The following is a 114694-nucleotide window of genomic DNA, read 5'->3' as shown; positions in this document are numbered from 1 at the left end:
CGCACCGACGCCCATGTATTTCGACAGCTGGTGGTGCAGGTTGACGATGGCCCGCTCCCGGTAGGGGTTGGGTTTGGCGCCGGGATAGCCGAGTGATTTCATCCCCTGCTGCACCGCTGCCATGTTGGAGAAGTCCTGCGGGAGAACCGAGCGCCAGCCCGGGTCGCCGACCGGTGTGTGCACCCATTCCGTCTGCGGTTCTTCGCCTTTGGGAAAGAGCTCGAACACCGAGACTTCGAAGATGCACTTGTCGGGGTTGTAGCTCGGGTGTGGCCGCGCGCTGTAGCACAGGGCGCTGGTGAGCCCCTGGCCGATCTGGAAGTTCGGGAAGATCTGCCAGGCGGTGCCGGCCTGACCGAGCACATCGGTGGGAATCGTCGGCCAGATGACCCCGCGGGCCGCGTCGTCGCGGCGCGCCGACGCCAGCCAGTGTTCGAGGACCTTGTCTGCCGGCGTGCCCTCGGGCAGCTCATCGACCAGTCGCTTGGCTGCGTTCACCAGGGTTGCGGTGGTGGTGGCGTTGGTCTCCTCCATGGTGTAGACCTGCATCTCCGCGGTCGACACTCGCGGGTCGGCGCCGGTCCCCAGCCGGATCTTGGACTTGGTCGCCTCCAGATCGTCGGGCGCGTCGTAACCGAGGTTGCTGTGCTTGCCCTGCACACGCGCCCAACCCTTGAACTCGCCGAACTTGTTGAACTCCGGATGGGTCGTATAGACGTGGTAGGTCTCGTTGAAGGCCTCCATGGCGACCTTCCAATTGCAGTCGAACTCCAGCCACCTGCGCCACTTGTAGCGCATGTTCTCCAGGCCGAACGGTTCGAGGATCTTCGCGGCCGGAAACAGGTAGTCGGCCAGCGATTCGCCGTCGGGGTCCATGTTGATCCAGAGCCAGCCGCCCCAGGTGTCGACCCGCACCGAACCCAGATGGGTGTTCTCCGGTGTCAGCGTGCCCTGCCAGTCGTCCTGTTCACGAATGTGGGTGCAGGCCCCGTCGAGTCCGTAGGTCCAGCCGTGGAAACCGCAGACGAACGACTTGCGGGCGCGCGCGCAGGCGTTCTTCGCCCCGGCGGGGGTGTCGACCAAGCGGCGGCCACGGTGCATGCAGACGTTGTAGTGAGCCCGAAACTCGTTGGGTCCGGTACGGACGACGAGGATCGAATCGTCGAGGATGTCGTAGGTGAGGTAACTGCCCACCTCCGGCAGATCCTCGACCCGGCCCACCTGCTGCCACACCTTGCGCCACAACTTGTCTCGCTCGGCACGGGCGTAGTCCGGGCAGGTGTAGGCCTGCGCACCGATCATGACGGGGCTGGCGAGTTCTTCGTCTGAACCCTGGGTCATCACATCCTCCTTATCGCAGCGCGGAAGGTGTCGTCCTTGAGGAACAGCGAAGTGTTGTCAGCGCCGAGGTGACTCCACTTGAGGTTGAGCCCTCCGTCGACCAGCAGGGTCTGCCCGGTGATGTAGCTGGCCAGGTCGGAGAGCAGAAACAGGATCGGACCGGCCTGTTCCTCCGGCTGGCCACGGCGCCCCATGGCGATAGCCCGCAGGTCGCGATCGGGGTCGTCGTCGGTGTAGGTGGCCGAGGCTGCGGTGGCGGTGACTCCCGGCGCCACCGCGTTGACCCGAATTCCGGCCGCTGCCAGTTCGACTGCCATGGTGCGGGTCATCGCGACGATCGCGGCCTTGGCGGTGCCGTAGGCGATGTGGAACGGCGCGGTGTTCATCCCACTGATTGAGGAGATCGACACGATCGAGCCCGGCCGCTGCTCGGCCACCAGTGCGGCGGCGACTGCGCGGCTCATGAAAAACGCCGTCTCCAGGTTTTGCGTGAAGAGCTTTCGCCAGTCGGCGCGCGTCACCCGGGTCGACGGCATCCACGTCGCCGGCTCCGCACCACCGGCGACATTGACCAGTCCATAGAGCTGGCCGTCGGCCCGCTGCGCCGCCTCGAGCACCGTGGCGACGCCCTCATCGGTGGACGCGTCGGCCGCCACGGGTATCACCGACAGACCCTGTTGCGCCAACGGCGCGACGTGCTCGCGGAGGTTTTCCTGCGAGCGGCTCACCGCGATCACGGTGGCACCTGCCCGTGCCGCCAGCGCGGTGACCGTCGTGCCGATCCCGCCACCGCCGGCGCCCGAGACCACCACCACCCGGCCGTGAAGGTCCAGGGGAGTGAAATCGCTCGACAGGCTGGGAGGAGTGCAGTGATCCGCCATGACCCGCTTTCACCTGGCATAGACCGCAATTCGCCCCGGCGGCGCCGAGGTCACGAATTTGTCCGGACAACATATGTCATTCTTCGTTCTGAAGAATACTATTCCGCAGCGGCGAGCGCAGAGTCAAGAGCACAGCCGGCGAGGCCCACCGGCCCTATTGTCTGGACCAATTCGGGGGGTGTAGTCGCCCCTGGCCAGCGCGTCGCCGTACGTCGCGCCGCAACGGCAGACCGAGCCTGCTGCGCCCCGGGATCATGAACGGCAGCCGTGTCGCAATGGCCTAAGCGGGGTCCGAGCCGGAATCTCGCGACGAGCTCAGCGCGTGTCGTGTCGCACGATTCCGGCTCGGCGATAGCGGGCGGGCGGGCTCGGCGATAGCGGGCGGGCCGGCTTGGCGATGGCGGGCCGGCTTGGCGATAGCCGGCGGGCCGGCTTGGCGATAGCGGGCGGGCCGGCCCCGGCACCTTGCTACGTTGACTTCCCAGCGACCTGACCCCGAGGAGGCTTACCGATGTCCGACGCTCTGCGTGGTGTTCGGCAGAAACTGCGGCACGTTTCGGAGTCCGGCCGGGCGGTGAAGCGCCTGATCGACACCGGCACGATCGACCTCAGTGATCTCAGGTCGTCGATCCAGACGGCGAAGTTCGCCCGGGTCTACGGCCCGCAGGCCACGATGGCGATCGTCGGTGGCCGCAAGTACGCCGACCTGCCCGCGATCACCGACGAGCGTGGGACGTTGACGTACCGGGAGGTTGACGACCAGTCCTGGGCGCTGGCGCGCGGCCTGCGCGAGCTGGGAGTCTCGGCGGGGTCGGTCGTCGGCGTGCTGTGCCGCGACCACCGAGGCCTGGCCCTCACCATGGCCGCGTGCGGCAAGGTCGGCGCACGGATGGTGCTGATGAACACCGGCTTCGCCAAGCCGCAGTTCGCCGAGGTGTGCCAGCGCGAGCACGTCGCCGTGGTTCTCCACGACAGCGAGTTCCTCGGCCTCCTCGACGCACTTCCCGCCGCGATGCCTCGCGTACTGACCTGGGTGGACGAGGGAACTCAACGTCCGGCGGGCGTTCCGGCGCTCGACGAGATCGTTGCGGCGAACTCCACGGAGCCGCTGGCGCCGCCGGAGAAGGCCGGCGGATCGGTCATCCTGACCAGCGGCACCACCGGCCTGCCCAAGGGTGCGCCGCGCGACACCGTCTCGCCACTGGCTACCGCCCAGATCGTCGACCGGATCCCGTTCCCGCACAAGGGGACCATGGTGATCGTGTCGCCGATCTTCCACAGCACCGGATGGGCCACCTACACCACGGGCGCCGCGTTCGGGAACAACGTGGTGACCGCCCGGCGCTTCAACGCCGAAGGGACACTGCGGCTCATCGCCGACCACAAGGCCGACATGCTGGTGGCGGTCCCGACGATGATGCACCGGATCGTCGAGCTGAGCCCGGACGTGATCGGCAAGTACGACACCTCGTCGCTGAAGGTGATCCTGATCGCCGGATCAGCGCTGAGCCCCGAGCTGTCCAACCGGATCCAGGACACCTTCGGCGACGTCCTTTACAACATGTACGGATCCACCGAGTGCGCCATCGCCAGCGTCGCCACCCCCGCCGAGCTGCGCGCCGCACCGGGGACCGCGGGCCGGTCACCGATCACCTGCGAGGTCGTGCTGTTTGACGAGAACGACCGGCGCATCGAGGGCCGCAACCGGCGTGGCCGGATCTTCGTGCGCAACGGCGCCCCGTTCTCCGGATACACCGACGGCCGCAGCAAGCAGATCATCGACGGCTACATGTCCAGCGGGGACATGGGTCATTTCAACGACGACGGACTGCTGTTCGTGGACGGACGCGACGACGACATGATCGTCTCGGGTGGAGAGAACGTCTATCCCCAGGAGGTCGAGAACCTGCTGGAAGCCCGGCCCGACGTCGCCGAGGTCGCGGTGGTCGGTGTCGACGACGTCGAGTTCGGGAAGCGGCTACGGGCCTTCATCGTCCCCGAACCCGGCGCGGAGAAGGACCCGGAGGCGATCAAGCTCCACGTCAAGGAGAACCTGGCCCGGCACAAGGTCCCACGCGACGTGGTGTTCGTCGACGTGCTGCCGCGCAATGCGACGGGCAAGCTGCTGCGCCGGGTCCTCGTCGAGATGGACGTCGACGCCTGAGTTCGTCTCACCATGATCGGAGGCGACGCGTCGGCCCACCATCGGCGAATTTGCCGCGGTCGCCTGCCCCTGCGCGGCGCAGCGATCGATTCAGCCGGCCCGAACACGCACCGGAAAACTTGATGCTACCGACAGACACAGATATATTGCCTGCAACTAGTCGACACAGATATCTGGGGAGCTGGCATGACGCGGGAATGGACTGACCTGGAGCTGCTGCACGAGCTCGAGCCCGTCGTAGAGAAACTCATCAACCGACACTTCTCCATGGCCAAGGACTGGAACCCCCACGACTACATTCCCTGGTCGGAGGGCAAGAACTACTACGCGCTCGGCGGTCAGGATTGGCATCCTGAGCAGTCGAAACTGTCCGAGGTCGCCCGGACGGCAATGGTGCAGAACCTGCTGACCGAGGACAACCTGCCGTCGTATCACCGCGAGATCGCGATGAACTTCACCATGGACGCCCCGTGGGGCACCTGGGTCAACCGCTGGACCGCCGAGGAGAACCGCCACGGCATCGCGCTGCGCGACTACCTGGTGGTCACGCGCAACTGCGACCCCATCGAACTGGAAACACTGCGGATGGAGACCGTCAACCGCGGCTTCAGCCCGGGCCAGAACCACCAGGTCCAAGACGACCTGTTCGCCGAAAGCCTGTTCGACTCGGTCATCTACGTGAGCTTCCAGGAACTGGCCACCCGGATCTCGCACCGCAACACCGGCCAGGCCTGCAACGACCCCATCGCCGACCAGCTGCTGGCGCGGATCTCGCACGACGAGAACCTGCACATGATCTTCTACCGCGACATCAGCGCCGTCGGCTTCGACATCGCCCCGCAACAGGCGATGCGCTCGCTGCACCGCGTGCTGGCCAACTTCCAGATGCCCGGATTCGTCGTCCCCGAGTTCCGCCGCAAGGCGGTCATCATCGCGGTCGGCGGCGTCTACGACCCGATCATCCACCGCGACGACGTGGTGATGCCGGTGCTGAAGAAGTGGGGAATCCTCGAGCGGGAGTTCACCGGCGAGGCGGCCCGCTACCAAGAGTTGATCGGCAAGATCGTCGCCGAACTGGACGACACGTGCGAGAAGTTCGAGCTGGCCAAGCAGCGCCGGCTCGAGCGGGAGGCCAAGATGGCCGAGAAGCGCGCCGCCAAGAAGGTGTTGGAGCCATCAGCGCCGTAGCTCATGGCGGCGACCTGGTCGCAACGCGGCCTGCGCTGCGGATCGGTTCGCTCCAGCTTGCCAGTCCCGTCGTGCTGGCCCCGATGGCCGGCGTCACCAACGTCGCCTTCCGTACGCTCTGCCGCGAGCTGGAACAGTCCCGGGCCGGCACGGTCAGCGGGCTCTATGTCTGCGAGATGGTCACTGCACGGGCGCTGGTCGAACGGCATCCGGCCACCCTGCACATGACGACGTTCGGGCCGGATGAGTCACCGCGCTCGCTGCAGCTCTACACCGTCGACCCCGACACCACCTATGCCGCGGCGAAGATGATCGCCGACGAGGGCCTTGCTGACCACATCGACATGAATTTCGGCTGCCCGGTGCCCAAGGTGACCCGTCTCGGCGGCGGGTCGGCGCTGCCCTACAAGCGCCGGCTGTTCGGCAATATCGTCGCCGCAGCGGTGCGCGGCACTGCCGGCACCGACATTCCCGTGACCGTCAAGTTCCGGATCGGCATCGACGACGCCACCCACACCCATCTGGACGCCGGGCGCATCGCCGAGAGCGAGGGGGCCGCGGCGGTGGCTCTGCACGCCCGGACCGCGGCGCAACGCTACTCCGGAACGGCCGACTGGGAGCAGATCGCGGCACTCAAGTCGCAGGTCCGTTCCATCCCCGTGCTGGGCAACGGCGACATCTTCGAGGCGGGCGACGCCCTGGCCATGATGGCGGCCACCGGCTGCGACGGTGTGGTGATAGGCCGCGGCTGCCTGGGGCGCCCCTGGTTGTTCGGCGAGCTCTCGGCGGCTTTCGCGGGCCGCCCCGCCCCCACCCCACCCACCTTGGGCGAAGTCGCCGACATCATCCGCCGTCACGGCGAGTTGCTGGCCCAGCACTTCGGCGAGGACAAGGGCATGCGCGAGATCCGCAAGCACGTCGCCTGGTACCTGCACGGATTCCCCGCTGGTTCGGAGCTGCGGCGCGCGCTGGCGATGGTGACCACGCTGTCCCAGCTCGACGAGCTGCTGCAGCAGCTGGACGGCTCGGTCCCCTTCCCCAAGGCCGCCACCGGCCCCCGGGGGCGCCAGGGATCGCCGGCCAAGGTCAGCCTGCCCGAAGGGTGGCTGGAGGACCCCGACGACTGTGCGGTGCCGGCCGGAGCGGACATTATGCACTCAGGTGGCTGAAATGAGACTTTGTCGACATCGCGTGTCTGGCAAGTTCTCAGTAGGATAAGTAGCTTATTACCCCAGGCAGAGATCGTCTCTGCGGGGCGGACGCAGGTGCGGAGACCAATGGCGATCATCCGCACCGAATCGGCATGTGAGCGACACGCGCCGATATCGAGGACTCGGAGGCCCCACAGGACATGAGTGACGGCGATAACGCCACTCCTGGCCGCTGGGCGCCGGAGGGGCACGATGACGGCGACCGCCAGCTGATGACGATGACGCCGCCTGGGCCCGCACCCTGGGAACGCTGGCAGAACCCGTCGGCGGACACCCCCGCGGCTCCACACCGGCGAAACGCCTCTCGGCGCCGCAACGGGACGGTGAGCGTCGCCGATCTCATCGCCAAGGTCAACGCCGACCCGCCGCCCTCCGGCGGGCGCAGCCAACGCCGGGCCGCCTCAGCCCGCCCCGAGCACCGCGAAGCGGCCGAATTCGTCGAGCCCGGCGAGCCCGGCGAGCAGGTCGAGCAGGTCGAGCAGGTCGAGCACGGTGAACAGGTCGAGCACGGTGAACACGGCGAGCCCCTCGAGCACGGCGAGCCCGCCGAGCCGCTGGAGCCCACCGTCGTATCCGAGCAGCAGGCGGTCGAAATCGCCGATGCGCCCGCCACGGCGCCCGACCTCGTCGAACTGGCCTACCCGTCGGAAGTGCCCGACCTCGACCTCATCCACGGCACATCACTCGAGCCGGCCGACGCCCCCGACTGGGACGAGTCGGCGGCCACCACCGAGTTGCTGCCGTCGAGCCTCGCCGAAACGCCGGACGTCGCGCCCGAGATACCGCCGGTGCGCATCGATCCCGACACAGCTGAACCGCACCCGCACGCACCCCACCACCGAGCGAAGCTCGCGGGCCGGGCAGTGGCTGCCATGATGGCGATCCTCGCACTGGTGCTGACCGGATCGGCCTGGCAGTGGAGCTCATCGAAGAACCGCAGCCTCAACCACGTCAGCGCCCTGGACCCCGACTCGCACGACATTCTCGATGCGGCCGGCCAATACGGCGACGAGAACTTCCTGATCGTCGGCGCTGACACCCGCGCCGGCGCCAACAGCGCGATCGGGGCCGGCAGCACCGAGGACGCCGACGGGGCTCGTTCCGACACGATCATGCTGGTCAACATTCCGGCCAACCGTAAGCGCGTGGTGGTGGTGTCGTTCCCCCGCGACTTGGCGATCACCCCGATCCAGTGCGAGGCCTGGAACTCCGCGACCGGCACATACGGGCCGATTTATGACGAGGAAACCGGAACCTACGGCGACGAGATCGTCTACACCGAGACGAAGCTGAACTCGACGTACGCTTTCGGCGGACCGAAGTGCCTGGTCAAGGAGATCCAGAAACTGTCCGGTCTGGCGATCAACCGGTTCATGGCCGTCGACTTCGTGGGATTCGGCAAGATGGTCGACGCGCTCGGCGGTGTCGAGGTGTGTACCCCCAGCCCGCTGTATGACCTGGTGCTGGGCAGCGTCCTCGAGGAGACCGGACGCCAGCGAGTCAACGGCGCGACCGCGCTGAACTACGTGCGGGCTCGTCACGTCACCACCGAGGACAACGGCGACTACGGCCGCATCAAGCGCCAGCAGCTGTTCTTGTCGTCCCTGCTGCGCTCGTTGATCTCCACCAACACCTTCTTCTCACCGACCAAGCTCAACAACGTGGTCAACATGTTCATCGGCGACAGCTCGGTGGACAACGTCACCACCAAGGACCTGGTCAACCTCGGCCAGTCGTTGCAGAAGGTCGCCGCCGGGCACATCACCTTCGTCACGGTTCCGACCAGCGAGACCGATGAGAACGGCGACGAGGTCCCCCGGATGGACGACATGCGGGCACTGTTCGACGCCATCATCAACGACGACCCCCTGCCCGGCGAGAACGACCACAACGCCACCTCGGCCTCCACCACGGCGGCCAGCCCCGCGACTCCGTCCACCGCCCTGCCGGGATCGCAGGACAACCTGGCGGTCAGGCCTCTCAGCGAGCAGGTGCACGCGGTCACAACCTCACCCGCCGAGGTCATGGTGCGGGTGTCCAACGCCACCGATCAGACCGGCCTGGCCGGCGCCACCTCCGAAAGCCTGCAACAGTGGGGCTTCAACGTCGACAACGCCGACGACTACCCCGGCACCGTCAAGGCCACCAAGGTGTTGTACTCCCCCGGTAACGAACAGGCCGCCGCCACCGTCTCCTCGGCGCTGTCGGGCGCACCGATCGAGCGGGTCAGCGGACTGGGCAACATCGTCCGCGTGGTCCTGGGCTCAGACTTCCGCACCGTGACCAAGCCCGCGGCCAGCGGCTCGCAGGTCAGCGTGCAACTCATGCGCCCTGCCAACGTCGAGCCGACCGAACTTCCCGACGACCTGACTGTCACCAACGCCGCCGACACCACCTGCGAGTAGTAGGCGCACTCCCGCCGGACCCGCGCGAAGGGCGGCCCACGGCTAGGCTTGTGGGCATGCGAACCGCGTACCATGAGCAGCTCTCGGATCTGGCTGAGCAGCTCGGCACCATGTGCGGCTTGGCCGGGGCAGCAATGGAACGCGCCACTCAGGCCCTGCTGCAAGCCGACTTGATGCTGGCCGAGCAGGTGATCACCGATCACGAGAAGATCGCCGCGATGAGCACCCGCGCCGAGGAAAGCGCCTTCGTGCTGCTGGCGTTGCAGGCCCCGGTCGCCGGCGATCTACGTGCCATCGTCAGTTCCATTCAGATAGTGGCCGACATCGACCGGATGGGCGCGTTGGCCCTGCACGTCGCCAAGATCACCCGCCGGCGCCATCCCCAACACGCACTGCCCGAAGAGGTCAACGGGTACTTCGCCGAAATGGGCAGGCTTGCAGTCGAGTTGGGCAACAGTGCACAAGAGGTGCTGTTGTCGCGCGACCCGGAGAAGGCCGCCCGGATCCGCGAAGAAGACGACGCGATGGACGACCTGCACCGGCATCTGTTTTCGGTGCTGATGGACAAGGAGTGGCGCCACGGCGTGGCCGCCGCCGTGGACGTGACGTTGTTGGGCCGTTTCTACGAGCGGTTCGCCGACCATGCGGTCGAGGTTGCTCGCCGGGTCATCTTCCAGGCCACCGGCAAGTTCCCCGACGAGCACACCCTGCCCTCAAGCGAGTAATGCGTCTATCGCCCGGTAGATGCGCTGTTCGCTGACTGGGCGTGGGGTCCCCAGCTGCTGAGCCCACAGACTCACCCGTAGCTCCTGAATTTGGCGAGCGATGTCGCGCACGTCGTCGTCACCGTGGCGCGCGGTAGGCAGGGCCGCCAATAGGTCCTGGTAGGCGTCCTGGACCGCGTGCACCCGGGCCATCCGTTCCCGGTCGGCCTGCAGCGCACGGGGCAGCTGCTCGAGCCGGCGACGGATCGCGGCGAGGTAGCGGGAGAGGTCACCCAGGCGTGCACGCCCGGTGGTGGTGACGAATCCGGGCGCCAGCAGCGTGTCCAGCTGGGCGACGATATCGGCGACGGCGTCGGCCTGGCCGGCCGGCGGCTGTGCCGGTAGCGCCACCTGGGCGTCTCGGGCCGCGGCCAGCACCTGGGCCACGCGCGCCACCACGTCAGCGGTGGTGGCCACCAGCGCGGCGCCCACCCGGCTCCGCAGCGCGACGTACTCGTCACGGGTCCACACCGGTGCCGGTGTCAACGCGTCGGTGGCGGCGTCGGCACAGTCGTTGATGAGCGCCGCCAGTGTCCCGTCCGGATTCGCCTTGAGCATCAGCCGTGTCTGCGAATCCAGCTGACGTTCAACAGCTTTGACCGGTGAAGGAATATCGCAGCGCAGCAGTCGGCGAATTCCGGGGCCGAGCGCGGACCGTTGCTGCGCCTCAGCGGAGAACACCCGAAGCTGTGCCGTGGCGCCGGCATCGACAAACGCCGGGAAGCCACGCACCGCGCGCCCAGCCACCATCCGCTGCACGACCCGCGGCAGGGTGTCCAGGTCATCCGGCCAGCTGCGCAGTCCGTTGCGTTCCAGGTCCGCCCCCACCGCATCCGCGACGGCCTCGCGGGCCGACGCCGCCAGTCGTTCCTGCAGGGCGCCGAGGTCTTTGCCGCGAGCCACCTCGGCGCCGTCCGCATCCTGAACGGCGAAGGTCACCCGCAGGTGCGCCGGCACCTTGCTCAGATCGAAGTCGTCGATTCCGACCTGAACACCGGTGCGTCGACGCAGCTCGTGGACCAGCGCCTCCAGCAGCGGCTCGCCAGCCGGTTCGATCGCCGACAGCACCGCGCGCGCGGTGTCGGGGGCCGGAACGAAGTTACGTCGCAGATCTTTGGGCAGGGACCGGATCAGTGCGGTGATCAGCTCCTCACGCAGCGCCGGTACCTGCCAGGCGAACTCATCGCCATGCAGGCGTGCCAGCACATCGATCGGCACGTGGACGGTGACGCCGTCGTCGGCGGCGCCCGGCTCGAAGCGATAGGTCAGCGGCAACGTGAGATCTGCGGTGGCCCAACTGTCCGGCCGGTCGGCGCCGAGCGTCTCCTCGGTGCGCAGCAGCTCGTCGCGGGTGAAGGTCAGCAGCTCGGGCGTGACCTTGCGCTGCTTCTTCCACCAGCCGTCGAAGTGCCTCGCCGAGACCACCTCGGCGGGAATCCGGGCGTCGTAGAGGTCGTAGACGGTGTCGTCGTCGACGATCAGATCGCGGCGGCGGACCCGGTCCTCCAGCTCCTGCAGTTGGGTACGCAGCGCGGCGTTGTCGGCCAGGAACCGGTGCCGGGTCTCCCAGTCGCCCTCCACCAGCGCATGCCGGATGAACAGCTCGCGGGCCACCGCGGGCTCCACCCGCGCGTAGCCGACCCTGCGGCGTGCCACCAGCGGAAGCCCGTACAGCGTCACCTTCTCGAAGGCCATCACCTCGCCGCGCTTGGCGTCCCAGTGCGGTTCGCTGTAGCTGCGCTGCACCAGATCCGCCGCGACCCGCTCGACGGTTTCCGGTTGGATGCGCGCGGCGGTGCGCCCGTACAGCCGGCTGGTCTCCACCAGCTCGGCCACCATGGTCCAGCGCGGTGGCCGTCTGGCCAGCACCGAACCGGGCGCCAGCACGAATTTCGAGTTGCGCGCGCCGGCGAACTCGCGGCCGTCGTCGCGTCGCATCCCGACGTGCGACAGCAACCCGGCCAGCAGCGCAGCGTGGATGGCGGCCGGCTTGGCCGGCTCGGCGGATTCGCGGATGCCGATGTCGGCCGCGATGCTGCGCAGTTGGCCCACCAAATCCTGCCATTCCCGGATCCGCAGGTAATGCAGAAATTCATTGCGACACATCCGCCGAAACGCACTGCCGCTCAGAGATTTCCGCTGTTCTGACAGGTATGACCACAAGTTGAGATAGGCGATGAAGTCGGAGTCTTCGTCGACGAACCGGGCATGTTTGGCCCGGGCCGCCTCCTCCTTGTCGACCGGCCGCTCCCTGGGATCGGGGATGGTCAGGGCGGCGGTGAGCACCAGCATTTCGCGCACACACCCCTCGGTCTCGGCGGCCAGGATCATCCGCCCCAACCGCGGGTCCACCGGGAGCCGGGCCAGCCGGCGGCCGACATCGGTGATCTCCCCCTGTGCCGTGAACGCGCCGAGCTCGACCAGCAGCGCGACTCCGTCGCGGATGCTGCGCGAATCGGGCGGGTCGAGGAAGCCGAAGTCTTCCACCGCACCCAACCGCAGCGACGCCATCCGCAACAGCACCGCGGCCAGGTTGGTGCGCAGCACCTCGGGGTCGGTGTAGCGCGGCCGAGTGGCGAAATCGGCTTCGCTGTACAGCCGGATGCAGACCCCGGGCGCGGTGCGACCACACCGTCCGCTGCGCTGCGCGGCCGAAGCCTGCGAGATGGGTTCGATCGGCAGCCGCTGCACCTTCAGCCGGCGACTGTAGCGGGAGATGCGCGCATTGCCCGGGTCGATCACATAGCGGATGCCCGGCACGGTCAGCGATGTCTCCGCCACGTTGGTGGCCAACACGATCCGGCGGCCGGCGCGCGCCGGTGCGAACACCTTCTGTTGTTCGGCGGTGGACAACCGCGCATACAACGGCAGAATCTCGGTGTTGGTCAGTCCGCCGAGAGCTTCTGCGGTGTCGCGGATCTCGCGCTCACCGGACAGGAACACCAAGATGTCGCCGGGTGGTTCGGTGGACAGCTCGTGCACCGCGTCGACGATCGCCTCGATCTCGTCGCGGGTCTCGGTCCGGATGATCTCCTGATCCGGGTCATTGGGATCTGCGGATTCGGCTACGGCCTGCGGGGCGACCGGCAGTTCCAACGGGCGATAGCGGATCTCCACCGGGTAGCTGCGGCCCGACACCTCGACGATCGGCACCTGATCATCAGCTCGGCTGAAATGTGCTGCAAAGCGTTCGGGTTCGATGGTGGCCGAGGTGATGATCACCTTCAGGTCTGGCCGGCGCGGCAGCAACTCCCGCAGGTATCCGAGCAGGAAGTCGATGTTGAGGCTGCGCTCGTGAGCCTCGTCGATGATCAGCGTGTCGTAGCGCAGCAACCGACGATCCCGTTCCAGCTCGGCAAGCAGAATGCCGTCGGTCATCAGTTTGATCAGGGTCCGATCGGACACTCGATCGGTGAACCGGACCGCGTACCCGACGACGTCGCCCAGCGGGCCGGCCAATTCGTCGGCGATGCGCTGAGCCACGGTGCGCGCGGCCAGCCGTCGCGGCTGCGTGTGGCCAATGGTGCCGCGAATGCCCCGGCCCAGCTCCAGACAGATCTTGGGCAGCTGGGTGGTCTTGCCGGAACCGGTCTCGCCGGCCACCACCACCACCTGGTGGTCCCTGATCGCCGCGGCGATCTCCTCCCGGCGATCGCTGACCGGCAGGTCGGGATAGCGGACATTCGGCACGGCGGCGCGCCGTGCGGCGACCAGCGCCTGCGCCTCGCCCATCTTCTCGGCCAGCTTTCGCACCTGCTCGGGCTTTGCGCCACGCAGGCCCTTCAGGCGCCGACCGAAGTACGCCGCATCCCGCAGGGTCAACTCGTCAAGGAGCGTGCGCAGCTGCGCGACAGACGGTTCGACCACTTCGCGAAGCTTACGTGCCCGGGCCGGTCCGACTGTCAGGCGATCGGACCGAGCACCGCCGGGCAGATGTCAGCCGAAACGACCCGAGATGTAGTCCTCGGTCGCTTTGAGTCGCGGATTGGAGAAGATCTTCTCGGTCTCGTCGATCTCGATCAACCGGCCGGGTTTGCCGACGGCCTCGAGGTTGAAGAAGGCGGTCTGATCGCTGACCCGCGCCGCCTGCTGCATGTTGTGGGTGACGATGACGATGGTGTAGTCCTGCTTGAGCTGGGCGATCAGCTCCTCGATGGCCATCGTCGAGATGGGATCCAACGCCGAGCAGGGCTCATCCATCAACAGCACGTCGGGCTGTACCGCGATGGCCCGCGCAATGCACAGCCGCTGCTGCTGACCGCCGGACAACCCGCCACCGGGCTTGTCCAGTCGGTCCTTGACCTCGTTCCACAGGTTCGCCCCACGCAGGGAGAACTCCGCGGTTTCGTCGAGTGTGCGGCGGTTGCGGATTCCCTGCAGCTTCAGACCGGCCACCACGTTGTCGCGAATGGACATGGTGGGGAAGGGATTCGGACGCTGAAACACCATGCCGACGGCTTGGCGGACCCCGACCGGGTCGATGCCGGGACCGTAGATGTTCTCCCCGTCAAGCAGCACCGAGCCCTCGATACGGGCCCCCGGCGTGGTCTCGTGCATCCGGTTGAGCGTGCGCAGCACTGTCGACTTGCCGCAGCCCGACGGCCCGATGAATGCGGTGACACTTCGCGGCGCGACCGACAGCGACACATCGGCAACGGCGTGAAACGACCCGTAGAAGATGTTGAGGTCGGTGAGGTCCAACCTTTTAGCCACCGTGCAGCTCTCCTTGTTCGCCCACCGCTACGCGCTGGTTGCCGAGACCGTCTAGAACTTCTTGGGAGCGAAGATGCGTGCCCCGAACCTGGCCGCCACATTGAGTAGCGCGATCAGCAGGATAAGCGTCAGCGCAGCACCCCAGAGACGATCCGTGGGAACCGCGCCGGCGCCGGCCCCGGCCGAGGTCTGGTCATACATCATTCCCGGCAGCGACCCCATGAAGCCTTGGAACATATCGAAATTGATCGCCTGCGAATAGCCGACCAGGATCAGCAGCGGCGCGGTCTCGCCCATCACCCGGGCCAGCGCCAACAGAATGCCCGTGACGATGCCGGACAGCGCGGTCGGGATGACGATGCTGGTGATGGTCTTCCACTTCGGTGCGCCCAGCGCGTAGCTGGCTTCGCGCAGGTCCATCGGAATGATCCGCAGCATCTCCTCGGTCGCGCGTACGATCACCGGCACCATCAGCAGCACCAACGACAGTGACACCGCGAAGCCGGAGCGGTGGAATCCCAAGGTGGCCACCCACAGCGCGTAGACGAACAGCGCTGCGACGATGGACGGGACTCCGGTCAGGATGTCGACCATGAAGGTCGCGAGCTTGCCCAGTCGGGTGCCGCCACCGTATTCGACGAGATAGATCGCGACGAAGATCCCGATGGGGATCGAGATGGCCGCACACAGCAGTCCTTGCAGCAGCGTCCCGACGATCGCATGGTAGGCGCCGCCACCGGCCACGAACGCCGTCATGCCTGCCTGGGAATGCGTCCACCAGGTACTAGTGGACACCGCCCCGAAGCCGAAGTCGAACACCGAGTACATCACCGATACCAGAGGCACCAACGCCAAGACCATCGCGGAGGTGACCAGCACCGTCGCAATCGCATTGGCCACCCGGCGGCGCAGACCCACCCCCGCGAACGTGCGCGGCTTGAGGGGCCGGTCCAGCAACGCGGTCATGAATGCACCTTCTGGGTGATTGCGGCACGGGCCAGCGCGTTGACGACAAGTGTCAGCACGAACAGCACCAGCCCTGCTGCGATGTAAGCACCCGCCTTGTACTGGTCGTTGAACTCCGACGCGGTGGCGGCGATCTTGGTGGCGAAGGTGGAACCGCCGTCGAACAGCGACCAGTTGAACGCCTGCTGGGTGGATCGCAGAACAATCAGCAGCGCCACCGTCTCACCGAGCGCGCGGCCCAGCCCCAGCATGCCGGCGCTGATGTAACCGGAGCGCCCGAACGGCAGCATCACCATCTTGACCACTTCCCAGCGGGTCGCACCCAGCGCCAGGGCGGCCTCGATCTGACCGCGGGGCGTCTGAGCCAGCACCTCGCGGGTGACCGCGGTGATGATCGGCAGGATCATCACCGCCAGCACGATTCCGCCGGTGAAGATGGTGCCGCCGCCTGCCACCGACACGTTGCCGTCGGCGAACAGGAAGAAGCCACCGAGATGCTCGTTGAGCCACAGCGCGGTGCCGCGTAACTGCGGGGCCAGCACGTACAGTCCCCACGCTCCGTAGATGATCGATGGCACCGCGGCCAGCAGTTCGACCAGGTAGCCCAGCAGGCCCACGAGTTGCCGGGGCGCGTATTCGGCGAGATAGATCGCGACGCCCAGGGCAACCGGCATGGCCAGCACCAGCGCGAACACGGAGACGAACACCGTCACCTGCAACATCTCGGCGATGCCGAAATGCATGGCGGAGGTGTCGGTGGTGATCCAACTGCCGCCGTAGGTGAAGAAGTTCTCCCGGTTACGCTGCAGCGCCGGTATCGCCCGCAGCAGAAGGAATCCTCCGACGGCGCTGATCAAGACGATGATGAACACCCCGGAGCCTTCTGCGACCAGGCGGAACAGCCGATCGTGCAGGCGACTTCCGGTGGTACGCAGCGCCGTCGGGGTCACCGGCGGCGTCGGTGCTGGCGCGGACACGGTCGAGTCGGCGATGCGTGACACCCCCTCATCGCTTGCGGCACGGCGGCTACTGGATCGCGTCGATGGCGGCACCCAAGCGCCGTTTCAACCGGTCCGGCAGCCGGACGTAGCCTGCAGTCGACAATTCGTCCTGGCCGGTGGTTGAGGCCGTCCGCAGGAAGGACTTCACGGCCGCCGACGTGTCGGGGTCGTAGCCCTTGGAGCAGACGATCTCATAGGTCACCAAGACTAGCGGGTAGGCAGCGGCCTGCTTGGTGCCGTAGAGCGACCTCAGGTCCAGCCGCATGTCAAAGCTGTCCTCGGAGACGAATGCGGCCGACTCGATCGCGACACCGGCCGACTCGTCGGTTGCGGCGACCACTCCAGAACCGGAGTCGATCATCGCCGATCGAAGATTGGCCTGGTCGGCGAAGCCTTTCTCGACATAGCCGACGCCGCCGGGCGTGCTCTGCACCGCCTGCACGACGCCGGCCGACTTCTGCGCGCCCTCACCGACGCCGCCCTGGAATTCGCTGCCTGCGCCCTTGGTCCAGGTCTGCGGCGCAGCGGCGCTGAGATACTTCTGGAAGTTGTCGGTGGTGCCCGAGGAATCCGAGCGGTAGATCGGGATGACGGCGGTCGCCGGCAGTTCCACGCCCGGGTTGAGCGCGACCAGCGCCGGGTCGTTCCAGCTGGTGATGGCTCCGCTGAAGATCCCGGCCAGCACGTCACCGTTGACCACCAGGTTTTCGACCCCGTCGAGGTTGTAGGCGATGCTGACCGGCCCGAACACCAGCGGCAGGTGCCACGCCGGGTTCTGGCCGCACCGGTCGGCCGCCTCGGCGACTTGGGCTTCGCTCAGCGGCGAGTCCGAACCGGCGATGTCGACGTGCCCGGCGATGAACTGCTCGCGGCCCGCACCCGAACCCGTCGGGTTGTAGGACAGGTTCTTGCCGGCGCACACCTTGCCCCACACCTGGTTGAACACCGCGATCGCGTTCTGCTGAGCAGTCGATCCCTCGGCGGTCAGCGTGCTCTTACCGGCACACTCGGCGGAGCCGGCTTGGCTCGATGCGGCTCCGGTCCCTGCGGAGCCTGCGGTGTTGTCATCGCTGCCGCAGCCGCTGAGCGCCATCCCCATCATCGCCACCGCCACCAGGCCAAGACCCGCTTTGGTGCGTCTCATCAGTTCTCGCTTTCTGGCCTCCGGTTCAGATCTCTCCGGGAACGTATGCGGCACTCATGGATGGCAACCACATGGCAGATGAACGGACGGTGAACAGATGTCCGGTGCCCGCGTCAGGGCTGATTCACTGCGGCGTAGGCGGTGTCGACACTGTGCACGACAAATCCCAACTGCTCGTAGGTGCGCAACGCCGCGGTGTTGTCCGCCTCTACGTAGAGCAGCACGATCGGCTCCTCGACATCGGCAAGCCGTTCTGCCAGATAGACCAGGCCGATCTCGGTGAGCACGCGGCCCAGACCGCGGCCCTGGGCAGCCGGATCGACTCCCACGACGTAGACCTCCCCGGCCCGTTCGGCGCCCGGTTTGCCGGCGTGGATCTTGGTCCAGTGAAACCCCAGCAGCACGGTTCCCTCGAAGGCCAGAAACAGTCCGGCCGGATCGAACCACGCCTCGGCTCGGCGCTGGGCCAGATCGTCGGCCGTCCAGCCGCCCTGCTCTGGATGCCAGGAGAACGCGGCATTGTTGACCCGCAACAGTTCGGCGTCGTCATCCTCGCCCGCATAGGTGCGAATCGTCACGCCGGGCGGGATCACCGTGCTGATGCGGCGGTCCCAGCTTCGGCTCTCCTGCGTCGAACCTTGCTGAACCGCCGGGCTGATGCGGCGGTCCCAGCTTCGGCTCTCCTGCGTCGAACCTTGCTGAACCGCCGGCTGCGGCAGCCCACGCAGCGATCGGCGCATCTGCAACAACTCGCGCACCGGGTCCAGGCCCAGCGCTTCTGCGGTGGATCGGGCGGCGGGCAGCGTTCCGTGCGCCCAGAACCTGGCGGCGCCGTCGGTCCTGGCCAGTGCGGCGCGCACCAGCGCCGCCCCGATGCCGCGCCGCCGGGCGTGCGGCGCCACCACCAGCTCCGCCATCGGGGGGGCGTCGCGCGAGCCTGCAGTCAGGTTCAAGTAACCCAGCACTGTCGCGCCGTCACCGCCGAGAAGATGATCGGTGCGGGACGCGGAGAGCTCTCGCAGCACCTGCTCCCCCACCGGAGTGACGCCGTCATGGCGGCCGGCAGCGGCGATCAGTTCACGGACCTGCCGCTGCTCGTCAGCGGTCAGTGCGGCATGCCATTGCGGCGCGGTCACGAACCCGTCAACGACTCGGGTGCACCACCGTCGAGGTCATCGACCAAGTCGTCATCGCCGTCATCGTCGGAGACGGCCGCGGAGTGGCCCCGCGCCGGCCGGACCGCCTTGTAGCCGACGTTGCGGACCGTGCCGATCAGCGACTCGTATTCCGGGCCGAGCTTGGCGCGCAACCGCCGAACGTGCACATCGACCGTGCGGGTACCGCCGAAGAAGTCGTAGCCCCAGACCTCCTGCAACAACTGTGCCCGGGTGAAGACCCGGCCGACATGTTGGGTCAGGTACTTCAGCAGCTCGAACTCTTTGTAGGTCAGGTCCAGCGGGCGGCCCCGCAGCCTGGCGGTGTAGGTGCCCTCGTCGATCACCAGCTCGCCGAGCTTGGTCTGTCCCGACGCCTGCTCGGCCGCCGGGGCGCCGCGACGTCCGGTCAGCAGCCGCAGCCGCGCGTCGGTCTCGGCGGGTCCAGTACCCGGAAGCAGAATTTCGTCGATACCCCATTCGGCGTTGACCGCCACCAGTCCGCCTTCAGTCACGATGGCGACCACCGGGACCGATCCCGCGGTGGCGCTCAGCAGCCGGCACAGTCCGCGGGCAGCGGCCAGATCGGTGCGCGCGTCCACCAGAACCACTTCAGCCGAACCGGCCTCAAGCAGGGCGGAAACCTCTGGCGCGGCCGTCCGAACGGTGTGCGCGAGCAGGGACAGCGACGGCAACACCCCGTCAGGGTGCAGGTCAGCGGTCAGCAGCAGTAACTCCAATAGAGGCCCTCCAGAGTCCCAGGTGATCTAACGATAGCGTGCGACCTGCCAGAATGATCCAGTGCGCAGGGTGCTTCTCGGTATGTCGGCCGCGATCGCGGCCGTGGTCTTGGTGGCGTCCGGGGTCGATTTCGGTGCCGGCATCTACGCCGAATATCAATTGTCCAAGGCGGTGCGCCAGGCTACGGACCTGCGTGCGGACCCCTTCGTGGCGATCCTCGGCTTCCCCTTCCTGCCGCAGGCGCGCCGCTCTCACTACAACGAGGTGGAGATCAAGGCCCCGGCCGTCGAGCAGCCGATGATCGGCAAATCGATGCTGGAGGCCACCATGCATTCAGTCGATCTGACCGCCGCCACGTGGCGGTTCCGGCCGGACGCCCCGATTCCGGTGGCCAGGCTGGAGAGCCGGATCATCATCGGTTCCGTGCATTTGGGCCGCTACCTAGGCATTCGCGACCTGATGGTGGAGGCGCCACCGGCCGAGACCAACGACAACACCGGCGGCACCACGGAGTCCGGAATCTCCAGCAACCACGGGCTGGTATTCACCGGAACGCCAGCGGGTTTCGGCAAGCGGGTGAGCGTGGCCGTGGATCTGTCGATCAGTGGGGAAGATCACAGCACCTTGGTGATCACCCCGACCGGCGTGCTGACCGGGCCAGACACCGCCGACCAGGACGTGCCCGAGCAACAGCGCACCGCGGTGCTCGCCGCGTTCCGCGGCAACCTGCCTGCGCAGCGGCTGCCGTTCGGGCTGGTCCCCACCAGCCAGGGCGCCCGCGGCTCCGATGTGATCATCGAGGGCATCGCCGACGACATGACGATCACCCTGCCGGAGTTCCGCCAGAGATGAGCATTGTTGCGATCGTCGCCGCCCTGGGGTTCGCCGGTGGGCTCGGATGGTGGCTGAACCGACGAGCCGGCGTATTGCGGGAAATGCCCGATCCCGTACCTGGGGGCGACGCGGCCGCATCCGACGCCGCCTTTCTGGGGCTGGCGGCCGGCGGTCCGGCGGTGGTGCACTTCTCTGCGCCGTGGTGCGGACCCTGCGCCGGTGTGCGCCGAGTGGTCGAGAAGGTCTGCGATGACCTCGGCGGTGTCGCCCATCACGAGATCGACATCGATGCCAACCCTGAAGCGGCACGCAGGTTCTCGGTGCTGTCGCTGCCGACCACGGTGATCTTCGACGCCGACGGTCACCAGCGGTACCGCGCCGCCGGTGTCCCGACGTCGGCGGACCTGCGTTCCGCACTGGAACCTCTGTTGGCTTGACCGCCCCTGCGTTGGGTAAGCTCTCCCTCGTGTTCGCCCGCCTTGAGCTTGTGCTCACCAAGCGCCGCACAGTCGACCTGTGCCGCACCGCGGGCTGCTGCTGTTGTTGTCGTTGTCGCTGAGACGCGCCTTTCGCGTCGCTATCGGAGCCGCCCGGGAAACCCTGGCATGCCTCCACCAGCCACTCGCCACGACAGCCAGGAGCAGTTATGCCGAACACCGACACCACACAGGTAGACGTCCGGGGTCCCCGGTTCACCGCCTGGATCACCACCGCCGTACTGGTGGCCGTCTTGCTCATCGCCGAATTCAGCCCGGTGGCTGCGGCCGCCCTGCTGGCCGCCCAAGCCGTGGTGTTCGCCGTCGGCGCCGCATTGGGCCCCCGCAGGCACCCTTACGGCTTCTTGTTCTCCCGGCTGGTGGCGCCGCGGCTGGGGCCGGTCACCGAACGTGAGCCGGTGGCGCCGCTGCGCTTCGCCCAGCTCGTCGGCCTCATCTTTGCCGTCGTCGGAGTCGCGGGTTTCGCGTTCGCTCCGACTGTCGGCCTGATCGCGACAGCCTTTGCACTGGCGGCAGCCTTCCTCAACGCCGCCTTCGGCATCTGTCTGGGCTGTCAGCTCTACCCGCTCGTCGTACGCCTACGGCCGAACGCGGCCTGACCACTCATCTCCCCCATAGCAATTCGAAAGGATCCCCACCATGGCACGCTCTGACGTCCTGGTCTCCACCGACTGGGCTGAGAGCAATCTCGACGCGCCCAACACCGTCTTCATCGAAGTCGACGAAGACACCAGCGTCTACGACATCAACCACATCCCGGGCGCCATCCGGCTGGACTGGCGCAAGGACCTGCAGGACCCGGTACGGCGCGACGTCATCGACGAGGCCTCGTTTTCCAAGCTGCTCTCCGAACGCGGCGTCGCCAACGACGACACCGTGATCCTCTACGGCGGCAACAACAACTGGTTCGCCGCCTTCGCCTACTGGTACTTCAAGCTGTACGGACACGAATCCGTCAAGCTGCTCGACGGCGGGCGCAAGAAGTGGGAACTCGACGGCCGTCCGCTGTCGAGCGAACCCGTCAGCCGGCCCGCCACGTCTTACACGGCCAAGCCGCTGGATGAATCCCTGCGGGCCCGCCGCGACGACGTGATCGCGGCGATCAACACCAAGAACCTCGTCGACGTGCGCTCCCCCGAGGAGTTCTCCGGCAAGATCCTGGCTCCGGCGCACCTGCCTCAGGAGCAGAGCCAGCAACGCGGCCACGTCCCGAGCGCGATCAACGTGCCGTGGAGCCGGGCCGCCAACGAGGATGGCACCTTCAAGTCCGACGAGGAGCTGGCCAAGCTGTACGCCGACGCCGGCCTGGATGGTCAGAAGGAGTCCATCGCCTATTGCCGCATCGGTGAGCGCTCGTCGCACACCTGGTTCGTGCTGCGTGAGCTGCTCGGACATCGCAACGTCAAGAACTACGACGGTAGTTGGATGGAATACGGCTCCCTGGTGGGTGCCCCGATCGAATTGGGAAGCTGATATGTGCTCTGGACCCAAGCAAGGACTGGCCCTGCCTGCCAACGTGGACCTGGAGAAGGAGACCGTGATCACCGGCCGCGTGGTCGACAGCAACGGCGCGTCCGTCGGTGGCGCCTTCGTCCGGCTGCTCGACTCCTCGGACGAGTTCACCGCTGAGGTCGTCGCCTCGGCCACCGGTGACTTCCGGTTCTTCGCGGCTCCGGGTGCCTGGAAGGTTCGTGCCCTGTCCTCGGCCGGCAATGGTGACGCCGTGGTGACCCCCGCCGGGGCGGGCATCCACGAGGTCGACATCAAAGTCGCCTGACGACTCGCGATAGACTCTCCCCCGTGGTGTTGTTCTTCGAGTTGATGCTGGTGGCGGCGACTGGCCTGATCACCTGGTTCGCGCTGTACACGCTGTATCGGTTGATCACCGACGAGATGTGAGTGCTTCCGACGGCGGCACGGCCGACGGCGGCGAGCGCCAGGTCGTCCGGGGTTCCGGCGACCGCGCGGTAGCCGCCGCCGCTGAGCGTGCCAAGCAGACTGCGGCACGCAACATCCCGGCCTTTGACGACCTGCCGTTCCCCGATACCGCCAACCTGCGCGAGGGCGCCAATCTGCACGACGCCCTGCTGGCGCTGCTGCCCTTGGTCGGGGTGTGGCGTGGCGAAGGCGTGGGTCACAGCGCGCACGGTGACCACCGGTTCGGTCAGCAGATCGTGGTGTCCCACGACGGTGGCGACTACCTGAACTGGGAGGCGCGCTCCTGGCGGATCTCCGACGACGAGTCCAGTGAGCAGGCCCTGCGTGAAACCGGCTTCTGGCGGTTCGTGAACGACCCCGACGACCCGGACGAGTCTCAGGCCATCGAACTGTTGCTGGCGCACTCTGTGGGCTACGTGGAGCTGTTCTACGGGCGCCCGCACGGCCCGGCGTCGTGGGAGCTGGTCACCGACGCACTGGCCCGCAGCAAATCGGGGGCGCTGATCGGTGGAGCCAAACGGCTTTACGGGATCGTCGAGGGCGGCGATCTGGCCTACGTCGAGGAGCGGGTGAATGCCGACGGTGAGCTGGTGCCGCACCTGTCGGCGCGACTGTCACGCTTCATCGGCTGATGGTGCGTTGACTGTGCCCTGCGCGCGCAGCTTCTCGCTCTTGTGCGCGGTGACCCAGCGTCAGTGCCCGATTGCGGTGTCGACCAGCCCGGCGAACTCCTCCGCCGACAGCCGCGGGTGTAGTGGCCGGCCGTCCAAGGTGTGCACCCGCGCGGCCAGGGTGATGCTGGAAACCAACCAGAGATCTTGCGCCGCAGCGAGATCCGCCGGCCGCAACGGGGCGTATTCGCATTCATAGCCGGCTCCGCGAGCCACCTCGAACAGCGCCTCGGCCGTGGTGCCGCGCAGGATCGGATGCGACAGCGGCGGGGTGATGAGCCGTCCGGGCTCGGCCAGCACCACCGTGGAGCGCGGACCCTCCAAGACGTAACCGTCGGAGCTGATGAAGATGACGTCGTCGGCGCCCTGTGTCGCGGCGTACCGCAGCGCCGCCATGTTCACCGCGTAGGACAGCGTCTTGGCGCCGGCCAGCAGCCACGGCAGCTCCAGCCCCTGCGCCGACAGGCCACGGTCCAACGTCACCACCGCCACGCCGTCCCGGCGGACGTCTGCGATGCGTTCCGGCAGCGGGGTCAGCAGAACGTAGGCGGTCGGCGCAGGATCAGCCGCAGAGCCGCTCTCCCGGCCCCGGCTGTAGATCATCCGCAGGGAGCCCTCGCCCGTGCCGGCCCACTGCTGCACCGCCTCGTCGACGGCACGGCGCCAGTCGTCCAGGTTCGGGGCGGGCAGGTCCATCAGCTCGGCGGAGCGAGCCAGCCGCCGCAGGTGAGCGTCGAGCAGGCAGGCGGTGCCGTCGCGCACCAGCAGGGTCTCGAAGACCCCGTCGCCGCGCAGCGCCGCCAAGTCGTCGGCGTGCAGCAGCGGTGAACCCGCCGCCACCGGCCCGCCACCCACGGTGACGACGGTCACGACACTGTCTTGTGCATCGGCCTGCGCTGCCATGGACCGTGAGCGTAGCGGCTCCGTAGAGTTGACCCGTGTCCGCCGTCCCCGCACCCGATTCCGGCCCCGATGCGGGCGCTGTCTGGCACTACGGCGACCCGTTCGGCGAACAGCGCAGCGCGGAGACCGCGGCGGTGCTGGTGGATCGGTCGCACCGGCCGGTGCTCGCGCTGAGCGGCGCGGAGCGCGGGACGTGGCTGCACTCGTTGTGCACCCAGCACGTCGCCGAACTGCCCGACGGCGCCAGCACCGAGAACCTGACCCTGGACGCCAAGGGCCACGTCCAGAATCACTGGATCCAGACCGAGCTGCGCGGGCAGACCTACCTCGACACCGAGCCGTGGCGTGGTGAGCCGCTGGCCGATCACCTGCGCAAGATGGTGTTCTGGGCCGACGTGCGGATCGAGCCCACGGATCTGGCGGTGCTGTCACTGCTGGGTCCCGAGCGGGACGGCCCGGCCGTCCTCGCTGAGCTGGGGCTGGTCGAACCGCCCGGTGCTTCGGCGCAGCCGCTCGGAGATTCCGGGGGCTTCGTTCGTCGTACCCCCGGCCAGGACACGCTGGAAGTGCTGGTGCCGCGCGGTGAGAAGAGTCATTGGCAGCGCCGACTGGCCCAGGCCGGGGTGCGCCCCGCCGGGGTGTGGGCCTACGAAGCCAACCGGGTGGCGGCGCGTCGGCCGCGGCTGGGCGTGGACACCGACGAGCGCAGCATTCCGCACGAGCTGAATTGGATCGGCGGGCCCGGTGTCGGCGCCGTACACCTGGACAAAGGGTGCTACAGCGGGCAGGAGACCGTAGCCCGGGTGCATAACCTGGGCAAACCGCCCCGGATGCTGGTGCTGCTGCACCTGGACGGATCCGTGGACCGGCCCTCGACCGGGGACCCGGTCACTTCGGGCGGACGCGCCGTGGGCCGCCTCGGCACGGTGGTGGATCATTTCGAGCTCGGTCCGATCGCGCTGGCGCTGCTCAAGCGCGGACTCCCCGCCGACACCCCGCTGCTGACCGGCCCCGAATCCGAGGTCAGCGCGGTGATCGACCCGGAATCGATGCCACCGCCGGATGCGCCGGGCGCGGGTCGCCTCGCCGTCGACCGGCTGCGGGGTCGGCTTTGATCGTTGTCACACCAGCGCAGGGCAGGTCGGCAGCTCTGCGATCGGCACGGTAAGCTGTCGGCAGGACAATAAACACATTCAGATCGGAGCCGCCTGCTCGTTGGGCCGCTCCGTTATTGCGCGAGGGGGTCCCCCCATGGGCCGCGGCCGGGCTAAGGCGAAGCAGACCAAGGTTGCACGCGAGCTGAAGTACAGCTCACCGTCGACCGATTTCTCCCAGCTCCAACGTGAGCTGGCGGGGGCTGATGTCAAAGACTCCGATGGTGACGACTCCTGGAACGACGACGACTGGCGTCGTTGAGCGCCGGTCCGGACCAGCTAGAGCTCGGCAGACCCGATAGGGTCTAGAACCTCGGGTGCTCCCCGACGAGCCTGGCCCCATCTCCCGGTTCCGCGTCCTTCCCCGGCTTGGCAACTGTGCCGAGCGGCCAGCAGTCGACGTGGCGAGCCGTCAGGATTGCCAGCGCGCGGTCGGTGTCCTCCGGCGCGACGACGGCAACCATTCCCACGCCCAGGTTGAACGTCTTCTCCATCTCGGCGCGACTCACGCGTCCGCGCTGAGCGATCATCGCGAACACCGGGGCCGGCGTCCAGGTGCCACGGTCCACCTCGGCGACCAGCCCGTCGGGGATGACGCGGGCCAGGTTGCCCGCCAGGCCGCCGCCCGTCACGTGGCAGAAAGTCCGTACCTGAGTCTCTGCGGCCAGCGCCAGGCAGTCTTTGGCGTAGATGCGCGTGGGCTCCAGCAGTTCCTCGCCCAGGGTGCGGCCGAACTCCTCCACGTGGCCGGCCAGGTTCATTCGATCGATGTCCAACAGCACCGCCCGCGCCAACGAGTAGCCGTTGGAGTGCAGGCCGGAGGACCCCATGGCGATCAGCACGTCGCCGGGACGGACCCGGTCCGGGCCGAGCACATCGTCGGCCTCGACCACGCCGACGCCGGTCGCGGAGATGTCGTAGTGATCCGGCTCCATCAGCCCGGGGTGTTCGGCTGTCTCCCCGCCCAGCAGGGCGCAGCCGGCCTGGACACACCCCTCGGCGATCCCGGAGACGATCGCGGCGACGCGTTCTGGCACGGTGCGGCCGACGGCGATGTAGTCCTGCAGGAACAGGGGCTCGGCACCACACACCACCAGGTCGTCGACGACCATGGCCACCAGGTCGATGCCGACGGTGTCGTGTTTGTCCAGCGCCTGGGCGATCGCCAGCTTGGTGCCGACGCCGTCGGTGGAGGACGCCAGCAGCGGCTCGCGGTAGTCGTTGCGCAGGGCGAACAGGCCGGCGAAGCCGCCGAGGCCACCCCGCACCTCCGGCCTGGTGGCCTTGGCGGCCAGGGGCTTGAACAGTTCGACGGCGCGGTCACCGGCGTCGATGTCCACTCCGGCCGATGCGTAGGTAACGCCCTGGGAGCTTGATTCTGCTGAGGTCATCGCGCTAAAGGCTACCGGTCGCAGACTGCGGACGGTATCGCGCTCGACGTTCTGGGGTCAGAGCCGGTTGTGGCGCACCTGATTGAACGGCACGCCACGGTCGGCGGCGTACTCACGGGGCAGGCCCAACACTCGTTCGGCGATCACATTGCGCGCCATCTCGTCGCTGCCTCCGCCGAGCCCCACGGTCTGCCGCGACAGGTACCGCCGACCCTTGCTGAGCAGCTGCGCCTCGTCGTCCACCACCGCCAACGGACCGGCCACCGCCATCGCGGTGTCGACCTCCAGGTAGGTCACATCGGAGTGGAACAGCCGGATGATCGAGGCCGCCGCGGGGGGAAGTTCACCGCTGCGCATGCCACGCCCGGCGTAGTCGATGAGCTTGTCGCGCACCATGCGCCGCGCCAGCACCCGCCCGATCTGGTCTTGGGTCAGTGGGTCGTCCGCGGTGCCGGCGTCACGCGCCAGGGTCAAAAAGTCGGCGGCGGCCATCTCGGTACGTTCGGGGCCGCGTCCGCTGGCGAACTCCGACCCCTGCCCCACCGCCCGCCGCTCGTGGTAGAGCAGCCGCGACGCGACGTCCCAGCCCTTGTTGACCTCCCCCACCACGGTGCCGGGCCCGAGTCGCAACCCGTCGAAGAACTCTTCGCAGAACTCGTTGGAGCCGTCGACCTGCTCGATGCGGCGCAACGTGACGCCTGGCGCGTCGATCGGGACCAGGAACATCGTCAGCCCGTCATGCTTGGGCACCGTCGCATCGGTGCGGGCCAACAACAGCCCGAAGTCGGCGGCGAACGCACTGGTGCTCCACGTCTTGGCCCCGCTGACCACCCAGTCGTCGCCGTCGCGGTCGGCACGGGTGATCAGACCGGCCAGATCGGATCCACCGCTGGGCTCCGAGAGCAGTTGCACCAAGACCTCGTCGCCGCGCAGCGCAGCGCTGATGTGGCGGCGCTTCTGGTCCTCACTGCCGGTGTCGAGCAGCGTGGCGCAGCAGATGGTGAAGGTCGGGACGTTGAGGATCAGCGGCATCTCGTAGCCGGCGGACTCGACGTCGAAGGCCTTTTGATAGCGCAGGTCCAGGCCGAGACCGCCGTACTCGCGGGGGAAGCAGATACCGGCGAAGCCGCCCTCGTACAGCCGCCGCTGCAGTTCGCGTGCGCGTTGCCAGGCGCCCTCGTCGTCGCGTCCGTTGCGAGGGGGGCGCTGCGGGTCAAGGCGCGGCATGTTGGCGGCCAGCCAGTCACGTGCCGACGCGGCGAATTCGTCCACGGTGATGTCGTTCATGCGGCGGGCTCCGTGCTGCTGGCGGCGGCATAGATGGCCTGGTGGTGCTCGGCGGGTGTGCCGAGCAGGTTCCGGTACAGGGTGGCTCGGCGTAGATACAGGTGCAGGTCGTGTTCCCAGGTGACGCCGATCCCGCCGTGCAGTTGCACGCACTCCTGAATGAGCCGGCCGGCATGTTCACCGAGATAGGACTTGGCCGCGCCGGCCCACATGGCGGCGTCGAGGTCGCGCGCGGCCACCTTGTCCACGGCGCCGGCGGTGATCGCACGGCAGGCGTGCAGCCACATGGTCATGTCGGCGAGCCGGTGTTTGATCGCCTGGTAGGACGCCAGCGGCCGGCCGAAGCTGTAACGGTCGCGTGCCCACGCGACGGTCATGGCCATGACGGCGTCCAGGATTCCGGCCGTTTCGGCGCACACCAGCACGATCCCGACCTGGGTCTGACGATCGATGAGTGCGCCGGTCTGCGCCGCGGTGCCGACAACCGCAGACGCGTCGACTTCGGTGTCGCTGAATTCGATGCGTGCGTACTGCTTCACCAGGTCGATGCCGGACTGCGGCGTCACGCGCACTCCGGCGGCGTCGGTGCGGACCAGGAACTGGCGCACGGCACCCTCGTCGGTGCGCGCCCCGATCAGCACCAGGTCGGCCCGGTCGCCGGCCTCCACCCGATCTTTGACGCCGTTGAGCCGGTACCCACCCCCCGGGACGCTGGTCGCGGTCAGGCCCGGCTGGTGAGGGCGAAAGCCCCGGCCGGGTTCGTCGGGGGCCCAGGTCGCCACCGTCTCACCCGCGGTCAGTGCCTCGATGGTCGCTGCATGAGCGTCCCGGTTGTCGGCGTCGACGAGGCCGGCCAGCACCGTGCTCACCGGGTACAGCGGCCCGGGCGCCACGGTACGTCCGATCTCGGTGGCGATGGCGGCCAGATCGCGCAGGCCGCAGCCCGAAACGCTGCCGCCGCCGAGTTCCTCGGGCACCAGCAGGCCGGCCCAGCCGAGATCGGCGGCCTGGTGCCACCATGTCGCGTCGTAGGAGTCTCCCTGTGCGTGCAGCTTGCGGTAGTCGCTCAGTGCAGCGGTCTTGTCCAGGAACGCCCGCGCCGTGGTGACGAAAAGCTCGCTTTCCGCTGACAGATCGGTCATCTCGTCTCCTCTTGAACGCCAACGGTGTTGGTGTTCGGCTTCACCTGAGCGGTCACCGGATGGGCTCGTCACCGTACACGGTGGTGCGCAGCATCTCCCGGGGAGAATCGGGATCATAGGGCGCGGCCCGGTGCAGTACGCCGCGGTTGTCCCAGATGACTGTGTCGCCCACCGACCAGTGGTGACGATAAACCTGCGCGGGCTGTGTGGCGCGCGCGAGCAGTTCGTCCAACAGCGCGCGGCCCTCGTCGAGATCCATTCCGACGACGTAGTCGGCGGAGGCGCCCAGCACCAGCGATCGGCGCCCATTGCGGTGCGTCCACACCAGAGGATGTTCGTGGGTCGGTCGGGCCCGCCAGCGCGCCAGCTCTTCCGGGGACGGATCGGGGGTGACGCGGCGCTGGGAGGCCTCCAGGGAGTGGACGACACGCAGCGCGCCATAGCGCCGCTTCTCGTCGTCGGTGAGCAGGTCGTAGGCGGCATACGAGCTGGCGAATTCCGTCTCGCCGCCCCGCTCGGCCACCTGCACCGCCGAGAGCACGGTGGCTTTCTGCGGGTATTCGTCGCCGGTCGGCGTGCACCCGTCGATATGCCAGTCGAAGGTGGCGCGCAGATAGCTCGCCGAGGAGTTCTTGGACCGGTTGAGCGTGACCGGGTAGATACCTGAGACCTCGTGGTGGCCGTCTGCGGAGTAGTCGACACTGCCGAGGCGCCCGCAGAATGCGACCTGGGCGCGCGGGTCGATGTTCAGGCCGCGGAAAACCAGGACACCGTTGTCCTCCAACGCCTCAAGCACCGCGGCGCCGAGGCCCTCGTCGGTGGCCAGCAGCTCCGGATCGACGCCGAGGACCTCGGCGCCGACCGAGGACGTCAGCTTGTTGATGGTGAGCAGACTCATCGGCCTGTCCTTTCTGACAAGGGTTTTCGCGCCGGTGACCGCTAGGGAATGGGCCAGCCTGTGCGGGTCATGACGGCGTCGGCGGCATCGACGGGCGCGGGCTGGCCCATGATCTCCACCGCCATCGCCACCATCACCAGCGAATAGATCAGGTGCAGCAGGTTAAGCGCGTCTTCGGGAAGCTCGTCCAGCGCGAACTTGTCGCAGTAGTCGATCGCTTCCTCCAACCGCGGGAAGAAGGCATCGTAGAACTCCCGCAGCTCGCCGATGGTGCTGTCCAGCCGCTGCTGGAATCGTTCGGTTTCGGTTGGCAAGCACCAGGTTTCGGCGAATCGCTCAAGCTCAGCGAAGGCGCTCGGCAGCCGCGCGGCGGTCATTGCACAGCTCCCGCGCCGGCTCGCTCACGCCGGTAGTCGTCCACCCAGGCCCCGACCACCTTGTGCAGGTGGCGCACCAAGATCTCCTGATCGTTGAGCGGAAAGTCGTCGACGATGCCGTATTCGAGTGCCGCCTGGGTGCCGCCGAGCATCCCGGCGTCTTGCAGCGCGAATTCCTTGAGCACCACCGACGCCACCTCGTGCTCGATGCGCTCGCGCACGGTGCGTGCTGGATGAAAGTAGGTGTGGGCCTCGAACCGGTGGGTGTTGTGCGAGGTGGGCCAGTACCGGTAGAGCAGATACCAGCCGCCGTAGATGAGGATCTCGGTGTTGGGGAAGATCTGGAAGTTGCTGATCCCCCACGGTTCGATGCCGCCCGGATTCAGCCCGGTCGGCAGCTCACCGATGTCAGGGGTCTCCCAGGGCCCGACCAGCCCGCTGCGGGTGGCCCGCTCGATCGGGTACATGTACTCCGGGGGCAACAGCCAGCGGCGCCGGCCGGCGGTCGAGACCAGGCGGTGCGGGCCGTCGAGCTGGAAGTGGCCGCAGGTGAATCCGGCACCGGGCACCCGCACCCGTGCGGGCACCTGCTGGGAGTGCAGTGCCGGAACGTGGTAGTACTCCTGGAAGGCGTCGGCGAAGATCTTCCAATTGCTGTTGTTGTGTGCCACCCAGTCGTAGCGCTCGGTCAGCTTCTCGAACGGGTAGCCGTCGAGACCGGTGATCATCGGCCCGAGAAACTCCCGCAGGCTCTGGCGCGGCTCGGTGTCTAAGTTGACGAAGACGAATCCGTTCCAGATGTCGCAGTGCACCGCCGGTGTGTCGGCGCCGTCGAATTCATGCGGTCGGCGGCAACGCTTGCAGATGATCGCCTCTGCCTGTCCGGCGGTCTCGCGATCCGGGAAGTCTTGCCAGACCAGCTTGGTTCCGCAGCGCGGACAGACGTTGTGGAAGGCGCGGATTCCCCCGTCGGTGTGGACGAGAAGCACGGAGGCCCCGGCCACTTCGATCTCCTTGGTGGCAAAACTGCCGTGTTCGGGCACCTCCTCGATGCGGGCGATGTTGAGCCAGGCGCGTTTGAACACCGCTTCGCGTTCGAGTTCGAAGAACTCTGCCGATGTGGAGTCGGCGAACGAGACCGGCCCGGTGCCCAGTTCCGGATAGTGCTCCGTCCACGATCCCTCGGGGGTCCGGCCCGCTAGCACCGACGATTGCTCTGTCACAACACCGCCCCTCCGTTGACACCCAGCACCTGGCCGGTGATGAAACCGGCTTCCTCCGAGCACAAGAACCCGACCGCCGTGGCGATGTCCGCGCCGGTGCCCAGCCGGCCCATCGGGATGTTGGCCGCGATCTGGTCGTTCGGCGGCAGGTACCCGGCGGCCTGGCCCTGGTGCTGCATGGGCGTCTCGATACCCGACGGCGGGATGTTGTTGACCGTGATGCCTTGGGCGGCGTATTCACGAGCCAGCGACTTGGTCAGGGTGATAACCGCTCCTTTGGATGCGGCGTAGTGCGCGGCGAACGGCGATCCCCGCTGGGCGCTGGATGAGGAGATCATCACGATGCGCCCCCACCCGGCAGCGACCATGTCCGCCAGGGCGGCCTGGCAGCAGTGAAACGTGCCGGTCAGGTTCACGTCGATCATCCGGGCCCAGGCCTCGGGGGTGATGTCGGCGAAGGCCGAGTAGCCGAATACGCCCGCGCTGGTGACCAGGGCGGCGACCGGGCCGAGTTCGCTGCGCACTTTGGCGAACGCCTCCTCGACCGCGGCCCGGTCGGTGACGTCGGCCTCGACTCCCAGCGCGGTGGCGCCCTGGCTCCGCACGTCGTCGGCAACCCGCTGCGCGGCTTGGCCGTTGACGTCGAGAACCGCGACGCGGTAGCCACGCCGGCCCAGTTCATGACAAATGGCCTCACCCATGCCGGAAGCGCCACCGGTCACCACGGCGACCCGGGTCATGGCTTCGACACCGTCGTGGTCATCACCAACGCTTCACCCTCACTCGTCGACTACTCGCAGTGCACGGTTGCCGGGTAGCGGTGCACTGTCCGCATCCGCAGCATCACAAGCACGTTATCAAGTACTTGTCATTACCTCAAGCAGTCGATGTGCGCCGGCCGCATCCGTCCGGTCAGGGCAGCTTGATCGCCGACACGTACATCTCCACGACAGGCCGGTAGAGATCGACGTCGTCGAGTTGACTTCCCAGGACGACGGAATCGCTGGTGGCGATGAGCACCTGGGCCAACGTGAGCGGCGCGACGAGCAGTGTTCCACCGAGCCGGTCGACGCCTTCGACGATGAATCTGGCCAGCGCTTCGACGACCTCGGACCTCTTGGCGGCCACTCGCTCTCGCGCTTCCGGATTCCGCAACAGATACAGGGTGAACTCATGTCCCAGCGCGGCATGCTCGGCGCCACGGTCACGACTCAGCTGGCGCCACCGCTCGGCGATCTCATCCAGTTCTCGGGCACCGACCTGCGGCGCCGACGACATGATCTCGGCGAAATTGTCGAAATAGCGCCGCCAGTACCGGTCACTCACCGCCAGGAAGAGGTCTTCCTTGGTGGCGAAGTGCTTGTAGATGGCGCCCTTGGTGTATCCGGCGGCGTACGCGATGTCATCGAGAGTTGCTGTGGTGAAACCCTTTTCGGCAAACACGTCCTCGGCAGCGTCCAGGAGAAGCGACCGGGTGTGCGCCAGCCGCCGCTCTCGTGTCCACCGCTCCGCCATGCCGAGAATTGTGCCACAGGGATCTGAGAAACCTATTGGTTGCTCAGATACCAGCTGGTATGTTCGCCGCATATTCACGGGATCAGTGCTGCGCTACGACGATTGAGAAGAGGAGGTCATGAGCGGACCGTCGGGCGGTGGGAACACGCCCTCTGCCACGCAGTCGCTGGCGCCGCCCCTCGACGCCCAGGTTCAGCCCATGGCCAAGCCCGTCCGGATCTGGGCCGCCAATGCCGGGCAAACACTCCGGCTACATCAACACCGATGGCGTACTCGTCCTGCCGCCCGGCGTCGAGATGCCGAAGACGGTTCCCTACGAGCTGGGTAAGTAGTTGCTGCCCCACCAAACTGCCGGGAGGCGGAGACCATGAGTGATCTGTCCAACAAGAAGAAAGACCCCGTTGTCACCGAATCGCTGCCCAGCACAGCCGAACTCGGCACGCAGGCACAGCTGGCGGTGAAACCGGTCCAGATCTGGGCCGCTATCGGCGGCGTCATCTTGGCTGTCCAGCTGTACGTGTGGTTCCGGTGGATCACCGGCCCCTATTTCGAGCGGGTGCCCACGGGGCCGAACGATCCGCCGCTGTACATGAAAATACCCCTGGTCGCGAACGCGGCGATTCTCTGGATCGCACTGCCCCTGGCCGTGTGGTGGTTCTTCATCAGGCCGTGGCGGCGCGAGCGGCGAATCACGCTGGACGGCATGCTGGTATTGGCGATCGGCCTGATGTTTTTTCAGGATCCGCTGCTGAACTACCTCAACACCTGGTGCACCTACAACACCTGGTTGTTCAATCGGGGCTCGTGGACGCCTTACATTCCGGGCTGGGTCTCGCCCGAGGAACCGGGCCGTCAGGTCGCCGAACCGCTGCTGACCAATGTGCCGGGCTACGCCTACGGCGTGCTGGTGATCACCATGGCCGGATGTTGGATCATGCGAAAGATCAAGACGCGCTGGCCCAACATCACCAATCTTCGGTTGATCCTGGTGACCTATGCGATCGCCTTCGTGTTCGACTTCGTGATGGAAGGCCTGGTCCTGTTGCCGACTGGGTTGTACACCTATCCCGGCGCCATCCGGTCGGTGTCGATCAATGCCGGCACGTACTACCAGTGGCCCATCTACGAAGGAGTGATGTGGGGAGCTGTGCAGACGGGGCTGTGCTGTCTGCGCTACTTCACCGACGACCGCGGTCGCACGATCGTCGAGCGGGGACTGGACCAGGTGCGAGGTGGCGCCGTCCGGCAACAGTTCACCCGGTTCCTGGCGATCTTCGCCGGCGTGAGTGGCTGCTTCTTTTTCTTCTACATGGGCCCGGCCCAATGGCTGGCCATGCACGCCGACCCGTGGCCCGAGGATGTCCAGAAGCGCTCCTATTTCAACGGCGGAATCTGTGGGCACGGCACCGACAAACCGTGCCCGAATCCGGTGCTGCCGATGCCGACCAAGCACTCCGGCTATATCAATACCGACGGTGAACTCGTCCTGCCGCCGGGCGTCGGACTTCCCGAGACCATCCCCTTTGAGGGGGAGGAACCACGTGCCGGCAAATAGTCACCCCACCACGGCCCCACCCGCGCAGGACTCGCCGTTCTACCGCGGGGTCGGCGATGAGGTGGAGGTCTTCTCCGCGGCGGCCGGTCGCGGGCTGCCGGTGTTGTTGAAAGGCCCCACCGGATGCGGGAAGACCCGATTCGTCGAAGCGATGGCCCACAGGCTCGGTCGCGATCTGATCACCGTCGCAGGCCACGAGGACATGACCTCGGCGGATCTGGTGGGCCGATTCCTGCTCAAGGGCGGCGAAACGGTCTGGGTGGACGGGCCGTTGACTCGCGCCGTGCGCGAAGGCGCCATCTTCTATCTGGACGAGGTCGTCGAGGCGCGTCAGGACACCACCGTTGTCATCCATCCGCTCGCTGATCACCGCCGTGAGCTTCCGGTCGATCGGCTCGGCATGACATTGCCAGCGGCGCCTGGGTTTCAGCTGGTGATTTCCTACAATCCCGGCTACCAGAGCGTGCTGAAGAACCTCAAGGAGTCGACCCGTCAACGATTCGTGGCAATCGAACTCGGCTTCCCGCCCGCCGAGATCGAAACGGAGGTGGTTGCCCACGAGGCCGGGATCGACGTACCGACCGCGAGTGTTCTGGTCAAGCTCGGCAACACTATCCGCAACATCGACAACTCACCGCTGCGTGAAGTGTCCTCGACGCGGATGCTGATCCTGGCCGGCGGCCTCGTCGCCGAAGGACTCAATCTGCGCAGTGCCGTCCAGTCCGCCATCGTCCAAGCCCTCTCCGACGACGCCGACGTGATCCGCGCACTCGGTGAGCTGGTCGACGCCGTCCTGCCCCGGACGTGACCGCTTCGGATCCCCAGACCCCCGACCGGTTCCGGTACCTCGCCAGCTATCTCGCCGGCAGGTCGGTCGACGTCTTCGAGGCGCCGGCGGGCGAGGCCGCGCATACCAACGGTCACGCCGTCTTCGTGTCGGCAGGCGCTGATATCGACGAGCAGCGCCGGGAGATGCTGGTTCAAAGCGCGCTGCTCGGTGCGGGAAGCCTGGATCCGCAGCTGGTGAAGTCGTTGCGGGCACGTCCATCGGTGGCGCGCCGCTACCTGGCACTGGAGGGGCGGCGAGTACTTGCCGGGCTCACCGACCAGATTTCACTTGCCGCCACGCTGCGACTGGGGGGAGAGCCCAGCACCGCCAGCGCCGAGGAGTCACTCGAGAAGGCCAAGAGCCGAGCAGAAGTCGCCGATGCCCCGGTGTGGTTCGGTGTCATCAGGCCCGCTCGGCTGCTGGCAGCGCCCGCTGGGCCGGGCACCCCGCCCACCGATAAGGACCTGCGGCTGGAGTTCGACGGCATCGATCTGCCCGAGGCCGACGACGACGACACCGGCGGCCGGTCTCGGGAAAGCAAGATTCTCAAACTGTTCGACAATCCACTGTTCAATTCACGGGCGCTCTCGGAATTCCTCCGCAAGATGCTCGGCAATTCCCGGTCGCAGAGCGACGGCGCCGCCGGCGGAGAGTTGCAGGTCCGGTCCATCCGGCGAACATCGGCAGTCGGCCCGAACGCCCGGCCGCTCCCGACACCGATCCGTTTCACCGGCGCTGACAGGCCCGGAGCCGCGCTGGGCGTAGGAGGCTCGCTGCATCCGGAGTGGGACGTCTTCAACAATCGCTATCGGCCCGACTGGTGCCGGGTCATCGACTTCCCGCTGACGGTTGCTGCCGACGTCGCCGAGGCAGGCGTTGTGCGTGACGACGTGCTTCGGCGACGCTTGTCACGTGTCGGCTTGGGACCCAAAGTGTTACGCGGCCGCGCCGATGGTGATGAACTGGACATCGAGGCGCTCATCGACTTGTTCGTCGACTTGCGCTCCGGCTACTCGCCACCGGAACACGTCTACACCGAACGCCGCAGATTGGCGCGCAATCTCGGCGTTCTCATCCTGTTGGATGCTTCCGGCTCCGCCACCGATGCCGATCCCGAAGGTCTGGCCGTCCATGACCATCAGCGGCGGGCGGCAGCCACACTCGCGGTCACACTCGAAGAGCTCGGCGACAGGGTGGCCGTCTATGCGTTCCGCTCGCGGGGCCGACACTCGGTTCAGCTGCCGGCGATCAAAACGTTCGAACAACGTTTCAGTGCCGTCGGGCGAGCCCGGCTCAACGGACTCGCGCCGTCGAGCTACACGCGGCTGGGTGCCGGCATCCGCGGCGCAGGCGAGATTCTCAAGACCCAGGCGGGCACACCGAATCGGTTGCTGATCGTCCTTTCCGACGGCTTCCCCTACGACGAAGGCTACGAAGGCCGCTACGCCGAAGCCGATGCCGCCAAGGCCCTCGAGGAACTTCGGGCAGACGGCGTCGCGTGCCTGTGCCTGACTATCGGTGCCAGCGCGCAGTCCGATCAGCTCGGACGCGTATTCGGCTCCGCCAGCTACGCCGGCGCCAAGACCCTGGCCGAGTTGAGCCCGCAGATGGATGAGTTGTTCTTGTCGGCGCTGGCCGAACTGGCCGCACCGAAACCGGCCCGCGGGTGAACCCCGGCGTCCGTATCCGTCAGGGCTCGACGTGGTCGGCGAACAGCGTGTGGCCGGTGCCCTGTTCGACGACCCGCGCCAGCAGTGCTCGCAAGGTGTCCTGCTCCTGCGGCGTCAGCACCCCGAACACCTGATCGTGGGCTGCTATCGCGTCGGTGACGACCGCCGAGGTCACCGCGCGCCCCTCCTCGGTCAGGTAGGCCCGCAGAATTCGGCCGTGGTGGGGATCCTGTTTACGCTCCACCAGTCCGCGGCGTTCGAGCGCATTCAGGGCCAGTTGCACACCCTGCGGTGTGATGAGCAGGCGGCGTGCCAGTTCCGCACCGGACAACCCCGGTTCTCCGGCCAGTTGACGCAGGAGACCGATCTGGGCGGTACTCACGCCGTGCTCACTGATCGACTCGTTCACGGTCGTCAGCGAGTAGTAGAAGGCCTGCTTGAGCAGCCACAGGATGTTGTTGGTGAGATCCATGTCCCGCTTTCCTGTTAACTGCGCTTGCAGACTCGGCCGTCCTTCATGACGAACCGCACGTCACCGGTGGCCCCGATGTCCCGGGTCGGATCACCCGGTACGGCGATGATATCGGCGCAGTAGCCGGGGGCCAGCCTTCCCAATTCATGGCCGGCGTCGATGAGATCGGCACTGACGACGGTGGCCGCCCGCAGCGCCTGGATCGGTGTCATACCGCGCTCCACCAGTGCGCTCAATTCTTTGGCGTTCTGGCCATGCGGAATTGCCGGCGCATCGGTGCCACACGCGATGCGCACGCCGGCTTCGATCGCCCGGGGCAACATGGCTTTGGCCCGCGGAAACACCTCGGCCGCCTTCTTGCGCAGTTCCGGAGCGATCCGGTCCACGGCCAAGGCATCCGTCAGGTAGGTGGTGGAGACCAGGAAGGTGCCGTGGTCCACCATCATCGCCAGGGTCTCGTCGCTGGCCAGGAAACCGTGCTCGATGCAGTCGATTCCAGCCCGAATGCACGCCCGGATCGCAACGTCACCGATCGCATGGGCGGCCACCCGCACCCCGGCGCGATGCGCCTCGTCGGCGATGGCGGCCAGCTCGGCGTCGGAGTACTGCTGAGCTCCCGGAGCGGTGCTGTGCGACATCACCCCGCCCGAGGCCGACACCTTGATCAGCTTGGCCCCGTGGCGGATCTGGTAACGCACGCAGGCGATCACATCCGGCACACCGTTGGCGATGCCCTCGGCGACCGACAGTGGCATCACCCCGGGCGCGAGCCGTTGGAAGACAGTCGGATCCAGGTGGCCGCCATACGGGGTGACGGCATGGCCGGCGGGGTAGATCCGCGGGCCGGCATGCCAGCCCTGGTCGATGGCGCGCTGCAGCGCGACGTCAAGCAGGTAACCACCGGTCTTGACCATCAGTCCCAGATTGCGGACGGTGGTGAAGCCGGCTTCCAACGTGGTTCGTGCGTTGACCGCGGCCCGCAATGTGCGGTAGGCCGGGTCGTCCTGCACACCGTGCAGGGGCGTGGGAAGCCCCTCCGGGCTGCCCGGGCCGCCGATGAGCAGGTTGAGCTCCATGTCCATCAGCCCGGGCAGCAGCGTGACGTCACCGAGGTCGATGTCGTCAGCCGAAACCGGCGGCGGCGCCTCGGGATTCACGGCGGTGATACGACCGTCCTCGACGATCACGACGGCCGGCGACCGCACGACACCGGCGTCGATGTCGAGCCATCGATCGGCGCGCAGCACCGAGGCCGAACTCCCCCGGCCGCTCACGGGAACGGCTCGGCGACGCATTCGATGACCGCGGCACCGGAGTCGGGAACGCGTGGCTGCTTCCAGGCTTCGGCCGGGAAGGCCACGGTGATCATGGAATACAACAGATGCATCAGGTTCAGCACGTCCTCGGGCATGTCGTCGAGGCTGAACTTGTCGCAATAGGCCAACGCGTCTTCGGCGCGCGCCGTGATGGCGTCATAGAACGCCTGCATCTCGGACATGGAACTGTTCAGGCGCTTGGCGTAGCGCTCCGGCTCCGACGGCAGGCACCAATCGCTGAACCGCTCGAGGTCGGCGAATTCCTTTGGCAGCATGGAGGTCACGATTCCTCAGACCTTCGCCGCGGTGCGCTCATGCTCAGCGATCCACGCCGCGGTTTCGGCGTGGAAGTGCCGGATCAACACCTCTTGATCGTTGAGCAGAAAGTTGTCCACCACGCCGGTGCCGATCATCGTGTGGGTGGCCTCCAAGGTGCTGGCGTCCTGCAGTCCGTACTCCTTGAACGACACCGCCGCGAGTTCTTGGGCGACCCGCTCGCGGGGAGTCCGCGGCTGCGGAAAGTACAGCGTGCCTTCGAAAATGTGTGAGTCATGCGCGGTGGGCCAGTAGTGGTAGGTCAGATACCAGCCCTGGCCCCAGAACAGGATGGTGAAGTTGGGGAAGATCTGAAACGAGTCCAACCCCCACGGATCGCACTTGGCGGGATTGACGCCGTCGGGCATGGGGCCGATATCCGGCGGGTCCCACGGCCCGAACAACCCACTCTGGCAGATGTCCTCGATCGGCTTGCGCATCTCCGACGACATCTCCCAGGCCCGTACCCCCGAGGTGCTCACCAGGCGATGCGGACCCTCGATCTGGTAATGGGGCGCCTCGAAACCAGCCTGTTCGGCCGCCACCCGGAAGGCCGTCGGCGTCTGGTTCCCGTGCAGCACCGGCGCGTGGTAGAACTCCTGGAACGCATCCAGGAACAGCTTCCAGTTGGCGTTGACCGACGAGCGGTACTGCCATCGCGATGTCATCTCCCCAAAGGGGTAGCCCTCCAATGCCGTAACCATCGGCCCGAGGAATTCCCGCAGGGACTGCTCCGGGGTGGCGGCGAAGTTGACGAAGATGAACCCTTCCCAGACCTCACAGTGCACGCTGACCAGCCCGTAGCGACTCTTGTCGAGGCCGAAGAACTCCTCCTCCTGCTGGACGTAGGCCAGATTGCCCTCCAGGTCGTAACGCCAGGCGTGGTACTTGCAGGTGAACTGGCGGCAGGTGCCACTCGTCTCCTCCAACGGCATGGTGTCCCACACCAGCTTGTTGCCGCGGTGTCGACACACGTTGTGATATGCCTTGACCTCACCAGATCCGGTTCGCACCAGGATGATCGATGTGTTGACGACCTTCAGTTCCTTGGTGAAGTAACTGCCCTTCCGCGGAATCTGCTCCACCCGGCCGACATTCAGCCAGGCACGCCGGAAGATCGCCGCGCGTTCCTTCTCGTAGACATCTGGACTGATGGAATCTCGGTACGACACCGGCCCGGTGCCGAGTTCATAGTGCTGCGTCCAACTGCCCTCGGGCGGCTTGGGAAAACGCGCCACAACCACTCCTGTCCTCACGCCGGGTCACGAGTCTCGTTGCGGCTGACGCTATCGACCGGCACCCTCAGTGTCAACTAGTTGATACTGGCCGGAACGTCAGCTGCACCGGGTTCGCGAGGGAATGACTTGAGGTCAGGACTGACGCAACGCGGGAGCGTCGCTGTCGCTCTCGGCTTTGCGCGCAGTGTTGCTCAGCATCTGCTCGACGACGTTCTTGCCCAGGGCACTGTCGTCGGGCAGCTCGATCGGGTAACGGCCGTCGAAACAGGCGCAGCACAGCCGCGACTTGGGCTGTTCGGTGGCCGCGATCATGTCTTCTTGGCTGACGTAACCGAGGCTGTCGGCGCCGATGGCACGCCGCACCGCTTCGACCATCTCGGTTTCGTCCTCGACGGCGTTGGCGATCAGCTCGGCCGGCGAGGCGAAGTCGATGCCGTAGAAGCACGGCCACTTCACCGGCGGGGAGGCGATGCGCACATGCACCTCGACGGCGCCGGCCTCGCGCAGCATCCGGACCAGGGCGCGCTGGGTGTTACCCCGCACGATCGAGTCATCGACGACGATCAGCCGCTTGCCGCGGATGATCTCGCGCAGCGGATTGAGCTTGAGCCGGATGCCGAGCTGGCGGATGGTCTGCGACGGCTGGATGAACGTCCGCCCGACGTAGGCGTTCTTGGTCAGGCCCTGCCCGTAGTCGATCCCCGACTCCTGGGCGTAGCCCACCGCGGCGGGGATTCCGGATTCCGGCACCCCGATGACCAGATCAGCCTCCACCGCGTGCTCACGGGCCAGCCGCCGGCCGATCTCCACCCGGGTGGCGTGCACCGACCGGCCGACGATGGTGCTGTCGGGCCGGGCCAGGTAGACGTATTCGAAGACGCAGCCCTTCGGGGTGGGGTTCGCGAACCGGGTGGAGCGGACCCCGTCGGCGTCGATCGCCAACAGCTCCCCGGGCTCGATGTCGCGGACGAACGAGGCGCCGACGATGTCGAGCGCGGCGGTCTCCGACGCCACCACCCACCCCCGGTCGAGCCGGCCCAACGACAGCGGCCGCACGCCCCACGGGTCGCGGGCCGCGTACAGGGTGTTCTCGTCCATGAAGGTCAGGCAGAACGCTCCGCGTGCGGTGGGCAGCAGCTCCAGTGCCGCCTGCTCCAGGGAGCTGTCGGCTGCCCCGTGTGCCAGCAGTGCGCCCAGGATGTCGGAGTCGGTGGTGGCCACGCCGGGACGGCGGGTGTCGATCAGGCCCAGCTCACGAGCGCGGCCGGCCAGTTCGGCGGTGTTGACCAGGTTGCCGTTGTGGCCGAGCGCCACTCCGGTGCCCGCCGCAGTGTTGCGGAACACCGGCTGGGCGTTCTCCCAGGTGGTGTCGCCGGTGGTCGAATAGCGGCAGTGCCCGACCGCCACATGCCCGGGCATGGCCGCCAGCGTCTGCTCCTCGAACACCTGGCTGACCAAGCCCAGGTCTTTGAAGACCAGCACCTGCGAACCGTCGCCGACCGCGATCCCGGCGGCCTCCTGACCACGGTGTTGCAGCGCATAGAGGCCGTAATAAGTGAGCTTCGCTACTTCTTCGCCGGGAGCCCAAACTCCGAATACTCCGCACTCTTCACGAGGCGCGTTCTCAAGGTCTACTACCTGCTGGTCCGGCACGTTTCAGCTGCTCCAGGGGGACGGGCCTCAGTGACGTTGTTCAGTCTACGGTCAACACGCGTCAAGTTTCACCAACGGCAGCCATTCGGCGAGCTCGCCGGCGCGCGAGCCGGACAGTCGCAGCCTGCCCGCAGCGCTCGCATCGCCCACCTCCAGCAGCCCGGCGGCCAGCAGCAGCCAGCTGCGCGGATCGGTCTCGACGACGTTGGGCGGGGTGCCGCGAGTGTGCCGCGGCCCGGCGATGCACTGCACCGCGACGAACGGCGGGATCCGCACCTCGACGCTGGCGCCGGGGGCCAGCTGCGCCAGGGTGCGGGCGGTCAGACGGACCGCGGCCGCCAACTCGGCGCGCTCCGGTGCGGGCCGACTCTCGTCGCGCAGCCACGGGGCCAGCGCCAGCACCGCGGCACGGGTCTGCGCCGGGTCGGGTTGCGGACGTGTGCGGGCAGCGGCCATGTCAGTCGGTCGGGTGCGCGGCGAACCAGTCCAGCAGCAGGTCGGCAAGGCGGTCCGGTTCGGTATCGGGAATCCAGTGTGAGACGCCCTCGAACACCTCGAATCGGTAGTCCGCCGCGACGTAGTTGGCCGTGTCGCGCGCCGCCTTGGACTTCAGCGCGTGGTCGTTGTCGCTCCACACGTACATCGTCGGCACCGAGATCTGCTGATTGCTGTCTCGCATATTCGACAGCGGCATACCCCGATACCAATTGAGTCCGCCGGTCAGCGCGCCCGGCTCCATCAAGGCCCGCGCATCCCGTTCGGCCGCAGCCGCGGTCTGGCCACCGCGTTGCAGAACTTTGGCGGCCACAGCGCCATTCCGGCGCGTCAGCAACCGCTCCGGGAGCCACGGCAGCTGGAAAAAGCCCATGTACCACGACGCCAGGCCTTGGCTGCTGGTGACAAACGACTTCAGGAAGGCCGCCGGGTGGGGCACCGACACCGGCGACACCGTGGCGAGCCGTTCGGGCAGTTCGGCTGCCACGCCCCACGCCACGCCGGCACCCCAGTCGTGTCCCACCAGATGCACACGTTGCGACCCGCTGGCGTCGATCAGTGCGCCGATGTCGGCCACGAGTTCGGACATGCGGTAGTCGCGGCGCCGGGTTGGCCGGGCCCCGGGTGAGTAGCCGCGCTGGTTGGGCGCCAGGCATCGATAGCCTGCGGCGGTGAGCCGGTCGATGACGGCGTTCCAGCTGTCGTTTCGCTGCGGGAAGCCGTGCAGCAGTACCACCACGGGCCCCCCAGGCGGCCCGGCGTCGCGTACGTCGAAGACCAGGCCGTCGCGGGTGTAACTCTCCATGGTTTAAAGCATCCCGCATGCCGCCGCACGGCGGTTCAGCGAGGCTCGACGAAGGAGAGCCGAAGCTGGAACCGGCGCATCAGCACGGCGGTTCAGCGAGGCTCGACGAAGGAGAGCCGAAGCTGGAACCGGCGTTGCCTACCTGTGCCGCAGCGCCGTGCGAATCCGCTCGGTGTCGGCCGGCGTCCAGCCGTCGGGGGGCAGCACCGCCACCCAGCCGTCCAGGATCGTGTCGGAGTAGTTGTGACCGTGTCCCGGGGGCATCTGCTCGCCGTGGAACAGATCCGCGCTGACCTGCCAGAACGTCACCACCGGATACCAGCGCATGGACGCGGTGCGATCCGGTCCGGGCGGTTCGGTCAGCCACGCCGGCCGCTCGAACAACAGGTCCGGCGACCACCACACCACCGGGTCCGAGGCGTGCTGCAGGAACAGCACCCGCGTGCCTTCCCAGGGCGGGGCGGCGATCCGGGCGATCTCGGCCGGCACGGTGCCCTGGGAGAACCGCACCGTGCGGCCGTTGTCGTAACGCGGCAATACCGCGGGGCTGCCCGGGTCGCGCCGCACCAGCAGCGCGTGCCAGAGCGGGCTGGCCTGCGGCGGACCCACCCACAGCACGGCCTCATAGCCCATCTCGGCGATATCGGGCAGCCAGTCGAAGGCGGCCTGACCGGCCATCGAGCCCAGGCTCTCGCCGTAGAGCACCAGTTTGGGTCGGTGCTGCTCGGGCAGGCTTCGCCACCGCTCGGCGACGGTGCGCACCAGCAGCCGTCCCGAATCCATCGATTTGCGCTGGTCGGCCAGGAACGAGATCCAGCTCGGCAGGTAGGAGTACTGCACACCCACGATGGCGGTGTCGCCGTTGTAGAGCATCTCCAGCGCATCGGCTGCGGCCGGGTTGATCCACCCGGTGCCGGTGGTGGGCACCACGACCAACACCTGGCGCTCGAAAGCATGGGTGCGTTCCAGTTCGTCGAGCAGCAGCTGCATTCGCTCCTGGTCATCGCCCGCACTGTGCAGGCCGGCATACACCCTGATCGGTTCCCGGGCCGGCCGTCCGTTGATGCGGGTCAAGTCGGCGGCGCGCAGTCCCCCGGCGACGAAACTGCGGCCCTGGCTGCCCAGGGTGGACCACGGCGCCAACGATTCCGGGCTGCCGGACCGTTCCGGCTGCGTCGGCTGGACCGTCCCGGCCACGGTGGCGCTGTCCTCGGGCTGGAACACCGCACTGGCGCCGGCGAAGAAACCGCGGATCAGAACACCGTTGATCAGGGTGATCAACAGGATGACGACGATGGCGTTGCCGATGAACATCGCGACTTCACGCTGCAGGCGCCAGCGCCGGATCAGCGCGCGCGCCAGCAGCCGGCCGACGTCGATCAGCACCCGCACGGTCGCAACCAGTGCGGCGGCGACCCCGATCGCCACGCCGAGGGTACGCAGGTAGCCCAGCGTCGCCGGACCTTCGATGCCCAGCAGTTCCGAGACCTGACGCTGCCAGCCGGCGGCCGGAATCAGCATCAGCACACACGCGGCCGGCGCCGCCACCACCACAGTGACTTTGAGCGCCAGCAAGACCGGCCGCGGCGGCGGCCACCAGCCGGCGCCGCGCAGTACAAAGCGCCGCACGGCCGCGCCGATCAGCACGCCCAGCCCGTAGCCGAAGGCCGCATTGATTCCGCCGATCAGCCCCTGAAACACCCAGTCGCGCGGCAGCAGTGACGGAGTCAGCGACAGGCAGAAGAACAGCGCACCGAAAGCCACCCCGGCGAACTCGAGCCGCAGCAGGCTCCACGCCCACACCAGCAGTGGGTGTTTCGCCGGTGGCTCGGCCGTTCCCATGCCGCTGGGTCTTTACCCGAACAGCCCCGGCAGCACCGCTTCAGAGACGCTGCGCAGTTCGGTCAGCGACACGCTGAACTGACCCTGGACCTCGACTTCCTGCGAGGCCTGGTCCACCACCCCGACGCGGGTGGCCGGCAGGCCGCGTGCCTCGCACATCGAGCGGAATCGACTCTCCTCGGTGCGCGGCACCGCCACCAGGACCCTGCCCGCCGACTCGGAGAACAGGAAGACGAACGGGTCGACGTCTTCGGGAAGCAAGATGCGGCAGCCGGTTTCGCCGGCGATCGAGGACTCCACCACGGCCTGGATCAGGCCGCCTTCGCTCAAGTCGTGGGCAGCCGAGATCAGTCCGTCGCGCGATGCCGCGCACAGCACTTCGGCGAGCAGCTGCTCGCGAGCCAGGTCGACCTTCGGCGGGAGGCCGCCCAGGTGATCGCCGGTCACCTGCGCCCAGATGGAGCCGTCGAACTCGTCGCGGGTGTCACCGAGCAGGATCAGGGTCTCACCCGGTTCGACGCCGAACGCCGTGGGAACCCGTCGAGTCACATCGTCGATGACACCGAGCACCCCCACGACCGGGGTGGGGTGGATCGGGGTGGAGCCGGTCTGGTTGTAGAAGCTCACATTGCCGCCGGTCACCGGAATCCCCAGTGCCGCACAGCCATCGGCCAGACCGCGAACGGCCTCGGCGAACTGCCACATCACCCCGGGGTCTTCCGGAGAACCGAAGTTCAGGCAGTTGGTGACAGCGACCGGCGTGGCACCGGTGACCGCCACGTTGCGGTACGCCTCGGCCAGCGCCAGCTGCGCCCCGGTGTAGGGGTCGAGCTTGGTGTAGCGGCCGGAGGCGTCGGTGGAGATCGCGATCCCTCGCCCGGTGGCCTCGTCGATACGCAGCATCCCGCCGTCGGCATGCTCGGCCAGCACGGTGTTGCCGCGCACGTAGCGGTCGTACTGCTCGGTGATGAACGCCCGGCTGCACAGGTGCGGGCTGCCCAGCAGCGCAAGCAGAGTCGCGCGCAGCTCCTCCCCGGTGGCCGGCCGGGCAAGCCTGTCCGAGCGGTCGGCGTTCAGGGCGTCCTGGGTGTCTGGGCGCGCTACCGGACGCTGATAGATCGGACCTTCGTGCGCCACGGTGCGCGGCGGCACGTCCACGACGGTCTCACCGTGCCAGGTGATCTGCAGCCGGTCCCCTTCGGTGACCTCACCGATCACGGTGGCGAGCACGTCCCACTTGGCGCAGACCGCCATGAAGGCGTCGACGTTCTCCGGAGCGACCACCGCGCACATGCGTTCCTGCGATTCGCTGGACAACACCTCGGCCGGAGTCATGTTCGCCGCGCGCAGCGGCACTTTGTCCAGCTGGATCGCCATGCCGCCATCCCCGGCAGACGCCAACTCGGAAGTGGCACAAGACAATCCGGCACCGCCGAGATCCTGGATGCCGACCACCAGCTTGCCCGCGTACAGCTCCAGGCAACACTCGATGAGCACCTTCTCGGTGAACGGGTCGCCGACCTGCACCGAAGGCAGCTTCTTACGGCCCGCGCCGCTCTCGTCGCCACCGAAGGTGTCCGATGCCAGCACCGACACCCCGCCGATGCCATCCAGCCCGGTACGGGCTCCGAACAGGATGATCTTGTTGCCGGCACCGGAGGCGAACGCCAGGTGCAGGTCTTCCTTTTTGAGCACACCGACGCACAGGGCGTTGACCAACGGGTTGCCCGCGTAGCACGGGTCGAAGATGGTCTCGCCGCCGATGTTGGGCAGCCCCAGCGAGTTGCCGTAGCCGCCGATGCCACGCACCACCCCGTCGAGCACCCGGCGGGTGTCGGGGGCGTCGGCGGCGCCGAAACGCAGCTGGTCCATCACCGCGACCGGGCGGGCGCCCATCGCCATGATGTCGCGCACGATTCCGCCCACCCCGGTGGCGGCACCCTGATACGGCTCGACATAGGACGGGTGGTTGTGCGACTCCACCTTGAAGGTGACCGCCCAGCCGTCGCCGATGTCGACGACGCCGGCGTTCTCGCCGATGCCGGCCAGCATGGCCTTACGCATTTCGTCGGTGGTGGTCTCACCGAAGTAGCGCAGGTGCACCTTCGAGGATTTGTAGGAGCAGTGCTCGCTCCACATCACCGAATACATGGCCAACTCGGCGTCGGTGGGGCGGCGGCCCAGAATGTCGCGGATGCGCTGGTACTCGTCGTCCTTGAGACCCAACTCGGCGAACGGTTGCGGGTGATCAGGCGTCGCAGCGGCGTGTTCGACGGTGTCCAGCGTGGTCGGGGGCGTCACGGGCACAGTCTATGGCACCGATTGCGGCTCAGTCCGGCGCCAGGAATGCGGTCAGAGCCGCCGCGTAAGAGGTCACGTCACGCGCACCCATCAGTTCCCGCGCCGAATGCATGGCCAGCTGGGGGGCGCCCACGTCAACGGTGGGGATTCCGGTGCGTGCGGCGCTCATCGGGCCGATGGTCGAGCCGCAGGGCAGGTCCGCCCGGTGCTCGTAACGCTGCAGCGCCACTCCCGCCTGGTCGCAGGCCAGCGCGAAGGTGGCGGCGGTGCGGCTGTCGGTGGCGTAGCGCAGGTTGGGCTGCACCTTGAGCACCGGGCCGGCGTTGACCGCGATCTGATGGCCCGGTTCGTGACGTTCCGGGTAGTTCGGGTGCGTGGCGTGAGCCATGTCCGCCGAGGCCAGCGTGGAGTCGGTCAGCCGCCGCAGGAAGTCCTCGCGGTCGCCGCCTGCGGCCAGGGTGATCCGCTCCAGCACGCCGCGCAACAGGTCCGACTGGGCACCGTGATCCGAGGTGGACCCGACCTCCTCGTGGTCGAACAGCACCAGCACCGGCAGGTGGCGGCCGGGTCTTGCGGCAATCAGTGCTTCCAGCCCGGCGTAGCAGCTGGCCTGGTTGTCCAGCCGCGGCGCGCTGACGAACTCACGGCCCCGTCCGGTCACCGCCGAGGGCGCCAGGTCGTGGGTCATCAGGTCGAATCCCAGGACATCGCGCGGTTCCACCCCGGCGCGTTCGGCCACATATCCGAGGAATTCCGGGGTCGCGGCACCCGCGCCCCACACCGCGTTGACGTGACGTTGCGGGTCCAGCTTGACCGCAGCGCGGTCGTCGGCCAGGTGGATGGCCAGTTGCGGCACCCGCAGGATCGGCTCGTCGATACGGACCAGGTGGTGCCTGATTTCTGCGCCGCTACGCACCGACAGACGCCCGCTGATCCCCAGGTCGCGGTCCAGCCAGGAGTTCAGCCAGGCACCGCCGTAGGGCGCCAGGGCCACCATCTGCCAGCCGGCGACCTCGCGGGCGGGACGCTGCTTGACCCGCAGGTTCGGGCTGTCGGTGTGTGCGCCGATGATCCGGAATGGGGTGGCTGGATTCGTTGCGCCACTGTCCCACGCAATGAGTGACCCGGCCCGGACGGTGAAGTACCGCCCGGGCGCCTGCGGCCACCGGTCGGCTTCGGCGATCTCGGTGTAGCCGGCGGCTCGCAGCCGCGCGGCCACGGTCACGCAGGCGTGAAACGGCGACGGTGAGGCGTCGATGAACTCGCATAGTCCGGTTGCGGTGGCCGCCATGGGGTTAAGTCTTTCGCATCCGGACGCCGAACGGGACGTTAGGGTCAATAGCGTGCCGTCTTTGCAGCCCGTCACCGCTCCCCTGACCTGTGCGGCCATTTTTCTGGTGGCCACCATCAACGAGGGCGGGGAACGCACCGTGCATGAGGCGTTGCCCGAACTGGCGGGTTTCGCCCGGGCGATCGGCTTTCGCGACCCGACCAAGCGGCTGACGGTGGTGACCTCGATCGGCTCGGAGGCCTGGGACCGGCTGTTCGCCGGCCCCCGGCCCGCCGAGCTGCACCCGTTTGTCGAGCTGACCGGTCCCCGCCACACCGCCCCGGCCACCCCCGGCGACCTGTTGTTCCACGTCAAGGGCGAGACCATGGATGTCTGCTTCGAGCTGGCGGGGCGGATCGTCAAGGCGATGGCCGGCGCCATCACCGTGGTCGACGAGGTGCACGGCTTCCGGTTCTTCGACAATCGCGACCTGCTCGGTTTCGTCGACGGCACCGAAAACCCGGTCGACGACGAGGCGGTGGCGGCCACCGCGATCGGCGACGAGGACCCCGACTTCGCCGGCGGCTCCTATGTGCACGTCCAGAAGTATCTGCACGACATGGCCGCCTGGGAGGCGCTGCCGGTCACCGAACAGGAACGCGTGATCGGCCGCACCAAGGCCGACGACATCGAGTTCGACGACGCGGTGAAACCGGCCAACTCACACATCGCGCTGAATGTCATCACCGATGAGGACGGCAACGAACTGGACATCGTGCGGCACAACATGCCGTTCGGCTCAGTGGGATCCGGAGAGTCCGGCACCTACTACATCGCCTACGCGCGGACACCTGAAGTCACCGAGCAGATGCTGCGCAACATGTTCTTAGGCGACCCGCCGGGCAACACCGACCGCATCCTGGATTTCTCCACCGCGGTCACCGGCGGGATGTTCTTCACTCCCACCGCCGACTTCCTCGATGATCCACCGCCGCTCCCGGGAACAGCGGCGCCCCCCACCTCCGAGCCCGTCGAATCCACCAGCCCCGGCGCCGGTGACGGCTCACTGAACATCGGCAGCCTGAAAGGAACCTCCCAATGAACAACCTGTATCGCGATTTAGCCCCGGTCACCGAAGTGGCGTGGGCCGACATCGAGCAGGAGGCCACCCGCACGTTCAAGCGGCACATCGCCGGGCGGCGGGTCGTCGACGTCAGCGAGCCGGCCGGCCCGACGGCGGCGGCCGTGAGCACCGGTCGGCTGACCCGCGTCACCGCACCCGGTGATGGCGTGGAAGCAGATCTGCGCGACAGCAAACCGCTGGTGCGCCTGCGGGTTCCGTTCACCCTGTCGCGCGCGGAGATCGACGACGTCGAGCGGGGCTCGCAGGATCCCGACTGGGACCCGGTGAAGGCCGCGGCCAAGAAGCTGGCGTTCGCCGAGGACCGGCTCATCTTCGGGGGCTACCCGGCCGCCTCGGTGGAAGGCATCCGCAGTGCCAGCTCGAATCCGGCGTTGACGTTGCCGGAAGACCCTCGCGGCATCCCGGACGTGATCAGCCAGGCACTGTCGGCGCTGCGACTGGCCGGGGTGGACGGGCCCTACTCGGTGCTGTTGTCGGCCGACACCTACACCAAGGTGGCCGAGACCTCCGATCACGGCTACCCGATCCTGGAGCACCTGCGCCGGCTGGTGACCGGCGACATCATCTGGGCCCCGGCGATCGACGGCGCGTTCGTGCTGGCCACCCGCGGTGGGGATTTCGACCTGCAGCTGGGCACCGACGTCTCGATCGGCTACCTGTCGCATGACGCGGAGAACGTGCAGCTCTACCTGGAGGAGACGCTGACCTTCCTGTGCTACACCGCCGAGGCCGCGGTCGCGTTGACCTGCTAGCGACGGCGACCCGTCCGCGAGTCAGCCTCGCGGACGGGTCGTTTCGCTCATTCAGCCCATTGGGCAGTGAATGCGGCCACCGAGCGCGCGACCTGCTCCCGAACGGAGTCGGGATTGGGCAGCGCGGCGGCCAGGCCCTCGACGGCACGGTCGGCGCGCGGGCGCCAGTCGTCAATCCAGCCTTCGATGACCGCCCGGTTGGTGGAGTTGGCGGCCAGCGCGTAGCGGGCCAGAGCGGCGTTCCAGGCTTGGTTTCGGGTGGTGTCGACCCGAGATTCCGCCAGCAGTGCTGCGGTCAGACCATCACCGCGGTCGCTGGCCAGCCCGGCGAACGCCTCCTTGAACAGCGCGTCCAGGGCCGGCTTGACCACCAGGTTCAGTGCGGTGAAGGCCTCGCCCCAGTCGTAGGCCAACAGCAGCCGTTCCAGCGTCTCGCGGGCCGGCTGCCATGCCTCGTCGTTCTCCCAGATCCGCCGGGTGGCTTCGGAATTCGCCAGCTGGACGTCGTGGCTCAGCGACAATGACTTTGCACGATAGGCGATCCACTGCAGTGCCCGCAGTTCGTCGGCGGCTTGGAAGAACGCCGCGTTGGTGATGTAGGCGCTCGGCCCCAGTTGTCCCACATACAGGCTGGTTATCTGCAGCACGTGGAACAGGTAGCGGGCGGGCAGGTAAAGCCGGCGTAGCGTCTCGACCCAGTCGGCGTCGAGTTTGTCGTCGGCGTCGAGTGCCTCGTAGTGGTCCACCACACCTTCGGCGTAGATCTCGCGGTCATGCTGCAGCGCGATGTAGCGGCGGTAGTTCAATGCGGCCGGATCGCGGAACCCCTCCCAGCTGTCGGCCTGCAGCGGTGAGCCTTCGCGGTGCTTGAGGTACCACCGGTTGATGGGACTGCCGGGGTCGAGGTCGAAGGGCGCCGGCTGCCGGTTGAAGTGATAGTGGAACTGGCCGGTGACCGCCTCGTACTCGGTGGGTTTGCGCCGGGTGTCGCCGGCGATACTCCAGGTCTTGAGTGGCCGGGCTTTCGCGGTGGTCATGTGTCAGTCCTCTCGGTCCAAGTACCAGTGCAGTTCGTCGTCGCCGACGTAACGGATCCGTCCGGCGAACGCCACCAGGGCCGGCTCCAGGGTTGCCAACGGAAATGCTTGTCCGGCAGCTTCTTCCAAGCTCGCGCGGGTTACCCGCAGGAATCGGGGCGCGTGAATGCGCACATAGCCGGCGTGGTCCTCGATGCTGATGGCGGCATCGGGGTTGTCGGCGAGGATGGCGTCGGTGAGGGCGGCCACGACGTCGGGGTCGAAGCCACGGACTACCGGGCCGACGAGTTTGTCCTGTTCTGCGGCGGCAGTCATGGGTGGTCTCCTTCGGTGAGCAATATGGTGATCTGGTCGCCTTCAAGGCGCACAGGATGGCTGCGCAGCCGGCAGTTGGCCGGATTCACCCCGGCGCCGGTGGTCAGGTCGAATTCCCAGCTGTGGGCACCGCAGGTCAGAATCGTGTCGTCGACATCGCCGTCGGCCAGCGGGAATCCGGCGTGTGGGCACAGGCCGTCGTAGGCGCGGATCTCCCCGCCGCGCAGGTGGGCGATCAGGATCGGCCGATCGTCCACCTCGAATTCCGCCACCTCGCCCTCCCACAGGTCGTCGAGGCTGGCCACCGGAGTCCAGGTGCTAACTCTGGTCATAGAAGACCTCGACGTGGTCCAGCGGGCCGACGCCGGCCGCGCCGATCCCCAGCGTGGGGTCCAGCACGTTGCCGTTGTGCCGCAGCCGGATCGGGGCATCGCGTTGGGCCACACGGTGACCGACCACGTGATGGGCGATCGCCGCGCTGACGGCTTCGACGGTGTCGGCGTCGTCGACGGGGATGAGCAGTTCCAGCACGTCACCCTCGAACAGTGCGGTCAGGGGAAGCAGCGCCATGGTTCTCAGCCTCTCGATCCGTGACGGGCACCGTTGCGCGCCCACGCGTAGTTGTCGGCGTCTTGGCCCTGTTCCTCGGCCGAGAGCCCGAAGTACTGCAGCACGGTGCCGAGGTCGGGCGGGCTGATCTCACCGGAGAGCACCCGGTCGACCAGCGACTGGTGGCCGGCGAAGCGCTCGGGCCGTTGGGTGAAGATCCACCGGCACGGCTCCGAGCAGAACAGGTACTTGCGGTCGTTGTGCACGTGGGTCAGCGGGGCCGCGTCGGTGTGCGCACCGACGATCACGCCGGCGGCTCGCACGATGGGCAGCTGGCACAGGTTGCAGGTGATCGGCAGGGTTTCGGGCAGCGTGGCAGCGATGTCGCCGTTGCGAACGTTTTCGGTGATGACGTCCCAGTGCTTTCCGAAGTCGCGGTTCCACCCCGGGTACTTCTCCTCCAGCCACAGCCGCTCCTCTGCGGAGACGCCGGCGTCCGGGTTCCACCACACCGTGGGCCGGTAGTACCACACCCCCAGGTGGATGGCGTGGTGGTACCAGGTCAGCTCGTTGATGAATTCTTCCCAGTACCAGGGCAATTCGAGTCCATAGTCGCGGAACTGGTCGGTGAACTGCTTGACCACCCAGTCCTCGATGAACTCTTTGAAGCTCATTCGCCGACTTTCCAGCGGGGTGTAGTAATCCATCGACAGACCGGTCAGCAGAGCGAAGATGCGCCAGGACCGCCAGAACATGTGGTCGATGAGGAATTGGCCCCATTCGGCCTCACCGTTGTCGGCGAGCACCTTGATCGTGGGCTCACCCTGCTGAGCGTGGCGAGCCTCGTCGGTCTGAATGGAACTGATCAGGGCGCCGAACTCCAGGTCGCCGACGTCGATGGCGTCGGCGGCCATCCCGAGGAACTGCAGATTGGTGAATCCGGTCTCCAGGGTGAAGGTCAGCTGCAGCGCGATCGACAGGGCGTCGTTGGCGACGAACATGTCGTCGAACAGATAGCGCACGGCCAGCACGATCCAGTTGTTGGTGTGGAACGCCTTGAGCGCCCAGTCCCCTCGCGGCTCCTTGTCGAGCAGGCCGTAGGGGAAGAAGGCCTGGATCTGGCCGTGCCGAATCTCGTCGAGGGTGCCGAAGGTCGCGGTGTTGCGCCAGGCCGCCGCGCGGCCGAACCTGCCCATCCGCGCTTCGCCGATCGAGGCCAGATACTCGGGCATGGTGATGGCGCCGTAGTGCGCCACGATGACCGACTTCCAGCCCGGGTCGAGTTGCTCGAACAGTTTCGATCGCCCGATGGCGTTCTTCAACGAGTACGTCGTGGTGTCCTTGGTGACCTGGTTGTGCACGTATTCGCGGTAGCCGATCTTGTAGGGCTCGTCCCACTTGAGCCAGGCCTCCGCGGGGACCCGATGCGTTCCCGACAGGTCTTCGGGGAACACCTCCTCCTCGGTCACGTAGCGAAACGTCCAGTTGGTGTCGCGCGCCAGGTCGTACCAGTCACTGCGAGAAAGTTTGGGCATATGTCGTCCTCGGTCGGGCGTGAGCTGCGATCTGAGCCAGCTGAACTGTCTCGATCACGGAACGTGCCCATGATGCAGCAATTCCCCAGGAGTCCTAAGTATTAGGATCAGCATGATTCGCACGCTGGGGTCACATGCGCCCGGCGGTTAGGCTGCGAACCCGAAACTCCGGCTATGACAGGAGGGCACCGTGAGTCGCCGACTCGCGGAGCCACGCCCTCATCGACGTGGCCGCCGGAACAAATGAGGTCGTGCCCTGAAATTCGCCGGCGAACGCCACCCAAGCCTGGACTCCAAGATCGTCGCCGCCCTCGACCGGGTCGGCGACGCTCTGCACGTGCTGGCACGGCGCGCCGCCGAAAGCCACGACCTGTCGAGCACTCAGATGCGGGTGCTCAGCTGGCTTCACGTCGGCCCGCCGCCCGCCGCTCACAGCAGCACGCTCGCCCGCGAACTCAATGTCTCCGACCCCACCGTCAGTGACGCCATCGCCGCTCTGGTCCGCAAAGGCTTGGTGGCGCGTACCCCCGACCCCCAGGACCGCCGCCGGCATGAACTGTCCCTGACCCCGGCCGGCCGCAAGACCGCCGTCCAGCTCGCGCGCTGGACCGCACCGGCCGAGATCGCTACGTCCAAACTCGACCGCAACGAAGCCGAGCAGTTGCTCGACTCGCTGCTCGCGGTCATCGCCCGACTCCACGATGCGCAGATGCTGCCCGTGACCCGCGCCTGCAGCACCTGCCTACAGTTGGAGACCATTCAGGCCGACGGGCGCAGCTACCGCTGCAAGGTCTACGACATCCCGATGACGATCCCGGACCTGCGGGTCGACTGCGTCGACCATGTCACGGCGTAGCGCCGGTGCCGGTGAATCCGCGGTAGGTCAGGCGGCCAGCACCGCGTCCAGCGCGGAGTAGAACAGCCCCAGGCCGTCATCACTCGGTCCGGTCAGCGCCTCGATGGCGTGCTCGGGGTGCGGCATCAGCCCGACGACCCGGCCGTTGGCCGAGCTCACCCCGGCGATGTCCCGCAGTGAGCCGTTGATGTTGTCGAGGTAGCGGAACACCACCCGGCCTTCGCCCTCCAGCTCGTCGAGCACTGCTTCGGAGGCCACGTAGCGGCCCTCCCCGGACTTCAGCGGCACCAGCAGGTCGGCGTCGGCCTCGAACCGGGAGGTCCAGGCCGTCGAGGTGGTGGCCACCCGCAGCCAGACGTCGCGGCAGACGAAGTGCAGGCCGGCATTGCGGGTCAGTGCGCCGGGCAGCAGTCCGGCCTCGCACAACACCTGGAAGCCGTTGCAGATGCCGAGTACCGGCATGCCTTGGCCGGCGGCCCTGACGACCTCGCCCATCACCGGGGCGAAGCGGGCGATGGCCCCGCAGCGCAGGTAGTCGCCGTAGGAGAAACCACCGGGCACCACCACGGCGTCGACGCCCTTGAGGTCGGCGTCGGCGTGCCAGAGGCTGACGGGCTCGGCGCCGACGAACCGGACCGCGCGGGCAGCGTCGACGTCGTCGAGGGTGCCGGGAAAGGTGATGACGCCGATCCGGGCGCTCACGAGGGCTCCCGGCTGACGGTGAAGTCCTCGATCACGGTGTTGGCCAGCAGCGATTCGGCAATCTCGGCCAGCGCGGCGTCGTCGACCGAGTCGTCGACTTCGAGCTCGAAGCGCTTGCCCTGCCGCACGTCCGACACTCCGGTGTGTCCGAGCCGAGAAAGCGCTCCGACGATCGCCTGCCCCTGCGGGTCAAGGATCTCTGCCTTGGGCATCACGTGAACAACCACCCGGGCCACGGGTGCTCCCTACTGTCGACGGGGGAATCGGTCTGGTCAAGAATACCGATGCCCGTCTGCGGCGCCGGAGAGCACAATCTTTAGCTATGCAACTGACCCATTTCGGCCATTCCTGCCTGCTCGCCGACTTCGGCGGAACCACGGTGTTGTTCGACCCCGGCAACTTCTCGCACGGCTTCGAGGGCATCACCGGCCTGGCGGCCATCCTGGTCACACATCAGCACCCGGATCACGCCGACACCGCGCGGCTGCCGGCCCTGATCGACGCCAACCCGGGTGCCGCGCTCTACGCCGACCCGCAGACCGCCGCGCAATTGGGCCCGCCCTGGCAACCGGTGCACGTCGGGGATGCCTTCGATGTCGGGCCGCTGCGGGTGCGCGGGGTGGGCGGACGCCACGCGGTGATCCATCCGGAGCTGCCGATGATCGACAACATCTCCTACCTGATCGGCGACGACGACCATCCGGCCCGGCTGATGCATCCCGGCGACGCGCTGTTCGTGCCCGGTGAACCGGTGGACGTGCTGGCCACCCCGGCGGCGGCGCCGTGGATGAAGATCTCCGAGGCCGTCGATTACCTGCGCGCGGTGGCGCCACGGGCCGCGGTGCCGATACACCAGGGCATCATCGCCACCGACGCCCGCGGGATCTATCACGGCCGCCTGGCCGAGATGGGACGCGCCGACTTCCAGGTGCTGCCCGAGGAGAGCGCCGTCACCTTCTGACGCCGGGCCCAATTCTCCCGCCGAGGGCCTCCCCCATCCCGCCGAGCAGACGTGAAAGCCCCCATTTTGGCGCGTTTTAGGGGGCTTTCGCGTCTGCTCGGCGGGGAAAAAAGGCCGGGGAAAAAGGCCGGGGAAAAATCAGGCGATATCGGCGGCGGCGCCCCGACCCGCTGCACGCCCGGAGAAGATGCACCCGCCCAGGAAGGTGCCCTCCAGCGCTCGGTAGCCGTGCACCCCGCCGCCCCCGAAGCCGGCCACCTCGCCGGCCGCATACAGCCCGTCGATCGGCTTGCCGTCCGCACCCAGCACCCTGGAGTCCAAGTCGGTCTCCAATCCACCCAAGGTCTTGCGGGTCAGGATGTGCAGCTTGACCGCGATCAACGGCCCGGCAGACGGATCGGTCAGCCGGTGCGGGGCCACCACCCGGCCGATCCGATCGCCCAGGTAGGTCCGGGCGCCGTGGATCGCGGTGATCTGACCGTCCTTGCTGAAACGGTTCGCCACCTCGCGGTCGCGTGCAGTGACCTGCTCCTCGACCTTCGCGTAGTCCAAGGCCATCACGTCGGGCAGGTCGTTCATCGCCGCGACCAGCTCACGCAGTGAGGACGCCTGCACGAAGTCCACCCCGCGGTCGATGAACGCCTGCACCGGCGGGGGCGGACCGGACCGGGCCCGCGACGCGGCCAGCTGACGCACACTGCGGCTGGTCAGGTCGGGGTTCTGCTCCTGGCCCGACAGCGCGAATTCCTTCTCGATGATCCGCCGGTTGAGCACGAACCAGGTGTAGTCCTGACCGGAGCGGGCGATGTGTTCGAGCGTGCCCAAGGTGTCGAACCCCGGATACAGCGGCCCGGGCAGCCGCTCGCCGGACGCGTCGAGCCACAGCGGCGACGGGCCGGGGATGATGCGGATGCCATGGCCCGGCCAGATCGGGTCGTAGTTGGTGATGCCCTCGGTGTAATGCCACATCCGGTCCCGATTGATCACCCGGCCACCGGCCGCCTCGGTGATCCCGATCATCCGGCCGTCGACGTGTGCGGGCACCCCGGCTAACAGCTGCGCGGGCACCCGACCCATGCGCTCTGGCCAGTTCTGGCGCACGAGATCGAGATTGCCGCCGATGCCACCGCTGGTGACCAGCACCGCTGAAGCACGGAACTCAAACTGGCCCACCGTGTTCCGCGATGACGCCACCCCGCGTTCCGCCGCCGAGGGTTCCAGGACACTGCCTCGAACACCGGTCACCCGGCCCGCTTCGACGATCAGCTCGTCGACCTGGTGCCGAAAGGCGTATCGGACGTTCGAGCGGGCCCGCAGCCGGCTCGCAAAGATCTCCACCAGGGCCGGTCCGGTTCCCCAGGTGATGTGGAAGCGGGGCACCGAGTTGCCGGGCCCGGTGGCGCCGTAGCCGCCACGCTCGGCCCAGCCCACCAATGGAAAGACCTTCAACCCGCGGGCCCGCAGCCAGCTGCGCTTCTCCCCCGAGGCGAAGTCCACGTAGGCGTGCGCCCATTGCCGCGGCCAGTAGTCGCACTCACGGTCGAAGCCGGCGTTGCCCAGCCAGTCCTGCAGCGCCAGTTCGTGGCTGTCGCGGACCCCCAGCCGGCGCTGCTCGGGGCTGTCGACGAAGAACAGTCCGCCGAAGGACCAGAACGCCTGCCCGCCCAGGTTCGCGCTGTTCTCCTGGTCGACGATGAGGACGCGCAGGCCACGCTCCGCCAGTTCGCAGGCCGCCACCAGGCCGGCCAAGCCCGCCCCGACGACAATCGCGTCAGCGTCCGCCTTACCGCTCATGACGACTGAGGGTAACGACTCAGGCGCTGCGCTCCGAGGTCGCGTCGACGGGCTCGAGCGGCCAGCGGTAGCGCTCCGGCCGGCAACCGTGGCTCAACGCCGTGTCCACCGCCTCCAGCATGGCGTCGGCCACGCCCGGTGTTTTCAGTTGTCGCGCACCTATCGACAGCCGCACCACACCGTGGCGGCGCGCGATGCGTTCGGTGGTGGCCACCACCATCCGGCACCACCACGGTGTGGTGAGAAGTCCGGCCCCGACGCCGATCACCCGGGCGCGCACGGTGTGGTCCAGTACCAGGTCGGTGACGCCGTGCAGGCCGGCCAGGAGCCGGAAGCCGTTGCGCGGCAATGCCCTGACCGTGCCGGGCGATACGGTCCAGCCGGGCGCGGCGAACAACCGGGTTCGCAGCCCCAGGTGCTCCAGTACGCGGTCGGCGCCGAGCAGCCGCAGATTGGCCTCGTGGGCGGGCAGTGTGGCGAACTCGCCGCGGCGCTTCTTGGTGGCGGCCTCGTCGAAGCCGTGCAGCACGATCGCCGCGCCGTCGGCGCGTCGCCGGCTGAGCCACTCGACGGTGCCGGGATCGCGGTCGAGTCGGTAGTCGGCACCCAGTCGCGGCGCCACCAGGAGCGATACCCCCACCGCACGGGCATCCAGTTGCGCGCAGAAGGCCTCCGCCTCGGCCCGGGTGTGCGCCCCGATGCCGGAGAGGGAGACGATCAGTTGTCCAGTCACACCACCAGTGTGGCCAGCGCAGGTGTCCAGGCGGTGACGTCGGGGCAGACGTCAGATAGCGCTATGGAACGTCCCGGCGTTCCGGGCCGGCATCAGCCGGGCAGGACGGCTTCGATGGCGTCGATGACCTCGGGCGCGTCCGGCACCGTAGTGGGCCGGAAGCGGTTCACCACGGCGCCACCGGGGGCCAGCAGGAACTTCTCGAAGTTCCACTGCACGTCGCCGGCGGCGCCCTCGGCGTCGGCCGTCTGGGTCAGCTCGGCATACAGCGGGTGGCGGTCCTCACCGTTGACGTCGGTCTTGGCCAGCAACGGAAACGTCACCCCGTAGGTGGTCGAGCAGAAGGTCTGGATCTCCTCGGCCGTGCCGGGCTCTTGACCCAGGAACTGGTTGCAGGGCACGCCCAGCACGGTCAGGCCGCGGTCGCCGTAGTCCTGGGCGAGCTTCTCCAGCGCCGCGTACTGCGGGGTGAGCCCGCATTTGGACGCGACGTTGACCACGAGAACTGCGCGGTCGGCGTATTCGGCCAGCGAGGTGGGACGGCCGTCAAGGGTGGTCAGCGGGATTTCGGCGAGGCTCATGGCCGCGACGTTACCCGCAGCCGACTACCGCCAGCAGCCAGGCGTAGGAGAACGCGATCTCTTTCCAGCGTTCGTAGCGACCGGAGATTCCGCCGTGGCCGGCATTCATCTCGGTTTTCAGCAGCACCGGGTTGGCGTCGGTCTTGGTGTGCCGCAGTGCCGCGACCCATTTCGCCGGCTCGACGTAGTACACCCGGGTGTCGTTCAGCGAGGTCATCGCCAGTATCGGCGGGTAGTCGCGGCGGGCGATGTTCTCATATGGCGAGTAGGACTTCATGTAGAAGTAGACGTCCTTGTCGTCCAACGGGTTTCCCCACTCGTCCCACTCGATGACGGTCAACGGCAGCGACGGGTCCAGCATGGTGGTCAGCGGGTCGACGAAGGGCACCTGCGCCACCACCCCGGCGAACAGCTCCGGCGCCAGGTTGGTCACCGCCCCCATCAGCAGCCCGCCGGCACTGCCGCCCATCGCCGCCAGCCGCCCGGGTCGGCAGACCCCCGCGTCGATCAGGTGACGGCCCACCGCGACGAAGTCGGTGAAGCTGTTCTTCTTCTCGAGCAGCTTGCCGTGCTCGTACCACAGCCGGCCCATCTCACCGCCGCCGCGAACGTGGGCCACCGCGAACACCATCCCCCGGTCCAGCAGCGACAACCGAGCGATGGAGAACTGCGGGTCCTCGCACGACTCGTAGGCGCCGTAACCGTAAAGCAGTGTGGGTGCGGGGAGTTCGGTATCGGCTCCGCGCACGATCGACACCGGGATCCGGGTGCCGTCCTGCGCGTAGGCCCAGTCGCGGTATTCGACGTAGTCGCTGCTGCGGTATTCGCCCAGCACCGGCTGTTCGCGCAGCAGGGTGCGCTCACCGGTCGCCAGGTCGATGTCGTAGACCCGCACCGGGGTGATGAACGACGTCGCACCCACCCGCAACCTGGGGGCGTCCCAGTTCGGGTTGCTGGCCAGACCCGACGACGTCAGCTCGGTGTCGAAGGTGATCTCCTGCGGCGGCTGGAGAGCACCGTCAGCGCCGATCGGCCACAGCTGGATGCGGGGCAGGCCCGCGGCGCGGTACCCGACCACCAGATGGCGCGCGAAGGCGTCCACCGCGTCGAGCCGCACGTCGTCGCGTCCGGCGATCAGCGTCTGCTGCGCGGCCGGGTCGCTCGCCTGGGCCACCGGAACGTGCACCAGCGTGAAGTTGACGGCACCGTCGTTGTGCAGCAGCAGGAATTGGTCCTGGCCGCCGATGACGGCGTGCTCTACGGCGTATTCGACGCCCTCGCGGCGGGGCAGCACCACCGTGAACTCCGCGTGCGGGTCGGCCGCGTCGGCGTAACGCACTTCGGTGGTGATCGACGAACCAGCCGCGATCAGGATGTAAGTGTCGCTGCGCGTGCGGCCCACCGACAACCAGAATCGTTCGTCGGCCTCGTGGTAGACCCGCTCGTCAGACGCTGCGGAAGTGCCGATTCGATGGCGCCACACGGTGTCTGGACGCCACGATTCGTCGACGGTTGTGTAGTAGACAGTCTGGTTGTCGGTCGCCCACGTCACCCCGGCGCCGATCCCGGCGATCTCGTCGGGGAGCAGTTCCCCGGTGGACAGGTCCTTGAACCGCAGGGTGTAGCGCTCGTCGCCGACGACATCGACGGAGTACGCCAGGATGCGGCTGTCCGGGCTGACGCTGGCGGCGCCGAGGGCGAAGAAGTCGTGCCCCTGCGCCTCGGCGTTCTGGTCGAGCAGCACCTGCTCGCCGGCGATCTCCGTGCCCTCGTCGAGCTGCGGCGGGTCCCAGTCATCGGGGCTGCTGATCGGGCAGCGGCAGTGGACGCCGTACTGCTTACCCTCGAAGGTGCGCGCGTAGTACCACCAGTCGCCGCGACGGGTCGGCACCGACAGGTCGGTCTCCTTGGTGCGGGCCTTGATCTCGTCGAAAATGGCCTGGCGCAAGGGTTCCAGATGGGCGGTGGCGGCTTCGGTGTAGGCGTTCTCGGCCTCCAGGTGGGCGATCACCGCCGGATCCGACTTGTCGCGCAGCCATTCATAGGCGTCGACGAAGACGTCCTCGTGGTGCGTGCGAGTGGTCTCGACCCGCTTAGCCGCGGGTGGGTCTGGAAGATCTTGTGACACGCCGATCATGCTCCGGGGCCGAACCAGTCATCGAAGGACAGGCCTGAGATACGTTCGTAGGCCTCAATATAGCGAGCGCGGGTCGCGGCGATGATGTCGTCCGGCAACGGCGGGGGCGGCTGATCACCGGCCCGGTCCCAACCCGATTCCGGACTCGTCAGCCAGTTGCGGACGAACTGCTTGTCGTAACTCTGCTGCACCTCTCCGGCCCGGTAATGGTCGGCCGGCCAGTACCGCGACGAGTCGGGGGTGAACACCTCGTCGGCGAGCACCAGGTTGTCGTGTTCGTCGATGCCGAACTCGAACTTGGTGTCAGCGATGATGATTCCCTTGGTCAGCGCGTGATCGGCCGCCTGCACATACGTGGTCAGGGTGCGGTCGCGCAGCTGCCCGGCGCGCACCGGACCCACCAGGTCGATCACCTGCGCGAACGAGATGTTCTCGTCATGCTCGCCGATCTCGGCCTTGGTCGCGGGCGTGAACAGCGGGTTGAGGAACTTGCTGGCTTCCACCAGCCCGGGCGGCAACGGGATGCCGCACACGGCGCCGCTGCGCTGGTAGTCCAACAGGCCCGAGCCGGTGAGGTAGCCGCGGGCCACGCACTCCACCGGCATCATCTTCAGCTGGCGCACGACCAGCGCGCGGCCGAGCACCTCATCGGGGATGCGCGGGTCGTCGGGCGGCCCGGCCAGGTGGTTGGGGGCCTCGACGAGGTCGAAGAAGAAGACACTCATCGCGGTCAGGATGCGTCCCTTGTCCGGGATCTCGCTGTCGAGGATGTAGTCGAACGCCGAAATCCGGTCGGTCGCGACGAACAGCAGATGCCGTTCATCGATCCGGTAGAGTTCGCGGACTTTGCCGCTGGCCAGGTGCTGGTAATCGGAGAGCGCGGGTCGCGGCATTGCGTCAGCCTACTGGGCGGGGCGCGGCCGACCCCAAGTCCCCGCCGCGGGCCACATGTCGCTTACAGTGAATCGTCAGCGTTTTCATATCTTGTGTATAGCTGCGACGTCCCCGAGGTGGCCGCCCGATGATGAACGAACACACCGCCGGCACGCGCCCGCCTCGGCGCAACGGTCGCGCCCGGCTGACCGGCGCGCTCGCGGCAGCCGGGATGACGTTCGGCCTCGGGCTGGCGCCGACGATCGCCCCGGCCGCGCACGCCGAATTCGAAGTCGATTTCTTCGAGCAGTTCCTGACCACCATCTTCGAGGACTGGGGCGAGGCGCTGGGGGCATCGAATGCCACCACCTTCGACCTCGCGCAGTGGTTCCAGCAAGAGATCTATCTGCCCATTCACAACGGAATCGACCAGTGGCTGGACACCGCGGCCGGCCAACAGGTCGCCGATTTCATCAACGGGTTCGGCTCGTATGTGATCGGTGACGGTGCCGCAGGAGTCGAAGACCGCCCCGACGGCGGCGCCGCCGGCTGGCTGTTCGGCGACGGCGGGGCCGGTTGGGACAGCGACCAAGCCGGCGTCGCGGGCGGCGCCGGCGGCGCGGCAGGCCTTTTCGGCAACGGCGGGGCAGGCGGTGACGGCGGGGCGCAGGCGGCCGGCGGCGCAGGCGGACAAGGCGGCTGGTTGCTGGGCAACGGCGGCGTGGGCGGCGTCGGCGGCGAAGGCGGCTACGGCGGCGACGGCGGCGACGCCATCGGCCTGTTCGGCGCCGGGGGCCACGGCGGGGACGCCGGCGACGGCATCAGCATCATGGCCAGTCCCGGCTTCCCGCGCCCGGCTCTGGGCGGGGCGGGCGGCAACCCCGGCCTGTTCGGGACCCACGGCTCGGTCGGAGCCTTCGGCACGTTGGACAGCGGTCCGCCGATCGGCAGCGGCGCCTTCAGCACGGCCGGCACCTGGCTCACCGACGCCGACGGCCGGGTGCTGATCCTGCACGGGGTCAACGAGGTCTACAAGTACGCGCCGTTCAGTCCGGAGGCCAACCACTTCGACGCGGACGATGCCGCCTACCTGGCCGCCAACGGCATCAACGCCGTCCGGGTCGGGGTCATCTGGGCGGCGGTGGAGCCCAACCCCGGTGAGATCGACTACGGGTATCTCGCGTCGATCAAGGGCACCGTCGACCTGCTCGGCTCGTACGGCATCGTCAGCGTCATCGACCTGCATCAGGACCTGTACAGCGACACCATCACCGGGATCGGCGACGGGGCGCCGGCCTGGGCGGTGCAGACCGGGGACGCGGTCAACATCAACTACGGGTGGCCGTGGAATTATCCGCTCAACGCCGCCGTGAACCACGCCTGGGACGCGTTCTGGACCAACTCCGCCGCTCCCGACGGGATCGGCCTGCAGAACCATTACGCCGGGATGTATCAGGCCGTGGCCGGCTACCTCAGCGGCAATCCCCATGTCGCCGGCTACGAGCTGATGAACGAGCCCTGGCCGGGTTCGGGCTATCTGTCGACCGCACTCGGCAATCCGTTCTTCGACACCCAGCAGTTGTCGCCGTTCTACGAGCAGGTGACGGCCGCGATCCGCTCCGTGGACCCCAGCACCCCGGTGATCTTCGGTTCCAACACCTTGTTCGGCAACCTGCCGGTGCCCACCCATGTGATCCCGCCGGATGACCCGAACGCGATCTTCGCCTTCCACAGCTACTGCCCGTGGTACGAGGTCTTGGGCAGCGACTTCGGCTGCGGCGCATACGACGGCTTCATCATGGAGCAGGCCGCCGCCTACTCGCAGGAACACAACGTGCCGGCGCTGCTCACCGAGTTCGGCAACACCACCAATCCCGGCGTCATCAGCGGCGCCACCGGCGGCGCCAACCAGTACGGCTTCGGCTGGCTTTTCTGGGATTACAACAATGTCCTGGTCCGTGACATGGCGCAGCCGCCCGTCGGCGACAACGTGGCAACCGATGCGGTGAACGCGCTGGCCGCGCCCTACCCACAGGCTGTGGCCGGAATCCCGGGGACCTGGTCGTTCAACGACGGCACCTTCGCGTTCAACTACTCCACCGCGATGGCCGACGGCTCAGGGCAGTTCGGCGCGGGGGCGCACACCACCATCTCGGTGCCCAGCAGTCTCTATCCGGACGGCTACCACGCGGTGGTCACCGGCGGCCAGGTCGTATCGGCCGCGAACGCCCCGGTGCTGGTGATCGCCGCCGATTCCGGTGCGGCCACCGTCACGGTGACGGTCACGCCCAACAGCTGACGTCGCAACGCCCGCCGGAGAGGCGTCAGGTGTGTTGGGATCGAAACATGACGTCCCGGTTGCTGCCCTATGCCACCTCCCCCGGCCGCCTGCTGGCCCAGCTGCTGAGCGACCTCGTCGTTGCGGCATGGACTTTTGTCTGGGTGATGATCGCGCTGGCGGTGCACGGCGCGGTGACCACGATCGCCGGGGTGGGGCAGCAGTTCGAGCGCGGCGCCAATGGCGTGGCCGACAGCTTGACGTCGGCCGGCAAGAGCGCGGACCGTATTCCGCTGGTGGGCGACGCCGTGAGCAAACCGCTCACCGCGGCGGGGCATGCGGCAGTCGACATCGCCGGGGCCGGACACAATCTGAACACCACCGCCGGGTGGTTGGCCTACGTGCTCGCCTTCGCTGTCGCGGCGCCGCCAATTCTGGCGGTGACGATGCCGTGGCTGGCTCTGCGGCTGCGCTTCTTCCTGCGCAAGCGGGCGGTGCTGGGCCTGTACTCGAACCCGGCCGGTCAGCAGCTTCTGGCGCTGCGCGCGTTGACCAATCGCCCCTTGGGGAAGCTGACCGCGATCAGCCCCGACCCCGCCGGGGCCTGGCGACACGCAGACCCCGCGGTGATCGGGGGCCTGGCCGCACTTGAGCTGCACGCTGCGGGCCTGGCCCGGCGATCTCGGCGCAGTCGGACGACCTGACCGACCGGGATCACCGCCGCAGTTCCACCACCATGTGCCGCATCCCGGTGTGCCGGCTGCTGCGCGTCCACTCCACCGGCGCCACCACCGCCAATTCGCCGAACCGGCCGAGCAGCTCCTCGTAGAGCACCCGCAGCTCCAGGCGCGCCAGGTGGGCCCCCAGGCAGAAGTGTGCGCCATGACCGAACCCGATGTGCGGGTTGGGTTTACGGGTGATGTCGAACTCGTCGGCGCGGTCGAAGACCGCCGGGTCCCGGTTGGCTGAGCCCTCCCACACCAGTACCTTCTGGCCGGCCTCGACGGTCTGCCCGCCCAGCACTGCGCGCCGAGTTGCGGTGCGCCGTTTGGACGGAGCCGGTGAGGTCCAGCGCAGAATCTCCTCGATGGCAGTGGGTAACAGATCGAAATCGCTACGCAGCAAACGATATTGGTCGGGGTACTCAGACAGCGCCAGCAGCCCGCCGGCGATGGCGTTGCGGGTGGTCTCGGCCCCGGCGCTGAACAGCAACTGGAAGAACAGATACACCTCGAGATCGCTCAGCTCCGGGTCGGTCGAGTTCGCCACCACCGAGAGCATGTCGTCAGCGGGCTGGGCGCGCTTGGCCGCGATCAACTCCCGCCCGAAGGTGTAGACCCGGTTGCCGGCATCCTCGATCGACAGGCGCGACACCTCCGCCTTGCGCGAGCCGCGGAAGTCGAAGCTGGGCTCGATCGCCTCGAAGAGCCAGTGCCGGTCGGCCTCGGGAACGCCCAACAGGATGCAGATCATCTGCATCGGCACCTCGGCGGCGATGTCGACCAGGAAATCAAAGGGCACCCCGGGCTCGACTTCGTCGACCAGTACCCGCGCCCGGTGCCGCAGATCGGTCTCGACGCGGCGGATCATGCGCGGGGTCAGTCCGGAGCTGACCAGTCGCCGGACCTGTGCGTGCCGCGGATCGTCCATCATGTTCAACAGCTGGCCCGCGATCGGCAGGTCCTGCAGCACCGTGCCGCCGAACGGCCGGTCGCCGCCGGTGACCGACGAATAGGTCTGCGCATCGCGCAGCACTTCGAGGGTCTCGGCGTGCGTGGCCACCGACCAAAATCCTTCGCCGTCCGGAGTGTGGGCGGTCGGCTCGTGCCAGAACACCGGGGCGACGCGGCGGTGCAGCGCGAACAGCTCGTGCGGGAAGCCGTCGGCGAAGTTGTCCAGATCGGTGAAGTCGATGCTCGCGAGCTCCTGGACGTCCATGACGGCTACAGGATCGCGCCCGGGCTGTAGGCAGCCCCCGCCGGAAACCGTTCGGCGAGTTCGGCCACCTCGGCCGCCACCCGGTCAACCTGGTCGGCGGCCGCCCCGGTGAATGCCTGCCGGTCGGCGATGGCCGCATCCAGCGCGGCCCGGTCCAGCGGCAGCCGTTCGTCGGCGGCCAGCCGGTCCAGCAGGTCGGGTTCGGCACCCCGCTCGCGCATCGCCAGCGCCACGGCCACCGCGTGCTCCTTGATCACCTCGTGGGCGGCTTCTCGGCCCACGCCGGCACGCACCGCGGCGATCAACACTTTGGTGGTGGCCAAGAACGGCAGGTAGCGGTCCAGCTCGCGGGTGATCACCGCCGGGTAGGCCCCGAACTCGTCGAGCACGGTCAAGAAGGTTTCGGTCTGTCCGTCGATGGCGAAGAAGGCGTCGGGCAATGCGACGCGACGCACCACCGAACAGAAGACGTCGCCCTCGTTCCACTGCGCGCCGGCCAGCTCGGCAGCCATCGAGGCATAGCCGCGCAACACCACCTGCAGGCCGTTGACCCGCTCGCAGCTGCGGGTGTTCATCTTGTGCGGCATCGCCGAGGAGCCCACCTGGCCCGGCGCGAATCCTTCGGTGACCAATTCGTGGCCGGCCATCAGCCGGATGGTCTGGGCCAGTGAGGACGGGCCGGCGCCCAGTTGCACCAGGGCCGAGACCACGTCGTGGTCCAGCGATCGGGGGTACACCTGTCCCACGCTGGTCAGCACCGCCGAGAACCCGAGGAATTCGGCGACTCGGCGCTCCAGCTCGCTCAGTTTGGCGGTGTCGCCGTCGAACAGATCCAGCATGTCCTGGGCGGTGCCCATGGGCCCCTTGATGCCACGCAGCGGGTAGCGCTCGATCAGCTCACGCACTCGCTGCAGCGCGATCAGGGTTTCCTCGGCAGCCGAGGCGAACCGCTTCCCCAGCGTGGTGGCCTGCGCGGCGACGTTGTGGCTGCGTCCGGCCATCACCAGGTCGCGGTAGACCACCGCGTGGCTGACCAGGCGCGCGGCGACCGCGACCCCGTGGTCGTGGACGAGCTGCAGGGACTGGCGGATCTGCAGCTGTTCCACGTTTTCGGTCAGGTCCCGGCTGGTCATGCCCTTGTGGATGTGCTCGTGACCGGCGAGGGCGTTGAACTCCTCGATCCGGGCCTTGACGTCGTGGCGCGTCACCCGCTCGCGGGCCGCGATCGAGGCCAGGTCGACCTCACCGAGGACAGCCTCGTAGTCGGCGATCGCCTGCGCGGGCACGGGCACACCCAGCTCAGATTGGGCGCGCAGCACCGCCAGCCACAGCCGGCGCTCGGCAACGATCTTTGCCTGCGGCGACCAGATATCTGTCATGGCGGTGCTGGCGTAACGGTTGGCCAGCACATTGGGGATGCTCACGAGTAGCTACCTTACGGTCGTGCGCTCCGGCGGATTCTGCCTGGCCTGGGCGGCAGGTACGCGCCGGCGTTGTGCCCTACAGCGCGTGCAGGATGTCTTCGACGCGGTCTTTGGCGTCACCGAACAACATGGCGGAGTTCTGCCGGAAGAACAGTGGGTTCTGCACGCCCGCGTAGCCCGAGGCCATGGAGCGCTTGAAGACGATCACATGGTCGGCTTCCCACACCGTCAGCACCGGCATCCCGGCGATCGGGCTGTTCGGGTCTTCGGCGGCGGCCGGGTTGACGGTGTCGTTGGCGCCGATCACCAGGACCACCGACGTGTCGGCGAAGTCGTCGTTGATCTCGTCCATCTCCAGGACGATGTCGTAGGGCACCTTGGCCTCGGCCAGCAGCACATTCATATGGCCGGGCAGCCGGCCGGCCACCGGGTGGATGCCGAAGCGCACGTTGACGCCGCGGTCCCGCAGCTTGCGGGTCAGTTCGGCGACCCCGTACTGGGCCTGCGCGACAGCCATGCCGTAGCCGGGGGTGATGATCACCGAGTCGGCGCCGCCCAACAGCTCGGCCACCCCTTCGGCGGTGATCTCGCGGTGCTCGCCGTAGTCCTTGTCGTCGGCCGGGCCGGCTTCGATCCCGAACCCACCGGCGATCACCGAGATGAACGAACGATTCATCGCCTTGCACATGATGTAGGACAGGTAGGCACCCGAGGAGCCGACCAGCGCGCCGGTGATGATCAACAGGTCGTTGGAGAGCAGGAAGCCCGAGGCGGCCGCCGCCCAGCCGGAGTAGCTGTTGAGCATCGAGACCACCACCGGCATGTCGCCGCCGCCGATCGAGGCCACCAGGTGCCAGCCCAAGGCCAGCGCCAGCACGGTGACGGCGATCAGGAGCCACAGCTGCGGCTCGTGGACGAACCACACCGTCAGCGCGACGAAGGCGACCAGCGCGCCGACGTTGAGGAAGTTCTTGCCCGGCAACATCAGCGGGTTGGACTTCATCCGCGCCGACAGTTTGAGGTTGGCCACGATCGAGCCGGTGAAGGTGACCGCGCCGATGAAGACGCCGATGAACACCTCGGCCGAGTGGATGCCGAGCAGTCCGGACGCCGCCAGCTCGCGGGCGTCAGCACCGTTCGGGCTGTTCTCGATGTGCAGGTAGCCGTTCCAACCGACCAGCACGGCGGCCAGGCCCACGAACGAGTGCAGCAACGCGATCAGCTCCGGCATGCCGGTCATCTCAACGACCTTGGCGCGCCACAACCCGATCGCCGCACCCACCACGGTGGCCCCGATCAGCAGCGCCAGGCCGGCCGGATTGATGTCGTGATGAACCGCCAAGGTGATTGTCGCGGCCAGCGCCACCGCCATCCCGAAGATGCCGAAGCTGTTGCCGACCTTCGACGTCTCATGCTTGCTCAGCCCGGCCAGCGCCAGGATGAACAGCAAGGCCGCGACGATGTATGCCGCCGACGCGGCGGTCTCAACTGAAAACATTAGCGGGGTCTACTCCAAGTCGGGGTGCGCAGCGCCTAGCTGCGGGAGAACATGGCGAGCATGCGGCGGGTCACCGCAAAACCACCGAAGATGTTGATGCTGGCGAGCAGGATCGCCGCGGCGGCCAAACTCGTGATGGCAGGGTCGTCATGGCCGATCTGCAGCAGCGCGCCCACCACGATGATTCCCGAGATCGCATTGGTCACCGACATCAGCGGCGTGTGCAGCGCGTGGTGCACATGCCCGATCACGTAGTAGCCGATCACGATGGCCAGCGCAAAGACCGTCAGGTGCACCTGCAGCGCCGCGGGTGCCATCGCGACCAGCGCGAACAGCACGGCCGCCGCAGACACCACCACGCCCAGCCGGCGTCCGGCCGACATCGGTTCTTTGTTCGCCTGCGCGCCTACCGGCGCTTCGGCGGCCTTGGCCGGTGCGGCCGAAACCTGCACCGGCGGCGGGGGCCACGTCGACTCGCCGTCGCGCACCACCGTCATCGAGCGCTGCACCACGTCGTCGAAGTCCAGCACCAGCCGGCCGTCCTTGCCGGGTGTCATCAACTTCATCAGGTTCACCAGGTTGGTGCCGTAGAGCTGGGATGCCTGGGCGGGCAGCCGGCCGGCCAGGTCGGTGTATCCGATGATCGTCACCCCGTTCTCGGTGACGACGGCCTGGTCCTTGACGGTGCCCTCGACGTTGCCGCCGTTGGCCGCGGCCATATCGACGATCACGCTGCCCGGCTTCATCGACGCCACCATGTCGGCGGTGATGATCCGCGGCGCGGGCTTACCCGGGATGAGCGCGGTGGTGACGATGATGTCGACGTCGGCGCACTGGTCGGCGTAGAGCTGGGCTTCCCGGGCCTTGTAGTCGTCGCTCATCTCTTTGGCGTAGCCGGTGGCCGACACCTCGGCCTCGCTCGATTCGATCGACAGGTACTCCCCGCCGAGCGAGCGGACCTGGTCGGCCACCTCGGGACGCGGGTCGGTGGCCCGCACGACGGCCCCGAGGCTGCCCGCCGCGCCGATCGCGGCCAAGCCCGCCACCCCGGCACCCACCACCAGCACCTTGGCCGGCGGGACCTTGCCGGCGGCGGTCACCTGGCCCGTGAAGAACCGGCCGAAGACGTGGGCGGCCTCGATCACGGCCCGGTAGCCGGCGATGTTGGCCATGGAGCTCAGCACGTCGAGCGACTGCGCGCGCGAGATTCGGGGGACGGCGTCCATCGACAGCGCTGTGATGGGCCGGCGGGCCAGATCTTCCACCCGGTCCGGATTCAGGGCCGGCGCCAACAGGCTGATCAGCGTCGCGCCCGGCTTCATCCCGTCAAGCTGCTCGGTCGAGGGGGCGTTGACACCGAAGACTATGTCGGCGGTGCGTGCATCGCCGATGGCGGCGCCGGCCTCGGTGTAGGCCTCGTCGGCAAAGGACGAGGCTTCGCCGGCCCCGGAATCCACGACAACGTCGTAACCGAGCTTGATCAGTGCAGCGACTGTCGTCGGCGTCGCCGACACCCGCGTCTCACCGGGCTGCGCCTCGGCTAGGACACCGATATTCATGACGTGGCTCTCCACCTTCGCATCTCTCCGCCATCTTCGGGCGGCCGATTCCCCTTGTTAACTGGAGGTTACAAAAATCTGACAAAAATGATCGCCGCAGCATACCGCGCAGCCGAATCAGGCCGACACCGCGCGCTGATCCAGTGGAGCGAGCATGTCGATGACGTCGATGACGGCGGCCCGGGCGGCCGCCCGCGGCCCCTGCAGGTCGTCGACGAGCGCCGCCATCACCGCGCCGTCGACCATGCAGACCAGGGAATAGGCCGTCTCGACGCGCGCGATCCGTCCGGAGCGTTCGACGGCTTCGGTGACCGCATCGGACCGTTGATGCAGGAGACGACGCTGAATGTCGCGCAGCGCCGGGTGGCGAGAGCACACGATGTAACGCTCGTAGCGGGAGATGAGCTGCTCGGCGATCTGTTCGTCACCCTGCTCGCCCACCAGCAGCTCCACCAGAATGTCCGCGGTGGTCTCGGCGCTGCGGCGGCGCCGGGACAGCTCTGCGATGCGGGCACGCAGTTGCGCGACCTCCAACATCCCGATGTGTTCCACCGCGTGAGCGATGAGGTCTTCCAGTGATGAGAAGTAATAGGTTGTCGACGCCAGCGGCAGACCGGCTCGTTGCGCCACGGCGCGGTGGCGCACCGCATCGAAGCCCCCCTCACGCAGCAGTTCGGCGGCGGCGCTGATCAGCGCATACCGCCGCCGCTCGCCCTTGGGCGTCACTGCTGTCATCACGCCTAGTGATGCTGCCAGCCCGGATAGCACCGCATCATGGGTTTGAGTCTTTTCGGCCAAACGGCACCCCGCTGGCATGATGACCGCCATGCCCGAGTTGAGCCGAAGAGCCGTGCTGCGCGCCGGGGCCATGCTGGGCACGGCGGGCGCGCTGGGAGCGAATGCACTACGTGCAGCGCGGCCCACGCAGGCCGCCCCGCCGCAGGGCGCCCCCACCATGACGACGGGCTCGTTCACCTCGGCGGCGCGCGGGGGAATCACCACCAACTGGGCGATCGCCCGGCCGCCCGGTCAGACCGCGGCATTGCGCCCGTTGATCGCGCTGCACGGCAAGGGAAGCGACGCCGCAACCGTGATGGCCGGTGGCGTCGAGCAGGGTCTGGCCGAAGCCGTCGACGCCGGGCTGCCGCCCTTTGCGGTGGTAGCGGTCGACGGCGGCGGAAGCTACTGGCATCGGCGCGCCTCCGGGGAGGATTCGGGGGCAATGGTGACCGACGAGCTGTTGCCGCTGCTGGCAGAGCAGGGCCTGGACACCTCGCGGGTGGGATTCATCGGCTGGTCCATGGGCGGCTACGGGGCGCTACTGCTGGGCGGCCGACTCGGCCCGCAGCGAACCGCGGCGATCTGCGCGGTCAGCCCCGCACTGTGGCTGACGTCCGGCGCGACGGCGCCGGGCGCGTTCGATGGCGCATCGGACTTCGCGGCCAACTCCGTTTTCGGAATGCCCGCCTTGGACTCGATTCCCATCCGAGTGGACTGCGGAAACGACGACCCGTTCTATTCGGCGACGCAGGCTTTTATCGCCCAGCTGCCCAACCCTCCGGCGGGCGGATTCTCTCCCGGCGGGCATGACGGCTCATATTGGAGTTCTCAGCAGCCGGCCGAGTTGGTTTGGATCGCTCCGCTGCTGACCGCCTAATCGTTCTTCAGTCTTTCGAACACCGCCGGGCTGAAAAACGCCTGGATGGCCGCTGTATACGGCTACCGCGAATCTGGGTCTCTGTCCCGAATTTCGGCCGCAATGTCTCCTAAATGGTCGGTTTTGTCCGATATTTGAGCCAAATAAAAACCTTGTGTGACGAAGAACACTCGCTGTACGGTCAAAAAGTACTCACTGGTAACTCATCTGATTCTGAGTGCCGTTAAACGCCAGTCCAACCGACCAATTGGAAGGCATGTGATGACAAATCGACGACTTCAGACAGCCGCGGTCGCGGCCACCGCCGGCGGTGGGCTGATCAGCGCCGCACTGATGCAGGCCGCACTGGGTGCTGCCGCCCCCAGCGACAGCGCGTTCACCATCGATGGGACCGTCTTCGACCCCATCACCTCCTCGGGCGCGCAGGGCTTCGACCCGGTCGGCCCGCTGAGCCTGGCTCCGCCGCTGCTGGGCCTCGGCGGCGGATCGGTGAGCCTCGGGTCCACCGGCTTGAACCTCGCCCCGCAGACCTTCGAGTTGTACAACGGCACCGAATCGCTCGGCAGCATCAGCACCAACCAAACCGTCGCGAACCTGCTGGGACTGTCCAACACCGCCTTCACCGTTCTGGACACCACCGCGGCCGACGGGGTCGAGGCCTCGGCGCTGCCCGTGACGGGAACGGTCTATGACGTACTCAACCTGGGCAACGGCTTCTACAACGTCTATGTCGCCACCCCGGGCGAGAACGGCACCGTCACCGACACCCTGGTGACGCCGTTCGGCAACACCGACCTGAGCGCCCTGTTCGCCGACATGAACGCCGCCAACCCACTGCAGCCGGGTGACGCGTTCACCCCGCTGCAGGCCGGCGACAGCAGCCTCGGCGAGGACGCCTTCACCATCGGCGGTTTCACGTTCGACCCGTTCAGCACCGGGACGGACGGCACGGTGACCGAGGGCTTCAGCCCGGTCTCCTCGCTCGCCGGCTTACCGCCGCTGCTCAACCTCGGCGGCGGCCAACTGGTGTTCAGCCTCGCCTACCCAGATATCCAGCCACAAGCCTTTGCGCCGCAGGACTTCGACGTCTACGGAAGCGGCGGCAGCGAACTCGGCAGCATCGCGACCGCGGTAGACGTGGCGAATGTGCTGGGCATGACCAACACCCAGTTGATCGTCCAGGGTGTCACTCCCGCCGACGGCGTCGAGGACTCGCAGCTGCCGGTCCTGGGCTCGGTTTACAACGCCTTCAACCTGGGCGGCGGATGGGTGAACGTCTACACGGCGACGCCGGACGTCACCGTTGACGGCACCATCGTTCCCGGGACTGTCCACGACACCCTGGTCACGCCGTTCGGCAACATGAACCTGGACCCGCTGTTCGGCGGCATCAATGCCGCCAACCCCCTCGACCCGGGGGACGCGTTCACCGGACTGCTGGTCAGCGACAGCAGCCTCGGCGACGACGCCTTCAGCCTCGGCGGGTACATCTTCGACCCGACACTCGGCTTGACCGGCTCGGAAGCGGGCTTCAACATCGTGCCCTCGCTGCTCGGCCTCGGGCCGCTGCTGAGCCTCGGCGGCGCGTCGGTGGGAATAGGCGGCGGCACCCCGATCGACTTCGCCCCGCAGGTCTTCACCGTCTACGACGACTCCGGCACGGGCCTCACCGACCTCGGGAGCATCACCACCGGCGTCAATGTGTCAGAACTGCTGGGGATGGCCAACACCGAATTCACCGTGGCGAGCGTCGCCGCTGCCGACGGGGTGGATGCCTCGCTGCTGCCGGAGGCAGGAACGGTCTACGACGTGCTGAACTTCGGCGGAGGATGGCAGAACATCTACATCGCCACACCGGGTGAGGACGGCATCGTCACCGACACCCTGGTGACGCCGTTCGGCAACATCGACCTGAGTTCGATGTTCGACATGTTCTCCGCCGCGAACCCACTCGACCCGGGCGCCGCCTTCAACGGCCTGGACGACGTGGGCGCCATGTTCGACATGGATCCGCTGGCCCTGTTCGGGCTCTGAGCGCGGACTCCGCCAGGGTTACTGGCAGAGCTTGCCCATCGCGGCGATGTGGTTGTCGAGATCGTGGCCCAGCTGCTCACGCTCCTCATTCGGTTGCCCGACAAGGTAACTGAGGTTCAGACGTTCCAGTGCCCCGGCCACCTTCTGGGTGGTTTCCACGATCTCCGGTGCGGCCGCGGGATCGGCGTCGAGCCGTCCGCGCAGATATGCCGCACCCGCGGTCAGCGACAGCCTGGCGTTGGCGGCCACCGCGAGCTGGGCGACCGGATTCTCCGGCTCCGGGTTCTTCAGGTGCATATTGTTGGCCACTGCCTGGCGAGCGAGCACAACCGCGGCGCACATGTCCTTCTTCGCCGCCTCGACCTCCGCACCGCTGAACTTGTCGGAACCGCCCGATGACGAGCTGCCCGGGTGCCACAGGGCGGACACGGCCGCACCACCGATGAGCCCGGCGACCAGTGCCACCGCACCCGCGATCAGCAGGGGGCGCAGGCTCGACTCCGTCGGGGCCGGCGTCGGAGGGGGAGCTGACCGACGCCTCTCCTTGGCGGCGCTTTTCTCTGTGCTCGCGCTTTTCTCTGTGCTCGCACTTTTCTCTGTGCTCGCACTTTTCTCCGTGCCCGCACTTTTCTCGGTGTCCGCCTTTTTCTCCGCACCGGCAGTTTTCGCCGGGGAATCCTGCTCTTCGGATTCGGTGGACTCCGGTTCAGTTTGGTCAGCCATGCCACCAAGGATAGCGGTAGGCCCCCGCCGTCAGATCCGGATCTTGCCCTCGGCGGCCGCCGCTGCGATGTCGCTGCGGAAGTGGCTTCCCGGCAGACGAATTGAATTCAGAATCCGGTAGGCGTCGGCACGCGCGGCATGCAGGTCGTCTCCGACACCCACCACCGACAACACGCGGCCACCGGAGGACACCACAGCCCCATCGTCACGTCGCGCCGTACCGGCGTGCAGTACCCCGTCAGCCTCGGCACCCACGATCACATCACCCACCCGCGGCCGACCAGGGTAGTTCTCCGCGGCCAGCACCACCGTCACCGCCGACGCATCCCGCCAGCGCAACGTGCCGAACTCAACGAGTCCACCGGTTGCGGCGGCGTGCAGCAACTGGCCGAGCGGCGATTCCAACAGCGCCAGCACCGCCTGGGTCTCCGGATCGCCGAAGCGGCAATTGAATTCGACCACCGCCGGCCCCGTCGACGTCATCGCCAGACCGGCATACAGCAATCCGGTGAACCGGCTGCCACGCCGGAGCAGTTCGGCCGCGACGGGCTCGACGACGTCGCGGACGATGCCCGCCACGGCCTCCCGGGACAACCACGGCAGCGGGGCGTAGGCACCCATGCCGCCGGTGTTGGGCCCGCTGTCGCCGTCACCGACCCGCTTGAAGTCCTGTGCCGGAAGCAGTGGCACCACCGTGGCGCCGTCGACGATGCAGAACAGAGACAGTTCGGGACCGTCGAGGAAGGACTCCAGCAGCACCGGGTGCCCGCTGTCGAGCAGACCGGCGGCGTGGGCCCGGGCCGCCTCCCGGTCTGCGGTCACCACGACACCCTTGCCGGCGGCCAGCCCGTCGTCCTTGACCACCCAGGCCGCCTCCCCGGCATCGGGACCGAACCGGGCCAGGGCGGCGTCCAGCTCAGCTGGGCTGTCGACGATCTCCGAGCGGGCGGTGCGCACACCGGCGGCGGCCATCACGTCCTTGGCGAAAGCCTTGGAGCCTTCGATGCGCGCGGCGTCCTGCGACGGTCCGAAACAGGCGATCCCGGCGGCACGCACCGCATCCGCCACGCCCAAGACCAAGGGCACCTCCGGCCCGATCACCACCAGGTCCGCCTCGACCTCGCGGGCCAAAGCGGTGACCGCCGAGGCCGAGGTGATGTCGATGTCTCGCTGCTCGGCGACCGCCGCAGTCCCGGCGTTGCCGGGGGCTATCACGAGGTGCTCGACCTTGGGGTCATTGCGAAGGGCTAGGAGTAACGCATGTTCCCGGGCGCCGGAACCGATCACCAGGACGCGCATGGGCGTCACTCCTTCCTGAGCTTCGCCTCGCTGGGGCATCCGCGGGACGCGAGACACAGGATATAGAGCCCACCGCCTTGGGCGTCGGGAAGGCCGCGGTAGGCATCCCGGCGGTCAGCCGCCGGCCACCATGGTGTGCATTTCCTCGATGGTCCAGGGCGAAAAGCGCTGGTGATCGCGGTATCCGAGCACCGCAGGGACCGCCCGCTCGAAGCGGCCGACAAATCCGCCCGAGGCCAAGAAGAGCGATCCGCTCACCCCGGCAGACAGGTCACTGGCCAGGTAGGCGTAGAGCGGGGCGACGTAATCGGCGGGGGCCGGGTCCAACGAGGCTCGCATACTCATCTCATCCAGCAGACCTCTGGCGTTGAGGTCACGGATGTGCGTCTCGTAGTCATCGCCGGTGGACAACCGTGTCTTCGCGCCCGGACAGACGACGTTCGCCCGCACCCCGTACGGCGCGAGCTCCGCGGCCACCGCCATGGTGAGTCCGTTGACCGCACCCTTTCCGGCCGGATATCCGGTACCGCCGTAGTCGCCGAGAAAGGCCACCGAGCCACTGTTGACGATCGAGCCGCGGCGCTGCTCCACCATGATCGGCGCGGCCGCCCGGCAGGTCTGAAAAGCCGTGCCCACATGTGCGTCGAGCAGGTCCTGGAACTGCTCGGTGGAGACCGACAGGATCGACGAGCCGGGAGGTTCGGCGACTCCGGCGCAGTTGATCAGCACGTCGACGCTGCCGTATTCCTCCCGGCAGGCTTCGACCAGCGCCACGGCGGTCGCCTCGACGTGGGCCGAGCCGGCCAGGCCGACGGCCCGCCCACCCGATGCGGTGATCGCTTCGGTGGTTTCTGCCACCGCGTCAGGGTCCCGGCCGTTGACCACCACTCCGGCACCGCATGCCGCCAGCAGTTCGGCTACCGCTCGACCGATGCCCCGGCTACCGCCGACTACGACGGCGCCCCGCGCGGCGAGCAGGTTCTCGGTCACTCGCCCTTCTGCTTGTCCAGTACGGCTGCGACGTTGGCCCTCTTGTCCTCCGACTTGCCCGCAGCGGCGGCCTTGTTGCGCCTGGCGATCACCTTCTCCACCACGGCGTTCAGCCCGGACCCGAGCGGGAAGCCGACGTAGTGGGTGAGGAAGATGGCCATCTCGCGCAGCTCGTCCTCGCTCAGCTCGCCGTTGTGCAGCGCAGCGTTGACCTGGATCTCGGCCAGGTCCTTCTCCCCCACCGCCGTGACCACCGCAAGCGTCATCAGGCGCTTGTCGCGCATGGAAAGACCCGGCCGGGTCCAGATCCGGCCGAAGAGGTGATCGGCGGTGAGCGCGAAGTACTCGCCCGGCATGTCCGGCATGTCCCAGGCGTAGACCTCATTCATCTTCGCCAACCCGGTTCGGCGCAGTTCGTCCATCAGATCTCTCCTAGTCCTTGGAGTGTGGCACGCCCAGACCGGCGGCCAGTTCGTCGAGTGCCACCTGAGCGAGCGGCAGGTCGACACCGGTGGCCTGTCCCAGCCCCAGTGCGAGGCGAAGGTCTTTCTCCCCGAGCTCGCGGGTGTGGATGAAGGCATCACGCAGAAAGTGGCCTTCGGGCAGCGGACCTGTGGAATCCAGGAACATGATCGCGCCGGGTCCACCGGTGAGCGCATCGGTGTGCCGCACCACCCGACCCAGCGCCTGCAGATCGAGTCCGGCCGCCTCCGCCAGTTTCATGGCTTCGCACGCCGCCGCGTAGGCGGTGAACGTCAGCATGTTGCGAGCCAGCTTCATTCGGGTTCCGGCACCCGGCTCCCCGGCGTGGATCACCACGGACGCCCACTGTTTGAACGCCGGTTTGATCTGCTCGTAGACCGCGCGATCGGCACCGACCATGGTGGCCAGCTGGCCCTTCTCGGCCGCGCCCACGCCACCGCTGACCGGTGCGTCGATGACGTGAATACCCGCCGGCTTAAGTTCCTCGGCCAGCTCAGCAGCCGTGGTGTCGGCGATCGTCGAGTGGATCGCGATGACGGCGCCTCGTTGCACAGTGGGCACCAGTTCGGCGACCACGTCGCGGACCTGGGCGTCATCGAGCACCGTGATGCTGATGAGGTCGGCGTTCGCACCGACCTCGGCGACGCTGCCGGCGACACGTGCTCCGGCCTCGGCCAGCGGCGTCATCGCCTCGGTCCGCAGGTCGAATATCGTTACGCCACTGGGCCAGTCGACCAGACGCTTGGCCATCGGCGCACCCATGTTGCCGAGGCCGATGTAGCCGAGGCGGGGCTGTTGTTCCGGGCTGCTCATGAGCGGATGATCTGTCCGCCGTCGACGTTGAAGATCTGGCCGGTGATCCACGACGCCTGGTCCGACAGCAGGAACAAGCACATCGGGACGAGGTCCTCGGGCGTGCCCATCCGCGCCAACGGCAGTTGCTGCACCATCTGCTTCACGATGGCCTGTGGGGTGGTGACCCGGTTGGCCTCGGTGTCGATCGGCCCGGGCGCGATCGCGTTGATGCGAATGTTGCGCCAGCCCAATTCCCGCGACAGCTGCTGAGTCAGGCTGTTGACCCCGGCCTTGGCCAGACCGTAGAAGTTGGAGTACACCCATGCCGCGGTGGAGGACTGGTTGACGATGGCACCGCCGCCCCGCTGGGCCATGTGCTCGTAGACCGCCCGGGTGCAGATCAGCGCGCCGTCCAGATTCACCCGCATGAAATTCTGGTAGTAGTCCCACGGCACCGTCAGCAGGCCGTCGAGCTTCATCCCGCCGAAGATCGCGGCGTTGTTGACCAGGTAGTCGATGCCGCCGAACTCTGCTACGGCCGCATCCGCCATGGCCTGCGCCGATTCCACGTCGGAGACGTCGACGCGGACCGCGATCGCCTTGCCGCCGTCGGCGACGATCTGCTCAGCCACGGTCTTCGCGCCGTCGATGTTGATGTCAGCGACCACCACCGCGGCACCTTCGGCGGCGAGGGCCTGCGCGTAGGCCTGCCCGATCCCGCCACCAGAGCCGGTGACGATAGCCACCTTGTCGTCGAATTGGCCCATCTGCTTGTTCTCCTTGATCCGGTGATTATCGTCAGTTCGCCGCTGTCGCAATGGCTTTCGTTTCCAGGTACTCCTCGAACCCGGCAACGCCCATCTCTCGTCCATTGCCCGACTGCTTGTATCCGCCGAACGGCATGTCCGCGGAGTACCAGACCCCGCCGTTGACGTTGACCGTGCCGGCCCGCAGTCGAGCCGCCACCCCGGCCGCACGCTCGGCGTCGGCGCCGTAGACCGTGCCGGACAACCCGTAGGGCGAGTCGTTGGCGATGCGCACCGCGTCGTCGTCGCCGTCATGCGGGATCACGGTGAGCACCGGGCCGAAGATCTCCTCACGAGCCACCCGCGCGTCGTTGGTGAGGCCGGCGATCACAGTGGGTTCGATGAAGAACCCGGCGGGCTGGTCGGCGGGGCGGCCGCCACCGCAGGCGAACGTGCCGCCTTCGGCGATCGCCAGATCCAGGTAGCCCTGCACCCGGTCACGCTGGCGCGCCGAGATCACCGGACCGCAGATGGTTCCGGGCTTCGACGGGTCTCCTGGCTTGATCGAGCCCATGGTGGCGGCCGCGATGGCGACCGCCTCGTCGTAGCGGGCCCGGGGCACCACCAGTCGTGTGGTGATCGCGCAGCCCTGTCCGGCATGCAGGCAGACCGAGAACCCCGCCACCGAGCAGGCCGCGGACAGGTCGGCGTCGTCGAGCACCAGGAAGGCCGACTTGCCACCGAGTTCCAAGAACACCTTCTTGATGGTGGCGGCGGCGTCAGCCATCACACTGCGGCCGGTGGCGGTCGAGCCGGTGAACGAAACCAGGTCCACCCGAGGGTCTTTGGCGAGCATGGCACCCAGCGCATGGTCGGTGGAGGTGACGATGTTGACCACGCCCGGCGGAATGTCGGTGTTCTGGGCGATCAATTCGGACAGCACCGCGGCAACCCACGGGGTGTCGGGTGCGGGTTTGAGTACGACGGTGTTGCCGGCGGCCAGTGCGGGGCCCAGCTTGGCCAGGTTGATCTGGTGCGGGAAGTTCCACGGAGTGATGGCGCCGACGACACCCACCGCCTCCCGCACCACCGAACGTCGGGTGGGGATGCCCATCGGCGAGGCCAGGCCGAGATCCTGGGTCCACTCATAATTTTCGGCGGTGTCCGCGGCAAAACTGAGGTCGTTGATCGGGCCTTCCAGCTGGGCGCCGGCGGTCAGCATCCGGGGCGCACCCACATCGGCGATCGTCAGCTCGCGCAACTCCTCGACATGCTCGAGCATCGCGTCACGCAATTGGCGCACACAGCGCACCCGCAGTTCGGTGTTGGTCGACCAGTCGGTCTCGTCGAACGCCCGCCGCGCCGCGGCGATCGCCCGGTCCATGTCGGCGGCATCGGCGTTGGCCGCCTCACCGAGCACCTCTTCGGTGGCCGGATTGATGGTGGCGAAGCGGCCGGCTCCGCCCGAGGTCAGCTTGCCGTCGATAAGCAGCCGGCTCACGCCGTCAGCCAGTAGCGCCATCTTCTCACTCCCGCAGCTTGGTCGCAGTCCCCGTGAAGAAACACTGCGAAAATGGACACATGTCCGCTATCACCGGCTCGAACCCTAGACCCAGAGTTGGCGCCCCCGCAACCCTGCGAGCCTGAAACCCTTGCTTCCCAGGGGACTTGCCTAACAAAACCGCGTTCCGCTACGTTGGACAGGTGTCCAGCGAATCGGTGGCGGCAGTCACATCGGCCAACGCTGGCATCGCCGACCCCACACCGCCCGGTGCCACCTCTGCGACCCGCAACCGGCGCCAGGAGGAGACCTTCCGCAAGGTGCTGCGCGCCGGCGTCGAGATGCTGCGGGAGAAGTCCTACGCAGACCTGACCGTGCGCGCCGTCGCGGCGCGCGCCAAGGTCGCGCCGGCCACCGCCTACACCTACTTTTCCTCCAAGAACCACCTGATCGCCGAGGTCTATCTGGACCTGGTTCGTCAGGTCCCGTACTTCACCGACGTCAACGAGCCGATGCCGAGTCGGGTCAACCGGGCGCTGCGGCACCTGGCGCTGGTGGTCGCCGATGAGCCGGAAGTCGCGGCGGCCTGCACGGCGGCACTGCTCAGCGGCAACAGCGACCCGGCGGTGCGCACCGTGCGCGATCGGATCGGCGCCGAGATCCACCGCCGCATCACCTCGGCGTTCGGCCCGGATGCGGACGCCCAGAAGGTGTCTGCCCTGGAGATGACCTTCTTCGGCGCGCTGGTCAACGCCGGCAGCGGCGCCTTCACCTACCACCAGATCACCGATCGGCTGTCCTACGTCGTCAGCCTGATCCTCGAATCAGGAGAACAATGATGGCCCTGCAGGCCGTAACGTCCGAGACTTCCAACCCGCCGGTCCTCAACCCGTACGACTACGACTTCCACGAGGATCCGTTCCCCTATTACCGGCGCCTGCGCGACGAGGCCCCGGTGTATCGCAATGACGAGCTCGACTTCTGGGCGATCTCGCGCCATCAGGATGTGCTGCACGGGTTCCGCAACAGCGAAGCGCTGTCCAACCGGGACGGGGTATCGCTGGACCCGGTCTCCCGCGGCCCCCACGCCCAGCTGGTGATGTCGTTCTTGGCGATGGACGATCCTGCGCACCTGCGCCTGCGCACGCTGGTGTCCAAGGGTTTCACCCCGCGCCGGATCCGCGAGCTCGAACCTCAGGTCGTTCGGCTGGCGCGCCAGCACCTCGACAACGCGATCCAGCCCGGCTCCGACGGCACCTGCTCGTTCGACTTCGTCAATGACTTCGCCGGCAAGCTGCCGATGGACGTCATCTCCGAGCTGATGGGTGTACCCGAGGCCGACCGGGCCCGGATCCGGGAACTCGCCGACGGGGTGCTGCACCGCGAAGAAGGGGTGACCGATGTGCCCCAATCGGCGATTCAGGCCTCGGTGGACCTGATGACCTACTACAACGCGATGATCGCCGACTTCAAGAAGAACCCGGCCGACAACCTGACGTCAGCACTGCTGCAGACCGAGGTCGACGGCGACCGACTCGGCGACCAGGAGATTCTGGCGTTCTTGTTCCTGATGGTGATCGCGGGCAACGAGACCACCACCAAGCTGCTCGGCAGCTCCATCTACTGGGGTCATCGCAACCGTGACCAGCTGACTTCGGTGTTCGCCGACCGCTCGCGGATCCCGCTGTGGGTCGAGGAGACCCTGCGCTACGACACGCCCAGCCAGATCCTGGCCCGCACGGTCGCCGAGGACTACACGCTGCACGGCATCACCATTCCGGCCGACTCGGTGGTGCTGCTGTTGCCCGGTTCCGGAAACCGCGACGAGCGGGTCTTCGACGACCCCGACGAATTCCGGATCGGCCGCGACATCGGCTCCAAGCTGCTCAGCTTCGGCAGCGGTGCCCACTTCTGTCTCGGCGCACACCTGGCCCGCATGGAAGCCAGGGTGGCGCTGGACGAACTGTTCAACCGGATCAGCGACTACCAGGTCGATGAGGCCAACGCCGTGCGGGTGCATTCATCCAACGTGCGCGGCTTCGCCGACCTGCCGATCACCGTCAAGGAGGCATAAGTGCCACGCTTCGACCCACCCCCGGCCCGGCGCCCCGCGATCGTCACGGGTGCATCCTCGGGCATCGGCGCCGCCACCGCAGAAGAGTTGGCACGCCGCGGATTCCCGGTCGCCCTCGGCGCTCGACGTACCGAAAAGCTCGCCGCTCTGGTCAGCAAGATCCGCGACAACGGCGGCGAGGCGGTGGCATTCAGTCTGGATGTGACCGACCCGGATTCCGTCAAGTCTTTTGTGGCACAGAGTATCGACGCGCTCGGCGAGATCGAGTTGTTGGTCTCCGGCGCCGGCGACATGCTGCCCGGACGCATTCACGAGCTGCCCACCGAGGCTTTCAACAATCAGATTCAGGTGCATCTGGTCGGCGCCAACCGGGTGGCCACCGCGGTGCTGCCGGACATGGTCGCCCGCCGGCGCGGCGACGTGATCTTCGTCGGCTCCGACGTGGCACTGCAGCAGCGTCCGCATATGGGGGCCTACGGCGCGGCCAAAGCCGCACTGGTCGCGATGGTGCGCAATCTGCGGATGGAGTTGGAGGGCACCGGAGTACGTGCGTCGATCGTCCACCCCGGTCCGACGCTGACCGAGATGGGCTGGAACCTGTCGGCCGAGCAGGTGGGGCCGATGCTGGAGGACTGGGCCAAATGGGGCCAGGCTCGGCACAGCTACTTTCTCCGCCCCGAGGACCTGGCTCGCGCCATCGCGTTCGTCGCCGAAACTCCTCGTGGCGCACACATCGTCGACATGGAGGTGCAGCCCGAAGCCCCGCTGCTTGAAACTGCCTCCGATCGCCATCACCTGCAGCTGGGCGAGGAAGGAATGCCGTCATGAGTGTCACCACCGAGGTTCCCCGGGTATCCGGAGGCGAAGCCGAGCACGGCCACCTCGAAGAGTTCCGGACCGATCCGATCGCGCTGATGCAGCGCGTGCGCGACGAATGCGGTGATGTCGGCTGGTTCGACCTCGCCGGCCGCAAGGTCGTGCTGTTGACCGGAGCCGAGGCCAACGAGTTCTTCTTCCGCTCCACCGACGACGAGCTCGACCAAGCCGCCGCCTATCCCTTCATGACCCCGATCTTCGGCAACGGCGTGGTGTTCGACGCGCCGCCGGAGCGACGTGCGGAGATGTTGCACAACACCGCGCTTCGCGGCGAGCACATGAAACGCCACGCCAGCACCATCGAGCATGAGGTGCGGCAGATGATCGCCGACTGGGGCGACGAGGGTGAGATCGATCTGCTGGAGTTCTTCGCCGAGCTGACCATCTACACCTCGACGGCGTGCCTCATCGGGCGAAAGTTCCGCGAAGAGCTCGACAGCCGGTTCGCCCACCTGTATTACGAGCTGGAGAACGGCACCGACCCGCTGTGCTACGTCGACCCGTACCTGCCGATCGAGAGCTTCCGTCGCCGCGACGAGGCCCGGGTCAAGCTGGTCGAACTGGTACAGGGCATCATGAACGGCCGGCTGGCCAAACCGGAGACCGACAAGAGGCGGCGGGACATGATCGACGTCATGGTGTCGATCCCCGACGAGAACGGCAATCCACGGTTCTCCGCCGACGAGATCACCGGAATCATCATCTCGATGATGTTCGCCGGGCACCACACCAGCTCGGGGACCAGCGCATGGACGCTGATCGAGATGCTGCGCCACCCGGAGGCCCACGCCGCGGTGATCGCCGAACTCGACGAGCTGTATGCCGATGGCGGCGAGGTGAGTTTCCATGCGCTGCGCCAGATCCCGAATCTGGAGAACGTGCTCAAGGAGACGCTGCGCCTGCACCCGCCGCTGATCATCTTGATGCGGGTGGCCAGGGGTGAGTTCGAGGTCGGCGGCTACCCGATTCACGATGGCGACATGGTGGCGGCCTCTCCGGCGGTCTCCAACCGGATACCGGAGAACTTCCCCGAGCCCAACGATTTCGTTCCGGACCGCTACAACGAACCCCGCGAGGAAGACGTCATCCACCGCTGGACGTGGATCCCCTTCGGCGCCGGGCGGCACCGCTGCGTGGGGGCGGCGTTCGCCACCATGCAGATCAAGGCGATCTTCTCGGTTCTGCTGCGCGAGTATGAGTTCGAGATGTCGCAGCCGCCCGAGAGCTACCGCAACGACCATTCCAAGATGGTGGTGCAGTTGGCCCGCCCGGCCAAGGTGCGCTACCGCCGGCGCGGCAAGTGACAAGGGAGCGCTGAAATGGGTAGCTACACGGTGAAGGTGGATCTGGACCTCTGCCAGGGGCACGCCATGTGCGAGCTGGAGGCGCCCGACTACTTCCAGGTGCCCAAGCACGGCAAGGTCGAAATCCTCGACTCCGAACCACCCGACTCCGACCGCCGCCAGATCCAGGCGGCCATCCGGGCCTGCCCCACTCGAGCTTTGTCCATTGAAGAGAAACAGGATTGAACATGGCGTCTTTTCCCCGCGAACAACTCGAAGACTTCGTCGAGCGCTGGCTGCAGGCCAATCGCGACGCCGAAGCGGCCGGCGACTGGCGGCCGCTGGCCGACTTCTACGCCGATGACGCCACCTACGGCTGGAATATCGGCCCCAAAGAGGACGTGATGTGCGTCGGGATCGATGAGATCCGCGATATCGCCCTGGGCCTGGAGATGCAGGGACTGGACAACTGGCAGTACCCCTACCAACGGGTGCTCATCGACGACAAGCAGGGCGAGATCGTCGGCTTCTGGAAGCAGGTGGCGACGGACGCCGACGGCGGCCAGTCGGAGATCTACGGGATCGGCGGCAGCTGGTTTCGGCTCACCGACAAAGGCGGGTCGCCGCTCATCGAGTGGCAGCGTGACTTCTTCGACTTCGGTCACGTCCAGAAGCTCTACCTGGATCTGATGACCGCCGGCAAGCTCTCCAAGGGCATGCAGAAGCGCATCGAGCGGAGCCTGGCCGGCGAGAGGCTTCCCGGCTACTACCCGCTGGGAAAATCACCGGTTCCACTCTGGTAGAACGCAACTCACGCCGGGAGAACTCGCCGTACGATCGGTTGGACATTTCGTCATACACCTAGCCACCATGTGCTTCAGCGACAACCAAAGGTGTTCGTCTTGACATCAACGCAATCTGCTTGTCCGTTCGGTTCGGGCTTCGACTTCACCGATCCGGATGTCCTGCTTCAGGGTATGCCGATCACCGAGTTCGCCCAGCTGCGCAAGACGGCGCCCATCTGGTGGAACGAGCAGCCCGCGCACAGCAACATCTTCGATGACGGTGGCTACTGGGTCATCAGCAAACACCAACACATCAAAGAGATCTCGCGTGACAACGAGGTGTGGTCGACCAACGCCAAGGGCGCGGTCATGCGGCTTCCCGACGGCATCACCGCCGACCAGCTGGATCTGACCAAGGCGCTGTTGATCAACCACGACCCGCCCGAGCACACTCGCCTGCGCAAGTTGGTGTCACGGCTGTTCACGCCCCGCTCCGTCGGCGCCCTGGAGGAGAAGCTGGCCCAGTCGGCCCGCGAGATCGTCGCGGCGGCAGCCGAGAAGGACAGCGGCAACTTTGTCGACGACATCGCGATGCGACTGCCCCTGCTGGCGATCGCTGATCTGCTCGGGGTTCCCGAGGCTGACCGCGAGCGGTTGTTCCACTGGACCAACCTGATCATGAACACCGATGACCCGGATTTCGACTGCGATCCGGCGATGGCCAACGCCGAGTTGATGGGCTATGCCTACACGATGGCCGAACAACGGCGGCGCTGCCCGGCCGACGACATCGTCACCCGACTGGTCCAGGCTGATATCGACGGCGAATCGCTCGGCGAGACCGAGTTCGCGTTCTTCGTCATCCTGCTGGCGGTGGCCGGCAACGAGACCACCCGCAACGCCATGACGCACGGCATCAATGCCTTCGCCGAGAATCCCGATCAGTGGGAGCTCTACAAGCGGCAGCGGCCCGAGACCGCGGTCGATGAGATCGTGCGCTGGGCGACCCCGGTGCATTGCTTCCAGCGCACCGCCAAGGTCGACACCGAACTCGGCGGGGTGGCCATCGGCAAGGGGCAGCGGGTCGGGCTGTTCTACAGCTCGGCCAACTTCGACGAAGAGGTTTTCGACCGTCCGTTCAGTTTCGACATCCTGCGCGACCCCAACCCGCACCTGGCGTTCGGCGGGCAGGGCACCCACTACTGCATCGGCGCCAACCTGGCCCGGATGGAGATCCGGCTGATCTTCGACGAAATCGCCAACCAGCTTCCCGATATCGCGAAGCTGGCCGAGCCGCAGCGACTGCGCTCCGGCTGGATCAACGGCATCAAAGAACTGCAGGTCGCCTACCACGGCTAGGCCGTCGGCAGCGCGACCCGGCGGGTGAGTCTAGGGGTTCGACGGCGTTCTGACGAACCTTCCCGCCGCCCCGTAGGGGGTTATAGGCTCCGAGCAGGTGACTGCCGGGCGTCCGGTAATTCAACAGGAAAGCAGGTTCGTGGTGAAGACAAAGGGTGCGTTGCTCTGGGAGTTCAACAAGCCGTGGTCGGTCGAGGAGATCGAGATCGGTGAGCCCCAGAAAGACGAGGTCAAGATTCAGATGGAGGCGGCCGGTATGTGCCACTCCGACCACCACCTGATGACCGGCAGCATCCCGATGGCCGGCTTCCCGGTTCTCGGTGGGCACGAGGGCGCCGGCATCGTCACCGAGGTCGGACCAGGGGTTGAAGACATCGCCCCCGGCGACCACGTGGTGCTGTCCTTCATCCCGTCATGTGGCAGCTGTCCGACCTGTCAGTCTGGAATGCGCAACCTGTGCGACCTGGGCGCCGGCCTGCTCAACGGCGTGGCGGTCAGCGACGGCACCTTCCGTGTCACCGCACGCGGCCAGGGCGTCTACCCGATGACCCTGCTCGGCACATTCTCGCCGTGGATGGTGGTGCACAAGTCCTCGGTGGTGAAGATCGACCCATCGATTCCGTTCGAGGTGGCCTGCCTGGTCGGCTGCGGCGTCACCACCGGCTACGGGTCGGCTGTCCGCAGCGCCGACATCCGCCCGGGTGAGGACGTCGCGATCGTCGGCGTCGGCGGAGTGGGCATGTCGGCCCTGCAGGGCGCGGTCAACGCCGGCGCCCGCAACATCTTCGTCATCGACCCGGTGGACTGGAAGCGCGACCAGGCGCTGAAGTTCGGAGCCACCCACGTCTACCCCGACATCTTCGCCGCGATGGGCGGCATCATGGAGGTCACCGCCGGCCTGATGGCCCACAAGGTGATCGTCACCGTCGGTGAGGTGCACGGCGCCGACATCGACAACTACATGATCTTGACCGCCAAGGGCGGCACCTGCGTGCTCACCGCGATGGGCTCCATGCTCGACAATCAGGTCACGCTCAACCTGGCGATGCTGACACTGCTGCAGAAGAATCTGCAGGGCACCATCTTCGGCGGCGGAAACCCGCAGTACGACATCCCGCAGCTGTTGTCGATGTACAAGGTCGGCAAGCTGAACCTGGACGACATGGTGACCCGCCAGTACAAGCTGGAGCAGATCAACGAGGGCTACCAGGACATGCTGGACGGCAAGAACATTCGCGGCATCATCCGCTACACCGACGCCGACCGCTAGCGCGGCGGAGCCGGGCGAAGCGGGTCGGCGTTAAGACCGCGCCGACTAGCGCGGCGGAGCCGGGCGAAGCGGGTCGGCGTTTAGGCTGCGCCGACCGCTAGCGCGGCGGAGCCGACCGCTAAATCATCGGTTGTCTCTGCGCTCACCGGGCACGTCATTCCTGGTGAGCGCAGAGTCAACGATCAGGCGGGTCGGAACACCAGGCTGGCCTTGAGCTTGGTCCGGTTGCCGACCATGCCGAGAAAGTTCCCTTCCACCGCGAACTGCTTGCGGGTGACGGTCGTCTCGGTGGTCAGCCGTACCCCACCGTCGTTGAGCGGAGACACCTCGACTTTCAGCGGCAGCGGTCCGGTGATGCCCTTGACGGTCAGGTCGGCGTCCAACCGGGCGATATCGTCGCCGACGGGCTCCCCACCGGTGACCACGACGGTGATGTCGGGGTAAAGGTCGGTGTTGAAGAAGTTCGATCGGCGCAGGTCGTGGTCACGGGTGCTCAGTCCGGTATTGATCGAGGCGGCCTTGATGTCGACCCGGCCCGAGACCGACTTGTCCTCCTTGATCTCGCCGCTGCCGCTGAATTCGGTGAAGGCGCCGCGGACCTTCAGCGCGCCCCACATGGTTCCGTTCTCGAATCGGATGCTGGACTGTCCCGGATCCAGCTTCCAGGTTCCCACGGCCTTCGGACTGCTGAGAAATGTTGCGACAGATGACATCTGATCTCCTCTGCCTCCGGCGTGGCAAGCCTGCACCACGGCTATCAGCTCATCATCGATGATACGCAGCAGCGGGCCGTTCAGGGTGGTGCTCGGCGCATATGCTGATCCCATGACCACCGTGTTCACCAAAATCATCAACCGGGAACTGCCGGGCCGGTTCGTCTACGAAGATGACGACGTCGTCGCGTTCCTGACCATCGAGCCGATGACCCAGGGCCACACGCTGGTGGTGCCCCGCGCCGAGATCGACCAGTGGCAGGACGTCGACGGCGCCGTGTTCGCCCAGGTGATGGCGGTGGCGCAGAAGATCGGCAAAGCCGTGTGTGCGGCGTTCGACACCGAGCGGGCCGGGATGATCATCGCGGGCCTGGAAGTCCCTCACCTGCACGTCCACGTCTTTCCGACCCGCAGTCTTTCCGACTTCGGCTTCGCCGGCGTGGACCGCAATCCATCAGCGGAATCGCTGGACGAGGCGCAGGCCAAGATCAAGGCCGCATTGGCCGAACTGGGCTGAGAATCAGACGATCTCAGCGGGCAGGTCGGCCTCGCGTGCTGAGGTGTCGGCATGACGCGGCAGCGAGACCCGGAACGTGCAGCCCTGCCCCGGCGGAGAGCTGAGGGTCACCGAGCCGTTGTGCGCCCGGGTCAGCGAGTCGACGATCGACAGGCCCAATCCGGTGCCGCCACTGGCCCGCGCCCGTGACGAGTCGGTGCGGAAGAACCGCTCGAAGGCCCGCTCCACATCCTGCTCGCTCATTCCGGGCCCCTGGTCGACGACCTCGAGGATGGCGTCGTCGCCCTCGGTGCCGACCCGCACGGTGATCGGGGTCCCGTCCGGGGTGTGCTGCAGCGCGTTGGAGACCAGGTTGCTCAGCACCTGCCGCAGCCGGGGCTCGTCGCCGAGCACCTCCGGCGTGCCGGGGCCGTCGAAGACCTCCAGCTCAATGGCGCGATTCGGTGCGGTGGCCCGGGCATCGTGCACGGCGTCGGTGGCCAGCACCAACAGGTCCACCCAATGGCGCTCCAGGGGGCGCTGCGCATCGGTTCTGGCCAGCAGCAGCAGGTCCTCGACGAGCAGGCCCATCCGGCGGGCTTCGCTTTCGATGCGCGACATCAGCAGCTCCACATCGCGGGCCGCGCCCTGCCGATACAGCTCCGCGAAGCCGCGAATCGTGGTCAACGGGGTACGCAGTTCGTGGCTGGCGTCGGTGATGAAGCGCCGCATCCGCTCCTCAGAGATCCGCGCACTCTCCGCCGAGGCCACCGAGGAGGCCACCGCCTCCTGGATCTGCGCCAGCATGCCGTTGAGCGCCAATGTCAGTCGTCCGACCTCGGTACGCGGATCACGTTCGGGCACGCGACTGTCCAACTGACCGGCAGCGATGGCCGCCGCCGTCCGTTCGACCTCGGCCAACGGTCGCAGGCTGCGATTGACCACCACATAGCCGGCGGCACCGAGCACCAACAGGACCCCGACGCCGATCGTCATCCGCCACCAGGCCAAGTAGCGCAGGGTGGCCCGGGCGTCCGACAGATCCCTGGCCACCGTGATCAGCCTGCCGTTCTCCCCGTGTACGGACAACGCCCGCCACTGCACACCGGAGCCGTCCACGGAGCCGATCGTGACGGGCACCGATCCCACGTCGTTGTCCGGCGGCAGCAGCGGCTCGGCGTTCTGGTCGTTGACCACCGTCCAGATGCTGCCGTCGGGGTCGACGTCGCGGACGTAGAAGCTGGTCGGCGGCCGGCCGGGGTGGGGGTCATCCGCTGTCCTCGATGGCGTCCGACCACGCTGTTCCAGGGCCCAGCCGTGGGCGGCGTCGGTGAGCGTGGCGTCGATCCTGCCGATCAACCGGTGCCGCAGAATCGTGGTCACGGCATACCCCTGCGCCAGCAGCCCGATGGCCACCATGGCCAGTGTGGCCGCGACCAGGCTGACTTTCAGCGGAAGGATGTCCCGAAGGGGTTTGACCGTCCCCATATGTTTCGACCTATAACCCGTTTCCGGCCTTCACCGGCCACCGTCGCTCGCTCGCGTTCACCGCGGCTCGCGCAACACATACCCGACCCCGCGCAGCGTGTGCAACAGCCGCTTCTCGCCGGTGTCGATCTTGCGCCGTAGGTAGGAGACATACGACTCCACCACGTTGACGTCGCCGCCGAAGTCATAACGCCATACATGGTCGAGGATCTTCGGCTTGCTCAGCACCGTGCCGGCATTGATCACGAAGTACCGCAACAGCGTGAACTCGGTCGGCGACAAGGACACCGGTTGGCCGCCCTTCCACACCTCGTGGGTGTCCTCATCGAGTTCGATGTCGGCGAACGTCAGCCGGGAGTTGCGCGGTTCCTGGCCGCCCTTGCCCGACCGGCGCAGGATGACCCGCAACCGCGCCACCACTTCCTCGAGGCTGAACGGCTTGGTCACGTAGTCGTCGCCGCCGAGGGTCAGGCCGGTGATCTTGTCCTGCAGTGAGTCGCGCGCGGTCAGAAACAGCGCTGGGGCGTCGATGCCGTCGGCACGCAGCCGGCGCAGCACCCCGAATCCGTCCATGCCCGGCATCATCACGTCGAGGATCACCGCGTCCGGCCGGACCTCGCGGGCACGGTCCAGCGCCGCCGGCCCGCTGGAGGCCGTGTAGACCTCGAATCCCTGGAATTTCAGGCTGACCGACAGCAGTTCCACGATGTTCGACTCGTCGTCGACGACGAGAACTCGGGCCTCCGGTGCGGTGTCTTGCGCGGCTGTTGCTCCCATAGCGTCAATTCCCTCGCAGCCCGATGAAAACCACCTGGATATTGACTGTACGTTTGTTGTCAATCAAACCAGCTGATACCCCTTCCCGCGACCCCTAGACTGGTCTGGTGAGCCTGGTCAAACAGCTGATTGCCGTGTCAACCGCTCCGGCGCGCATCGGGCTGTCGGTGGCCGACGCCGGCCTCAGCGTGGCGACTACGGCGCTCGGACTGGCCCGCCAGGCCCTCGGCGACGCCGGGAAGCCGGGCGCCAACAGCTCAATGGCACACATCCTGGGCCTGGACGACACCATCGCACGGGCCAACCGGCTGGCCAAGTTGATGGACGACGACGCACCGCTGGGACGTGCGCTGGCGCCCGGCGGGCCGGCCGACCGGCTACTGGCGCCGGGCGGACTCGTCGACCAGCTGACCGGCCCGGGCGGCGTGATCGACCGGCTCACCGCCGAGGGCGGCGGGCTGCAGCGGGCCCTGCAGCCCGGCGGGCTGGTGGATCAACTGACCGACGAAGACGGCCTGATCGAACGACTGCTGGCCGAGGATGGCCTGGCCGACCGGCTGCTGGCCGACGGCGGGCTGATCGACAAACTGACCGCCCGCAACGGGCCCCTGGAGCAACTCACCGGTCTCGCCGACACCCTGAGCCGGCTGGCCCCCGGGATGGAAGCGCTGGAGCCGGCGATCGAGACCCTGCAGGAGGCGGTGATCGCGCTGACGCTGGTGGTCAATCCGCTGAGCAACATCGCCGAGCGCATCCCGCTGCTGCCCCGCCGATCCAGCCGGCGCCCATCGACCCGCACCGTGCGTTCCCAACGGGTGATCGACGAGGACCCGACCGAGCCGCCGAGTTGACCGCCCCGGAGGCCACACCTCAATAGGACCGGCCTTCGGCATACCGCTGTCGCCGGTAATAGCGGCCCCTGCCGCGGTTCCTCGCCTTGTAGGTCGGCAGCTGACTGTCGCAGTTGGGGCAGACGAGGCGCAGATTCTCACGACGATTGTTGGTTGCGTCTCCGTCAATATGGTCGATGACCAGGGTCAAACTGACGCTGTTCCACGTGCCCTCGATGCCGCAGATCGCGCAACAACCACCCTGCTGCTCGTCGAGATAGTCCCGGACGTAATTTCCGAGATACGAGGTGCGACCACAGACCCCGGTGGTGAGCCAGGCCTCCAGAAGCAGGCGCCGGCGGTGTGACTGTTGGCAGGCATTGCTGCAGAACACCCTGAGCCGGCGGCCATCAAAATTGACGCCGCATCCGAGACAGGTCACCGACACCTGACGACGCTATCCCGTGGTGCCGACACCACTGAACCTGCCGAAATGGAGCCGCGTGAGAGACTCGAACTCTCGACATCCGCTTTACAAGAGCGACGCTCTACCAACTGAGCTAACGCGGCCGGGCCGGCTCAATGAGCCAGGGCGATTGTACGACGGGGTGATGTCATCCGAGCTCCCACTCCCGCTGACCCCATCGGCCGAGATTCGCACCAAGGCGCGATCCGGCGCTGACTAATCCCGGGTCAGGTACTCCAGTACCACCCGGATGAAGGCGTCCTGGGCCTCGATCATGGTCCAGTGCCCGCAGTTGGGGAACACGTGCACCTCGGCGTCGGGGATGGTGCGCATCGGGATCAGCGCCATGTCCAGTGGGCTGACCCGATCATCGCGGCCCCAGGTGACCAGCGTCGGCGTCTTGAGCCGGTGCATCATCGCCCACGGCAGCGGCCCCTTGGACGCCTGCATCATCTTCACCATGTTGGTGAAGGCTTCTTTGCCGTACATCCGCCGGGCGCTGGCCAAAGTGTCGGGGTCTGTGGCCAGCGCCCACCGCTCCTCGATGAGCTCGTCGGTGATCACCGACGGGTCGTAGACCATCGAGTGCAGCCAGCGCACCAACGAGTCGCGGCTGGGGTTGTCGACGAAGTCTTGCAGCAACCGGATGCCCTCGGCGGGTCCCGGGCTGAGCAGGTTGGTGCCGATGCCGCCGATGGTCACCAGCTTGTTCACCTTGTCGGGGTTGCCGATCGAGTAGCCGATCCCGACGCCGCCGCCCATCGAGTTGCCGACAATGCTGAATCGGTCGAGCCCCAGTGCGTCGGCGAACGCCGGCACCGCGCCGAACGCCGTCACCATCGGGTGGCCGCCGAAATCGTCGCTGACCCCGAACCCGGGGAACTCCAGCACCAGGCAGCGGAAGTGCTCGGCGAAGGCGGGCAGCACGCCACGGTAGTTGCGCCAGCCGGTCACGCCCGGCCCGGAGCCGTGCAGCAGCAGCAGCGTCGGCCCGTCACCGGCTTCGTGGTAGCGCAGCACCCCCTGCTCGGTGGTGACCTCGCGCAGGGTCTCGTCGTGGCTCAGCTCGGCGGGCATGTTTCTCCTCAAAGATCCCGAAACTCCTTGACACGCTAACGCCGGACGGCCCCGACCGTTGCGCCGGGGTCGCGGTGGGCTGCTGCGGGGCCTCGATGCGCTCTATGCGCCCCGGAACGAGGCGAACCGCATCAGGTAGCGCGGGACCCGCGCGACCCCGATGCTGCGCGGCCAGTCGTTGGCGCGGAAGTACGCGTCCGAGCCGCCGTCAACGAATATCACGCTGCCACAGAGGAAGTCGGCAGTTTCGGAGAGCATGAACAGCATCCAGTCAGCCAACTGGGCGGGATCCCCGTAACCGCCGACCGGAACCGGGAAACTGCGGACGGCCTTCTCCTGCCCCGGGGTGGCGAGCTGCTTTTCCAGCAGCGGCGTCAGTATGGCGCCGGGCGCCAGGGCGTTGAGTCGGATACCAGCCCCCGCCCACGACGGCTGGACGGCCTCCCGGCGTACCCAGCGCGACACCGCGATCTTCGATGCCGCATAGGCGAAGGACGGTGCGCCCGGGCCGAACAGGCGCAGCCGGCGGCCCGCCTTGGCGGCTTTTCCGGCCAGCAGCGCACGTATCGCCGACCGCGGTACGGCCGGCACCGTGGTGGTCGAATTGCTGCCGACCACGACGACTTTGGCGATACCGGGCGCGGCGGCCAGTGCCGGCCGCCACGCCTGCAACAGGTCGACCACGCCGAAGTAGTTGACCTGCAGGATCAGCCCCGTCGCTCGCGGGGTGGGGCCGACACCGGCGGCCAGCACCGCCCCGTCCAAGTGGCCTCCACACAGCGCCAGCACCTGCTCGGCCGCGGCCGCCCGACCATCGGGCCCGGAGAGGTCCGCGACGACGTCGGCGTCGCGCAGGTCGACCCCGATCACCGTGTGACCGGCCGCCCGCAGCTTCTCCGCGGCCTGGCGTCCCATGCCGGATGCCGACCCCGTTACCGCGTAAACACCCACGAGACGTCCTCCTCAATCATTGCGTTCCGTCATATAGACATACAGGGCAAGCTGGACACCGTGCACGTTGGATTCATCGGACTCGGCAACATGGGCAGCGGCATGGCCGCCAACCTACTCAAAGCGGGGCACACCGTGGCCGCCTATAACCGGTCAGCGGTCAAGGTGGACGCCCTGGTTCAGCTAGGCGCCACGGCGGCACACACGGTGGCCGATGCCTGCCGCGGCGACGTGGTGCAGACCATGCTCGCCGACGACGACGCCGTCGAGAGTGTCACGCTGGGCCCGGGCGGGATTGTGGCGTCGTTGCCGCCGGGCGGCACCCACATCTCGTCGAGCACCGTCAGCGTGGCGCTGGCCCGACGTCTTGCCGCCGCGCACGCCGAAGCGGGGCAGTCCTACGTCGCCGCACCGGTATTCGGCAGGCCTGAGGCCGCCGCGGCGGCAAAGCTTTTCGTGATTGCGGCGGGCGCGCCCGCAGTGCTGGAGCGGGTGACGCCGTTGTTCGACGTGATCGGTCAGCGCACCTTCGTGGTGTCGGAGCAGCCGTACAACGCCAACCTGGTGAAGCTGTCCGGCAACTTTCTGCTGGCCACCGTCATCGAATCGCTCGGTGAGGCGATCGCCCTGGTGGGCAAGGCCGGGGTGGATCCGGTGAGCTACGTTGACATCCTCACCTCGACGCTGTTCAGCGCTCCGGCGTATGCCACCTACGGCGACCTGATCGCCCGCAAGCGCTACGAGCCGGCCGGCTTCGCCGCGACCCTCGGACTCAAAGACGTCCGGTTGGCGCTGCAGGCCGCCGAGGAGCTGGCTGTGCCGCTGCCGCTGGGCAGCCTGCTGCGCGACCGTTTCCTGAGCTTGCTCGCCAACGGGGGCGGACAGTTGGACTGGTCGGCGATTGCCACCCTGTCCGAACGCGACGCGGGCCTCTGAGAGCCCGAAGCGGTCAGCCCTCGACCACTCCCCGCAGCCCGTCGGGCCCGAAAGCCGGCTCCAGCATCGACGAGAAGTCCGGGCCCCGGCGCAGCATCTGCCCGCCGTCGACGTTGATGACCTGGCCGGTGATGTAGCCGGCCGCATCACTGAGCAGGAACAGCGCCAGGTTGGCGACATCGGTGACCTCGCCCGGCCGCGGCAGCGGCGTGCAGACGCGGTAGTCCTCGCTCAGTTCGGGCGAATCCAGGATCGGGGCGACCAGCTCGGTGCGCGTCAGGCCCGGGCGAATGCTGTTGACCCGTACCCAGGAGGCACCCAGCTCGTCGGCGGCCAGCTGCATCATGTGATCCAAGGCCGACTTCGTCGGGCCGTAGGCGCCGAACCAGCGGTGGGTGTTGCTGGCCGCGATCGAGGAGATCCCGACGAACGAGCCGCCGCCACCGCGCACCAGCGCCCGGCCGGCGTGCTTGAGCACGTACATGGTGCCGTTGACGTTGAGGTCGACGGTGCGCCGCCACAGCTCCGAGTCGATCTGCGTGATGGGCCCGATGGTCTGCGAACCGCCGGCGCAGTGCACCACCCCGTGCAGCCGGCCGCGCTCGGCCACCGCGGCATCGACGGCGGCGATCACGCTGTCCTCGTCGGTGACGTCGGTGGGCAGATGACGCACGCCGAGCTCGGCGGCCACCGCCGTCAACCGATCCGCGTCTCGTCCGACGATCAGGACGTCGGCCCCGGCGGCAGCCAGTCCGGCGGCCACGGCCTTGCCGATGCCGCTGCCCCCGCCGGTGACCAGGTAGCTGCGATCTTCGAACGAAAGCTGCACACCAACCCCTCGCGTCAAAACTGAAACAGGTTCTACCTATGGAACCATGCCACCGCCATCGCCATCGCCCAACGTGGAATCAGAGCGGAATTCGGGGCGATTTCTCGGTCTGATTACACGTCGGCGACTACGGATGGAGGGAGCGACTACGGGCCGAGGGAGAAGGCCCGCAGGGCATACCGCCCCGATCAGGGCTGGTCGCGGCGGACCACCGCGGTGGGCCTGGCGGTGCGCCAGTCCTCGACGTCCGGCGGCAGCCCCACCGGAGCCCGGTTCTCATTGTGGGCCGACCAGTGGGCGTGGCCCAGCTGATGGATGTGGAAGCCGTGCCGCAGCGCCTCGGTGAAGCCCATCGCGTCGGCGGCGCCGTTCACCGAATCCTTGATCAACAGCGCGGCCATGGTGGGCAGCTTGGCAATGCGCCGCGCGAACTCCAGCGTCTTGTCCGCCAGCTCGTCGGCCGGAAACACCTTGGAGACCATGCCGAGGCGGTGGGCCTCGTCGGCGTCCAGCGAGTCTCCGGTCAGCAGCAGCTCCTTGGCCTTGCGGGGGCCGAATTCCCACGGGTGGGCGTAGTACTCCACGCCTGGCATGCCCAGCCGGACACCGACCACGTCGGAGAACCGGGCATTGTCGGCGGCCACGATCAGGTCGCAGGCCCAGATCAGCATCAGACCGGCCGAGATGGCGTTGCCCTGCACCTGGGCGATGGTGATCTTGCGCAGGTCGCGCCACCGGCAGGTGTTCTGGAAGAAGAAGTGCCACTCCTGCAGGTACATCTTCTCCACGACCGGCTCCCGGGTGGCGCCGTGGGAGCGGAACGTCGGGTGCTGCGCGGGTCCGGGGCGACGCTCGAGCAGCGCGGCCTCCGAGCCCAGGTCGTGACCGGCAGAGAAGTTCTTGCCCCGCGCCGCCAGGATCACCACCCGGACGGTGTCATCGGCCTCGGCACGAGCGAATGCCTCATCGAGCTGCACGAGCAGCGTGCGATTCTGCGAATTGTGCACGTCGGGCCGATTGAGCCAGATCCGGGCGATGCTCCCGTCATCGAGCGTCTCGTAGTCGACCAGGCGACCCACAGTGTCTTCAGCCTGCTCCGATGCGGTATCCGATGTACCCATTGCCTCCGCCCTCGTCGTGTTTCGCATCACAGGCTACGGCGGCCGCCCTGAGCTGCCGGAGCCAGGTGTGACACAGCGCGCACTTCGCTAGAGTCGAGTCATGCCTGCTAAATCCGAACCCGCCGATATCGAGGACGTGGAACCGCTGGCCGACAGCACCGCGCGTCAGGCCAGGCGCGTGGTTGCCGCCTATGCCGAGGACGCCGACGAGTGTCGGGTGTTTCTGTCCATGCTGGGGATCGGGCCCGCGACACCCGACAAGAACGGGGCGTAGATGCCGGAATCGGGGCGCCTCGGACCGCCGCACGAACCGGGCGAGTCCGATTTCGTCGTAGTGGCCAACCGGCTGCCGATCGACATCGAGGTGCTTCCAGACGGGACGACGGAGTGGAAACGCAGTCCCGGCGGATTGGTGACGGCGCTGGAGCCGTTGCTGCGCAAGCGCCGCGGCGCCTGGGTCGGCTGGCCCGGCAGCCAGGATGCGCCCGACGGGCCGATCGACATTGAAGATCTGCGGCTTCATCCGGTCCCGCTGGACACCACCGATATCGCCGAGTACTACGAAGGGTTCTCCAACGCCACCTTGTGGCCGCTGTACCACGATGTGATCGTCAAGCCGATCTACCAACGGCAGTGGTGGGACCGCTACGTCAACGTCAACCGGCGCTTCGCCGACGCCGCGTCGCGAGCCGCCGCACCGGGTGCCACGGTCTGGGTTCAGGACTACCAGTTGCAGCTGGTACCGAAGATGCTGCGGGATCTGCGTCCCGACCTGACCATCGGCTTCTTCCTGCACATCCCGTTCCCGCCGGTGGAGCTGTTCATGCAGCTGCCGTGGCGCGCCGAGATCGTCGACGGTCTGCTGGGCGCCGACCTGGTCGGCTTCCACCTGTCCGGCGGCGCCCAGAACTTCTTGTACCTGGCCCGTAACCTGGCCGGCGCGGAAACCTCGCGCGGATCGATCGGGGTGCGCAGCCGGTTCGGCGAGGTGCGGCTGCCCGACCGCACCGCGCGGGTCGGAGCCTTTCCCATCTCGATCGACTCAGGCGAACTCGATCGCAAGGCACGAGAACGCGCGATCCGGCGCCGCGCCAAGGAGATTCGGGCCGAGCTGGGCCATCCGCGCAAGATCCTGCTCGGCGTCGACCGCCTGGACTACACCAAGGGCATCGACGTTCGCCTCAAGGCGTTCAACGAGCTGCTGGCCGAGGGACGCGCCAAGCGCGACGACACCGTGCTGGTGCAGCTGGCGACTCCGAGCCGGGAACGGGTGGAGAGTTACCAGATCCTGCGTGACGACATCGAACGCCAAGTGGGCCATATCAACGGCGAATACAGCGAGGTCGGCCATCCGGTGGTGCACTACCTGCACCGCCCGGTCCCCCGCGACGAACTGATCGCCTTCTTCGTGGCCAGCGACGTCATGCTGGTCACCCCATTGCGCGACGGGATGAATCTGGTCGCCAAGGAATACGTGGCTTGCCGAAGCGACCTGGGCGGCGCCCTGGTCCTGAGCGAGTTCACCGGCGCCGCAGCGGAATTGCGGCAGGCCTACCTGGTGAATCCGCACGATCTCGAGGGCGTCAAGGACGTCATCGAATCAGCGGTGAATCAGAGCCCCGAAGAAGGCCGCCGACGCATGCGGGCACTGCGCCGTCAGGTACTGGCCCACGACGTGGACCGCTGGGCCCGATCCTTCCTGGACGCACTCGCCAACTCCGCCGGAGTAGCTCAGCCGACACCGCCGGCGCCCGGTCGGCGCTAGCTACACAGGTGAATCGGATTGTCCTGACAGTTCAGCGGGTAGTGGATGACCGGGACCGGCAGCGGCGAGACGAACGTGAGCGTGAACGGCCGCTTGTCCAACCCGGGCTGCATCCCGCACACCGCGTTGTGCGCATGGGTGTAGGTGCCGCTGAGGGAGGTGTCGAACTGGTACATCTCTTCGCTGGCGGCAGTGCTGCCGTCCGAGCACCGGGTGCCCGCCAGCAGCGGCGTCTTGTAGGTCCACTGGCCGTTGGCCAGCCGGTACGCCCCGGCTTGTCCCGGCGGGCCGTTGCTTTCCACCTGCAGCTTGCACCCGAGGGCCGTGTGATACGGGACCCGGCCGTCACCGACGGTCGGCACGCACAGCGGGTAGATCTTCCAGGTCGCGGTCTTGACACCGTCGTTGTAGGTGTAGACGCCCTCGATGGTGCCTTCCGGTATCGCATCGTCATCGGCGCCGGCCTGTACCGCCAGCCCCGTAGCCGCCGTGATCGCCGCAGCCAAGACACCCAGCCCCCGAACGAGTTTCCCCATGGCGCTCATCCTTTCAGCTAGATCGGCACGATATTGCTGATCAGCCACTTGCGGTCGACCTTGCGGAAGTCCACCCGCAGACGACTGCCCTCGTAGTACTTCTCCTTGGACTTGCCGGTCACGGTGCGGTTGACGAACACCAGCACCGAACCCGAGGTTCGCCGCGTGGCCATGGCGCCGACGCCGACCACGTCGACCTGGTTCACCAACTGCTTCTCGCGGGCCTGCGGAATGATCTCGTTGATGGCGCGCGCCTCGAACTCGCGGCGGTAGTCGCCGGTGAACATCGGGTAGGTCTCGGTCAGGCTGCGCTCCACCGTCTTGTACTCATAGCCCAGCACCTTGGGGATCTCGTCCTTCGCCAACTGGACCAACTCGGTACGCGCTATCTGCTCACCGCGCGCCTGAACCCGGCTCCAATACAGCGATCCCGCCGCGGCTCCCAAACCGACGAACCCGGCAAGCACCGCCGCGAGGACGGCGAGCCCCCACCACCGGCGTGTCATCCGCTGCCCCCCGGCCACTTGAGGTCGAAGGCGGTCATGTTGCCGTTGTCGTCCTCATGCACGATCACCCGCAGCGCGTAGGGCTGCGACGGCTTGTTGACCCCGTCGGCGTCGGTGGCGGTGGCGCGGATCGCCACCAGCACCGAAGCGTTGCCGGCGACGGGATCGATGCCCTCCAGCGCCTTGCCGTTGATGACCGCCTCGGAGCTGTGCTTGGTCTCTCGCAGCAGGGCTTTGAGGTTTTCGGCGTTGGCCGCCATCGTGTCGCGCAGTGGGCCGCTGGTGCCGGCCACGAAGCGGTCCACCTGCTCGCTGATGGTGTCGGGTGTGTAGGTGTACATGTTCAGCACCGTCTGCACCGCCGTGTCGACGAATCGCTGATCGCGTTCGTGCGCCGCATCGGCATGCCGGTGCTGCACCCCGAGCAGGGTGACCACCCCGCCCAGCAGGACCGAGGCCACCAGCAAAGCGATGCCCGCCAGTTTGGCGGTCTGTCGCGCATTGGGCAGCCGCCGCGGCGGTGGGCCGGCCGGCCGCACCGCCCGTACCGTCGCCGGACTGGGGACGGGAATGCTTACCGCGGTGGCTGTTTCGGCGGCGTCGCCGGCCGGTCCAGCCGCACGCGAGGCCCGGCGTCGGACTTTCGCGTCGCCTGATCCGCTCACGTCTGCCTCGGTGCGAGCATCAGGTCCGCCCAGTTCTCTGCGGGCAGCCATTTGTCGGATCCGGAGACGAACACCCCGGTGTTGCCGGCCGGATCCACGAACTTTCCGCTCCGGTCATAGCTGCTGTAGCCGACGCCGCTGGCCTCGGCGGGAGCCGGCCCGGGAGCAGGACCGGGAGCCGGTCCCGGCGCGGGGTCACGGCCGTAGGCGGGCAGGCCACCGTTGCCGCCGGGGCTGGTCGGCATGTTCTGGTCCGGCGGCGCGTAGTACGGCCACGGCGCCGGCGGGTCGGGGGTGAGCTCATTCGGCGGGTACGGCAGCGGGAACGGCGGGTTGGGCGCCGGCCCCGGACCCGCAGGCACCCCCGGCGGCAGCGCGACGACCGGCGGACCCGGGTCGTAGTCGGCCGACGGCGGGATGTACGGGAACTTGTTCATGGGCGTCAACATGCGCGGGTCGGTGATCGGCGTGTCGTAGGGAACGGGCGGGCCCCGCCACGTGTTGCTCCCGATCGGCACGAAGCCCCGCGGGTCGCGGCAGAGCTGGATCGTGGGTGCGCGTTTGCCAGGATATTCCATGCACGGGTAGTTGCGCGCGCCGCGGACCGCAGTCGGATCGTTCTGTGCTGCCTTGCAGTACAACCCCTTTGGCAGGTCGCGGACCGTTTCGTCGGCCGGCGAGCGCATCTCGGTGAACGGCAGGAAGCCCACCGTGCACGGCGGCGGGTCGTGCATGTCGATCTTGAAGTCCAGCTTGGCGCCCTCTTCCATCGGCACGCCACCGGCGACGGTGATCAGCGCCGCCATCAATGCGGGAAACACCACCAGCGCCTGCTCGATGGAGGGGCGGTAGATGACTCCGACGCGACCGAAGTTCGCGATGCTGGCCGCCAGGGTCGGGAAGGACGCCCGGATACCGTCGAAGGTGGTGTTCGCCTCATCGGCGACGCTGGGCAGCGTCTGCAGCACCTCGCGCAGTTGCGGGTCGGCGTTGCGCACCTCGGTGGTGACCGCCGCCAGCGACCGGGACAGCTTCTTGATGTCGTCGCCGCCGCGGATCTGCGCGTCCAGGAACGGTTCGAACTGATCGATCAGCGTCGCGGTCGCATCGAAGTTGGCGTTGGCTTCATCGACTAGTTGCCGCGACGACGCGATCATCCGGGCCAGTTCCTGCCCCGACCCGTTGAAGCCCTCGAAGGCGCTGCGCAGCAGATCCCGCAGGCGGCTGTTGCCGATGCTGTTGACCAGCGACTGCGCCTGGTCGAGCATGCCGGCGATGTCCTGGCCGATCGCGGTGCGGTCCTGGCCGATGCGCGCGCCGTTGTGCAGCACCCCCGCGGCCGGTTCGCCCGGCGGTGGCACCAGGTCGATGAACTGCTCACCGATCGCGGACATGCTCTTGACCGTCGCGGTGACATTGTCGGGAATCTTGGTGGCGCTGTTGAGGCGCATCGCGGCGTCGACACCGTGGTCACTGAGCCGGACGGACTCCACCCGGCCCACGGTCACACCGCGGTAGGTGACGTTGGCGGCCTGGTAGATGCCGCCACCGCCGATGAAGTCGGCCGTCACCCGGTAGGTGCCGATGCCCAGCCGGCTCGGCGCATGCAGATACAGGATCGCGATCGCGCCGACAGCCAGCACGGTGACCACGGAGAAGATCCCGAGCTGGATTCGAACGAGGCGGGTCAGCATCGCAGGTCATTCCTCATAGTGGACAGCCGTGCCGGGCGGGATCTTGAACGGGTCGGCGGCCTGACCGGACAGGTTCGCCATCTCGCCGATCAAGAAGTCGGGCGGGTTCAGGATCTCGTGCATGTGTGGCATGTTCGGGTCGAATCCCGCCGTGGTGAAGACCGACTCGCCGAACCGCCGCAACGTCATGTCGAAGGTGGTGTAGACGTTCAGGAAGTCGCCGCGCACCGCATTGCGCAGATACATCGACGGGAACGGGAAGGTCGGGATGAACGGGAACGCCGTCACCAATTCGTTGGCGTTGTCGGCGAACGCCTTGACGATCGGGTACAGGTCCTTGACGTCGGCGGCGAAGTCTTCCTTGGTCTCGCTCATGATGCGCGATCCGACCACGGCCAACCGCTGCAGCGCGCCGAACGCATCGACGATGTTGGAGCGGTTGTCGTTGAGCACCTGCAACGCCGCCGGCATGGTCTCCAGCGCCCGGGCCAGGCTGGGGGCGCTGCGGGCCAGCGTCGCGCCGACCCGGTTCAGTCCGTCGGCGGCGGCAATGATCTCTCGTGCCTGCTGGTCCAGCGACGCGGTGAGTTCCGCCAGTCGCGGCACCAGCTCGGCCAGGGTGCCGACCCGGCCGGCCACCGCGGCGTAGGCCTCTTCGGTGATGTCCTGCACCGCACCCAGATTGCCCTGGTTGACCACCACGCCCAGTGACGACAGCACCTCTTCCGTGCTGGGGTAACGCCCGGTCCGGCTCAGCGGTATCTCGTCCCCTGCAGCGAGCCTGCCCACCGGCGGCTGGTCGGTCGGCTCGGCCAGCTCGATGTGCTGGGAACCCAACAGCGAGGTCTGCGCCACCTTGGCGATGGCATTGGCCGGCAGGTGAACGTGGCCGTCCAATGACAACTTGACCGCGGCATAGAAGCTGCCGTCGGGCTGCTGCACCGCCTGGATACCGGAGACGCTGCCGACCGTGACGTCGTCGACCATGACCGGCGAGTTCTGCGGCAGGGTGGTCACGTCGGGCAGTTGCACGGTGACGCTGTAGGACCCCGGGCCGTGCCCCGCGGTTCCCGGCATGTTCAGGGAGTTCAGACCGCCGAACTGACAACCCGACAGCAGCAGGGTTCCGGCGCCGAGCACCGCACCTCGCCGACCGTACCGCCGCAGCGCGCCGGCAACCGACTGCACGCTCATCCGCCCTCCCGTGGTGCGCCGGCACCGGGCCGAGCCGGACCGGTGGGTCCGGGCGGGGTGCCCAACTGCCCCGTCTCGGGCGGCAGGAACAGCGCGGCGACGTCGTCGGTGCTCGGCGGCGTGACACCCGGGGCGGGCAGCCATTTCAGGTAGGGCACCGGCGTCTGAGCCTTTGCCTCGGTTTCCGGGGTGTCGTAGATGATCTGGCCCTTGTAGGCGGTGATCGAGTTGATCGGGTGGAACAGCAGCGGAATGAAGTTCATCGCCCAGCGGCGCATGACCGGTCCCATCCGCTCCTTGCAGATCTCGGCCCGCTTGAAGTTGTCCGGCACCGAACCGACGTCGAAGACGCCGCCGCAGATGAACTGCACCGGGTTGGCGAAGTCCGGCAGCGACAGCAGACCGGACAGCGAACCCTGGGCCGGGTTGTAGATGTTGTAGAAGTTGACCAGGCCGTGCGGGGTGATGTGCAGGACCTGTTCGAAGTTCTCACTTTGGTCACTGAGTACTTTGGTGAACTCCGAGAGCTTGTTGACCTGCTCGATCAACGCGTCGTTGTGGTTGTGCAGGAAGCCCCGCACGTCGCGCAGCGCCTGGCTGAGGGTGCCCAGCGTGACGTCCAGGTCGACCGTACTGTCGGCCAGCACTCCCGACACCGCGGCCACGTGGTCGGTGAACTGCACGATCTGCTCGTTGCTGCCCGAGAGCGCCTCCACCAGGACCTGCAGGTTCTTGACGGTGCCGAACAGGTCGGTGCGCGAGTCACCGAGCCGTCCGGTGGTGGTCGACAGTTCCCGCAGTGCGTTGCGGAACGAGTCGCCGTTGCCGTCGAAGGTGTCGGCGGCCTGGTTGATGAAGGCACTCAGGGCGCCGTTGAGCTTGCCGTCTTCGGGGCCCAACTGGGCGCTGAGCTGGGTCAGCTCCTGCTTGATCTCGTCCCACTCGACCGGGACCGCGGTGCGGTCTTCGCCCAGGACGGCCCCGTCGGCAAGCTTCTCGCCCTCGGTATAGGCCGGCGTCAGCTGCACGACCCGGGCCGAGACGATATTCGGCGCCATCAGCACCGCATGAACATCGGCCGGTAACGGCACGTCCTTGTTCACCGTCATGGTGATCTTGACGTTCTCGGCGCGCGGCTCGATGGACTCGATCCGGCCGACCGGAACCCCGACCACCCGAACATCGTCACCCGGGTACAGCCCCACCGCCGAGGCGAAGTAGCCGGTGATGCGGTAGCTGCGCTGCGCGGGCAGCACGATATACGCGGCGGCGGCCAGCAGTACGGCCAGCGCCCCGGCGACAGCGATGCGTGCGGTTCGGCGCGTCATGGTGACTTCGGCTTAATCACGGTGCGGTCAGAGATCATCCCACGCAGGTAGTCGGCGAGGCTGTCGGGCAGCTTGCCGGGCTGGAAGAACATGTCGAGCAGGACCTCCGACATGGTGGGCGGCGGCAGTCCGTACAGGTTGATCTGGAAGCCCGGCCCCGAGGACACCACCTCGCCGAGTGTGGTGGCGTAGCCGGGCAACCGGTCCAGCGCCCCGGAGATCCGGTCCTGGCGCTCGATCAGGTTGTCCAGCACCAGGTTGAGCTTCTTCAGGGTCGGACCGATCTCCTTTTCGTTGTCGGTCACCAAACCGGAAAGCTGTTGCGAGACATCATCAATGCCGCCGATCAGGGCGCCCAGGGCTTGCCGGCGCTCGTCCAGCGCGGCGAACAGCTGGTTGCCGTCGAGCACCAGCTGGTTGACCTGGGAGGCACGCTGATTGAGCACACCGGTGACCACCTTGGCGTGATTCAGCAACTGCCCCAACGCCTCGTCACGGCGGTTGAGGCTGCGTGACAACGCGGCCACCCCGTCCAGCGCGCCGCGCAGCTGGGGCGTCGCCTCACGCATGGAGTCGGTGAGTACCTGGAGTGCCTCTTCGAAGCGCGGCTTGTCCAGATCCGCGACATTGCCGCCGAGGTCCTGCAGGGCGTTGTTGAGCGTGTACGGAGCGCGGGTGCGCTCGAGCGGGATCACGGTGACCGAGCCGGCACCTGCGGGGGTGACCGACAGCGCCTTCTCGCCCAGCACGGTGTCGGTGCGGATGGCGGCCAGCGACTGATCCCCCACCCGGACTTTGCGGTCCACGGTGAAGTCCACCTTGGCGCTGGCCCCGGCCAGCGCCACCGACTTGACCTTGCCCACCCGGATACCGGACACCGTCACGTCGTTGCCGGGAATGATCCCGCCGGCGTCGGCGAAGTAGGCGTGATAGTTCTTGCCCTGCGGCCAGAACGGCAAACTGGTGTAGCCGAACGACACCAGCACCAGGAACGTCACCAGTGCGATGCCCAAAAGACCCGTGCGAACCGGGTTTACGCCGTCATTCCTTGACAGGAGAGCACCTCCCCTTGCTGGTGTCGTTCTGGCCGCCCATCGGCAGGATGATGTCGCTGCCGGCGGGGCCGTTGAACTTCATCGCGACGGTGCAGTAGTTGATGTTGAAGAACGAGCCGTAGGCGCCCAGGGCGTTGAGGCGCAGGTAGTTCTCTTCCAGCGGATCGATGACGTCGTTCAGCTCCTGCTTGCGCTTGTCCAGCACGGTGGCCAGTGGCCGCACGTTCTCGATGACACCTTGCAGCGGACGCCGGGAACGGCGCAGCGTGTCGGTCAGGTCGTTCTCCAGTGAGGACAGCGGCCCGATCGCGCCCGCGATCGCATCCTTGCCCTGGGCCAGGCCGGTGATGAGCTGCTGCAGCCGGTCGACGGTGGCGTCGAACTGTTCAGTCTTCTCGTCGACGGTGGCCAGCACCGTGTTCAGGTTGTTGATCACGTCGCCGATCAGTTGGTCACGAGAGGCCAGCGTGGTGGTGAACGAACTGGTGCTCGCCAGCATCTGCGTCAGGGCTCCGCCCTGCCCCTGCAGCAGCTCGATGATCGCGTTGCTGATCTCATTGATCTTTCCGCCGTCCAGGCCCTTGAGCAGCGGGCGCATTCCACCCAGCAGTGCGTCGAGGTCCAGGGCCGGCTGGGTGTGGTCTTGGGCGATGGTGGCGCCCGGCGGCAACTTGCGCATGTCACCAGGACCCGCGGCGATCTCGAGATAGCGGTCGCCGACCAGATTCTCGTACCGGATCAGCGCGCGGGTCGAATCGTAGAGCTGGTAGCGCTTGTCGAGGTCGAAGGTGACCTTGACGTTGTTGTTCGGGGTCAGCTCGACGCGCTTGACCGTGCCCACCGGGATGCCCGCGATCCGCACGTCCTGGCCGCCCTTGAGCCGGGACGCGGTGGAGAATTCGGCGTGATAGGTGTTGTTCGAGGCGAACCTGAACTCGCCGAACACCACCACCAGGCCGGCCGACACCAGCAACATGGCGACGGAGAAGATCGCGACCTTGATCAGAGTGCTGCGCGGCGACATCAGTATTCATCCCGTTCCGCGAATGCCCCGTTGAAGAGGAACTGTGCTGTGGAGGGGGCGTCGAACTGCACTTCGGTGTTGGGCTGGAATGGGATGTAGGCGCTGTCGGTCACCAGGAACGGTGACCGGAACCAGGAACCGCCGTACTGCTTGCTCGGGAGGTCCGGCAAGCCGCGGCAGTTGGGTCCGCCGGTCGCGTTGGCCACCGGCAGGCTCTCCGGATAGGTGTAGGCCGGTGCGCCCGGGATGAAGCTGGACTGCACGTACAAAGCCGGCTTGGTACCGCCCAGCGACGGGCCGAAACGCTCCAGGGCCTTCTCGATTCCCTTGAGGAGGCAGCCGAACTCCGGCGAGTACTCGGCCAGCAGGCTGCCCATGGCGCGGAACCGCTGAATACCGGCGATGAAGTCGTCGGCGGCCGGGGCGATGGTGTCGTAGCCGTTGTTGGCCAGTCCGGTGGTCGCCAGCAGCGCGTTGCTCAGGTTCTCCCGCTGATCCACCAGCGTCGTGCTGATCGTAGGGACGTTGTCGAAGATCGTCACCAGGTCGGGCGCGGCGTCACCGTAGATGTTGCCGACGACGGCGGTCTTGGCCAGTCCCGACTGCAGTTGGGGCAGTTTCGGATTGATCTTTCCGAGGTAGCTGTTCAACCCCGACAGCAGCCCGCCCAGGTTGTCGCCGTTGCCGCGCAGACCTTCGGCCAACGCGCTGACGGAGCCGTTGAGCTGCACCGGGTCGACCTTGTCCAGCACATCGGTCAGCTTCTGGAAGAGCGTGTTCACCTCGAGCTGCACGGCCGAGGCCGCCACGTTGGCCCCGTTGCGCAGTGTCTGTCCCGACGGCACCGGCGGCGGAATGAACTCCACCGACTTAGCCCCGAAGATGGTGTTTCCGGCGATGTGCACGGCGGCGTTCGACGGGATCTGCTGCAGGGCGGCGCTGTCGATCGCCAGGGACAGCTTGGCCTGATCGCCCTGGTAGGCGATCGACTTGACCTTGCCGACCTGGATACCGCGGTACTTGACCTTGGCGTCTTGTTCCATCACCAGACCGGCGCGTGGTGAGGTGACGGTGACTTTGCCGGTCGTGGTGAACGCGGACGTGTAGGAGAGGTAGGTGAACACCGTGGCGGCGAGCAGGATCGCACCCAGGATTGCCGCAGCAATCCGCACCTGGGTACGTCTAGATCCCGTTTCCACCTGTATTCCCTTGCTAGCCCGAAAGGTTGAAGTTGCCGGACCCGCCGTACACAGCGAGTGAAACGAACAGCGTAATGACCACCACCACAACCAGTGAAGTCCGCACCGCCTGTCCGACTGCGATGCCGACACCGACCGGTCCACCGGCCGCGTTGAAGCCGTAATAGGTGTGTACCAGCATCACCGCGACCGACATGATGATCGCCTGCAGGAATGACCACAACAGATCGGTGGGGATCAAGAAGGTGTCGAAGTAGTGGTCGTATAGGCCCGGCGACTGCGCGTTGATGAACACCGTGGTGGAACGGGCGGCGAAGAACGCCGCCAGCACTGACAGGGAATACAGCGGGATGATGGCGATCAAGCCCGCCACCAGCCGGGTGGACACCAGGTAGGACACCGCGTGCACGGCCATCGATTCGACGGCATCGATCTCCTCGGCGACGCGCATGGCGCCGAGCTGGGCGGTGGTTCCGGCCCCGATGGTGGCCGCCAGTGCGATCCCGGCAACCACCGGCGCGACGATCCGCACGTTGAGGAAGGCCGACAAAAAGCCCGTCAACGCCTCGATACCGATGTTGCCCAGCGAGGAGAAGCCCTGCACGGCGATCACCCCGCCGGAAGCCAGGGTCAAGAAGGTGGCCACGCCGACCGTGCCGCCGATGATGGCCAGCGCGCCGGTGCCCATGGTGATCTCGGCGATCAGCCGGACGGTTTCCTTGCGGTATTTGGTCAGCGCATTCGGGACATAGCGAATCGAATCGGCGTAGAACAGGGCCTGCTCGCCGAAGTTGTCAACGGCCTTGGGCACCCCACGGAACAGGCGCCGGAACCGCAGCGTGGCGTCATAGCTCATTTGACCAGCACCCGAACGCTGATCGCGGTCATGACGACGTTGATGACGAACAGACAAATGAAGGCGTAGACCACGGTCTCGTTGACCGCGTTGCCTACGCCCTGGGGCCCGCCCTTGGCGGTCAGCCCGCGATAACACCCGATCAGGCCGGCCGCCGTGCCGAACAGCAGCGCCTTGATCTCGGCCATCACCAACTCGCCGAGCCCGGTGAGCACGGTGAGGCCGTTGATGAAGGCGCCGGGGTTGACGCCCTGCAGGAAGACGGAGAACACGTAGCCGCCGACCAGGCCGATCGCACACACCAGACCGTTGAGCAGCAAGGCCACGAACGTCGAGGCCAGCGCTCGGGGCACCACCAGGCGCTGGATCGGGTCGATCCCGAGCACCCGCATCGCGTCGATCTCTTCACGGATGGTCCGGGCGCCCAGGTCCGCGCAGATGGCGGTCGCGCCCGCGCCGGCCACCACCAGCACGGTCACCACCGGGCCCAGCTGGGTGATGGTGCCGAACGCGGTTCCGGCGCCGGACAGGTCGGCGGCGCCGATCTCACGCAACAGGATGTTGAGGGTGAACGCCACCAGCACCGTGAACGGGATCGCCACCAGCACCGTCGGCAGCAGTGACACCCGGGCGATCATCCAGGTCTGATCGAGGAACTCACGGTACTGAAACGGCCGACGGAACATCGCCCGAAACGTCTCCAGCGACATCTCGACGAACCCGCCCACGGCCCGAGCCGGAACCGTGAGTTGTTCGATCAAGGCACGTCCTTCCCCCGGTGAGGCTTCCTGGGCATCGGCGGTCGCAAAACTGTATCCGGCAACCTCGTGCGCCCGACGTCGTTCGTATAATTCCAACGCCGCCCCGCGTGAGCCGGATCATAGTAACTAGAACACGTTCGCAGTGTCAAAGAACCCGTTTTGCCGGGGTTACTGAGATATTCGTGCTGGTCACAGCGTATTGTGACGCACACCTCGCTGTAACGCGTTCTAATTTTGTTCTAATCGTCGGACATCAGTTCGGACGCGGAGAACGTCCGGGCCGGGTCCCGGCCGGCGAAGTAATTGGCCAGGGTCCCGGAGAGTGTGGCCGGATCCCACGCCTGCCCGTCCGCGCTGAACTTGCGTTCCACCGTCGGCGCGGCCATCAGGGTGACCTCAGGTCCGTAGACCACGAACACCTGACCGCTGACCGCCGCCGAGGCCGGGGACGCCAGGAACCGGACCAGGGTCACCACGTGCTCGGGCGACAGCGGGTCGATCTCGCCCTCACCCAGCTGGGCCTCGCCGAACACCCCGGCGGTCATCGCGGTGCGGGCCCGCGGGCAGATCGCGTTGGCAGTCACCCCGTAGCGGCTCAGCGCCCGGCTGGCCGACAGCGTCAGCGCGGTGATGCCCGCCTTGGCGGCGCCGTAGTTGGCCTGCCCGACCGGGCCCATCAGGCCGGCCTCCGACGAGGTGTTGATGATGCGGCCGTAGACGGCGCCGGACTCCGTCTCCTTGGCCTTCTGGCGCCAGTAGGCCGCGGCATTGCGGGTCAGCAGGAAATGGCCACGCAGGTGGACGGCGATCACGGCGTCGAAGTCCTCGTCGGACATGTTGAACAGCATTCGGTCACGGGTGATCCCGGCGTTGTTGACGACGATGCTCAGCCCGCCCAGACCGTCGGCGGTGCTGACGAGTTCGTCGGCCGTGGACCGCTGACTGATGTCACCGGCCACCGGTACGCCCTTGCCGCCGGCGGCGGCGATCTCGTCGATGACATCGGAGGACTCCAGTGCCGGCGCGATGTCGTTGACGACCACCGTCGCCCCGGAGCGCGCCAACCCGATCGCCTCTGCTCGGCCCAGGCCGGCGGCCGCGCCGGTCACCACTGCGACCTTGCCGGTCAGATCGATCGTGTTGTCAGTCATGCACGCTCCTTATGCGTCACCGGCGCGCTCGTCGGCACCGGCGGTTATGAATACCTCTAGTCTTGGCCAGTCGGAGGCTAGTCGTCGACCCGGCGCAGCGCGGCCCGCGGGCACTCGGCGATAGCCTGCTCCGCGTGGGCTTCCCGGTCGGCCGGGATCGGGGCGAGTTTGACCTCCGCCTGCTCGTCATCGTTCAGATCGAACAGGTCGGGGTCGATTCCGACGCAAATCGCGTTGCCCTCGCAACGATCCAGGTCTACCTCAACTCGCATGACATTCTCCTGTAAGGGCCGTGCGCCGACCGAGCGTTTCCGGCCGCCGTCATCCACTAGTGTCACCATACGATCTGACAGCTCTTCCACCCGAGCCGCTAGGGCCGTTGGACCCCGGGACTAGAACGTGTTACAACGGCTGTCGGACCAGAATCTTATCGTGACACCGATCACCAGCGAAGGACTCCCCCGATGCAGATCAGCTACACGCCGGCCCAAGAAGAGCTGCGCAGCGAACTGAGGTCCTACTTCACCACGCTGATGACACCAGAGCGTCGTGAGGCTCTCAGCTCGACCCAGGGCGAGTACGGCACCGGCAACGTCTACCGGGAGACCGTGGCCCAGATGGGGAAGGACGGCTGGCTGACGCTGAGCTGGCCGAAGGAGTACGGCGGACAGGCGCGTTCGCCGATGGATCAGCTGATCTTCACCGACGAGGCCGCGATCGCCGGTGCCCCGGTGCCGTTCCTGACCATCAACAGCGTCGCGCCGACGATCATGGCGTTCGGCACCGACGAGCAGAAGAAGTTCTTCCTGCCCAAGATCGCCGCCGGCGAGCTGCACTTCGCGATCGGTTACTCCGAGCCGGGCGCCGGCACCGACCTGGCCTCGCTGCGCACCACCGCGGTACGTGACGGCGACGAGTATGTGATCAACGGCCAGAAGATGTGGACCTCGCTGATCGCCTACGCCGACTACGTGTGGCTGGCGGCCCGCACGAACCCGGAGGCCAAGAAGCACCGCGGCATCTCGATGTTGATCGTGCCCACCACCGCCGAGGGATTCTCCTGGACCCCGGTGCACACCATGGCCGGCCCGGACACCAGCGCCACCTATTACCAGGACGTGCGGGTGCCGGTGACCAACCTGGTCGGCGAGGAGCACGCGGGCTGGAAGCTGGTCACCAACCAGCTCAACCACGAGCGCGTCGCGCTGGTCTCCGCGCAGCCGATCTTCGTGGCCCTCGACGAGGTCCGCCAGTGGGCTCAGAACACCAAGGACGCTCACGGCAACCGGATCATCGACTCGCAGTGGGTGCAGCTCAACCTGGCACGGGTGCTGGCCAAGGCCGAAGTGCTCAAGCTGATCAACTGGGAGCTGGCCTCATCCGACAAGGCCGCACCCTCCCCGGCGGACGCCTCGGCGGCGAAGGTCTTCGGCACCGAGCTGGCCACCGAGGCCTACCGCCTGCTGATGGA

Annotated in this window: 112 protein-coding genes and 1 tRNA gene (2 of these 113 running past the window's edge); 39 read left to right on the top strand and 74 right to left on the bottom strand. The window is 67.3% G+C overall.

Annotation, left to right across the window (positions count from 1 at the left end):
* Both AWC18_RS09105 and AWC18_RS09100 read right to left on the bottom strand, forming a co-directional pair.
* On the bottom strand, positions 1–1341 hold the 5' portion of the coding sequence (locus AWC18_RS09105; RefSeq protein ID WP_064996485.1) for an aromatic ring-hydroxylating oxygenase subunit alpha. The gene continues 33 nt to the left of window position 1, outside the view; only the first 1341 of its 1374 coding nucleotides appear in the window; the start codon lies at positions 1339–1341; its stop codon lies off the left edge, out of view.
* Positions 1341–2222, bottom strand: a complete 882-nt coding sequence (locus AWC18_RS09100; protein WP_085138469.1) for an SDR family NAD(P)-dependent oxidoreductase — start codon at positions 2220–2222, stop codon at positions 1341–1343. The genes AWC18_RS09105 and AWC18_RS09100 overlap by 1 nt, the downstream gene beginning before the upstream one ends.
* Positions 2223–2733: 511 nt before the next feature.
* On the opposite strand from AWC18_RS09100, the gene AWC18_RS09095 reads away from it, so the two are divergent.
* The 5 genes from AWC18_RS09095 to phoU all read left to right on the top strand — a co-directional run bounded on the left by AWC18_RS09095 (position 2734) and on the right by phoU (position 9915).
* Positions 2734–4386 carry an acyl-CoA synthetase gene (locus tag AWC18_RS09095; protein ID WP_085138468.1) on the top strand — a complete coding sequence of 551 codons (1653 nt, stop codon included), beginning with the start codon at positions 2734–2736 and terminating at the stop codon, positions 4384–4386.
* Between the two features lie 186 nt (positions 4387–4572).
* Positions 4573–5574, top strand: a complete 1002-nt coding sequence (locus AWC18_RS09090; protein ID WP_064996482.1) for an acyl-ACP desaturase — start codon at positions 4573–4575, stop codon at positions 5572–5574.
* A 14-nt stretch (positions 5575–5588) separates the two neighbouring features.
* Positions 5589–6743, top strand: coding sequence for a tRNA dihydrouridine synthase DusB (gene dusB / locus AWC18_RS09085; RefSeq protein ID WP_272937689.1), 1155 nt, complete (start codon positions 5589–5591; stop codon positions 6741–6743).
* Between the two features lie 182 nt (positions 6744–6925).
* The gene (locus AWC18_RS09080) at positions 6926–9190 is read left to right on the top strand and encodes an LCP family protein (protein WP_085138467.1); all 2265 of its coding nucleotides are present in this window, start codon (positions 6926–6928) and stop codon (positions 9188–9190) included.
* 56 nt (positions 9191–9246) lie between these two features.
* Positions 9247–9915 (top strand): phosphate signaling complex protein PhoU, encoded by a 669-nt coding sequence (gene phoU, locus AWC18_RS09075; protein ID WP_064996547.1) that lies wholly within the window; start codon positions 9247–9249, stop codon positions 9913–9915.
* Here phoU and hrpA read toward each other — a convergent pair.
* From hrpA to AWC18_RS09040, 7 genes are all read right to left on the bottom strand, one after another.
* Complete coding sequence (gene hrpA, locus AWC18_RS09070; protein WP_064996480.1) at positions 9904–13821, bottom strand: ATP-dependent RNA helicase HrpA; 3918 nt, start codon at positions 13819–13821, stop codon at positions 9904–9906. The genes phoU and hrpA overlap by 12 nt on opposite strands.
* 69 nt (positions 13822–13890) lie before the next feature.
* A complete protein-coding gene (gene pstB, locus AWC18_RS09065) occupies positions 13891–14667 on the bottom strand; it encodes a phosphate ABC transporter ATP-binding protein PstB (protein WP_064996479.1) in 777 nt (258 codons plus the stop codon).
* 51 nt (positions 14668–14718) lie between these two features.
* Positions 14719–15633, bottom strand: coding sequence for a phosphate ABC transporter permease PstA (gene pstA, locus AWC18_RS09060; protein WP_064996478.1), 915 nt, complete (start codon positions 15631–15633; stop codon positions 14719–14721).
* Complete coding sequence (pstC, locus tag AWC18_RS09055; RefSeq protein ID WP_064996546.1) at positions 15630–16634, bottom strand: phosphate ABC transporter permease subunit PstC; 1005 nt, start codon at positions 16632–16634, stop codon at positions 15630–15632. The genes pstA and pstC overlap by 4 nt, the downstream gene beginning before the upstream one ends.
* 25 nt (positions 16635–16659) lie before the next feature.
* A complete protein-coding gene (pstS, locus tag AWC18_RS09050; RefSeq protein WP_064998180.1) occupies positions 16660–17778 on the bottom strand; it encodes a phosphate ABC transporter substrate-binding protein PstS in 1119 nt (372 codons plus the stop codon).
* Between the two features lie 113 nt (positions 17779–17891).
* Complete coding sequence (gene mshD / locus AWC18_RS22330; protein ID WP_064998179.1) at positions 17892–18914, bottom strand: mycothiol synthase; 1023 nt, start codon at positions 18912–18914, stop codon at positions 17892–17894.
* A complete protein-coding gene (locus AWC18_RS09040; protein WP_064998178.1) occupies positions 18911–19672 on the bottom strand; it encodes a winged helix-turn-helix transcriptional regulator in 762 nt (253 codons plus the stop codon). Before AWC18_RS09040 ends, mshD begins: the two co-directional genes overlap by 4 nt.
* An 82-nt stretch (positions 19673–19754) precedes the next feature.
* Between AWC18_RS09040 and lmeA the strand changes: the two genes are divergently transcribed.
* The 7 genes from lmeA (at position 19755) to AWC18_RS09010 (ending at position 23574) form a co-directional block, all read left to right on the top strand.
* Positions 19755–20525, top strand: coding sequence for a mannan chain length control protein LmeA (lmeA, locus tag AWC18_RS09035; RefSeq protein ID WP_064998177.1), 771 nt, complete (start codon positions 19755–19757; stop codon positions 20523–20525).
* Complete coding sequence (locus AWC18_RS09030) at positions 20522–20944, top strand: thioredoxin family protein (RefSeq protein ID WP_064998176.1); 423 nt, start codon at positions 20522–20524, stop codon at positions 20942–20944. The genes lmeA and AWC18_RS09030 overlap by 4 nt, the downstream gene beginning before the upstream one ends.
* Before the next feature lie 29 nt (positions 20945–20973).
* Positions 20974–21066: a putative leader peptide gene (locus AWC18_RS22325; RefSeq protein ID WP_420093323.1), complete on the top strand. Its 93-nt coding sequence runs from the start codon at positions 20974–20976 to the stop codon at positions 21064–21066.
* An 87-nt stretch (positions 21067–21153) separates the two neighbouring features.
* Positions 21154–21603, top strand: a complete 450-nt coding sequence (locus AWC18_RS09025; protein ID WP_064998175.1) for a DUF4395 domain-containing protein — start codon at positions 21154–21156, stop codon at positions 21601–21603.
* 40 nt (positions 21604–21643) lie between these two features.
* On the top strand, positions 21644–22477 hold the full coding sequence (locus AWC18_RS09020; RefSeq protein ID WP_064998174.1) for a sulfurtransferase: 834 nt from the start codon (positions 21644–21646) through the stop codon (positions 22475–22477).
* Between the two features lies 1 nt (position 22478).
* Positions 22479–22781: a DUF1416 domain-containing protein gene (locus AWC18_RS09015; protein WP_064998173.1), complete on the top strand. Its 303-nt coding sequence runs from the start codon at positions 22479–22481 to the stop codon at positions 22779–22781.
* A 118-nt stretch (positions 22782–22899) separates the two neighbouring features.
* Positions 22900–23574 carry a heme-binding beta-barrel domain-containing protein gene (locus AWC18_RS09010; protein WP_064998172.1) on the top strand — a complete coding sequence of 225 codons (675 nt, stop codon included), beginning with the start codon at positions 22900–22902 and terminating at the stop codon, positions 23572–23574.
* 60 nt (positions 23575–23634) lie between these two features.
* Here the strand turns inward: AWC18_RS09010 and AWC18_RS09005 are convergent, their stop codons facing one another.
* The gene (locus AWC18_RS09005) at positions 23635–24516 is read right to left on the bottom strand and encodes an aminodeoxychorismate lyase (protein ID WP_064998171.1); all 882 of its coding nucleotides are present in this window, start codon (positions 24514–24516) and stop codon (positions 23635–23637) included.
* Between the two features lie 35 nt (positions 24517–24551).
* Here AWC18_RS09005 and ygfZ point away from each other — a divergent pair, with 35 nt between their 5' ends.
* Together ygfZ and AWC18_RS08995 are read left to right on the top strand one after the other, a co-directional pair.
* Positions 24552–25631 carry a CAF17-like 4Fe-4S cluster assembly/insertion protein YgfZ gene (gene ygfZ, locus AWC18_RS09000; RefSeq protein ID WP_064998170.1) on the top strand — a complete coding sequence of 360 codons (1080 nt, stop codon included), beginning with the start codon at positions 24552–24554 and terminating at the stop codon, positions 25629–25631.
* A 136-nt stretch (positions 25632–25767) separates the two neighbouring features.
* Positions 25768–25932, top strand: a complete 165-nt coding sequence (locus AWC18_RS08995; protein ID WP_076048882.1) for a DUF3073 domain-containing protein — start codon at positions 25768–25770, stop codon at positions 25930–25932.
* 43 nt (positions 25933–25975) lie between these two features.
* Here AWC18_RS08995 and purM read toward each other — a convergent pair whose 3' ends face one another.
* From purM to AWC18_RS08955, 8 genes are all read right to left on the bottom strand, one after another.
* Positions 25976–27061: a phosphoribosylformylglycinamidine cyclo-ligase gene (gene purM / locus AWC18_RS08990; protein WP_064998169.1), complete on the bottom strand. Its 1086-nt coding sequence runs from the start codon at positions 27059–27061 to the stop codon at positions 25976–25978.
* A 57-nt stretch (positions 27062–27118) separates the two neighbouring features.
* Positions 27119–28348: an acyl-CoA dehydrogenase family protein gene (locus AWC18_RS08985; RefSeq protein ID WP_064998168.1), complete on the bottom strand. Its 1230-nt coding sequence runs from the start codon at positions 28346–28348 to the stop codon at positions 27119–27121.
* Entirely contained in the window at positions 28345–29490 is a 1146-nt protein-coding gene (locus AWC18_RS08980) for an acyl-CoA dehydrogenase family protein (RefSeq protein WP_085138465.1), read from the bottom strand. Before AWC18_RS08980 ends, AWC18_RS08985 begins: the two co-directional genes overlap by 4 nt.
* Positions 29491–29542: 52 nt before the next feature.
* Positions 29543–30388, bottom strand: coding sequence for a TauD/TfdA dioxygenase family protein (locus AWC18_RS08975; RefSeq protein WP_064998166.1), 846 nt, complete (start codon positions 30386–30388; stop codon positions 29543–29545).
* A 41-nt stretch (positions 30389–30429) separates the two neighbouring features.
* Complete coding sequence (locus tag AWC18_RS08970) at positions 30430–30765, bottom strand: hypothetical protein (protein WP_076048877.1); 336 nt, start codon at positions 30763–30765, stop codon at positions 30430–30432.
* The gene (locus AWC18_RS08965; RefSeq protein ID WP_085138464.1) at positions 30762–31988 is read right to left on the bottom strand and encodes an aromatic ring-hydroxylating dioxygenase subunit alpha; all 1227 of its coding nucleotides are present in this window, start codon (positions 31986–31988) and stop codon (positions 30762–30764) included. Before AWC18_RS08965 ends, AWC18_RS08970 begins: the two co-directional genes overlap by 4 nt.
* Complete coding sequence (locus AWC18_RS08960; RefSeq protein ID WP_085138463.1) at positions 31985–32728, bottom strand: SDR family NAD(P)-dependent oxidoreductase; 744 nt, start codon at positions 32726–32728, stop codon at positions 31985–31987. The genes AWC18_RS08965 and AWC18_RS08960 overlap by 4 nt, the downstream gene beginning before the upstream one ends.
* A 172-nt stretch (positions 32729–32900) precedes the next feature.
* The gene (locus AWC18_RS08955) at positions 32901–33503 is read right to left on the bottom strand and encodes a TetR/AcrR family transcriptional regulator (protein ID WP_085138462.1); all 603 of its coding nucleotides are present in this window, start codon (positions 33501–33503) and stop codon (positions 32901–32903) included.
* A gap of 367 nt (positions 33504–33870) precedes the next feature.
* Here AWC18_RS08955 and AWC18_RS08945 point away from each other — a divergent pair, with 367 nt between their 5' ends.
* Genes AWC18_RS08945 through AWC18_RS08935 form a run of 3 tightly spaced genes read left to right on the top strand, consistent with a single transcriptional unit; the run spans position 33871 to position 37557 of the window.
* Positions 33871–35058, top strand: coding sequence for a spirocyclase AveC family protein (locus AWC18_RS08945; RefSeq protein ID WP_085138460.1), 1188 nt, complete (start codon positions 33871–33873; stop codon positions 35056–35058).
* Positions 35045–35866: a CbbQ/NirQ/NorQ/GpvN family protein gene (locus AWC18_RS08940; RefSeq protein WP_085138459.1), complete on the top strand. Its 822-nt coding sequence runs from the start codon at positions 35045–35047 to the stop codon at positions 35864–35866. Before AWC18_RS08945 ends, AWC18_RS08940 begins: the two co-directional genes overlap by 14 nt.
* A complete protein-coding gene (locus AWC18_RS08935) occupies positions 35863–37557 on the top strand; it encodes a nitric oxide reductase activation protein NorD (protein WP_085138458.1) in 1695 nt (564 codons plus the stop codon). The genes AWC18_RS08940 and AWC18_RS08935 overlap by 4 nt, the downstream gene beginning before the upstream one ends.
* Positions 37558–37576: 19 nt before the next feature.
* Here the strand turns inward: AWC18_RS08935 and AWC18_RS08930 are convergent, their stop codons facing one another.
* The 10 genes from AWC18_RS08930 to AWC18_RS08885 all read right to left on the bottom strand — a co-directional run bounded on the left by AWC18_RS08930 (position 37577) and on the right by AWC18_RS08885 (position 49285).
* Positions 37577–38029, bottom strand: a complete 453-nt coding sequence (locus tag AWC18_RS08930; RefSeq protein ID WP_064998161.1) for a MarR family winged helix-turn-helix transcriptional regulator — start codon at positions 38027–38029, stop codon at positions 37577–37579.
* A gap of 14 nt (positions 38030–38043) precedes the next feature.
* Entirely contained in the window at positions 38044–39324 is a 1281-nt protein-coding gene (locus AWC18_RS08925) for a metal-dependent hydrolase family protein (protein WP_085138457.1), read from the bottom strand.
* Positions 39300–39620, bottom strand: coding sequence for a hypothetical protein (locus tag AWC18_RS08920; RefSeq protein ID WP_208858343.1), 321 nt, complete (start codon positions 39618–39620; stop codon positions 39300–39302). Before AWC18_RS08920 ends, AWC18_RS08925 begins: the two co-directional genes overlap by 25 nt.
* A 15-nt stretch (positions 39621–39635) precedes the next feature.
* A complete protein-coding gene (locus AWC18_RS08915) occupies positions 39636–40898 on the bottom strand; it encodes an aromatic ring-hydroxylating oxygenase subunit alpha (protein ID WP_085138455.1) in 1263 nt (420 codons plus the stop codon).
* A gap of 132 nt (positions 40899–41030) precedes the next feature.
* On the bottom strand, positions 41031–42551 hold the full coding sequence (gene purF, locus AWC18_RS08910; protein ID WP_076048874.1) for an amidophosphoribosyltransferase: 1521 nt from the start codon (positions 42549–42551) through the stop codon (positions 41031–41033).
* Positions 42552–42602: 51 nt separating this feature from the next.
* Complete coding sequence (locus AWC18_RS08905; RefSeq protein ID WP_085138454.1) at positions 42603–43007, bottom strand: sterol carrier family protein; 405 nt, start codon at positions 43005–43007, stop codon at positions 42603–42605.
* Between the two features lies 1 nt (position 43008).
* On the bottom strand, positions 43009–43851 hold the full coding sequence (locus AWC18_RS08900) for an alpha/beta fold hydrolase (RefSeq protein ID WP_085138453.1): 843 nt from the start codon (positions 43849–43851) through the stop codon (positions 43009–43011).
* Between the two features lie 138 nt (positions 43852–43989).
* Positions 43990–45693, bottom strand: a complete 1704-nt coding sequence (locus AWC18_RS08895) for an alpha/beta hydrolase (protein ID WP_064998155.1) — start codon at positions 45691–45693, stop codon at positions 43990–43992.
* Positions 45694–45705: 12 nt separating this feature from the next.
* Positions 45706–48000 carry a phosphoribosylformylglycinamidine synthase subunit PurL gene (gene purL / locus AWC18_RS08890; protein ID WP_064998154.1) on the bottom strand — a complete coding sequence of 765 codons (2295 nt, stop codon included), beginning with the start codon at positions 47998–48000 and terminating at the stop codon, positions 45706–45708.
* A gap of 22 nt (positions 48001–48022) precedes the next feature.
* The gene (locus AWC18_RS08885) at positions 48023–49285 is read right to left on the bottom strand and encodes a M18 family aminopeptidase (protein ID WP_085138452.1); all 1263 of its coding nucleotides are present in this window, start codon (positions 49283–49285) and stop codon (positions 48023–48025) included.
* Positions 49286–49337: 52 nt separating this feature from the next.
* On the opposite strand from AWC18_RS08885, the gene AWC18_RS08880 reads away from it, so the two are divergent.
* Both AWC18_RS08880 and AWC18_RS08875 read left to right on the top strand, forming a co-directional pair.
* Entirely contained in the window at positions 49338–50366 is a 1029-nt protein-coding gene (locus tag AWC18_RS08880; protein WP_109560029.1) for a Dyp-type peroxidase, read from the top strand.
* Entirely contained in the window at positions 50363–51160 is a 798-nt protein-coding gene (locus AWC18_RS08875; RefSeq protein ID WP_085138451.1) for a family 1 encapsulin nanocompartment shell protein, read from the top strand. The genes AWC18_RS08880 and AWC18_RS08875 overlap by 4 nt, the downstream gene beginning before the upstream one ends.
* A 47-nt stretch (positions 51161–51207) precedes the next feature.
* On the opposite strand, the gene AWC18_RS08870 is transcribed toward AWC18_RS08875, so the two are convergent.
* The 5 genes from AWC18_RS08870 to AWC18_RS08850 are packed head-to-tail and all read right to left on the bottom strand — an operon-like array spanning position 51208 to position 54596.
* Positions 51208–52197, bottom strand: coding sequence for a ferritin family protein (locus AWC18_RS08870; RefSeq protein ID WP_085138450.1), 990 nt, complete (start codon positions 52195–52197; stop codon positions 51208–51210).
* Between the two features lie 3 nt (positions 52198–52200).
* Positions 52201–52512: an MmoB/DmpM family protein gene (locus AWC18_RS08865; RefSeq protein ID WP_064998150.1), complete on the bottom strand. Its 312-nt coding sequence runs from the start codon at positions 52510–52512 to the stop codon at positions 52201–52203.
* Complete coding sequence (locus AWC18_RS08860) at positions 52509–52844, bottom strand: Rieske 2Fe-2S domain-containing protein (protein WP_064998149.1); 336 nt, start codon at positions 52842–52844, stop codon at positions 52509–52511. The genes AWC18_RS08865 and AWC18_RS08860 overlap by 4 nt, the downstream gene beginning before the upstream one ends.
* Entirely contained in the window at positions 52831–53082 is a 252-nt protein-coding gene (locus AWC18_RS08855) for a toluene-4-monooxygenase system B family protein (RefSeq protein WP_064998148.1), read from the bottom strand. Before AWC18_RS08855 ends, AWC18_RS08860 begins: the two co-directional genes overlap by 14 nt.
* Positions 53083–53087: 5 nt before the next feature.
* On the bottom strand, positions 53088–54596 hold the full coding sequence (locus AWC18_RS08850; RefSeq protein WP_085138449.1) for an aromatic/alkene/methane monooxygenase hydroxylase/oxygenase subunit alpha: 1509 nt from the start codon (positions 54594–54596) through the stop codon (positions 53088–53090).
* A gap of 337 nt (positions 54597–54933) precedes the next feature.
* Between AWC18_RS08850 and AWC18_RS08845 the strand changes: the two genes are divergently transcribed.
* Positions 54934–55452 (top strand): MarR family winged helix-turn-helix transcriptional regulator, encoded by a 519-nt coding sequence (locus tag AWC18_RS08845; protein ID WP_085138448.1) that lies wholly within the window; start codon positions 54934–54936, stop codon positions 55450–55452.
* Positions 55453–55479: 27 nt separating this feature from the next.
* Here the strand turns inward: AWC18_RS08845 and purQ are convergent, their stop codons facing one another.
* Both purQ and purS read right to left on the bottom strand, forming a co-directional pair.
* Positions 55480–56154: a phosphoribosylformylglycinamidine synthase subunit PurQ gene (gene purQ / locus AWC18_RS08840; protein ID WP_085138447.1), complete on the bottom strand. Its 675-nt coding sequence runs from the start codon at positions 56152–56154 to the stop codon at positions 55480–55482.
* Complete coding sequence (purS, locus tag AWC18_RS08835; protein WP_064998145.1) at positions 56151–56390, bottom strand: phosphoribosylformylglycinamidine synthase subunit PurS; 240 nt, start codon at positions 56388–56390, stop codon at positions 56151–56153. Before purS ends, purQ begins: the two co-directional genes overlap by 4 nt.
* 86 nt (positions 56391–56476) lie before the next feature.
* On the opposite strand from purS, the gene AWC18_RS08830 reads away from it, so the two are divergent.
* Positions 56477–57115: an MBL fold metallo-hydrolase gene (locus tag AWC18_RS08830; RefSeq protein ID WP_085138446.1), complete on the top strand. Its 639-nt coding sequence runs from the start codon at positions 56477–56479 to the stop codon at positions 57113–57115.
* 138 nt (positions 57116–57253) lie between these two features.
* On the opposite strand, the gene AWC18_RS08825 is transcribed toward AWC18_RS08830, so the two are convergent.
* The 5 genes from AWC18_RS08825 to AWC18_RS08805 form a co-directional block, all read right to left on the bottom strand.
* On the bottom strand, positions 57254–58909 hold the full coding sequence (locus AWC18_RS08825; protein ID WP_085138445.1) for an FAD-binding dehydrogenase: 1656 nt from the start codon (positions 58907–58909) through the stop codon (positions 57254–57256).
* A gap of 19 nt (positions 58910–58928) precedes the next feature.
* On the bottom strand, positions 58929–59642 hold the full coding sequence (locus AWC18_RS08820) for a DUF2334 domain-containing protein (RefSeq protein ID WP_085138444.1): 714 nt from the start codon (positions 59640–59642) through the stop codon (positions 58929–58931).
* A gap of 92 nt (positions 59643–59734) precedes the next feature.
* Positions 59735–60223, bottom strand: coding sequence for a glutathione peroxidase (locus tag AWC18_RS08815; protein ID WP_085138443.1), 489 nt, complete (start codon positions 60221–60223; stop codon positions 59735–59737).
* Positions 60224–60233: 10 nt separating this feature from the next.
* A complete protein-coding gene (locus AWC18_RS08810; RefSeq protein WP_420093322.1) occupies positions 60234–62351 on the bottom strand; it encodes a S9 family peptidase in 2118 nt (705 codons plus the stop codon).
* A gap of 5 nt (positions 62352–62356) precedes the next feature.
* Positions 62357–63253: a phosphoribosylaminoimidazolesuccinocarboxamide synthase gene (locus tag AWC18_RS08805; protein ID WP_085138441.1), complete on the bottom strand. Its 897-nt coding sequence runs from the start codon at positions 63251–63253 to the stop codon at positions 62357–62359.
* Between the two features lie 128 nt (positions 63254–63381).
* Here AWC18_RS08805 and AWC18_RS08800 point away from each other — a divergent pair, with 128 nt between their 5' ends.
* Together AWC18_RS08800 and AWC18_RS08795 are read left to right on the top strand one after the other, a co-directional pair.
* Positions 63382–65532, top strand: coding sequence for a cellulase family glycosylhydrolase (locus tag AWC18_RS08800; protein WP_085138440.1), 2151 nt, complete (start codon positions 63382–63384; stop codon positions 65530–65532).
* A 47-nt stretch (positions 65533–65579) separates the two neighbouring features.
* Entirely contained in the window at positions 65580–66215 is a 636-nt protein-coding gene (locus AWC18_RS08795) for a hypothetical protein (RefSeq protein ID WP_085138439.1), read from the top strand.
* A 10-nt stretch (positions 66216–66225) separates the two neighbouring features.
* Here AWC18_RS08795 and AWC18_RS08790 read toward each other — a convergent pair whose 3' ends face one another.
* The 5 genes from AWC18_RS08790 to AWC18_RS08770 all read right to left on the bottom strand — a co-directional run bounded on the left by AWC18_RS08790 (position 66226) and on the right by AWC18_RS08770 (position 72665).
* Positions 66226–67449, bottom strand: a complete 1224-nt coding sequence (locus AWC18_RS08790; protein ID WP_085138438.1) for a cytochrome P450 — start codon at positions 67447–67449, stop codon at positions 66226–66228.
* 5 nt (positions 67450–67454) lie between these two features.
* On the bottom strand, positions 67455–68873 hold the full coding sequence (gene purB / locus AWC18_RS08785; protein ID WP_064998135.1) for an adenylosuccinate lyase: 1419 nt from the start codon (positions 68871–68873) through the stop codon (positions 67455–67457).
* Positions 68874–68949: 76 nt separating this feature from the next.
* Positions 68950–70371 (bottom strand): Re/Si-specific NAD(P)(+) transhydrogenase subunit beta, encoded by a 1422-nt coding sequence (pntB, locus tag AWC18_RS08780; protein ID WP_085138437.1) that lies wholly within the window; start codon positions 70369–70371, stop codon positions 68950–68952.
* Positions 70372–70406: 35 nt separating this feature from the next.
* Positions 70407–71930: a Re/Si-specific NAD(P)(+) transhydrogenase subunit alpha gene (locus tag AWC18_RS08775; RefSeq protein WP_085138509.1), complete on the bottom strand. Its 1524-nt coding sequence runs from the start codon at positions 71928–71930 to the stop codon at positions 70407–70409.
* A gap of 117 nt (positions 71931–72047) precedes the next feature.
* Positions 72048–72665 carry a TetR/AcrR family transcriptional regulator gene (locus AWC18_RS08770; protein ID WP_085138436.1) on the bottom strand — a complete coding sequence of 206 codons (618 nt, stop codon included), beginning with the start codon at positions 72663–72665 and terminating at the stop codon, positions 72048–72050.
* A 79-nt stretch (positions 72666–72744) separates the two neighbouring features.
* Between AWC18_RS08770 and AWC18_RS08765 the strand changes: the two genes are divergently transcribed.
* Together AWC18_RS08765 and AWC18_RS08760 are read left to right on the top strand one after the other, a co-directional pair.
* Positions 72745–73587 (top strand): alpha/beta hydrolase-fold protein, encoded by an 843-nt coding sequence (locus AWC18_RS08765; protein ID WP_085138435.1) that lies wholly within the window; start codon positions 72745–72747, stop codon positions 73585–73587.
* 261 nt (positions 73588–73848) lie between these two features.
* A complete protein-coding gene (locus AWC18_RS08760) occupies positions 73849–75621 on the top strand; it encodes a hypothetical protein (protein ID WP_085138434.1) in 1773 nt (590 codons plus the stop codon).
* Between the two features lie 18 nt (positions 75622–75639).
* On the opposite strand, the gene AWC18_RS08755 is transcribed toward AWC18_RS08760, so the two are convergent.
* The 7 genes from AWC18_RS08755 to AWC18_RS08725 all read right to left on the bottom strand — a co-directional run bounded on the left by AWC18_RS08755 (position 75640) and on the right by AWC18_RS08725 (position 82179).
* On the bottom strand, positions 75640–76086 hold the full coding sequence (locus AWC18_RS08755; RefSeq protein WP_085138433.1) for a hypothetical protein: 447 nt from the start codon (positions 76084–76086) through the stop codon (positions 75640–75642).
* 288 nt (positions 76087–76374) lie between these two features.
* Positions 76375–77643, bottom strand: a complete 1269-nt coding sequence (gene purD, locus AWC18_RS08750; RefSeq protein ID WP_085138432.1) for a phosphoribosylamine--glycine ligase — start codon at positions 77641–77643, stop codon at positions 76375–76377.
* A 114-nt stretch (positions 77644–77757) separates the two neighbouring features.
* On the bottom strand, positions 77758–78633 hold the full coding sequence (locus tag AWC18_RS08745; RefSeq protein ID WP_085138431.1) for an SDR family NAD(P)-dependent oxidoreductase: 876 nt from the start codon (positions 78631–78633) through the stop codon (positions 77758–77760).
* Positions 78630–79055, bottom strand: coding sequence for a carboxymuconolactone decarboxylase family protein (locus AWC18_RS08740; RefSeq protein WP_085138430.1), 426 nt, complete (start codon positions 79053–79055; stop codon positions 78630–78632). Before AWC18_RS08740 ends, AWC18_RS08745 begins: the two co-directional genes overlap by 4 nt.
* A gap of 10 nt (positions 79056–79065) precedes the next feature.
* On the bottom strand, positions 79066–79929 hold the full coding sequence (locus AWC18_RS08735) for an NAD(P)-dependent oxidoreductase (protein WP_085138429.1): 864 nt from the start codon (positions 79927–79929) through the stop codon (positions 79066–79068).
* On the bottom strand, positions 79926–80678 hold the full coding sequence (locus AWC18_RS08730) for an SDR family oxidoreductase (protein ID WP_085138428.1): 753 nt from the start codon (positions 80676–80678) through the stop codon (positions 79926–79928). The genes AWC18_RS08735 and AWC18_RS08730 overlap by 4 nt, the downstream gene beginning before the upstream one ends.
* A gap of 31 nt (positions 80679–80709) precedes the next feature.
* On the bottom strand, positions 80710–82179 hold the full coding sequence (locus AWC18_RS08725) for an aldehyde dehydrogenase (protein WP_085138427.1): 1470 nt from the start codon (positions 82177–82179) through the stop codon (positions 80710–80712).
* A 182-nt stretch (positions 82180–82361) separates the two neighbouring features.
* Between AWC18_RS08725 and AWC18_RS08720 the strand changes: the two genes are divergently transcribed.
* The 8 genes from AWC18_RS08720 to AWC18_RS08685 all read left to right on the top strand — a co-directional run bounded on the left by AWC18_RS08720 (position 82362) and on the right by AWC18_RS08685 (position 89805).
* Complete coding sequence (locus AWC18_RS08720) at positions 82362–82997, top strand: TetR family transcriptional regulator (RefSeq protein WP_085138426.1); 636 nt, start codon at positions 82362–82364, stop codon at positions 82995–82997.
* Positions 82997–84232, top strand: coding sequence for a cytochrome P450 (locus AWC18_RS08715; protein ID WP_076047237.1), 1236 nt, complete (start codon positions 82997–82999; stop codon positions 84230–84232). Before AWC18_RS08720 ends, AWC18_RS08715 begins: the two co-directional genes overlap by 1 nt.
* Positions 84233–85060 carry an SDR family oxidoreductase gene (locus AWC18_RS08710; RefSeq protein WP_076047209.1) on the top strand — a complete coding sequence of 276 codons (828 nt, stop codon included), beginning with the start codon at positions 84233–84235 and terminating at the stop codon, positions 85058–85060.
* On the top strand, positions 85057–86412 hold the full coding sequence (cyp51, locus tag AWC18_RS08705; RefSeq protein WP_085138425.1) for a lanosterol 14-alpha demethylase: 1356 nt from the start codon (positions 85057–85059) through the stop codon (positions 86410–86412). The genes AWC18_RS08710 and cyp51 overlap by 4 nt, the downstream gene beginning before the upstream one ends.
* Positions 86413–86427: 15 nt before the next feature.
* Positions 86428–86637 carry a ferredoxin gene (locus AWC18_RS08700; protein ID WP_064998122.1) on the top strand — a complete coding sequence of 70 codons (210 nt, stop codon included), beginning with the start codon at positions 86428–86430 and terminating at the stop codon, positions 86635–86637.
* A 2-nt stretch (positions 86638–86639) separates the two neighbouring features.
* Positions 86640–87194 (top strand): Cif family virulence factor, encoded by a 555-nt coding sequence (locus tag AWC18_RS08695; RefSeq protein WP_085138424.1) that lies wholly within the window; start codon positions 86640–86642, stop codon positions 87192–87194.
* A gap of 90 nt (positions 87195–87284) precedes the next feature.
* Entirely contained in the window at positions 87285–88535 is a 1251-nt protein-coding gene (locus tag AWC18_RS08690) for a cytochrome P450 (RefSeq protein ID WP_420093321.1), read from the top strand.
* A 142-nt stretch (positions 88536–88677) separates the two neighbouring features.
* On the top strand, positions 88678–89805 hold the full coding sequence (locus tag AWC18_RS08685; protein ID WP_085138507.1) for an NDMA-dependent alcohol dehydrogenase: 1128 nt from the start codon (positions 88678–88680) through the stop codon (positions 89803–89805).
* A 182-nt stretch (positions 89806–89987) separates the two neighbouring features.
* Here the strand turns inward: AWC18_RS08685 and AWC18_RS08680 are convergent, their stop codons facing one another.
* Positions 89988–90518, bottom strand: coding sequence for a YceI family protein (locus AWC18_RS08680; protein WP_085138506.1), 531 nt, complete (start codon positions 90516–90518; stop codon positions 89988–89990).
* A gap of 112 nt (positions 90519–90630) precedes the next feature.
* Here AWC18_RS08680 and AWC18_RS08675 point away from each other — a divergent pair, with 112 nt between their 5' ends.
* Positions 90631–91035, top strand: a complete 405-nt coding sequence (locus AWC18_RS08675) for an HIT family protein (RefSeq protein WP_064998120.1) — start codon at positions 90631–90633, stop codon at positions 91033–91035.
* 3 nt (positions 91036–91038) lie between these two features.
* Here the strand turns inward: AWC18_RS08675 and AWC18_RS08670 are convergent, their stop codons facing one another.
* A complete protein-coding gene (locus AWC18_RS08670; protein WP_064998119.1) occupies positions 91039–92502 on the bottom strand; it encodes a sensor histidine kinase in 1464 nt (487 codons plus the stop codon).
* Between the two features lie 57 nt (positions 92503–92559).
* A complete protein-coding gene (locus AWC18_RS08665; RefSeq protein ID WP_064998118.1) occupies positions 92560–93279 on the bottom strand; it encodes a response regulator transcription factor in 720 nt (239 codons plus the stop codon).
* Between the two features lie 107 nt (positions 93280–93386).
* Between AWC18_RS08665 and AWC18_RS08660 the strand changes: the two genes are divergently transcribed.
* On the top strand, positions 93387–94130 hold the full coding sequence (locus tag AWC18_RS08660; RefSeq protein ID WP_064998117.1) for an MlaD family protein: 744 nt from the start codon (positions 93387–93389) through the stop codon (positions 94128–94130).
* 19 nt (positions 94131–94149) lie between these two features.
* On the opposite strand, the gene AWC18_RS08655 is transcribed toward AWC18_RS08660, so the two are convergent.
* The 4 genes from AWC18_RS08655 to AWC18_RS08640 all read right to left on the bottom strand — a co-directional run bounded on the left by AWC18_RS08655 (position 94150) and on the right by AWC18_RS08640 (position 96603).
* On the bottom strand, positions 94150–94557 hold the full coding sequence (locus AWC18_RS08655; protein WP_085138423.1) for an HNH endonuclease: 408 nt from the start codon (positions 94555–94557) through the stop codon (positions 94150–94152).
* Positions 94558–94603: 46 nt separating this feature from the next.
* A tRNA-Thr gene (locus AWC18_RS08650) sits at positions 94604–94679 on the bottom strand.
* Between the two features lie 112 nt (positions 94680–94791).
* Positions 94792–95652, bottom strand: a complete 861-nt coding sequence (locus AWC18_RS08645) for an alpha/beta fold hydrolase (RefSeq protein WP_085138422.1) — start codon at positions 95650–95652, stop codon at positions 94792–94794.
* Between the two features lie 102 nt (positions 95653–95754).
* Positions 95755–96603 carry an SDR family oxidoreductase gene (locus AWC18_RS08640; RefSeq protein WP_085138421.1) on the bottom strand — a complete coding sequence of 283 codons (849 nt, stop codon included), beginning with the start codon at positions 96601–96603 and terminating at the stop codon, positions 95755–95757.
* A gap of 60 nt (positions 96604–96663) precedes the next feature.
* On the opposite strand from AWC18_RS08640, the gene AWC18_RS08635 reads away from it, so the two are divergent.
* Positions 96664–97539 (top strand): NAD(P)-dependent oxidoreductase, encoded by an 876-nt coding sequence (locus AWC18_RS08635; RefSeq protein WP_085138420.1) that lies wholly within the window; start codon positions 96664–96666, stop codon positions 97537–97539.
* A 13-nt stretch (positions 97540–97552) separates the two neighbouring features.
* On the opposite strand, the gene AWC18_RS08630 is transcribed toward AWC18_RS08635, so the two are convergent.
* The gene (locus AWC18_RS08630) at positions 97553–98368 is read right to left on the bottom strand and encodes an SDR family oxidoreductase (protein WP_085138419.1); all 816 of its coding nucleotides are present in this window, start codon (positions 98366–98368) and stop codon (positions 97553–97555) included.
* Positions 98369–98556: 188 nt separating this feature from the next.
* Positions 98557–99489 (bottom strand): enoyl-CoA hydratase, encoded by a 933-nt coding sequence (locus AWC18_RS08625; RefSeq protein WP_085138418.1) that lies wholly within the window; start codon positions 99487–99489, stop codon positions 98557–98559.
* Positions 99490–99589: 100 nt separating this feature from the next.
* On the opposite strand from AWC18_RS08625, the gene AWC18_RS21640 reads away from it, so the two are divergent.
* Both AWC18_RS21640 and AWC18_RS08620 read left to right on the top strand, forming a co-directional pair.
* Positions 99590–99763 carry a hypothetical protein gene (locus AWC18_RS21640; RefSeq protein ID WP_164517933.1) on the top strand — a complete coding sequence of 58 codons (174 nt, stop codon included), beginning with the start codon at positions 99590–99592 and terminating at the stop codon, positions 99761–99763.
* Complete coding sequence (locus AWC18_RS08620; RefSeq protein WP_085138417.1) at positions 99764–101254, top strand: alpha,alpha-trehalose-phosphate synthase (UDP-forming); 1491 nt, start codon at positions 99764–99766, stop codon at positions 101252–101254.
* On the opposite strand, the gene AWC18_RS08615 is transcribed toward AWC18_RS08620, so the two are convergent.
* The 13 genes from AWC18_RS08615 to AWC18_RS08555 form a co-directional block, all read right to left on the bottom strand.
* The gene (locus AWC18_RS08615) at positions 101251–101790 is read right to left on the bottom strand and encodes a hypothetical protein (RefSeq protein WP_085138416.1); all 540 of its coding nucleotides are present in this window, start codon (positions 101788–101790) and stop codon (positions 101251–101253) included. The two genes, AWC18_RS08620 and AWC18_RS08615, sit on opposite strands and share 4 nt — an antisense overlap.
* Positions 101791–101807: 17 nt before the next feature.
* Positions 101808–102296, bottom strand: a complete 489-nt coding sequence (locus tag AWC18_RS08610; RefSeq protein WP_085138505.1) for a mammalian cell entry protein — start codon at positions 102294–102296, stop codon at positions 101808–101810.
* Entirely contained in the window at positions 102293–102961 is a 669-nt protein-coding gene (locus tag AWC18_RS08605; protein ID WP_085138415.1) for an Rv1363c family protein, read from the bottom strand. Before AWC18_RS08605 ends, AWC18_RS08610 begins: the two co-directional genes overlap by 4 nt.
* Positions 102958–104655, bottom strand: a complete 1698-nt coding sequence (locus AWC18_RS08600) for an MCE family protein (RefSeq protein ID WP_085138414.1) — start codon at positions 104653–104655, stop codon at positions 102958–102960. Before AWC18_RS08600 ends, AWC18_RS08605 begins: the two co-directional genes overlap by 4 nt.
* A 6-nt stretch (positions 104656–104661) precedes the next feature.
* Positions 104662–105849: an MCE family protein gene (locus AWC18_RS08595; protein WP_085138413.1), complete on the bottom strand. Its 1188-nt coding sequence runs from the start codon at positions 105847–105849 to the stop codon at positions 104662–104664.
* Complete coding sequence (locus AWC18_RS08590; RefSeq protein ID WP_064998075.1) at positions 105846–107177, bottom strand: MCE family protein; 1332 nt, start codon at positions 107175–107177, stop codon at positions 105846–105848. The genes AWC18_RS08595 and AWC18_RS08590 overlap by 4 nt, the downstream gene beginning before the upstream one ends.
* On the bottom strand, positions 107174–108232 hold the full coding sequence (locus AWC18_RS08585; RefSeq protein ID WP_085138412.1) for an MCE family protein: 1059 nt from the start codon (positions 108230–108232) through the stop codon (positions 107174–107176). The genes AWC18_RS08590 and AWC18_RS08585 overlap by 4 nt, the downstream gene beginning before the upstream one ends.
* Positions 108219–109256: an MCE family protein gene (locus AWC18_RS08580; protein ID WP_085138411.1), complete on the bottom strand. Its 1038-nt coding sequence runs from the start codon at positions 109254–109256 to the stop codon at positions 108219–108221. The genes AWC18_RS08585 and AWC18_RS08580 overlap by 14 nt, the downstream gene beginning before the upstream one ends.
* The gene (locus AWC18_RS08575) at positions 109256–110428 is read right to left on the bottom strand and encodes an MCE family protein (protein ID WP_064998072.1); all 1173 of its coding nucleotides are present in this window, start codon (positions 110426–110428) and stop codon (positions 109256–109258) included. Before AWC18_RS08575 ends, AWC18_RS08580 begins: the two co-directional genes overlap by 1 nt.
* Positions 110429–110468: 40 nt before the next feature.
* Entirely contained in the window at positions 110469–111311 is an 843-nt protein-coding gene (locus AWC18_RS08570) for an MlaE family ABC transporter permease (RefSeq protein WP_064998071.1), read from the bottom strand.
* On the bottom strand, positions 111308–112072 hold the full coding sequence (locus AWC18_RS08565; RefSeq protein WP_046286802.1) for an MlaE family ABC transporter permease: 765 nt from the start codon (positions 112070–112072) through the stop codon (positions 111308–111310). Before AWC18_RS08565 ends, AWC18_RS08570 begins: the two co-directional genes overlap by 4 nt.
* Before the next feature lie 239 nt (positions 112073–112311).
* Positions 112312–113223, bottom strand: a complete 912-nt coding sequence (locus AWC18_RS08560) for a 3-oxoacyl-ACP reductase (protein ID WP_085138410.1) — start codon at positions 113221–113223, stop codon at positions 112312–112314.
* A gap of 77 nt (positions 113224–113300) precedes the next feature.
* Positions 113301–113495 (bottom strand): ferredoxin, encoded by a 195-nt coding sequence (locus tag AWC18_RS08555; protein ID WP_064998184.1) that lies wholly within the window; start codon positions 113493–113495, stop codon positions 113301–113303.
* A 192-nt stretch (positions 113496–113687) separates the two neighbouring features.
* Here AWC18_RS08555 and AWC18_RS08550 point away from each other — a divergent pair, with 192 nt between their 5' ends.
* On the top strand, positions 113688–114694 hold the 5' portion of the coding sequence (locus AWC18_RS08550; protein ID WP_064998069.1) for an acyl-CoA dehydrogenase. Its footprint extends 172 nt past the window's final position; the window shows 1007 of its 1179 coding nt (coding positions 1–1007); it begins with the start codon at positions 113688–113690; its stop codon lies off the right edge, out of view.

Source organism: Mycolicibacter nonchromogenicus (assembly GCF_002101775.1).
In the GTDB taxonomy this organism is placed as follows: domain Bacteria; phylum Actinomycetota; class Actinomycetes; order Mycobacteriales; family Mycobacteriaceae; genus Mycobacterium; species Mycobacterium nonchromogenicum.
Note: the sequence above shows the minus strand (reverse complement) of the source record. Positions and strands in the feature narration are given on the sequence as shown.

Excerpts from the sequence above, each read along its gene's own strand:
- AWC18_RS09100 (WP_085138469.1), bottom strand. The coding sequence starts at position 2,222 with ATGGCGGATCACTGCACTCCTCCCAGCCTGTCGAGCGATTTCACTCCC.
- AWC18_RS09095 (WP_085138468.1), top strand. The coding sequence starts at position 2,734 with ATGTCCGACGCTCTGCGTGGTGTTCGGCAGAAACTGCGGCACGTTTCG.
- AWC18_RS09090 (WP_064996482.1), top strand. The coding sequence starts at position 4,573 with ATGACGCGGGAATGGACTGACCTGGAGCTGCTGCACGAGCTCGAGCCC.
- AWC18_RS09080 (WP_085138467.1), top strand. The coding sequence starts at position 6,926 with ATGAGTGACGGCGATAACGCCACTCCTGGCCGCTGGGCGCCGGAGGGG.
- phoU (WP_064996547.1), top strand. The coding sequence starts at position 9,247 with ATGCGAACCGCGTACCATGAGCAGCTCTCGGATCTGGCTGAGCAGCTC.
- pstA (WP_064996478.1), bottom strand. The coding sequence starts at position 15,633 with ATGACCGCGTTGCTGGACCGGCCCCTCAAGCCGCGCACGTTCGCGGGG.
- pstS (WP_064998180.1), bottom strand. The coding sequence starts at position 17,778 with ATGAGACGCACCAAAGCGGGTCTTGGCCTGGTGGCGGTGGCGATGATG.
- lmeA (WP_064998177.1), top strand. The coding sequence starts at position 19,755 with ATGTCGGCCGCGATCGCGGCCGTGGTCTTGGTGGCGTCCGGGGTCGAT.
- AWC18_RS09030 (WP_064998176.1), top strand. The coding sequence starts at position 20,522 with ATGAGCATTGTTGCGATCGTCGCCGCCCTGGGGTTCGCCGGTGGGCTC.
- AWC18_RS09025 (WP_064998175.1), top strand. The coding sequence starts at position 21,154 with ATGCCGAACACCGACACCACACAGGTAGACGTCCGGGGTCCCCGGTTC.
- AWC18_RS09020 (WP_064998174.1), top strand. The coding sequence starts at position 21,644 with ATGGCACGCTCTGACGTCCTGGTCTCCACCGACTGGGCTGAGAGCAAT.
- AWC18_RS09015 (WP_064998173.1), top strand. The coding sequence starts at position 22,479 with ATGTGCTCTGGACCCAAGCAAGGACTGGCCCTGCCTGCCAACGTGGAC.
- AWC18_RS09005 (WP_064998171.1), bottom strand. The coding sequence starts at position 24,516 with ATGGCAGCGCAGGCCGATGCACAAGACAGTGTCGTGACCGTCGTCACC.
- AWC18_RS08995 (WP_076048882.1), top strand. The coding sequence starts at position 25,768 with ATGGGCCGCGGCCGGGCTAAGGCGAAGCAGACCAAGGTTGCACGCGAG.
- purM (WP_064998169.1), bottom strand. The coding sequence starts at position 27,061 with ATGACCTCAGCAGAATCAAGCTCCCAGGGCGTTACCTACGCATCGGCC.
- AWC18_RS08985 (WP_064998168.1), bottom strand. The coding sequence starts at position 28,348 with ATGAACGACATCACCGTGGACGAATTCGCCGCGTCGGCACGTGACTGG.
- AWC18_RS08980 (WP_085138465.1), bottom strand. The coding sequence starts at position 29,490 with ATGACCGATCTGTCAGCGGAAAGCGAGCTTTTCGTCACCACGGCGCGG.
- AWC18_RS08975 (WP_064998166.1), bottom strand. The coding sequence starts at position 30,388 with ATGAGTCTGCTCACCATCAACAAGCTGACGTCCTCGGTCGGCGCCGAG.
- AWC18_RS08970 (WP_076048877.1), bottom strand. The coding sequence starts at position 30,765 with ATGACCGCCGCGCGGCTGCCGAGCGCCTTCGCTGAGCTTGAGCGATTC.
- AWC18_RS08960 (WP_085138463.1), bottom strand. The coding sequence starts at position 32,728 with ATGACCCGGGTCGCCGTGGTGACCGGTGGCGCTTCCGGCATGGGTGAG.
- AWC18_RS08955 (WP_085138462.1), bottom strand. The coding sequence starts at position 33,503 with ATGGCGGAGCGGTGGACACGAGAGCGGCGGCTGGCGCACACCCGGTCG.
- AWC18_RS08945 (WP_085138460.1), top strand. The coding sequence starts at position 33,871 with ATGAGTGATCTGTCCAACAAGAAGAAAGACCCCGTTGTCACCGAATCG.
- AWC18_RS08930 (WP_064998161.1), bottom strand. The coding sequence starts at position 38,029 with ATGGATCTCACCAACAACATCCTGTGGCTGCTCAAGCAGGCCTTCTAC.
- AWC18_RS08925 (WP_085138457.1), bottom strand. The coding sequence starts at position 39,324 with ATGCGTCGCCGAGCCGTTCCCGTGAGCGGCCGGGGGAGTTCGGCCTCG.
- AWC18_RS08920 (WP_208858343.1), bottom strand. The coding sequence starts at position 39,620 with ATGCTGCCAAAGGAATTCGCCGACCTCGAGCGGTTCAGCGATTGGTGC.
- AWC18_RS08905 (WP_085138454.1), bottom strand. The coding sequence starts at position 43,007 with ATGGCCGCTGCCCGCACACGTCCGCAACCCGACCCGGCGCAGACCCGT.
- AWC18_RS08900 (WP_085138453.1), bottom strand. The coding sequence starts at position 43,851 with ATGGAGAGTTACACCCGCGACGGCCTGGTCTTCGACGTACGCGACGCC.
- AWC18_RS08895 (WP_064998155.1), bottom strand. The coding sequence starts at position 45,693 with ATGGGAACGGCCGAGCCACCGGCGAAACACCCACTGCTGGTGTGGGCG.
- AWC18_RS08885 (WP_085138452.1), bottom strand. The coding sequence starts at position 49,285 with ATGGCGGCCACCGCAACCGGACTATGCGAGTTCATCGACGCCTCACCG.
- AWC18_RS08875 (WP_085138451.1), top strand. The coding sequence starts at position 50,363 with ATGAACAACCTGTATCGCGATTTAGCCCCGGTCACCGAAGTGGCGTGG.
- AWC18_RS08870 (WP_085138450.1), bottom strand. The coding sequence starts at position 52,197 with ATGACCACCGCGAAAGCCCGGCCACTCAAGACCTGGAGTATCGCCGGC.
- AWC18_RS08865 (WP_064998150.1), bottom strand. The coding sequence starts at position 52,512 with ATGACTGCCGCCGCAGAACAGGACAAACTCGTCGGCCCGGTAGTCCGT.
- AWC18_RS08860 (WP_064998149.1), bottom strand. The coding sequence starts at position 52,844 with ATGACCAGAGTTAGCACCTGGACTCCGGTGGCCAGCCTCGACGACCTG.
- AWC18_RS08855 (WP_064998148.1), bottom strand. The coding sequence starts at position 53,082 with ATGGCGCTGCTTCCCCTGACCGCACTGTTCGAGGGTGACGTGCTGGAA.
- AWC18_RS08850 (WP_085138449.1), bottom strand. The coding sequence starts at position 54,596 with ATGCCCAAACTTTCTCGCAGTGACTGGTACGACCTGGCGCGCGACACC.
- AWC18_RS08830 (WP_085138446.1), top strand. The coding sequence starts at position 56,477 with ATGCAACTGACCCATTTCGGCCATTCCTGCCTGCTCGCCGACTTCGGC.
- AWC18_RS08825 (WP_085138445.1), bottom strand. The coding sequence starts at position 58,909 with ATGAGCGGTAAGGCGGACGCTGACGCGATTGTCGTCGGGGCGGGCTTG.
- AWC18_RS08815 (WP_085138443.1), bottom strand. The coding sequence starts at position 60,223 with ATGAGCCTCGCCGAAATCCCGCTGACCACCCTTGACGGCCGTCCCACC.
- AWC18_RS08805 (WP_085138441.1), bottom strand. The coding sequence starts at position 63,253 with ATGCCGCGACCCGCGCTCTCCGATTACCAGCACCTGGCCAGCGGCAAA.
- AWC18_RS08800 (WP_085138440.1), top strand. The coding sequence starts at position 63,382 with ATGATGAACGAACACACCGCCGGCACGCGCCCGCCTCGGCGCAACGGT.
- AWC18_RS08795 (WP_085138439.1), top strand. The coding sequence starts at position 65,580 with ATGACGTCCCGGTTGCTGCCCTATGCCACCTCCCCCGGCCGCCTGCTG.
- AWC18_RS08790 (WP_085138438.1), bottom strand. The coding sequence starts at position 67,449 with ATGGACGTCCAGGAGCTCGCGAGCATCGACTTCACCGATCTGGACAAC.
- pntB (WP_085138437.1), bottom strand. The coding sequence starts at position 70,371 with ATGTTTTCAGTTGAGACCGCCGCGTCGGCGGCATACATCGTCGCGGCC.
- AWC18_RS08775 (WP_085138509.1), bottom strand. The coding sequence starts at position 71,930 with ATGAATATCGGTGTCCTAGCCGAGGCGCAGCCCGGTGAGACGCGGGTG.
- AWC18_RS08770 (WP_085138436.1), bottom strand. The coding sequence starts at position 72,665 with ATGACAGCAGTGACGCCCAAGGGCGAGCGGCGGCGGTATGCGCTGATC.
- AWC18_RS08765 (WP_085138435.1), top strand. The coding sequence starts at position 72,745 with ATGATGACCGCCATGCCCGAGTTGAGCCGAAGAGCCGTGCTGCGCGCC.
- AWC18_RS08760 (WP_085138434.1), top strand. The coding sequence starts at position 73,849 with ATGACAAATCGACGACTTCAGACAGCCGCGGTCGCGGCCACCGCCGGC.
- purD (WP_085138432.1), bottom strand. The coding sequence starts at position 77,643 with ATGCGCGTCCTGGTGATCGGTTCCGGCGCCCGGGAACATGCGTTACTC.
- AWC18_RS08740 (WP_085138430.1), bottom strand. The coding sequence starts at position 79,055 with ATGGACGAACTGCGCCGAACCGGGTTGGCGAAGATGAATGAGGTCTAC.
- AWC18_RS08735 (WP_085138429.1), bottom strand. The coding sequence starts at position 79,929 with ATGAGCAGCCCGGAACAACAGCCCCGCCTCGGCTACATCGGCCTCGGC.
- AWC18_RS08730 (WP_085138428.1), bottom strand. The coding sequence starts at position 80,678 with ATGGGCCAATTCGACGACAAGGTGGCTATCGTCACCGGCTCTGGTGGC.
- AWC18_RS08725 (WP_085138427.1), bottom strand. The coding sequence starts at position 82,179 with ATGGCGCTACTGGCTGACGGCGTGAGCCGGCTGCTTATCGACGGCAAG.
- AWC18_RS08715 (WP_076047237.1), top strand. The coding sequence starts at position 82,997 with ATGGCCCTGCAGGCCGTAACGTCCGAGACTTCCAACCCGCCGGTCCTC.
- cyp51 (WP_085138425.1), top strand. The coding sequence starts at position 85,057 with ATGAGTGTCACCACCGAGGTTCCCCGGGTATCCGGAGGCGAAGCCGAG.
- AWC18_RS08700 (WP_064998122.1), top strand. The coding sequence starts at position 86,428 with ATGGGTAGCTACACGGTGAAGGTGGATCTGGACCTCTGCCAGGGGCAC.
- AWC18_RS08695 (WP_085138424.1), top strand. The coding sequence starts at position 86,640 with ATGGCGTCTTTTCCCCGCGAACAACTCGAAGACTTCGTCGAGCGCTGG.
- AWC18_RS08680 (WP_085138506.1), bottom strand. The coding sequence starts at position 90,518 with ATGTCATCTGTCGCAACATTTCTCAGCAGTCCGAAGGCCGTGGGAACC.
- AWC18_RS08675 (WP_064998120.1), top strand. The coding sequence starts at position 90,631 with ATGACCACCGTGTTCACCAAAATCATCAACCGGGAACTGCCGGGCCGG.
- AWC18_RS08670 (WP_064998119.1), bottom strand. The coding sequence starts at position 92,502 with ATGGGGACGGTCAAACCCCTTCGGGACATCCTTCCGCTGAAAGTCAGC.
- AWC18_RS08665 (WP_064998118.1), bottom strand. The coding sequence starts at position 93,279 with ATGGGAGCAACAGCCGCGCAAGACACCGCACCGGAGGCCCGAGTTCTC.
- AWC18_RS08645 (WP_085138422.1), bottom strand. The coding sequence starts at position 95,652 with ATGCCCGCCGAGCTGAGCCACGACGAGACCCTGCGCGAGGTCACCACC.
- AWC18_RS08625 (WP_085138418.1), bottom strand. The coding sequence starts at position 99,489 with ATGGGTACATCGGATACCGCATCGGAGCAGGCTGAAGACACTGTGGGT.
- AWC18_RS21640 (WP_164517933.1), top strand. The coding sequence starts at position 99,590 with ATGCCTGCTAAATCCGAACCCGCCGATATCGAGGACGTGGAACCGCTG.
- AWC18_RS08620 (WP_085138417.1), top strand. The coding sequence starts at position 99,764 with ATGCCGGAATCGGGGCGCCTCGGACCGCCGCACGAACCGGGCGAGTCC.
- AWC18_RS08615 (WP_085138416.1), bottom strand. The coding sequence starts at position 101,790 with ATGGGGAAACTCGTTCGGGGGCTGGGTGTCTTGGCTGCGGCGATCACG.
- AWC18_RS08610 (WP_085138505.1), bottom strand. The coding sequence starts at position 102,296 with ATGACACGCCGGTGGTGGGGGCTCGCCGTCCTCGCGGCGGTGCTTGCC.
- AWC18_RS08600 (WP_085138414.1), bottom strand. The coding sequence starts at position 104,655 with ATGCTGACCCGCCTCGTTCGAATCCAGCTCGGGATCTTCTCCGTGGTC.
- AWC18_RS08595 (WP_085138413.1), bottom strand. The coding sequence starts at position 105,849 with ATGAGCGTGCAGTCGGTTGCCGGCGCGCTGCGGCGGTACGGTCGGCGA.
- AWC18_RS08590 (WP_064998075.1), bottom strand. The coding sequence starts at position 107,177 with ATGACGCGCCGAACCGCACGCATCGCTGTCGCCGGGGCGCTGGCCGTA.
- AWC18_RS08580 (WP_085138411.1), bottom strand. The coding sequence starts at position 109,256 with ATGTCGCCGCGCAGCACTCTGATCAAGGTCGCGATCTTCTCCGTCGCC.
- AWC18_RS08570 (WP_064998071.1), bottom strand. The coding sequence starts at position 111,311 with ATGAGCTATGACGCCACGCTGCGGTTCCGGCGCCTGTTCCGTGGGGTG.
- AWC18_RS08560 (WP_085138410.1), bottom strand. The coding sequence starts at position 113,223 with ATGACTGACAACACGATCGATCTGACCGGCAAGGTCGCAGTGGTGACC.
- AWC18_RS08555 (WP_064998184.1), bottom strand. The coding sequence starts at position 113,495 with ATGCGAGTTGAGGTAGACCTGGATCGTTGCGAGGGCAACGCGATTTGC.